We start from the raw sequence: 113,578 nt of genomic DNA, 5'->3' as shown, positions 1-113,578 counted from the left end.
CCGCCTCCGCGAGGCCCGGCACGAGGCCGGTGACGGCCGCCGCGCCCGGCATGTCGAGCAGGCTCGCCGCGAGGACCAGCGCGACGAGGGCGGGGAACCCGAGCCGGCCGGAGGCGTAGCACAGGGGGATGAGGGCCGCGGCGGTGCCGCCCACGAGGTAGGAGGCGACGGCCATGGCCTTGAATCCCCAGCGGTCCACCAGGGGGCCGGCGGCGAAGCCGGCGACCGCCACGCCGACGGCGACCACGGCGACGATCAGCCCGGTCCGGGCCACGCTGCCGGTGGTCCGCAGCACGAACCACGGGACGGCCACCACCATCATGGCCTCCCCCACCGCGCCGATCGCGACGGCGCTCAGCAGGGCGTTCATGCCCCGTCTCCGACCCCGCCGCCCTCCCTTTTCGGTCACATCTATCGACTTATGCATGACTCGATTATGACTAGGGAAACGTTCAAAGTGCGGTCAAGGAAGCGTCGAAGGGAGGCTCGAACCGGGTATCACACCCCATCGCCGCCGGTAGACTGCGGCGACATGGTCAGAGTCGGGTACGGCAAACTTCACAACAGCGAGCGATAACCTTGACGGTCGAACAACCAGAGTTCGGAAGGCGGGTGCGGGAGGTCCGCCGCGCGCGCGGCCTGTCCCAGACGGACATCGCCGGGGACGGAATGTCCCCCAGCTACATCTCCCTCGTCGAGAGCGGGCACCGCACCCCCAGCCCCAAGGTGGTGCGCGCCATCGCGGAGCGCCTCGACGTTCCGCTCGACGAGCTCTCCTCCCCCGAAACCCCGCGCGAGCAACAGCGCACGCACCGCCTCGAACTGGTGGGCCGCCTGGTCGCCGCGCGGTCGTACCAGCGCGCCGGGGACCACGGGTCCGCGCGCGACGCGCTCCTGGACGTCATCCGCCGGGCCTCGGGTTCCGGCATGGAGGACGCCCTGTGGGAGGCCCGCTGGGAGCTGGCCGCCACCTACGGCAGGCTGGGGGACGAGGCCGCCCGCGAGGAGACGCTGCGCCTGCTGCTGGCCGACCCCCTCACCGGCGCCGCCCCGCAGCTGCGCGCCCGCGTCGCCGTGGAGACGGCCGACCTGCTGCGGGGCTCGGGCAAGCTCTCCGAGAGCGTCCGCCTGTCCGAGGAGGCGCTGCGCGCGCTCCCGGCCGGCGAGGCGGGTGCCCCCGAGCGCCTCCAGGCGCAGGTGAGCCTGCTGTCCGGCTGGCTGGAGAGCGGCGAGTGGCAGCGCGGCGAAGAGCTGTGCGACGACATCCTGCGGTCCGCGGACGCCCTGCCCGCGGGCCAGCTGCCGGCCACCGCCCTGTGGGCGGCGGCCGAATACCGCTACGTCGCCGGCCGGCCCGAGCCGGCCGTCGGCCTCCTGGACCGGGCCCTCGAACTGACCGGCCCCGAGACCGACACGACGGTGCGGGTGCGGATGCTGTGGGCCGCGGCCCTGCTCCACCTCGCCACCGGCCGCCCGGACGCCGCCGGGGCCCTGGTGGAACGCTTCGGCCGGGCGGTGGAGGTCCTCGGCACCCCCGCGGACGCCACCCGCCTCGCGATGCTCCGCACCCTCACCGAGCTGCACCACGGCACGGAACGGGCCCTGGAGTGGGCCGGGGAGGCCGAGCGCGGCCGCGCGGAGCTGCCGCCGGTGGACCGGGCGCGCTGCACCGTGGCCCTGGCCCGCGCCTACCGGGCCGCCGAGCGCGCCGAGGAGGCGGAGGCCGAGTACAAGGCCGCGGCCGCCCTCTGTGAGGCGGCCGGGGCCTACCGCTTCGCGGCGGCGGTCTGGCGGGAGCTCAGCGTCCCCGGCGCCCCCGCCGGCACCGCCGACCACTGCGCCGTCGTCACGCCATGACCGCCTCCGGCGCCGTACGCCCGACCCGCCACGTGCGGACGGTGTGCGGCGGCGCGGAGGTCGCCGCCGACACCACCCAGCCCGGCGCGGCCGCCGGCAGGTCGACGACGTAGGCGCTGCGGGGGGCGTGCCCGCTCCCCGGCACGGGGTCGGGGACGAGGACCGCGCCCCCTCGTCCCCCGGGCAGGGCGTCCACCTCGTCCGCCAGGGACAGCCGGCCGGGGCCCCACAGCCGCAGGGCCGCCTCCTTCCGGGCCCACAGCCGGGCCAGCAGCCACGGCTGCTGGGGCTCCTGCACCGTGTCCACCAACTGCCGCTCCCGCGGAGTGAACGGCAGGAACGCCGCACTCGAGAACACCTCGGGCACGCAGTGCGCGCTGACGGCCACCGTCATGCGGTGCGCCAGCGCGACGATCAGACGGCCGTCGTCGCGGCACACGCACAGCCCGATCGGCAGCCCCTCCAGCCGCGGCCGCCCGTACTGGTCACGGACGAGCGGCACCTCCTCGGCGGGGCGGCCCAGCACCCTGCCCAGCAGGGCCCGCAACCGGCCCGGTCCCGCTTCCTCACGGCCCGTTTCCCACCCGCCGGCGAGGCCGGGGCCGGCCCCGCTCCCGTCCCCCTCCGCGCCCTCGTCGAAGGAGAGGACATGCAGTTCCCCGTCCTTCATCGTCCAGGCGGCTCTCGGCTCCCATGTCCCCCGCTCACCAACTGTGGACTGCACTGTTCCCCCTTCGCAGCACCGGGTCAATGGGCTGCTTTCCTGCTGTGTCAAAGGGCTCGCCCGGCCCGCCGGACACGTGCGAGCCACTACGCGACAGCCGCGTCCCCCTTGCCCGGGGCAGCGACGGTCCAGCCACCCGATCGGGTGGTTACTACGCGTACCTGTGGTCAACGACAGGTTATCTCTACCCGTGTTGAACGATCACTGGCCGCCGGTCAATTCCATGGTCACCCACGGCCGTTGCCGGACCCCCGGCGAGGGCGTGCCGGGCGATCACGTCGTTCTGGCGGAAGAACGCCGCGTCGGTGCCGGGCCGGGGGAACTGGGCCGGGCCCGCCAAGGCCCGGTCCCGGTGCACCCGGCCGTCCGCCCCGACGGGGTGCATGGCGGGCCCGGACAGCCGCAGCATCCCGGTCCCGGCCGGCCCCGTCCGCTCCTCGGCCAGCTCACCGCGGGCCAGCAGGGCGCGGACCAGCGGGTTGCCCACGCGCTCCGGGGCCGGCTGCTCCAGCCGCGCGTCCAGGAGGACGCGCGCCTCGTACACGGCGGGGACGGCCGGGCTGGAGGCCCGTACGACCCCCCGGTCCGCGTCCGTCTCCACCGTCATGCCGGGGCCGGCGAACGTCACGATTCCGGCCTCGGCCAGCGCCAGCAGCTGCTCGGCGCGCAGCGGCGGCGGGCCGGAGCTCAGGAACGCGCCGAAGGCGAACCGCTCCAGCGCCTCCGCCACAGCCTGCGGCGCCATCTCGCCGGCCCGCCACAGCTCTTCGACGACGGCGCCCGCCGACGCCAGGGCGGCGGCCAGGGCGGGCTCCGCGGTGTTCTCCGGGTCGCGCCGCCGGCGCAGCGACTCCGCGACGTGGCCGCGGACGTGCTGCTGGAGGCCTTCGGCGTCCGCGAAGCGCAGCCCCGCCAGGGGCGCTTCGAGGCGGGCCAGGTCGAGCCGGTCGGCCGGGTCGGGGACGGCCGCGCGGATCAGCTGCTCGCGCCGGGCGCCGTCCGCCGGGAGGCTGCGGAAGCGGGCGTCGAACTCCGGCCAGTCCATGCGGGTGCGCCCGGGGTGCCGCGAGAACAGCTCGCGGTAGTGGCTCCACGTCAGGTCCGCGACGACCAGCGGCCACACGTCGCGGGTGAAGGAGGCTCCCGGGCGGCCGAGGATCTCGCGGCAGGCGCCGAGGGTGGCGAACCGCGGCGGCTCGGGCGGGGCGGCCGCCGGCGCCGCGGGCCGCGGCGGCAGGGGCACCCCGCGCCGGGAGCCGGCGATCAGGCGCGGCTCCCGCCCGGACGGCAGGTAGCGCAGGCGGCCGTCCTCCCGGGCGAACCGCCCTCCGCGGCCCTCGGTCAGCAGCGCGAGGCAGTCGGTGAAGACCAGCCCCAGGCCGCGGACGACGACGGCCGCCCCGGGCGGGATCGCGTCCAGCTGCCGCGGGTCGGCGGGGCCGGGGCCGATCCGGGTGATCCCGGCGGGCGCCGGGCCGGGCGGGGCGCCCAGGTGGCCCGGGGCGATGACGACCTGGTCCGCGTCGACCGGCGGCAGCCCGCCGTCGAGCACGACGCGCTGGCCGCCGCCGGCGGCGGGGCGCCGCAGGTCCACCGCCCGGGCCCGGTGGACGAACAGCCGCACGCCGGGCGGCAGGTCGCGCGTGACCGTCTCGAAGAACCAGCGCAGGTAGCGCCCCTGGTCGGCGCGGGAGGCGTAGGAGCCGTCGTGGAACGGCCCGCCGAGCCACTGCCCGGTGGCCGGCCCGGGCCGGGCGGGGCCCGCGCAGGTGACGGCGGCTCCGGGGAACATGGTGACCTGGTCGGCCGCGGAGTTCATCCACAGCAGCCGCGGCTGGTCCGTCCGCCAGGTGCGCCCGGCGCCCGGCGGGAAGGGATCGACCACGTGCAGGTCCAGGCGCCGGCCCCCGAGGAGGCCGGGGGCGTTGGCGAGGATCCGCTCGACGACCGACGTGCCGCGCGGGCCGCAGCCGATGACGCAGATCCGGTGGGTGCCCGGTGCGGCCCGGGTCCCTGGTTCGTGGTGTGGACAGTGCCCGTGCCCTTCGCGGGCCGGTGCGTCGGCAACCGTCACGTCTCCCCCGTCTTTCCTTCGGTCTCTTTCCTTGCGTGGTGCCGCGGGTGGTCAGCCCGCGGCGCGCGGGGCGGCGGCCCGCAGGGCCAGGTCCGCCTCGATGCGGTCGGCGGCCGCCGCCGCGCCGCCCGCCGCGCGGGTCACGTCCCGCATCCGGGTCAGGGCGGCCCGCACGTCCGGGTCCCCGGCGGCCTTCAGCACGGTCTCGCGCAGCGTGGCGGCGTCGAGCGCGCCCGGGTCGAGGCGGGCCCCGAGCCCGAGCTCCTCGATCCGGGCCGCCACGGCCTCCTGCTCGTGCATCTGGGGGACGGCGACCATCGGCGTGGCGTGGGTCAGGGCCTCCATGGCGCTGCCCATGCCGGCGTGGGTGACGAAGGCGGCGGCGTGCGGGAGCACGTCGAGGTAGGGGACGTAGGGGTGCGCTTCGACGTTGGCGGGCAGTTCGCCGAGCCCGGCGGGGGCGATCCGCGAGCCGTAGGACAGCACCACGTGCCAGGGCAGGTCCCGGAAGGCCTCGCCGCACATCCTGAAGAAGTCGGGCCGGTCGTTGTACGAGGTGCCGAGGGAGACGAGCAGGACCGGCCGGTCGCCGGCGGGCGGCCGCCACTGCCGCTGCCGGGTGCGGTCCCTCGTGCTCAGGCAGGGGCCCACGAAGGCGAAGGAGTCATCGAAGGTCTCGCCGCGGAACTGGAAGGCGCGCGGGAAGAAGGCCAGCCGCAGCCGCTCGGTGTGGGCGAGGAAGCGGCTCACCGGAATCCGGGACAGGCCGTTCTCGGCGAGGAAGGAGGCCATCCCGCGGGCGAAGGCCAGCAGTTCGGCGTCGACGGGGTGGCCGGCGAGGAACTCGGCCTCCAGCGAGAAGTGCTCGTTGGACACGAACGAGGGCCACATCTCCACCCCCGGTACCCGCCACTTGGCGGCGAGGACCCGGCCCGCCCAGGCGAGCCCGTCGTACGCGATGGCGTCGGGCCGGTCCCCGCCCCAGGCCTCCTCGATGACGGGCAGGGTGGCCCGGGCCTCCATCAGGAACTCGGCCGGGGCGACGGAGGGGACGTCGTCGTCGGGGTATTCGGGCAGCGTGAACGCGTAGCGGACGGGCTCGGCCCCCACCGCCCGGACCCGGTCGGCGAACTCCTCCGTCACCGCCCAGCTGACCCGGTGCCCGCGCCGGACGAGCTCCTCGGTCACGGCGAGCGGCGGGTTCATGTGGCCGTCTCCGGAGACGCCTACGAATGCGATGTGGAACGGCATGTCATTCCTTCCTTGAGGGGCTCCCACCACGCGCGGTGTGCGCGGTACCAGGCGACGGTCTCGGCGAGTCCGCTCCCGAAGCTCCTGCGCGGCCGGTAGCCGAGTTCGGTGCGGATCTTCGTGCAGTCGACCGAGTACCGGGCGTCGTGCGCCTTGCGGTCCGGCACGTGCTCGACGGACTCCCAGCCGGCGCCGCACGCCTCGAGGATGAGGCCGGTCAGTTCCTTGTTGGTCAGTTCGGTGCCTCCCCCGATGTGGTAGACCTCGCCCGGCCGGCCGCCTGTGCGGACGAGCTCGATGCCCTGGACGTGGTCGTCGACGTGGAGCCAGTCGCGGACGTGGCTGCCGTCGCCGTACAGCGGCACGGGGCGGCCGTCGAGGAGGTGGGTGACGAAGAGCGGGATCACCTTCTCGGGGTGCTGGTGGGGGCCGTAGTTGTTGGAGCAGCGGGTCACCCGCACGTCGAGGCCGTGGGTGCGGTGGAAGGCGAGCGCGATCAGGTCGGCCGACGCCTTGGTGGCCGCGTACGGCGAGTTGGGGCGCAGCGGCTCGTCCTCGCTCCAGGAGCCCGTGGCGATGGAGCCGTACACCTCGTCCGTGGAGACGTGGACGAGCGTCCTGCCGCCGTGCCGCACGAGGGCGTCCAGCAGCGTCTGCGTCCCCAGCACGTTGGTGCGGGAGAAGTCGGCGGCGCCGGCGATGGACCGGTCGACGTGGGACTCGGCGGCGAAGTGGACGACCTGGTCGTGCGCGGCGACGAGCCGGTCGAGCAGCCCGGCGTCGCACACGTCGCCGTGGACGAAGGCGAACCGCGGGTCGTCGCGTACGGCGGCGAGGTTGGCGGGGTTGCCCGCGTAGGTGAGCCGGTCCAGCACCGTCAGGCGGACGTCCGCCGGGCCGCCGGGGCCCAGCAGGCTCCGCACGTAGTGCGAACCGATGAATCCCGCGCCTCCGGTCACCAGGATGCGCAGGGGAACGTTGCCGTGATGCATGAAGGGATCCGCACCTCATCGCGGTCGTGACGGTCTGTCGGGCCAGGGGATCCGGCGGATCCCGGGAGGGTGTTCACGCGCCGGGGGCCGCCCGGGGCGCGTAGCCGGGGACGTACCGGTCGAGCACGTCGCGGTAGGAGGCGGCCGGGGCGGTGCCCGGGGCCCGGCCCAGCATCCGGTCGAGCTTGCGCACCGAGACCCGGTGGCCGTGGTCGCGCCGGACGTACTCGCGCTCCGGCTCCCTGCCGAGCAGCGCACCGATGTGCGTGACCATGTCCTCGACGGGGACCGGGACGCCCGAGGCGACGTTGACGACCTCGCCGGCCGCCCCGGCCGCCAGCAGGGAGTCGGTGGCGGCCAGGAAGTCGCGGACGTCCAGGAGGTCCCGGCACGCCCCGCGGTAGACGCGCACGCGGCCGCCGAGGATCTGCCGGGTGAGGGCGGGGACGAGCTGGTGCGGGGCCTGGTCCGGTCCGACGACGTGACTGAGCCGCAGGATCAGCCAGTCGCACCCCGCCTCCCGGACGATCCGCTCCATCGCCCGCTTGTGCCGGCCGTACGGCGTGGTGGCGGGGTGCTCGCACTCCTCGGTGCCCGTGCACCCGGGGGCGCCGTAGAGGGAGGCGGAAGCGGTGGAGAAGAACAGCAGGGTCCTGCCCTGCCGCTTGCACTGCGCGGCCGTTCCGGCGACGAGGCGGGCCTCGCGCCGGAAGTCCCGGACGGGGTCGGCGCCCGCGATGTCGGAGACCCCTGCGGCGAGGGCGACGACGCCCTCGTGCCGTTCGGAGATCCGCCGCAGGCTCCCCGCGAGGAATCCGGTGCCGATGACTTCCATGAGCTGCTCCGGCTGTGACTGGGCGGTCAGGGGACGATCTGGACCCGGCTGTGGTCGCCGAGCACGAGGCGGTGGGCGCGGGGCGTGCGCTCGGCCCGGCGGACCTGCACGTTCCGGCCGATGACGGAGGCCTCGATGCGTCCCACGCCCTCGATGCGGGAGCCGTCGAGGACGATGGAGAACTCCAGCTCGCTGTTGTCGATGGCGCAGTGGCCGGCGATCGAGGTCGAGGGGCCCACGTAGGAGTCGGTGACGGTGGTGTGGGCGCCGACGAGGGCCGGGCCGACGATGCGGGAGCGCACCACGCGGGCGCCCTCGCCGATGTGCACGCGGCCGATGATCTCGCTCGCGGCGTCCACGGCGCCCTCGACGCCGCTCTCCACGGACTCCAGCACCGAGCGGTTCACTTCGAGCAGGTCGTCGACGTTGCCGGTGTCCTTCCAGTAGCCGCTGACCACCGTGGGCCGTACGGTGCGGCCCTGGTCGATCAGCCACTGGAGGGCGTCGGTGATCTCCAGTTCGCCCCGTTTGGAGGGGCTGATGGCGCGCACCGCCTCGTGCACGGCCGGCGTGAACAGGTAGACCCCGATCAGGGCCAGGTCGCTGCGCGGCTCCTCCGGCTTCTCCTCCAGCCGCAGGACGCCGCCGTCGGGGCCGAGTTCGGCGATGCCGAACTCCCGGGGGCGGGCGACCCGGGTGAGGAGGATGCCGGCGTCGGGCCGCTCCGCGGCGAACCGGGCGACCAGTGCGCTGATCCCGCCGACGAGGAAGTTGTCGCCGAGGTACATGACGAAGTCGTCGTCGCCCAGGAACTCGCGGGCGACGAGCACGGCGTGGGCGAGGCCGAGCGGCTGCTGCTGGCGGATGTAGGTGATGGCGGCGCCGAAGCGGGAGCCGTCGCCGAGCGCGGCGTGGATCTCGTCCTCGGTCTCGCCGACGATCACGCCGATGTCGGTGATGCCGGCGTCGACGAGGGACTCGATCCCGTAGAAGAGGATGGGCTTGTTGGCCACGGGCACGAGTTGTTTCGCCCCGGTGTGGGTGAGGGGCCGCAGTCTGCTGCCGGTGCCGCCGGCGAGGACGAGTGCTTTCATTCCGGTCCTGTCAACGTGAGCGGGTGGGGTGGTGGGAGGGGAGGCAGGGCGGGGTGGGCGGGGCTCAGTGGCCCATGCCCGCGCCGCCGTCCACCGGCAGGACGGCGCCCGTGACGTACCCCGCGCCGGGGCCGGCGAGGAAGGCGACGGCCGCCGCCACCTCCTCGGGCCGGGCCATGCGGCCCAGCGGGACGCCGGCGAGGATCGCCTCCCTGCGGGCCTCGGGGAGGGCGGCGGCCATGTCCGTGTCGGTGAGCCCGGGGGCGACCACGTTCACGGTGATGCCGCGGCTGCCCACTTCACGGGCGAGCGAGCGGGCGAATCCGATCAGGCCCGCCTTCGAGGCCGCGTAGTTGGCCTGGCCGGCCTCTCCCGAGAGGGCGACCTGCGAGGAGAGGAGGACGATCCGTCCCCACCGGGCGCGCACCATCCCGCGCAGCCCCTGCCTGACGACCCGGTAGGCACCGGTCAGATTGGTGTGCAGCGCGGCGGTGAAATCGTCCTCCGACATGGTGAGCAAGAGCCGGTCGCGGGTAATTCCGGCATTCACCACGAGCACTTCCACGGGGCCGTGCTCGGCCTCGGTCAGCGCAAAGGCCTGATGCACGCTGTCAAGCTCTGTGACATCGCACCGCACTCCGAACAGGCCGTCCGGCGCAGGGCCGTTCCGGTACGTGACGGCCACCCGGTTCCCGTCCGCGGCGAGCCGCTGCGCGACCGCCCGTCCGATGCCCCGGTTCCCCCCGATGACCAACGCGGAGCGTGACACCGCTCCTCCCCCTTCAGTTGCCGCCCGCCAGGGCCGTCTCCTGCTCCCCGTGCACGCCCGACCGGCCGTCTCCTCCGGGCGGAGGATGAGGCGCCGGGCCCGCGGGTCCGCCGATCGATGTGGTACCAACTCATCCGGTGGGCGGAGGACCGCCGTTCACCTGCTGTCCTAACCTGGCTCGTGGGCACGGGGCCCGCCGGCCCACCCCGCACCGATACGCAAGGAGACCGATCACCGTGGCTTCCCCCGCAAAGAACGTCAGCGAAGGCGCCATCTGCTTCGTCATCGGCCTCGCCCTCCGGCTGTTCACCGAGGACGTCCACATTCCCGTCTTCACCCTCACGAAGGTGGGCGTGGTGCTGATGGCTATCGGCGGCATACAGCTCCTCTACGGGGTGTACCAGTCGGTGAGCAACCGGAACGGCAAGACCAGTTCCTGACAAGAGACTGCCACGCCTGCCGCGGAATTGACAGTTTATTGACTTCCTATGACTGCCGATGCAAGATACCCCACAGAACCGTGGCACGGACGAGGGGTGAGGGCCGCATGGGGGAACACCGCGACGACCCGGGGAGCGCACTCCCTCCGAGCTCGGGAGACGCACTCCCGCTGATTTCGGGGAGCTCTTTCCCGCTGGTCTCGGGGGGCTCCTTCCCGCTGATCTCCCTCGCCGTCGGCGGCCCCGGCGCGCCGGGCACCGCGCTCGCCGCCGCGGCGGCCGCGGCCGGGCCGGAAGCGCTGCTCGGCGAGCCGTCCGTGCACACCAAGCCCGTGGCCGCCGTGAGCTCCGCGCTCGGCACCGCGCTCTCCGCCCTGCCCGAGCAGCTGCGCACCACCACCCCGCTGTACGTCCTGTGCGACGACTACAGCGTCCTGGCCGCCCGCCGCCTCGCCGCGCGCTGCCTGGACACCGGCCGCCGGCTGCGCCCGTCGGACTCCGTCGCGGCGGAGACGTCCGAGCTGGTACGCCCGTACCTCACGGAAACCGGCCACCGCGGGCGGTGCTACCTCCTCGCGGGGACGACCGCGCCCGCGGCGCTGCGGCTGGCGGCTCCGGAGAGCAGGCCCGCCACCGTCGTCTGCGAGTTCGCCCTGCTGCCCGGCGAGGACCCGCACGCCCCCGGCGTCCTGGCCGTGGCCGCGGTGTGGGGAGCTGGGCCGGCCGTGCGGGGAGCCGGGCCGGCTCTCGCCGTGCCGCGGGCCGCGGAGTACCCCGGCCCGTCGGCGCTCCTCGACGCGCTCGCGGACGCACCCGCCCAGGAAAGGGACACAGCCCATGTCTGATGTCGTCATCAGCGGACTCGGACTGCTCACCCCCTTCGGGCGCGGCGTGGACACCTACTGGCGCCGCCTCGTCGCCGGGCACAGCGCCCTCGCTCCCGCGCGGCGCTTCGCCGCCGGGCCCTACCGGGGCGAACCCATCGGAGAGATAGCGGAGGCGCCGGAGTCCGGCCCCGGTGCCGGCAGCCGCCAGCAGGCCTACGCCTCGGCCGCCGTCGAGGACGCCCTGCGGGCGGCCCGGCTGCCGCGGATACCCGACGACGCCCTCGTGATCCTCGTCGGCCAGTCCCCTTTGCCCGCGGACGGCTCCTCCCTCGATCCCCACGGTCCCCTCGGTCCGCTCGACGCGGAGGAGCGGGAGTTCCTGGGGCCCGGCGCGACCGGCATCCTCGCGCACGGCCGCGCCGTGCACCTGACCCACGCCTGCGCCTCGGCCCTGTTCGCCGTCGCCTTCGCCCGCGAGGCGCTGCGCGCGGGAGCGGCCCCGCTGGCGGTCGTGGCGGGCGCCACGGCGCTCAACCACTACGAATACGCCAGCATGGACGTGGTCCGGGCGCTGGACCGGGCGGCGGCCCGGCCCTTCGACACCGGCCGGGAGGGCATCTCCCTGGGCGAGGGCGGCGGCGCCCTGGTCCTGGAGCCCGCCGGGCGCGCCCGCGCCCGCGGGCTCGATCCGGACGTCGTCGTCGCCGGCACGGGCTGCCGGGTCGCGGCCGGCAAACCCGTCGCGTCGGACGGGGGCTCCGTCGCCGACTGCCTGCGCGAGGCGCTCGACGACGCCCGCGCCGACCGCCTCGACTACGTGCAGGCGCACGCCACCGGCACCCCGCAGGGCGACACCGCCGAACTGCGGGCCGTCGAGGCGGTGGCCGAGGAGCACGCCTGGGAAGGGCTCCCGGTCAGCTCCCACAAGGGAGCGATCGGGCACCTGCTGCACATCTCCGGCGCCGCCGGCGTGGCCGCCGCGGCCATGGCGCTGCGCACCGGGGTCGCCCCGCCGACGGCGGGGCTGCGCACCCCCGAGGAGACCCGGCGCGTGCGGCTGCCGATGACGCCGCTGGAGATCCCCGGGGCCTCGGTCGCGGCCGTGAACAGCTTCGGCTTCGGCGGCAACAACGCGACGGTGATCCTGCGCCGGGGGTAGGCGACACCTCACGGTCGAATTCCGCGTGTATATCCTGTTCGACGGTCCAGCGAACAGCGAGAGGGAGTTCACCCGTGTCCGAAAACCCTCCGCGCCGCCAGCGCCCCACGCCCCGGAAACACTCCTGGCTCCGCCCGGCGAACGGCCGTACGGATGGTGACGCCGCTACCCCGCCCGCTCCGTCGGCGGCCGGATCCTCGGGCGGCGCGGGCAGCGTCGTGCACGCCGCGGTCTACCGCGACGGCCGGCGCGTCGCGACGCCGGACTCCCTGGCGGACACGTACCGCCTCCTGCACGAGCAGCCGGAGGGCATGGCGTGGATCGGCCTCCACCGCCCCAGCGAGAGCGAACTCCTCTCCCTGGCCGAGGAGTTCGGCCTCCACCAGCTCGCGGTGGAGGACGCCCTGGAGGCCCACCAGCGCCCGAAGCTGGAACGGTACGGCGACACCCTGTTCGTGGTCCTGCGCGCGGCCCGCTACCTGGACGCCCCGGAAGAGGTCGACTTCGGCGAGCTCCACGTGTTCGTGGGCCGCGACTTCGTGATCACGGTCCGGCACGGCGCGGCCCCCGACCTCTCAGCCGTACGCCGCCGCATGGAAGCCACCCCGGAGCTGCTGTCCCTGGGCCCGGAGGCCGTGCTGTACGCGATCCTCGACGCCGTCGTCGACGGCTACGCCCCCGTCGTCGCGGGCGTGCAGAACGACCTCGACGAGATCGAGACCGAGGTCTTCAGCGGCGACCCCGCGGTCTCCCGCCGCATCTACGAACTCGCCCGAGAAATGGTGGAGTTCCAGCGCGCCACCCGCCCCCTGGTCGGCATGCTCCACGGCCTCATGGCCGGCTTCGCCAAATACGGCACCGACGACGAGCTCCAGCGCTACCTCCGCGACGTCGCCGACCACGTCACCCACACCAGCGAACGCGTCGACGGCTTCCGCTCGGCCCTCACCGACATCCTCCAGGTCAACGCCACCCTGGTCACCCAGCAGCAGAACGCGGAAATGCGCGCACTGGCGGAAGCGGGCTTCGAACAGAACGAGGAGATCAAGAAGATCTCGTCGTGGGCAGCGATCCTGTTCGCACCGACGCTGGTGGGAACGATCTACGGCATGAACTTCGACGAGATGCCGGAGCTCCACTGGACCTTCGGCTACCCATTCGCAATCCTCCTGATGGCAGCGGTGTGTACGAGCCTGTACTTCATCTTCAAGCGGCGGGACTGGTTGTAGGCAGCCCATCGACGCCCTTGATCAACTCAGCTCCCGTGCCGGCAAGCCCGGCCGGCGCCGGGCGGCGGAAATCTTGGCGCGCGGGGCCGACGGAACCGGGTAACGTCTTTGTCATGTTCTTCCAGACGCCGATTTACGAGTGAGAGCGTGACGGGCCCCTGCTGACGTCCTTCGACGTCGCCGCGCCCGTCCCCCACCGATGAATCCGTAGACCACTTCACATCACCACCGGGAGAACCCGTGACCGACAGCAAGAACATCAACAACCCCGTGGGCCAGGGCGGCGGCCAGCGCAAGAAGATGTCCCGCGCCGAACGGCAGAACAACGGTCCGCACCGCAACCTCGACCGCCGGAATGCCGCCGACCAGAAGGCCGAGCTGGTACGCAAGATGCGCGAGAAGGCACGCGCAGCCGAGGCCGCCGCACAGGCGAGCAACGACACCGCACAGAGCTGACACACGGCCGCCGCAGGGCTCGGGCCGGCCACGGGGGCGGGGTGCGGCCGCGTTCCGCCGCACCCCGCCTTTCCCTAGCGGGTGATCTGGCCGCCTCGGCCCGCCAAGGCGCCCGTGAGGCCCATCGGGACCGCCAGGATGAGCAGGGCTGTCAGGCCCGTCGTCCAGGCGCCGGTCAGGTCGCGGGCCGCGCCGAAGGCTGTGGGGCCCAGGGCTGCCAGGAGGTAGCCCACGCACTGGGACATGGCCGAGAGCAGGCCCGCGTCGTGTGTGGTGCGGGCGCACATGGACATGTAGGCGATGCCCAGGGACAGCACCGCGCCCAGGCCGAGGCCCAGGACGGCGGCCCACAGCACCGCCGCGCCCGTCGGTGCCGCGATCAGGCCGGCGAAGGCCGCCATGCACAGGACGGTGCCCGCCACCGCCAGGTAGCTCTGCCGGCGGGAGCGCTGCGCCCATACCGGCACCAGCAGCGAGGTGACCATGGCCGAGCCCATGCAGACGGCCAGCAGCACGCCCGCCCCGCCCTCGCTCCAGCCGTGGTCGATGTAGAACGAGGGCAGCCAGGTGGTCGCGGTGTAGTAGAGGAGCGACTGGAACGCGTAGAACAGGGCGACCGCCCACGCCAGGCGGCTCCGCCAGATCGAGCCGCCCTCCTGCTCCCCCACCGGCGGCTGCGCCCGGCCCCGGCGCAGCTTCGGCGCCCACACCAGCAGTGCCACCAGGGCCAGCACGCCCCAGATCGCCAGGCCGCCGGCCCAGGTCAGCGACAGGGCGTCGCGCAGCGGCACGGTCGCCGCGGCGGTGACGGCGCCGCCGCCGACGAGCATGGTGGTGTGCAGGCCGGACATCAGCCCGACCTGCCGCGGGAAGTCCCGTTTGATCAGCGCGGTGATGACCACGTTGGCGATGGCCACCGCGGTGCCGACCAGGAACGTGCCGGCGAACAGGGGGAACAGTTCGGGGGCGAGCCGTACCGCGCTGCCGGCCAGCAGCACGGCCAGCACCGCGACCAGGGTGCGCTCCATGCCCCAGCGGCGGGCCAGCCGGGGGGCGAGCGGCGCGAAGATGCCGAAGCAGATCAGCGGCAGCGTCGACAGCGCGCCGGCGCCGCCGTTGGACAGGCCGGTGACGTGCCGGATCTCGTCGAGCAGCGGCGAGACCGCCACGATGGCGGGCCGCATGTTGATGCCGACGAGCAGCACCGCCAGCGCGTACCAGAGCAGGCGGCGGCTCCCTGGGGCGCCGCGGGCGGGACCGGGCCCTGGCTCGTCCGCCGTCCCGCGGTGCCGGCCCGCCGCGGGTGAAACCGTGGTTTCCGATTCCACCGTGGTTTCCGATTCAGGGGGTGGGGTCACGAACCATCCTTCCGGCTCTGTTCGGTCGGCTGCCTGTCCGGTGGTATCCGGTCAGGCAGCGGCTGCTGCTGCGTACGGCACGGGCTTCCCGTCGCCGGGGGCGATTCCGTTGATGCCCCGGGCCTTCGCAGCCCGCAGGAAGCGCCCGCGTACGTCGTGCTGCTCGGTGTAGTACGGCGGGTTGTTGAAGAGGTCGTAGTGGATCGCGCAGGCGGTCGACGCCTCCAGCACGACCGCCGCCTCGACGGCCTGCTCGGGGGTGAGGGTGGCGGGCTGGTTAGTGGGCGTGATGCCGTCGCGGCGGGCCATCACCCCGGCGATGGGCAGGAACGCGACGTCGAAGGGCCCGTACTCGCGCGCGATCTCCCACCACTTGCCGTGCCAGATGGTGTCGCCGAAGTGGATGACGCGCAGCCCGGGGCCCTCCACGATCCATGCGACCTGGTCGTCGCCGCGCCAGTCGTGGGAGGGCACGGGGATCGTGGTGAAGGGACCGATCTGCCGCCGCTCGCCCATGTCCTGCGCGACGGCGGCCACCCCCATCTTCCCGAGGACGTCCACGATCGGGGTGTGGCAGCCCACGGTGCTGCCCTCGGTGGCGGCGAACTCCGTCAGCAGCAGCCGGTCGCAGTGGTCGGGGTGGAGGTGGGTGATGAACGCGTGGGTCGACACGCCCGGGGGCGCCTCGATGCTGGGCAGGGGGCGCCGGGGCATGCCCTGGAACCCCGCGAGGTCCGCGGGGTTCTTGAGGGCGTCGATGACGATGCGGACGTCTCCGCAGGCCACTTCGACGCCGGCCCAGGCGAGACGCCGCAGGGTGACGGTCTCGGCCGAACTCATGGTGTGCTCCTCACGCTCCTCGTACTTCCCATGCACCTTGTGTGCACCGTGCGCCTCGCACTCCGCAGGCGACTCTCGGTAGTCACTGGCCCTTCACCCCGAGCCCCCGCGAGACCCTGTCGCCCAAGTCCTTGTGGACGCTGCGCCAGTAGTCCACGACGCGCTCCTTGGTCTCCGTGCGCACCTCGGGCGCCGAGGCGTGCGCGACGATGTTGGCCACCAGGTGGTCGCGGTCGGTGTCGTTCATGACCTTCTCCCACAGGGCGCGGGCCTGGCCGAAGTCGTCGTCCTCGGCGTGCAGCCGGTGGGCGCTGCGTACGATCTCGCCGGTGACGTCGTAGTGCTCGCCGGCGAGCAGCAGCGGGTCGGCGACCGGCCCGGAGAAGCTGTTGGGCGCGTAGACGGGGTCGCCGGGGTTGTCGTAGCGCATGGCGCCGTCGCGGTTGTACGAGTGGACCGCGTTCTTGGGCCGGTTGACCGGCAGCTGGAGGTAGTTGGCGCCGATGCGGTAGCGGTGGGTGTCGGGGTAGCTGAACAGCCGCCCTTGCAGCATCTTGTCCGGGGAGGCGCCCACGCCCGGGACGAGGTTCGACGGCTCGAACGCGGCCTGCTCGACCTCGGCGAAGTAGTTCTCCGGGTTGCGGTTGAGCGTCAGGGTGCCGATGTCGAGGGGCGGGTAGTCCTCGTGCGGCCAGACCTTGGTCAGGTCGAAGGGGTTGAACCGGTAGTCGGCGGCGTCCTCGAAGGGCATGACCTGCACCTGGAGCGTCCAGGTCGGGTGGTCGCCCTTCCTGATCGCCTCGTGGAGGTCGCGGATGTGGAAGTCCGGGTCCTCGCCGCCGGCGGCCGCGGCCTCGGCGCCGGTGAAGTTCTTGATGCCCTGGTCGGTCTTGAAGTGGTACTTCACCCAGAACTTCTCGCGGGCGGCGTTGTACCACAGGAAGGTGTGGCTGCCGTAGCCGTTCATGTGGCGCCAGGAGTACGGGGTGCCGCGGTCGGACATCAGGAGCGTGACCTGGTGCGCCGACTCGGGCGAGAGCGTCCAGAAGTCCCACTGCATGTTGTTGTCGTGCAGGTGGGTGTCGGCGCGCCGCTTCTGCGAGTGGATGAAGTCGGGGAACTTCTGCGGGTCGCGGATGAAGAAGATCGGGGTGTTGTTCCCGACGATGTCGTAGTTGCCTTCTTCGGTGTACAGCTTGACCGCGAAGCCGCGCGGGTCGCGGGCGGTGTCCGCGAAGCCGAGCTCGCCCGCGACCGTGGAGAAGCGCAGGAACAGGTCGGTGCGCTTGCCGCGCCGGAAGACGTCGGCCTTGGTGAACTGGCTGACGTCCTCGGTGATCTCCAGGGTTCCGTACGCACCGCCGCCCTTGGCGTGCACGACCCGCTCGGGCACGCGCTCGCGGTCGAAGTGCGCGAGCTTCTGGATGAGGTAGTGGTCCTGGAGCAGCAGCGGGCCGTCGGCCCCCACGGACTGGGAGAACTCGTCGCTCGGTACCGGGATACCGCTGTCCGTGGTCGTCACGGGACGACTGTCGGTCATGGCACGTTCCCTTCGTTTGACGGGCGGTCAGGAATCGGTCAGGAAAATGCCGTGGAGAGGCGCGGCCCGTCGGGCCGCGCCTCTCCACGCGTCACGACTAGGCCAGTTCCGCGCGGAGCAGCCAGTTGCGCGCCGCTCCCTTGACCTCGCGGGGCTGGACGGCGTACGGCCAGCGGCCCTCGCCGGCGCCGGGCTCGCCCGGCTCCTTGAGCTCGCGTACGGTCCAGCCGGTGCCGGCCATGAACTCCTCGGGCTCGTCGGTCCCGAAGAGCCAGGGGATCCCGTCCTCGTTGAGGGAGGACAGGAAGATCTGGGTGGCCGGGCTGCGCAGGAGGGCCTTGCTGAGGATGTCCACCGCGACCTGGCTGCCGGGGGCGGAGTTGGCCGCGAAGGTGCGCATCAGCGTGGCGGACTGCTCCTCGGTCAGGAAGAACAGCAGGGCCTCGGGGATCCACAGCGTGGGCAGGGTGGTGTCGAAGCCGGCGGCGCGCAGCGAGGCGGACCAGTCCCCGGCGAGGTCGGCGCCGACGCGCTGGAGCGTGACGGTCGGTGCCGGGGAGCCGAGCTGGGCGAGGCGCTTCTCCTTCTCGTCGATCAGCGCCTGGTGGTCGACTTCGTAGACGGTGACGTCGTCCGGGAGGGACAGCCGGTAGGCGCGGGTGTCCATGCCGGCCGCGATGAGCACGACCTGCCGGATGCCCTGCTTCACCGCGTCGTTGATGGCGTCGTCGAGGTAGCGGGTGCGGACGGCTACGAATTCGACGAGTCCGCCGCCGCCGTAGTGGTCGAGCAGCTCGAACCCCTTCGGCTCGGCGAGCGCCCGGGCCAGCGGGTCGACGAACAGGGCGTCGCTCCGCTCGCTCTCCAGGGCGCGGGCCGCGGCGGTCCACTGCGAGGTGTAGGACACGGTCTCCATGACGGGCTCCGTTCTCGGGGTGGTCTGGTCAGGCCTGCTTGGGGCGGCACCGGAAGCGGGCGTTGAGGATCAGCGTCAGGACCTCGTCCCCGTCCGCGTTCACCAGGCGTCCGCGGTTGCGGACGATGCGGAAGTCGGGCGCGGAGAGGGAGGGGAGGACGGCGGCGATCTCGCAGGTGCCGGTGAGCACGTCGCCCGGGCGGACCGGCTGCAGGAAGCGCACCTCGTCGACGCCGGGCGAGCCCTCGACCGTGCCCTCGGCGGCGGCGTCGGGCAGCAGCGTCGTGACGTAGAGGCGCATCCAGATCGCGGCGGTGTTCCAGCCACTGGCGATCAGGCCGCCGAAGGCGGAGGCGCGGCCCGCCTCCTCGTCGAGGTGGTACGGCTGCGGGTCGTAGGTGCGGCCGAAGGCGGTGATCTCCTCGGCCGTGACCTTGTGCGAGCCGAGGTCGAAGCTGCTGCCGATCGTGTAGTCCTCGGCGTGGACCAGACGGCCCATCAGAAGTACTTCCGCTCGATGGCCTCCAGGGTGCGGAAGTCCTCGAGGTCGATGGCCTCGTGGTCGATCTCCACGCCGCTGGCCTCCTCGACCGTCAGGACGAACTCGACGAAGGAGAGCGAGTCGACGAGACGGGCCTTGATGAGGTCCTCGTCCGCGGCGATGGAGGTGCGCTCGGGGTGCTTGGCCAGCAGCCAGTTCCGCACGGTGTCAAGGTTGGACGAGGTGGTGCTCGGCATGGGGTTCCTCCTTGTGCGGGATGTGCGGGTACGTGTCTGTGTGCGGGTGTACATCTGCGTGCGGGTACGTGCCCGTGTCCGTGTGCGGGTACGTGTGCGGGTACGTGTGCGGGTACGTGTGCGGGTACGTGTGCGGGTACGTGTCCGTGTGCGGGTACGTGTCCGTGTGCGGGTACGTGTCCGTGTGCGGGTACGTGTCCGTGTGCGTGGGCACGTGCGGGAGCGGGTGCGCGTGCGCGTTCCCGGGGCGTGCCGCCGCCGTGGCCGCGACGGCGACGGCGAAGAGCTCTTCGTGGGAGATGCTGACGTCGACGGCCTCGATGCCGGCCTCGGCGGCCCAGCCGCGGGCGGGCCCGGTGAGGTGGACGAACGGCCATTCACCGGGGCTCTTGAGGATCTCGATGGACTGCCAGGGAAGCGGCCGGCCGGGGACGTGGAGCAGCTTGAACACCGCTTCCTTCGCGGCGAACCGGCCGGCGACGCCGTGGAGGTCCCAGCCGGTGGCGGTCCGGCTCAGGGCGATCTCCGCGGGCGTGAGCATCCGGCGCAGCCGGGCGTCGTCGCCGGCGTCCGTCATGGCCCGCACCCGGGTCAGGGGGACGAGGTCCACGCCCACCCGGATCGCGGTCCCGCTCACGGTGCGGCGGAGTTGACGGCGGCAGCGTCGACAGCGGCGGCGTTCACGGCGGCGCGGGCCTCCTGGAGGTCGCCGCCGAACCGGTCGCCGAGGACCGCCAGCCACCGTTCGAGGCCGAAGGCGACGCATCCGGTGAAGGCGTGCTCGCCCGTGCCGTCGACGGTGATGGCGCACCGCTCGCCGAAGAAGTTGCGGTGGGTGTTGACGGAGGCGATGGCCAGCCCGTCGGCCTGGAACTCGTGCTTGACGGGGCTGAGCCGCTGGAGGAGGGCCCGGCCGCTGTCCCGCTCGAAGAACGGGTCGGAGGCCGCCCCCTTGTGCAGTTCCAGGCCGAGTTCTTTGGCGAACCGCTCGATCCGGTCGGTGAAGCGGGCGATGACGTCCTGGGTGTGCTCGAACGTTCCGATGGCCACGATCTCGCGCATCTGGAAGCTGAGCAGCCGCCTCAGCCCTTCGTACTTCTCCTCGTTGCGGAAGCAGCGGTTGATGAGGGTGATGGTGGTGTCGGGCGCCACCGCCTGCTGCTCGAAGTAGAGGTAGGCGCCGTAGCAGCTGGAGTGCGGCAGCCCGAGGAACGGCGGATCGACGTCGCGGCTGGCGAAGGCGCCGCCCACCGGGGCCGGCGGGGCACCGGTGACGTCCAGCGGGCCGCCGACGAACTGCAAGTGCGGGAAGTTGGCGTAGACGTCGAACTTCTCCAGGTCGCGCAGCGGGTAGACGGGCGGCGGCATGATCTCCCGCGCGCCGGCCTCGGCGGCCCAGCCGGTGATGGTGCGGTCCAGGTCGCGCAGCAGGTCGGTCTGGTCGGGGCCGAGGATGGTGAGCGCACCGCCCTGGGCGGTCGAGAGCGTCGCGGTCACGCCTGCCCCCGTCCCGCGGGCACCGGCGCGCCGAAGCCGAGGTCGCGGTCCGGCAGGATCCCGGTCTTGACGAGGTAGTTCAGCGGCTTGCGGAACACCTGCTGCTGGAACTCCGCGCTGCGCGGGGAGGCCAGCAGGCGCCGCCTGACGGCGAACGGCTCGGGAATGCCGGCGTCCCGGTAGACGTGCGGGTTGAACAGGGACTCGAAGCTGTAGTTGAGATAGCGCTTGATGTACTCCCGGACCCGGCCGAGCTCCTCCTCCGAGGCGTTCGCCGTGAGGTCCTTGAAGAGCAGGGAGACCAGCTCGCGGCCGAAGGCGATGTGCCGGGACTCGTCCTGGTGGTGAATCCGGTTGACCGCCCGGATCGTGTCATGGAGCCGTTCGTCGGCCGCCATCGTGCTGTTGAAGTGGTCGACGAGCTCCTCGAAGAGGAGGATCCGCAGGAACACCAGGAAACTGGCGGCCTCGCCGGACCACGCCCCGCCGTCCCCGGCCGGTTCCAGCCGGCGGTAGATCTTATCGCCGTACCGCAGGCAGAACTCGGCGAAGAACCACATGTGCTCGTTCTCCTCACCGATGAAATGGTGGAAGAACTCGGACGGTATCTCGAAACCCCGGGTGTGAATGCGCCGGGTCACTTCGACAATGAGCTCGCGGATGCCGTCCACATTCAGGCTGTAGAAGTTGATGCTCTCGAAACGGGACAGCCGGTAGAGCTGCTCCGGGCTCAACTCGGAGGCGATTTCGGTCCCGAAGGTCGTCGTGAGCTCGGGGCTCATCCACCACCGGTTCTCCGGCAGGGAATCCGGCCAGTCGAACATCCGGTAAGGGTTGTAGTAGTCCTCGACCGACTTGCGGTTGAGGCGCTCCAGGATCTCCTGGAATCGGTCATCCTTGCTGATCAGCTCGCTGATCATCCTACCTCCTGCATCCGAGGGGGGTCACTCCGGGGGCGACTTGGACGGACAGGACGGCTCAGAGTCCGGACACAAAGGAAGTACTGCTCGCACCGAATTCAGCCGGTCTCACTCACGGCCTCGCTCACTTACTCTCACTTGCTCGCGGCCTTACTCGCCTGCTCGCGCCGCCTGATTTCGGTGCCTGTTTGCGGCAGTGACGTTTCCATGCACGGTCCGAACAGTCCAATAAAGTTGATCTATGGGCGCATAGACGCTCGCTAACACCGCAGGTCGGACGCCCTCCCCACCTTCCTTCGCGTGGCGCGGATCACAAACCGGATGGCCCGCCTTTTATTTGACGCCACGGCGGGCGAAGGGGCGGCCGGCGAACAAAGTGCCTGCTGAGGCGTTGACCGGGCTTCGTCCCGCGTTGCTACACTCGCAAAGCACCCGGAAAGTAAACTTTCGTAATGGGAATAATCCTGGCGGGAGGTCGTACGTGCGGGGAGACCAGGAGCCTTTACTCAGCCTCTCCGGTCTATTGCGCCGCCTGGAGTACTTCGTCGTCGTGGCCGACGAACTCCATCTGGGAAGGGCGGCGCAGCGCTGCGGGGTGAGCCAGCCCACCCTCTCGCATCAGCTGAAGGTGCTGGAAAAGGAGCTGGGGGCCCAGCTGTTGTGCCGCGACAACCGCCGGATGTCCCTGACCCCTCCGGGCCGGGCCCTTCAGGAGGAAGCGCCGCAGCTCTTGCAGCGCACGTACTCGATCAAGGCCCGGATCAGGGAGGCGGCCGAGGGGCCCGGCCGGCCGGTGCGGGTCGCCTTCAGCCGCTCGGGGCACGCCCTGCGCCAGCGGGAGATGGTCGCGGAGTTCCGGGCGCGCAACGCCCTCCCGGTCTCCGTGGAATCCGGCTGGTCGGAGCGGAACATCGAGCAAGTACGCGCCGGAAGGGCCGACTTCGCCTTCGTCAGACCTCCCGTCGAGGCCGACGATCTGCGGATGGCCGTCGTCGGTGAGGTGGAGCTGGTCCAGCTCCTCCCGGGCGAAAGCGCGTCCGGCCGTGCGGCGGAGAACCGGCTGCCCGCCGGAAACCTCTCCTCTGCCGGAAACCTCTCCTCTGCCGGAAACCCCCCGCCCGCCGGAGACCTTCCGCTCATCCTGTGGCCGCGCTCGCAGGCCCCCGGGCTCCACGACAAGATCCTCGGCATCGCCCGGCAGGAGCGGTCTCCGCAGGGGCCGCTCCCGTACGTGGCGTGGGAGGAGCCCGACTACATCAACGTGGCCGCCGCCGTGGCCTCCGGCGCCGGCGTCTCGTACATGGACCGCGACATCGCCGAGTGGATGAGCCTCAGCCTGGACGTGCGCCTGCGCCCGCTGGGCGCGCCCGGGCCGCGGACGGACGTCGCCGTGGTCTGGCGCGAGGACCAGGACCCCGGCCTGGCGTCACGGTTCGTCGAAGCGTGCTGCGGCGTCGGGTTCCCCGGCGGCGCGGAAGCGGAATGCGGCTGCCTGGTGCAGTAGGCCGCCACGGCACGGCGCAGCCCGCCACGGCACGGTGCACCAGCCCGCCCACGGGCTGGTGTGCCGGCCCACCACAGCCCGCGCGTCCCGCCCCGTCCCGACTCGAAGGGGAACTCGCATGAACTGCTACGACTGTTACGCCACCGAGGGCGTCGACACCGCCGCCGTCGCCGTGTGCCGCAGCTGCAACTCCGGCCTCTGCCCCGGCCATCTCCGCGTCACCCGCCCCACCGTCCACCGGGTGAACGGCACGGGCGTCTCCCACGCCCCCTCCCCCGCCCGGCAGGTGCTGTGCGCCACCTGCCACGCCGCCGCCCAGGGTGTCGCCCTGCCCGCCCCCTCGGCGGAACGAGCGGAGCGAACCACCCCGCGCAGCCCCGTCACCTGATCTGCCGGCGGACCAGATCGTGGAAGAGTCCGCCCGTGTCGGCGAGCAGCGCGGCAGGCGGGCCCTGCTGGACGACCCGGCCCTCCGCCATGACGATCACCCGGTCGGCGTCCATGACCGTGGACAGCCGGTGGGCGATCACGATGCGGGTGGCGCGCAGGGCGCGGGTGGACTCGATGACCACGCGCTGGGCCTCGTTGTCCAGCGCGCTGGTCGCCTCGTCCAGGAAGAGGACACGCGGCTTGCGGACGAGGGCCTGGGCGATCATCAGCCGCTGGCGCTGGCCGCCCGAGACGGTGCCGCCGCCGTCGGAGAGCATGGTGTGCATGCCCATGGGCATGGCCTTGATGTCCTCGGCCAGGCCCGCCAGGGCGGCGGCCTCCCACGCCTCCTCCAGCGTGAACGTCCCGGAGCCGCAGATGCAGTCGAGGATCGAGCCGGAGAACGGCTGGGCGCTCTGGAGGACGACGCCGCACTGCCGGCGGACGGCGGCCTGGTCGAGCGCCGCGAGGTCCTGGCCGTCGTAGAGCACGCTGCCGGAAGCCGGCTTGTCGAAGCCGATGAGCAGCCGCAGCAGCGTCGACTTGCCGCAGCCGCTGGCCCCGACGACCGCGACGAACTCCCCCGGCCGTACGGTGAACGACACGTCGTCCAGGACGAGCGGCCCGTCGTCGGCGTACCGGTAGGACAGGCCCACGGCCTCCACGGCGCCACCCAGTTCGCCCGGCTGGACGTCGGAGCCGCGCACCTCCGGGGCGGCTTCGAGGACCGGCTTGATCTGTTCGAACATGGGCTGTACGGCGGCGGCTGAGAGGAGCGCGCCGGTCAGCTGGGTGACGGAGGACAGCAGCATCGTCACGGCGGTGCTGAAGGTGAGGAAGTCCCCGGCCGACATGCTGCCCTGCGCCGGGCCTGCCAGCAGCATGAACATCACGAGCGTGCACACCGGCAGCGCGACGGCGTTGAGTACGGTGACGACGTTCTTGATGCGGCCGATGCGCTGCTGGAGCTCGCGCGTGCGGGCGAACTCCCGGGCCCAGGCGGCGTAGGCGAAGCTCTCGGCCGCCGCCACGCGCAGCTTGGGCAGCCCGCGCAGGGTCTGGAAGGCCTGGTTGTCGAGCTTGTTGCCGAGCTTGATCAGCTGCCGCTGGTAGCGCAGCTGCCACAGCCCCAGGCCCAGGAAGACCGCGGCGATGGCGAGCAGCAGGGCGAGGGCCGCCAGGGCGAGCGGCACGCTGTAGACGAGCAGCAGGACGAGGTTCACCGTGCCGACGGTGCCCGCCTGGAGCACGACGGGCGCGGTGCCGGACAGGACGCGCCGGATGGCGCTGACGCCCATCGCCGCGCCCGCCAGTTCGCCCGTGGAGCGGCCGGCGAAGAACTTCGCCGGAAGCCGCAGCAGCCGGTCCCACACCGCGGGTTGCAGGGTGGCCTCGATGCGGCCCTCCATGCGCAGGATCGCGATGTTCTGGAGCAGCATGAAGACGGCCGAGACGACGCTGGTGGCCACGAGCGCCACGGCTGTCTGCACGATGAGGCCGGTCTCGGCCTCGGGCACGTACCGGCCGAGCACCTTTCCGGTGGCGACGGGTACGAGCGCGCCCAGGGCGACCGCGACGAGCCCGCCCAGGGCGAGGCTGCGCAGCTCCTGGCCGGTGCCGCGCAGGGTGAAGCGCAGGAGGGGCAGCAGGCGCGGCTTTCCGGGGGGCAGGGGGCGGTAGAGCATGACGGCGCGGGGTTCGTACGCGTCCTCGCAGTCCTTGCCGAGGCGCTCGCGCCGACCGGTGGCGGGGTCGACGGCCTCGTACCGCCCGCGCCGCCACAGCAGGGCGACGGGCGCCCCGTCCTCCGCCCGCCGGCCGACCAGGGGGCCGCTGTTGTCGCGCCACCAGCCGCCGCTCAGGCCGACGGTGCGGGTGCGGATGCGGGAGGCGAGCGCGATGCGTTCGACGGGGTCCGTACGGTCGTCGGCGGCGCCCGCCGCGGGCGGTGCGGTCAGGGCGATGCGGGCCTCGTCGGCGACCAGGCGGCACGCGGCGAACGTCGCGTCGTCGTCCCGCGCTCCGCGGCGCTGTGCCCGGCCGGAGCGGCCGATGGAGGCCAGGAGCGCCTGGTCGGCGCGGGTGCGGGCGGCCTCGCCGGCCTCGATGCCGGCGGCCGTGCGGTCCTCGTGGGCGCGCTCGGCCTGCTCGATCCAGCGGTCGAGGGCGTACAGCAGCCGGTACTGCTGGTCGACCATGCCCTGCCACATCGCCGGGTCGACGAGCAGGCTCCCGGCCGTGCACCCCTCGTACGGGGCGCCGTACTGCACGCTGCCGGGGGCGATCTGCATCCACAGGACGTCCTCGTCGGCCCCGCTCCCGCCCGGGGTCGCGCGGTTCTCCAGGGGGGCCTGGTAGAGGACGCGCAGGCCGCGGCCGATCCCGAGGGCGAAGGCGTTCTCCAGGGGGCCGAGCGCCCCGCCGGGGGCGCCGTCCTGCCACGGTTCGCCGTACTGCCAGGGATCGCCCTGCTGCCAGGGGTCGCCTTGCTGCCAAGAGTCGCTGTGCTGCCAGCCGTACGGGTTGCCCCCGTAAGCCTGCCGGTGCAGCTCGTGCAGGTCGATGCGGCGCAGTGCGCAGCCCTGGAGGGGCCGGCCGAGCAGGGTGTGCTCGGGGCCGTCGGCCGGGCCCAGGAGCAGCGTGCCCGGGGCCAGCCGGCCCAGGAAGTGCCAGTGCCCGGCCCGGGCGGCGTCGACGGCGAACAGGTCGAGTTCGCCGTCCACGACGAGCCACAGGACGAGCGGTCCTTCCAGGTCCAGGCTGCGGAGCCCCGTGCAGTCGACGGGCGTGCCGAGCGCGCCGAGGGCCGCGACGACGGGGTCGGCGACGGGAGGGGCGTGGTGCGGGGCGCCGTAGAGGGAGTGGGAGGTGGTCACGTCAGTGCTCCCTGACCAGTTCGGCGTACGGGCCTCCGGCCGCGGCCAGGTGCTCGTGGCGCCCGCGTTCGACGACCGTGCCGCGGTCGAGGACGAGGATCTCGTCGCTGTCGCGCACGGTGCTCAGCCGGTGGGCGATGACGACGCAGGCGCAGCCGCGGCGGCGCAGGTTGTCCATGACGGTCTGTTCGGTGACGGCGTCGAGGGCGCTGGTCACTTCGTCGAGGACCAGGACGCTGGGGCGGCGCACCAGCGCGCGGGCGATCTCCAGGCGCTGGCGCTGACCGCCGGAGAAGTTGCGGCCGTCCTGCTCGACGCGGCTGTGGATGCCGCCGGGGCGGCGGGCGACCACGTCGTACACGGCGGCGTCCTCCAGGGCGGCGACCACGGCGTCGTCGGGGACGGAGGGATCCCACAGGGCGACGTTGTCGCGGACGGTGCCCTCGAAGAGGAAGACGTCCTGGTCGACGAAGGAGACGGAGGCGGCGAGCGCGGCGCGCGGGATGTCCTCCAGGCGCATGCCGTCGATGCGGACGGTGCCCTCCCAGGGGGCGTAGAGGCCGGATATCAGCCGGGAGACGGTGGACTTGCCGCTGCCGGAGCCGCCGACGAGGGCGATCTGCTGCCCGGGGCCGGCGGTGAGCGAGAAGTCCTTCAGCAGCGGGGCGTCGAGGGGGCTGTAGCCGAAGGTGATGCCGTCCAGCTCGACGTGGCCCTTGAGGCGGCGGGTGGCGGCCGCGGGCTCGCGGCGCGTGTGGACGGGGTCGACGGGGAAGTTCTCGACGTCCTTGAGGCGGGCGACGTCGGCGGCGAAGTCCTGGATGCGCCCGGCCACGCCGTTGAGGCGGGTGATCGGCGCGGTGAAGCCGGTCACCAGGGCCTGGAAGGCGACGAGGAGGCCGACGGAGAGGTGCCCCTCGACGGCCCGCAGGCCGCCGATCGCCAGGATCAGCGCGCTGTTGAGGGCGGCGAGGGTGGGGGCGGTGACCGCCAGCCAGGCGCTGGGCACACCGAGCCGCTGCTGCACGTCGAGGGTGACGGCGTGCCGGCCGGCCCAGCGGCGGAAGAAACCGTTCTCGCCGCCGGTGGCCTTCATCGTCTCGATGAGCTGCAAGCCGCTGTAGGAGGTGTTGGTGAGCCGGGCGCTCTCGGCGCGCAGCTTCTGGGTGCCGGTGGCGCGCAGGCGGACCACGATGCGCAGGGCGACGACGTTGAGCAGCGCGATGCCGACGCCGACGACGGTGAGCTGCGGATCGTAGGTCCACAGCAGCACGGCGTAGAGGACGACGACCACCGCGTCGACGCCGGCCGCGGCGAGGTCGCGCGCGAGGGTCTCGGCGACGGCGTCGTTGGACCGCAGGCGCTGGACGAGATCGGCCGGGTTGCGCTGGGCGTAGAAGGTGACCGGGAGGCGGAGCAGGTGGCGCAGGAAGCGGGCGCTGCCCAGCGTGGAGGAGATGATGCGGCCGCGCAGCAGGTTGGCCTGCTGGAGGGCGGTGAGCGTGGCGGTGAGCACGAGGGCGGTCGCCATGGACGCGAAGAGCACGCCCAGCAGGTCGGTCCGCCCGCCGATGAGGTACGTGTCGATGTACGTGCGGCTCAGTGCGGGCACCGCCGCGCCGACGGCCACCAGCAGGAGGCTGGAGAGGACGGCGGCGAGCATGGTGCCGGACGTGCCGCGCAGGCGGGCGGGCATCGCGCCCATGACGCCGGGCCGGCGGCCGGCGCGGCGGAAGTCCGGGCCGGGTTCGAAGGTGAGCACGACGCCGGTGAAGGCGGAGTCGAACTCCTCCATGGGGACGAAGCGGCGGCCCTTGGCGGGGTCGTTGACGTACACGCCGCGGCGGCCGAACCGGCGGCCCGTGCCGTCGTAGACGACGTAGTGGTTGAACTCCCAGAACAGGACGGCGGGGGCGCGCACCCCGGCGAGCGCGGCCAGGTCCATCTGCATGCCCTTGGCCGTCAGCCCGTAGCTGCGGGCGGCCTTGAGGAGGTTGCTGGCGCGGGAGCCGTCGCGGGAGACGCCGCAGGCGATGCGGAGCTCTTCGAGGGGGACGTGGCGGCCGTGGTGGCCGAGCACCATGGCGAGCGCGGCGGCGCCGCACTCGACGGCCTCCATCTGGAGGACGGTGGGGGTGCGTACGGTCTTCTGCTTCTGCCGGCCGTTGCCGGAGCCGGGAGCGGGCGCGGACCGGCGGCGGCGCGCGGCGGTCACGGCAGCAGCCAGTCGACGGGCCGCTGGTCGGCGAGGTGGACGGCGGCGGTGACGGGCGTCGTGGAGTCGACGGCGTACGGGGGTCCGCTCGCCACGGACCAGCTGTAGCCGGACTTCGTGGCGGCCGAGGGCTCCAGCCGTACGAGCACGGCCACCGGGTCTCCCTGCCGGGTGAACCGGTCGGCGAGCCGGTTGTCGCCCAGGAACCCGCCGATCTGCGCCGCGGTCTGGGGTGCGCGGCCGACGGCCTGGACGCGGCCGCGCAGCACGCCGAACTTCTCCCGGGGGACGGACTGGACGCTCAGGTCGACGGAAGCGCCCACGGGGATCGTGCCGCCGCTGCCGCCCGGCACGTACAGCACGGCGACCAGCGGGTCGTCCGGCTTCGTCATCCGTTCCACGGTCGCCACGTCCGCGCCGGTCGTCACGACCGCGCCGGTCCTGGCGACCAGGGACGTCACGCGTCCCGCGGCCACGACGTGCACGGTCCGGTCGCCCCGGTCCGTGCTGACCCGGAGCAGGGGCGCGCCCGCGGCCAGCAGCTGGCCCTCCTCGGCGAGGACCCCGGTGACCTGACCCGCGTACGGGCTCTGCAGCAGATAACTGCCCTCGGCGCGGGTGAGAATGCCCGGCGCGCTCAGCCTGGAGGTCACGGACCCGGTGAACGCCCAGAAAGCCGCGGCGATGACGACGGCGAGCGTGACGGCCAGCACGAGCCGCCCCTGCGGGCGCGCGAAACGTACGGGAAGGTCGAGTTCTTCGGGTGATTGCAGCTTGGAAAGCGCCTGCTGGCGGAACTGCACGGACTATTCCTTCGACTGCATTCGTGACACGGGTACCGAAAGGGGCTGCGGAAATGCGGGCAGCCGTGAACCCCGGAACAGGGGAGGAGTTCCGGGATTCACGGGCACGCTATTTCCGAGCGGTGCTCAGAGACCGGCGACACCGGCGTGCAGGCCGACGATGCCCTCGACCTGACCGACCGTGCCGGGGACGGCCTGAACGGTGTTCAGCGAGGTCACGGTTCCGAGCACGTGGTGAACGTCGCCGGTCACGGCGCCGAGCAGGCCACCGGAGATGCTCACACCACCGGAAACGGCGTCCAGCTCGGCGTCGGCGATCTCACGGGTCTCGAGGTTGTCACGCATGATTGCGCACCTTTCCATTTGTCTGAATGTTGCTCAATGTTTCTCATCCACCGCGCCGACCCGGCCGGAACCGGCCACCGTTCAAAGAGCCGTCGCGGTGCGGCAGATATAAGCACGCGAACGGGTGGCACGGCCAACCGCGTTGACGTTCCCACGCCTTATCCGAGCGCGGGCTTTCGGATTCCTTCGCGGGATCATCACACTTCCTTCACAAGATCGAGTAACAGATACAAGGGCCTCAAGATCCCCACGGAACATAAATGGACACACGCCCACCAAGCGCGTCGGGCATAACCGGCATATCGAGGCGCGGCAATGCGGGGCTACCGCGGGTACCCGGCGGTTGTGGAGATTTTCCGGAACGACGGTGGGTGACGCGCGCGGCACCTAGCGCGATGACTTGCGGGTAACCGCTCTCGCCGCCGGCTCCCCCGGGAACATGACGACGCGGGGGCCCGCGGTTACGACGGCGAGGCGATCCAGCGGCCCATGGCTTCGAACGCGTCCAGAGCTTCGAGACTGGCCGGGCCGAACCACCGCTTGCAGTCCTCACCGAGGCTCTCGTACAAGTCGGCTGCCCCCCGCGGGTCGCCGGACCTGCCCGTCAGTTCCGCGAGGCTGAAGCGTGCCTCGATGACGGAACGGTCCTCGGGCCGTCCTGGAGTCAGCAGCAGCTGACCGATGTGCTGTTCCAGTTCGCGGATGCGCTCTACGTAGTCCGTGTTCACATGCGGCTTCCCGGACGGCGCAAGCTCCCCTGCGCTGCCGGGCCCGGAGTCCGGGGTGTGCTCGACCTGCCGGATGAGACGGGCGACAACTCGCGCGTGCTGCGGCCGGTGGTCGGGGTTCTTGGCCAGCAGGTCCCTGACCACGTCGCTCAGCTTCTCCGGAATGCCCCGGCGGACGCTGAGGAGCGGCACGGGGTCCTGCTGGAGATGCATGGCCACCACCGCCATGGGGTCACCGTTCCGGCTGGTGAACGGCGGCTTCCCGGTGAGCATCTCGTACATCACGCAGCCCAGCGAATACAGGTCACTGCGGTGATCCGCCACGCGGGTGCTATCGCAGCGCTCCGGCGCCGCGTACTGCCATGTGGCGCCGGCGCCGTGCGACGTCTCGGTGACGTCCACGAGCCGTGCCAGCCCGAAGTCCACGATCTTCACATCGCTCCGGTCGTCAATCATGATGTTGGCCGGTTTGATGTCGCGGTGGACGACGTCCACGTCATCCGCGCCCGCGAGCCCCTCGCAGATCTGGACGGACCAGCGCACGGTCTGTGCGAGGGTCAGGGCGTTCCCTCTGCCGATGTACCGGTCGAGGGACCTGCCGTCGATGCACTGCATGACGAGGTACTCCTGCCCTCCTTCCTCACCCCTGTCGTAGATGGCAGCCACGTAGGGGTTGGTGATCCGGGCCATGGACCGCCACTCCTTCAGGTGTCTGACCCTCATGGCCTCGGTCAGCGCGTCCCGGCGGTGCCGCTGCCGCATACGGTTCATGGCGACCAGTTTCACGGCCACCGGGCGGTCGAGCCTCGTGTCGAGCGCGAGCCACACGTCACCCATGCCGCCGCTGCCGAGACGGTGCTCCAGGTGATACCGGCCCCCGGCCAGAACCCGGCGGGTGCTCATGCTTCCTCCAGCTCACGTTCACCGGCGGGCGACCAGACCTTGAGTGCTTCCGACGAGTCCAAGCCGCGGTGCCACTCGTCGAGCAGGTCGTCCAGCCCGTCAAGTGCCTGCCCGAGCAGGTGCACACCGTGCTCGCGCTCCCGGCTGCCGGCCTCACGCAAAGACCACTTGCGGAAGGGCACATGGGCGAGTCCCCACACGGCCACAAGAACGAGCAGGGTCCCGACAGCCAGGAAGAGCACTTTCGCCACGCCGGACAACGCAGGGAGGATGAGTGTTACGTCCAGTGCCGCGAGGGCGGCGCTCCCGAGGGTGAGGCGCCACAGGGGGACGACGGAATCGACATCGGCTCGCGTGCGGCTCTCCACGTCCTCGATCAGTTCATTGATCGCCTGCCCGTTGTCGAAGTCCGCATACGGGTCCGTGGGGACCTCACAGGACCAGTCACCGACCGAGAGTGTGACACTCGGAGGGAGCAGGAGACGCGATCGGCCGGCCAGAGCGCCGGTCGCCTCGCGCACGCTGAACCAGACACACTGCAGCGCCAGTCGTCGTGCCGGCGCACCGAGCTGGAGCATCTCGGGTGCGAAGACCGCGCGCTCGAGCAACGTGACGAAATCGAACCGTTCCGCCTCCTCGGGGCCGTCCTCCACCCCGGACACGGCATCCGTGTCCCCTCCGTGATCGATGAGGGCACGCAGCCGCTCCATGCGTGCATGCAGCTCGATCTCGTCGGCCTCATGCTGGTCGATCAGGCGGTCGAGGGCGCTGTCGGCATACCGGCCCTTGCGCACGGGCGGGGCCGCCTGTGCGGGGAACTCCTCGACGAGGTGGTTGAGCGTGCCCGCGAGGGCGGTGGCCGCCCGCCACCCCTCCTCCAGCCTCGGCCAGGCCTCCCCGGACAGCTGTTGCAGGGGGCCGAACCGGTCGCCGCCGGATTCCGCTCCGAGCTCCCGCAGCCGGTGTCTCCACCGCTCCAGATGCACCCGGGCGGAGGTGTGCCCCGCTCTGAGGACGGTCGGGTCCTCCCGGAACCACCGGGCCATCGCCTGGCGAGCATAGGTGAGCGCCTCGAGGCCCAGTTCGGCGTTGGCGACCGCGTCGAGGACGACGGTGAACTCCGAGCCGAGGTCGTCACGGTCGAGGGAGTTGAGGTATCGGTCCATCCATCCCGCCGCATCGCTCAGCCGTCCCTGGCACGAGCAGGTGAGGGCGAAGAACAGCTTGGCCTTGGCCGGGTCGAGGAGGATCGCATGGGCTACGGCGCGGGCGACGTTCTCGGAGTCTCCCTTGTACCGGGCCGCGACCGCCAAGGCCGCAGGCGCGAGCCAGTACGCGGGCTCGGAAAGGAACTGCTCCCTGGCGCAGGCTTCGATGGTGCCCGTGTCGACGAGCCCCCGGTCCACCGCCCGGGCCGTCAGGGCGTGGGCGAGCCCGCGGGCGAGGCCGCGGACACGCTGCCGGTGAGCGAAGTCCGCCTTCCACACCACCGTCAGCTGCGTCAGCTCCGCTTGGGCGTCGGCCACGACCTGACGCTTGCCGTACCGCTCCGCGAAGGCGGAGAACGACTCCTGCGTCGCCGTGACCGTCTCCCCCACCGCAGCTATCTCGCCCCGGGTCTCCGACAGCCTCTCCGCCAGTTCGTCCTGCGACCGCCGCAGCGTCTCCAGATCCTCGCGTAACGGCTCCAGCAACTGCTTCAGATCTGACGCTTCCTCCACGGCTCCCCCGATCTCCTCACCCGCCGCGTGCGGACCGGGCCCATTATGCGGACAGCACCCCGCCCGTGGTTCTAATCTGACGAACGTCGCAACGGGTACGTCTCCAAGGAGAGCCGTGCAGCACGAATTCAGTCCGGTCAGCCGCCTCTTCTTCGGTCGGGACGACGCCGAAAACGACCTCGCCGACGGTCTGCTCGACGGCATGGTCTTCCAGCCGACCTATGCCTACCGGGAAGCCCTCTCCGGTCGGAAGTCCCTGATCATCGGCAGGAAAGGTGCGGGCAAGAGCGCGATCTGCCGCCGGCTTGCCGACCCGGACGGCCACCCCGGTACCACCATCCTGATCACCCCCGACGACGCCGCAGGCGACGAGATCCGCCGATTCGAGCTCCAGGGGGTCTCCGGTGACACCGCCAAGTCGCTGATCTGGCGCTACGTCTTCGCCGTCCAGGCGGCACGGTACTTGTGCACGCATGCCCGCGCGGCCCACGGCTGGCGCAGACCGGCCTCGGTGCGGGCTCTCAGCAACTTCCTGGAAGCGAACGACGAAGCCGGTGACGAGCGCCTGTACGACCGGCTGCGGCGAGGCGTCCGTGGATTGCAGTCGGCGAACCTCTCCCTCAAAGCCTTCGGCATCGAGGCGGCCTTCGAGGGCAACGGCGCGTCCGAAGGCGCTCGCGCAAGCCGGCAGCTCGAGGTCCTGGAAAACGGTGTCGCCGCGGCCTTCGGAGACCTCGGCTGCGCCGGTGCGCACCCGCCGCTGCTGTTCCTGGTCGACCAGCTGGAGCAGGTGTGGACGATCACCCCGGACAGCCATGCCCTGGTCGCCGGCCTCCTGCTGGCGAGCAAGCAGGTGACGGGTCAGTACGGCAGCGCCGTGCGCTGCACGCTCTTCATCCGGGCCGACATCTACGACACCCTGAACTTCGGCGACGGCGACAAGTTCCACAGCGACGAACTGCGGATCGCGTGGACGCAGGAGGGCCTCAAGGGCGTGGCGCTGGCCCGGGCTTCCGCGTCCCTCGGCATGGAGCTCACCGCCGAGCAGTTATGGGGGCAGCTCTTCCCGCCCAGCGTCTCGGGAGAGCCCACCGCCGAGTACCTGTTCCGGCGGGCGCTCCCCCGCCCCCGGGATGCCATCCAGTTCCTCAATGCGTGCCGGAACGTGGCGGACGAGCGGGGGAACCGGCGGATCACCGAGGAGGACGTCCGCGCCGCCACGGTGCAGTTCTCCCGCTGGAAGCTACAGGACCTGGCCAAGGAATACCTGGTCAATCACCCTTTCCTGGGCTCTCTGTTCCCCCTGTTCGACAACACCGGGTACGTGGTGATGCGGCAGGCGCTCGAAGCGCGGTTCGAGTCCGTTCGCGAGCGCCTTCAGCAGAACTTCGGCGACTATGCGGAGAGCCTCACGGCACAAGGGGTGATCGACGTCCTGTACGGAGCCGGCTTCCTCGGCGTCAAACGGGGCAACGACGTGGTGTACTCGGGCGGGACCCAGGCGCCCCCGCAGCCCGGCGAGGACGAATTCCACGTGCATCCCTGCTTCCGGCCCGCCCTGGGAAGCGTCGGTCCTGTGGAGCTGACCCCCTACAGCCCCTGCATGATGCTGCGCACCGTCCAAGTCGGCAACTACAACACGCAGATCGGGATCATGTCGGGAGGATCCGACGCCACGCTCGGCATGGATCGTGACTTCCAGCTGCTGGACGAGGTCGTCCGGTCCTGCGAAAGGCTCCTGCGCCAGCTGATGCGAGCCGGACTTCCGGATTTCACGGGCGAGGAGGTGCGGCGGGAGATCGGACGGGTCATGGAGGCCGCCCACCGCACCCGCGCGGACTTGCTCGGCGGCGCCACTGTGGACGTGGCGAACCACGTCCTCGCGGCGTCGGGCTACTTCGGCGCCCTCGCCGTCCAACTGAGCGAGCACGGCATCCAGGACGACCCCGTCACGCGTCGCCTGGAGGACGAGGCCCGGTTCCTCATCCGATCGGTCGGCGGTGCCCACGGGAGCGGCGGAGGGTCGGACTCGTCCCCGTGAGCCACCGAGCCGGCGTCTCACCTCCCCGTGAAGAAGTCCCGGACGCGGCGGCGGCTGCGGCGGTCGGCTGTGTAGTCGTCGTCGGTGTCGTCGTCGGGGCCCTGGAGGACGGTCCAGCTGACGGCTGAGACGGCCGGTTCGAGGGAGAGGCGGCTGACGGCCTCCTCCAGGAGGCTGTCGTCGCGGCGTTCCGTGGTGAGGTCGGCCGAGACGGTGACCTTGCCGGGGGCCTCGGCGTCCGCGCTGTAGACCGAGCGCAGGCGGAAGCCGGGGCGGGCGACGGCCTGGACGACGAGGGTGCGCACGTGAGCCTCCTCGGGCTCGGTGCACACGACCTCGAAGTGGTAGTCCGTGGCCACTTCCGCGCCACCGTGCGGGCCCCGGTCGAGGCCCCGGGCCAGCGGCCTGAGCAGGGTGTTGGCCCCGACGACGCCCACCGTGCCGAGCGCGGCCACCACGTACAGGCCGGTCCCGGCGAGGGCGCCGACGGCGGCCGAGCACCACAGGGTCGCCGCGGTGTTGAGGCCGCGCACGCTCAGCCCGTCCCGCATGATGACGCCCGCGCCGAGGAAGCCGATGCCGGAGACGATCTGCGCGGCGACGCGGGAACCGTCGTAGCCGGCCGTACTCGTCGCGGCGGCGAACCCGTACTGGGAGAGCAGGACGAAGAGGGCGGACCCGGCCGCGACCAGCGCGTTGGTGCGCAGGCCCGCCATCCGGGCACGCCACTGGCGCTCCAGTCCGATGATCGCCCCGAAGCCCAGGCCGGCCGCGATGTTGCCCGCCATGTGCCACTCGTTGACCACAACCATGATCCACCTTCCTCGTCCGTATCCCTATCGGCCGGTCACAGCCAGGTGTTGAGCCCGATCGGAGCCCGGTTACAGCCAGGTGCCGAATCGCCGGATGTACCAGGTCTTGACCGCCTGCGTCAGGGCGCAGTACGCGAGCAGGATCGCGATCAGCCACGGGAAGTAGCTCATCGGCAGCGCCTCCATCGAGAGCGCCGGGGCCGCCGGCGAGAAGGGCAGGAGCAGGCCGAACGCCATCACCACGGCGGTCATCACCATCACCGGCGCCGAGGCCCGCGAGCCGATGAACGGCACCTTGCGGGTGCGGATCATGTGGACGATGAGGGTCTGGGACAGCAGCCCCTCGATGAACCACCCGGACTGGAACAGCGTCTGGCTCGCCTCGCTGTTCGCGCCGAACACGTTCCACAGCACCACGAAGGTGATGATGTCGAAGACCGAGCTGATCGGCCCGATGAAGAGCATGAACCGGGCGATGCCCTTGGCGTCCCACGTACGCGGCTTGCGCAGGTACTCCGGGTCCATCCGGTCCCAGGGCGTGGCGAGCTGCGAGATGTCGTAGGCGAGGTTCTGCACCAGCAGGTGGATCGCCAGCATCGGCTGGAAGGGGATGAAGGCGCTGGCCACGAGGACCGAGAAGACGTTCCCGAAGTTCGAGCTCGCCGTCATCTTGATGTACTTGATGGTGTTGCCGAAGGTGGTGCGACCCTGTTCGACACCTTGTTCGAGGACCATGAGGTCCTTCTCCAGCAGGATGATGTCGGCCGACTCCTTGGCGATGTCGACGGCCGTGTCGACGGAGATGCCGACGTCGGCGTCGCGCAGTGCCGCGGCGTCGTTGATGCCGTCGCCCAGGAAGCCGACGGTGTGTCCCTCGGCCTGGAGCGCCCGGACGATGCGGGCCTTCTGCACCGGGTTGGTCTTGGCGAAGACCGTGGTGGCGCGGACCAGGTCGCGCAGCTCCGCGTCGTCCAGGGCGTCGATCTCCACCCCGGAGACGACGACGCCCACGTCGATGCCGACGTCGGCGCAGACGCGCGCCGCGACGAGCTCGTTGTCGCCGGTGACGACCTTGACGGCCACGCCCTTGTCGGCGAGGGCCCGCAGGGCCGCCGCGGCGTCGGCCTTCGGCGGGTCGAGGAAGGCGAGGAAGCCGACGAGGGTCAGGCCGTCCTCGTCCGCGACCGTGTACGCGTCGCGGCCGGCGGGGAAGGCGCGGGTGGCGACGGCCAGCACGCGCAGGCCCTGCCGGTTGTTGTCCTCGGCGGTACGGGTGACGCGGCGGCGCAGCTTCTGGGTGAGTTCGAGGCGGCGGCCGTTGTCGGTCATGTGGGTGCACAGCGCGAGGACTTCCTCGACGGCGCCCTTGGTGATGAGGATGTGCTCGGTGGCCGCGTTCTCGGGGGCGTCGCCGCGGCTGACCTCGTTGCGGCTCAGGACCACCGACATCCGGCGGCGCGCGAAGTCGAAGGGGATCTCGTCGACCTTGGTGAAGCGGGCGTCGACGACAACCTCCTCGGCCTCGAGCACGCGGTCGATGACCGCCCGGTCCATGAGGTTGCGCAGCCCGGTCTGGAAGTGGCTGTTGAGGTAGGCGTATTCGAGGACTTCGGCGTCCTCCCGGCCGTGTACGTCGAGGTAGCGGTCGAGGACGATGCGGTCCTCGGTGAGCGTGCCCGTCTTGTCCGTGCACAGCACGTCCATGGCGCCCAGGTTCTGGATGGCGTTGAGCCGCTTGACGACGACCTTGCGCTTGGACATGGCTACGGCGCCGCGCGCGAGGTTCGTGGTGACGACCATCGGCAGCATCTCGGGCGTGAGGCCGACGGCCACGGCGACGGCGAACATGAACGCCTCGTTCCAGTCGCCCTTGGTGAAGCCGTTGACGGCGAACACGAGCGGCACCATGACGAGCATGAACCGGATCAGCAGGAAGCTGACCTTCTTCACGCCGGTGTCGAAGCTGGTCTCGGGGCGCTCGCCGACGAGCGAGCCGGCCATCGACCCGAAGTACGTGTCGGCGCCGGTGGCCACGACGACGCCGGTGGCGGTGCCGGAGGTCACCGAGGTGCCCATGAGGCAGAGGTTGTCGGCCTCTACGGGGTCCGTGGTCGTGGACTGCCCGTAGTCGTGGGGGCGGGTGTCGGCCTTGGCGACCGGCAGCGACTCGCCCGACAGCGCCGCTTGACTGACCATCAGGTCTTTGGCGGTGAGCAGGCGCAGATCGGCGGGGACGAGGTCGCCCGCGGCGAGGCGGACGACGTCGCCCACGACGACCTGGTCCATCGGGATCTCGACGGTGGCCGGGCCGGTGTTGCGGTCGGCGCGCCGCTGGACGGCGGTGGTCGTGGTGACGAGGGCACGCAGGGCGGCCGCGGCGCCTGCCGAACGGTGCTCCTGCCAGAACCGCAGCAGGCCGCTGACCAGCACCATCGTCCCGATGATGGGGATCTTGGGGTCAAAGGGCTCCTCGTCGGCGACCTGGAGCCACTGCACGTACATGACCGCCAGGAGGGCGACCAGGATCATGATGAAGGGGTTCCAGAAGGCCTTCGCGAGCTGCGCGTACCAGCGGGGGCCGGTGTCGTGGGCGACGACGTTGGCGCCGCCGCGGGCGAGCCGCAGCTCGGCGTCGTCCTGCCGCAGGCCGTGCGGGGTGGCGCGGGCGTCCTGGAGGACCTGCGCGGCGGGCAGGCCGCTGATCCGGGCCAGCCGGTCGCCGGCGGCGCGGGTACGGGCCTCCAGCTCGGCGGCCTTCCTCTCGCGGCGGGTGCGGCCGGGCGGGGCGAGCTTCTGGGGGGTGAGGGTGGTGTTGGTCATGGCGGAACCTCTCTCCGGGCACGACGGCGCGCGGCGCGACGGCGCAGCGGCATGACCGCATGGCGGCATGGCGGCTCGGCCGGGCCGTGGGCACGGAAAAGTCGGTGAAGGCATGGGGTCGCTGCGGCTGCCGCAGGACAGAGCGAGCGGACCGGAAAACCGCAGGGGCGACCGACGACAGGGGCCGGGTAAAGGCCTGATGAGCCGGACAAGAGCCGGCTTGCTGAAAGGAAAGTGCGCGCAACAGGGCCCGCGCCGGGGTACACGACCCCGTGCGTCAGCTCAGCGGATCAGCGATCAGAACGAGTGATTCAGAACGAGTGATCAGAGCGCTGCGAAAGCAGAAACGGCACTGAAGCGAGGACTTCCCTCGGGACTCCGACTGGTCATCCCGATCACCTCCTCGCTCGTACGTACACGATGCGGCACCGCGCCAAATACCCGCCAAATGCGGCCGGAGCGGCACCTTCAGCGTCTAGCTTGCCATATGACGTCAAGCCGTCCGCAATCAGAAGGTAATACCAAGGTCAAAACCATGGGGACCGTTTCGGCACCGCCCGGCCCCGAGGGGCCGCCCCCGCGCGTACGCCGGAAGGCCGCCCGGTGGGGCGCGGGCCTGCTCCTGGCGCTGGTGAGCGGGCCGCTGCTGTGCCGGGCCTGCGACGTGGACGGCGTCACGCCGATGCCCCAACTGCTGGCGTTCCTCCCCTGGTTGATCGCTCCCGCGGGGGCCGCGCTGGTGCTCGCGGCGGGCACGCGGTGGGTGGCGGGCTGCGCGTGGGGCCTGGCGGCAGTCCTCGGGACGCTGTACTTCCTGCCCCCGTACGAGGCGGGAGGGCCGGCGGCGTCCGGCCCGGAGGTCGCCCGGCTGCGCATCCTGACCGCGAACCTGGAGTTCGGCGGGGCCACGCCGGGCCTGCTGGAGGCCCTGCGGCGCGAGCGCCCGGACCTGGTCTCGGTGCAGGAGTGCTCCCCGGAGGAGTGCGCACCGGCGCTGGAGAGCGCGCGGCTGCGGGCCGCGTATCCGTACCGGATCGTCGTGGGCGGCGGCAGAGCCCAGGGCTCGGCGCTCCTCAGCCGCTTCCCGCTGACCCCGGACGGCTCCGTCCGGGGGACGCTGGCGATGCCGCGGGCGCTGGTGCGGGTGGCGGGGACGCGGCTGCTGTTCCAGGTGGCGCACCCGATGCCGCCGGTGGCGGGCGGGGTGGAGCTGTGGCGCACGGAGCTGGGCCGCGTCCGCGCCATGGCCGCGGCGCGCGGCGAGGCCCCCACGGTCATCGCCGGCGACTTCAACGCCTCGCAGGACCACGCGGCCTTCCGTGCCGTCCTGGACACGGGCGTCCGCGACAGCGCAGCCGCCGTGGGCCGCTCCCGCACTCCCAGCTGGCCGGCCCTGACCGCTTCCCCACTGGGCGTCCAGATCGACCACGTCCTCCTCAGCCCGTCCCTGGAACCCCGCGGCGCCCACTTCCTGGACCTGCCGGGCACGGACCACCGGGGGCTGGTGGTGGATGCGGTGCTGCGTGGGTGAGGGGCGCATCCTCCGGATCCGGCCGACCGGTCCCCGGTCACACCGGCGGCAGCGCGTCCGGCCCGATGACCGGGGTGTCGTCCTCGTGCAGGATCCGGCACGGGGGATGGTGTTTGCAGAAGAAGCCCCGGCCCGTGCAGTAAGGGCAGAGGTGAGCGCCCGTCATGTTGCCGCCCTCGCCGGACTGGTCGAGGTAGAGCACGGCCGCGTGGTAGTCGCCGCTCCCTTTGCAGCCCTTGCAGAAGGCGTGCGGGCCGGGGCACGCTTCGTCAGGATCACTCATATCCGTGATGATGCGCGCCTGCCGCAGGAGCCGTACGTCACTTGGGCGTGACTCCTCCTTTCTGCGTACGACCCCGGTCTTTTGTCGTACGTCCCCGGCCGCCGGGCCCCTCACGGCACCCCCGGGGACCCCTAGAACAGCGCCCCCGGGACCCGCGCGGCCCACTCCAGCCAGACGCCGATCAGGCCGCAGGCCGGCGCGCCGAGGCCGATGAGGGTGACCACGTCCAGGAAGAGCCACAGGATCCGGGTCGGGACCACGACGCGGGACGGGTCTTGCGGGTCGTAGCGGATCTCGCCGTTGCGGGACGCCCACAGGGACGTGTGCTCGCAGAGGCTGCCGTCGAGGGCGCGGAAGCGGTAGCGGTAGTCCGCTTCCCTGTCGGCCGAGCCGCCCACCCGCTGCGGCGGGCCCACCCGCACCGTCACTCCGCGGTAGCGGACGATCCACCGCGTCCTCAGGCGCATCATCTTCGCCCACAGCACGATCAGGCCGAAGCCGAGCCCGCCGATCAGCCACGCGCTCGCCCCGTCCGTACGCGGTTCGACCGGGATCAGGGCCACGACCGGCACGCCCAGCACCGCGTACGCCACGGCCGCCTTGAGCAGCGGGTGGGCCGAGGTCACGAAGCCGCGGACCCGGACCGCGCGGGCGGGCCACCGGGCGGCCGTCTCCCGCCGTACAGGCGGCCGGGCGCCCTCGTGGGGGCCGTCCGGCCGGATCGCCCGGATCTCCCCGGCGAACGCGGCGAGGACCTGCGGATTGCGATGACGGATCGTCAGTGGCGACTCGCCGGGGTCGAACAGGAGGACGGTCAGGGCCCCGGCCTCCGTCTCGACGGCCCGGATCTGCGCCCCCGGCACGGCCGTCGTCGTGCGCCCCCGCTCCTGCACCAGCTCGCGGCCCGCCACCCGCAGCCGGGTCCGCCCGTTCTTGATCACTACCCCCATGAGGGGAACGTTACCCCGCTGACCTGGGCAGATCCCCCGCGGCAGCCACCTCGGCCCCGCCCCCTCAGCTCATCCGCAGGGCCAGGAAGAAGTCCAGCTTGTCCTCCAGGCGCGACAGGTCCCGGCCCGTCAGCTGCTCGATCCTGCCCACGCGGTAGCGCAGGGTGTTGACGTGCAGGTGCAGCCGCGTCGCGCACCGCGTCCAGGAGCCGTCGCAGTCCAGGAACGCCTCCAGCGTCGGGATGAGCTCGGCGCGGTGGCGGCGGTCGTAGTCGCGCAGCGGGTCCAGGAGCCGGGCCGTGAAGGCGCGGCGGACGTCGTCGGGGACGAACGGCAGCAGCAGGACGTGCGAGGCCAGCTCCTGGTGGCCCGCCGCGCACACCCGGCCGGGGCGGGCGGCGGCGACCCGGCGGGCGTGCCGGGCCTCCTCCAGCGCCCCGCGCAGGCCCTCCGCCGAGTGCACGGCGGCGCTGACGCCGAGGGTGAGCCGGCCGTCGTCGTCGAGGCCGCGGGAGAGCGGTTCGCGGACGGCGGCGAGGAGCCGGTCCGCGTGCAGCCCGGCGTCCTGGGCCGCCGCCTCGTCGCCCTCGGCCCCCGCCGGCACCGCGGGCAGCGGTACGAGGGCGACCGCCTCGTCACCCATGTGGGCGACGGCGATCCGGTCGGACGGCTCGGGCCCGGACGCCTCGGGGGCGGCCAGCATCTCTTCCAGGAGGGCTTGGGCGACCGGCCCGCCGGGGATGTCGCCGTCCTCCCACTCGACGCGGGCGACGACGACCTGCCAGTGCGGCGCCGTGCCGAGGCCCGGCAGCAGGACGGGGGCGGCGACGCGCAGGCGGGCGGCGATCTCGGCGGGGGCCGCGCCCGTCTGGACCAGTTCGAGGACCTCCTGGGCAAGCCGGCGGCGCACCGTACGGGCGGCGTCGCGCCGGTCCCGCTCCACGGCGATCAGCTGGGTGACGCCGTCGAGCAGGTCCAGCCGCTCGGGCGACCAGTCGCCGGCGTCGGCCTCGACCGCGAGGAACCAGTCGGACAGGACCGTCTCGCGCACGTCGCGGGCGGCCAGTGCGCGACCGCTGTGGCTGATGGGGAACAGCGAGTACGTGTCGCCGCCGGCGCTCACGCGGTGCGGCCCGCGCCGGCCCGTGCGGGCGGCGGCCAGGTGCTCGCCGGCCAGGGCCGCGCTGACCGAGGCGGGCAGCTCGGGCCCGGCGCCCGCGAGCGAGGAGCCCGCGATGGGGCGGCCGGTCGGGGAGAGCACCCACGCCCGCAGGTCCAGGTCGGAGCCCAGCAGGTCCAGGACGACCTCGGGGCCGCCCCCGGCCGGGCCGGACGTCATCAGCCGCCGGTGCCGGTCCACGACGGCCGCCAGGTCCCCGGCGCGCTCGCTCGACACCTGCCGCACGACGTGCTCGGTGATGGAGGCGAACGAAACGTTCTCGTTCACCGAGAACAGCGGCAGGCGGTGCCGGGCGCAGGCCCGGATCAGGTCGTCCGGGATGGAGGCCATCTCGGCCTCGCCCGCCGCGAGCCCCGCCACGCCCGCCCCCGTGAGGATCCGCACGAACCGCTCGGAGTCCTCCGGCTCCCGCCGCCAGGCGAGGCCGGTGAGCACGAGTTCGCCGCCGGAGAGGTAGCGGCTCGGGTCGCGCAGGTCGGTCGTCATGACGCCGCGCACCGTGCGGTCCAGCTCGTCCTCGCCGCCGAGCAGACGGAGGCCCAGCGCTTCGGTCTCCAGGAGTGCGCGCAGCCGCATCGTGGTCGCCGCCGATCTGTCTTGTTGTTACCAGTGGAATGCAGTGAGGTTTCCCAACCCCGTCTTTCGTTCGAATCTACAAGATGCGCGCTGCGACCAGCCAACCGCTTCATGGTTTCAGTGACTGCACCGGCCTGCCGGGCGCTCGCTGTACTGGTCTCAGCCCCCTCGGAGCGCCCTTGTGAGACCGATCGACGACCCCGCGAGACCGATCGAGAAGAGAACCCCCATGGAGTTCCTGCGCCCCCGCAGCTGGGAGGAGGCTCTGGCCGCCAAGGCCGAGCACCCGGCCGCCGTCCCCATCGCGGGCGGCACGGACGTGATGGTCGAGATCAACTTCGATCAGCGCCGCCCGGAGTACCTGCTGGACCTGAACCGCATCGGCGATTTGTACGAATGGGAGACCGGGGAGGACGAAGTCCGGCTGGGCGCCTCCGTACCGTACACGCGGATCATGGAGGAGCTGCGGGCGGAGCTTCCCGGCCTCGCGCTCGCGGCGCACACCGTCGGCTCGCCGCAGATCCGCAACCGCGGCAGCGTCGGCGGCAACCTCGGCGCCGCCTCCCCCGCCGGGGACTCCCACCCGGCCCTGCTGGCGGCGGGCGCGCGGGTGGAGGCCGCCTCCGTGCGGGGCACGCGCCTGATCCCCGCCGAGGAGTTCTACACGGGCGTCAAGCGCAACGCCCTCGCGCCGGACGAGCTGATCCGGGCCGTACGGATCGCGCGGGCCGACGGGCCCCAGCAGTTCTCCAAGGTCGGCACGCGCAACGCCATGGTCATCGCCGTGTGCGCGTTCTCCCTCGCGCTGCACCCGCGCAGCCGCACGGTGCGGACGGGCATCGGCTCCGCGGCCCCCACCCCGGTGCGGGCCCGCGCCGCGGAGGACTTCCTCGCCGCCGCGCTGGAGGAGGGCGGGTTCTGGGAGTCCGGCCGGCCCCTGCCGCCCTCCGCGGCCCGGCAGTTCGCCGAGCTCGCCGCCGGGGCGTGCAACCCGATCGACGACGTCCGCGGCAGCGCCCGCTACCGCCGGCACGCGGTCGCCGTCATGGCCCGCCGCACGCTCGGCTGGACGTGGGACGCCTACCGCGGCGGGGAGAGGGGCGAGCAATGCGCGTGAACTTCACGGTCAACGGCCGGCCGCAGCAGGCCGACGACGTATGGGAGGGCGAGAGCCTGCTCTACGTCCTGCGGGAGCGGCTCGGCCTGCCCGGCTCGAAGAACGCCTGCGAGCAGGGCGAGTGCGGCTCGTGCACGGTCCGGCTCGACGGGCTGCCCGTGTGCGCCTGCCTCGTGGCGGCGGGCCAGGCCGAGGGGCGGGAGGTCGTCACCGTCGAGGGCCTCGCCGAGCACGCCCGGCGGCGCGCCGAGGGCGACGGCGGCACACCGGCGGCGCCCGCGGGCACGAGCCCGGAAGAGGCCCGCCGCTGGGCGCCCACGCAGGGCGACGGCGCGGGCGCCGTACCGCTCTCCCCCGTCCAGCAGGCATTCGTCGACGCCGGTGCCGTCCAGTGCGGCTTCTGCACCCCCGGCCTGCTCGTCGCCGCCGACGAGCTCATCGAGCGCAACCCCGCGCCCTCCGACGCGGACATCCGCGAGGCCCTGTCGGGCAACCTGTGCCGATGTACCGGCTACGAGACGATCCTGGACGCGGTCCGCCTCGCGGCCGCCCGCGCCGGAGAGGCGGGCCCGCGATGAGCACCGCGCACACCGCCGCAGGGCTCGCCCGGACCGCCGGGGCCCACGGTGGCATCGGCGAGTCCGCCCCGCGCCCCGACGGCACGCTCAAGGTCACCGGCGAGTTCGCCTACGCCTCCGACCTGTGGCACGAGGACATGCTGTGGGGCTTCACCCTCCGCAGCCCCCACGCCCACGCCAGGATCCTGTCCACCGACGTCTCCGGCGCCCTCGCCACCCCCGGCGTGTACGCGGTGCTGACCCACGCCGACCTGCCCGCCGCGACCCGCTACGGGCTGGAGATCAAGGACACCCCCGTCCTCGCCGACGGCGTCGTCCGCTACCACGGCGAGCCCGTCGCCCTCGTCGCCGCCGACCACCCCGAGACCGCCCGCCGCGCCGCCGCCCGCATCCGCGTGGCCTACGAGGAACTCCCCGTCGTCCACGACGAGGAGAGCGCAACCGCCCCCGGCGCGCCCCTCCTGCACCCCGCCCGCGACGACAGCCACGCCGCCCACGTCCCGCACCCCAACATCGTCCACCGCCAGCCCGTCGTCCGCGGCGACGTCGCCGCGGCCCGGGCCCGCGCCGCCGCCGTCGTCACCGGCGACTACGAAGTGGGCATGCAGGACCAGGCGTTCCTCGGCCCCGAGTCCGGGCTCGCCGTGCCCGCGGAGGACGGCGGCGTCGACCTCTACATCGCCACCCAGTGGCTCCACGCCGACCTGCGCCAGATCGCCCCCGTCCTCGGCCTCCCCGAGGACAAGGTCCGCATGACGCTCTCCGGCGTCGGCGGCGCCTTCGGCGGGCGTGAGGACCTGTCCATGCAGGCCCACGCGTGCCTGCTCGCGCTGCGCACCGGCAAGCCCGTGAAGATGGTCTACAACCGCTTCGAGTCGTTCTTCGGCCACGTCCACCGCCACCCGGCCCGGCTCCACTACGAGCACGGGGCGAGCAGCGACGGCCGGCTGCTCTACGTCAAGGCCCGCATCGTCCTCGACGGCGGCGCCTACGCCTCCTCCTCCCCGGCCGTCGTCGGCAACGCCGCGTCCCTGGCCGTCGGCCCGTACGTGGTCGGCGACGTCGACGTCGAGGCCTTGGCGCTCTACACCAACAACCCGCCGTGCGGGGCGATGCGCGGCTTCGGCGCCGTCCAGGCCTGCTTCGCGTACGAGGCCCAGATGGACCGGCTCGCGGACCGCCTCGGCCTGGACCCCGTGGAGTTCCGGCAGCGCAACGCCATGGCACAGGGCGCCGTCATGCCCACCGGACAGGTCGTCGACGCGCCCGCGCCCGTCGCGGAGCTGCTGCGCCGCGTCAAGGCCCGGCCGCTGCCGCCCGAGCGGCCGTGGGAGAGCGCCGGCGGCGGCCCCGACATCCGGGCGCTGCCGGGCGGGCTGTCCAACACCACGCACGGCGAGGGCGTCGTCCGCGGCATCGGCTACGCGGTCGGGATCAAGAACGTCGGCTTCTCGGAGGGCTTCGATGACTACTCGACGGCCCGGGTGCGGCTCGAAGTCGTCGCCGGGCAGCCGGTGGCCACCGTGCACACCGCGATGGCCGAGGTCGGCCAGGGTGGCGTGACCGTCCACGCCCAGATCGCGCGCACCGAACTCGGCGTCACCCGCGTCGTCCTGGAGCCCGCCGACACCCGCGTCGGCTCGGCCGGCTCGACCTCCGCCTCCCGCCAGACCTATGTCACCGGCGGCGCCGTCCGCCACGCCTGCGAAGCCGTACGGGAAGAGGTGCTCGCCCTGGGCCGCACCCGGTTCGGTGCCTGCCACCCCGCGTGGGCGCACGCCGAACTCCTGCTGGAGGGCGGCAAGGTGACCACCGACGCGGGCGAGGTCCTCGCCGCTCTCGCCGACGTCCTGGAGGACGAGGTGATCGACGTCGAGCGCGAGTGGCGGCACCGGCCCACCGAGCCCTTCGACCTGCGCACCGGCCGGGGCAACGGCCACGTCCAGTACTCCTTCGCGGCCCACCGCGCCGTCGTCGACGTCGACACCGAGCTCGGGCTCGTCAAGGTCGTCGAGCTGGCCTGCGCGCAGGACGTCGGCAAGGCCATGAACCCGCTGGCCGTCGCCGGCCAGATACAGGGCGGCACCACGCAGGGCCTGGGCCTCGCGGTCATGGAGGAGATCGTCGTCTCCGCGGACGGGCGGGTGCGCAACCCGTCCTTCACGGACTATCTGATTCCCACCATCCTCGACACCCCCGCCATCCCCGTGGACATCCTCGAACTCGCCGACGAGCACGCCCCGTACGGGCTCCGCGGCGCGGGCGAGGCGCCCACGCTGTCCGCCACCCCGGCCGTCGTCGCGGCGATCCGGGCGGCGACCGGGCTGGCGCTGGGCAGGGTGCCGGTGCGGCCCGAACACCTCACCGGAACCTGAGCGTTCCCCCGCAGGGCACCACCGGCCGCGCACCCCCCAGCGGCCGGTGACGTGCCGCTCCTTCGTCTCGGGCCGTCCCCCGGGTCGTGCACGCCGCTACCCACCCCCATCCCGGAGAAGGCAGCTCATGACCCAGTCATCCGTGGAGCCGGCCTCCACGGCGCCGAACGCGGGCGCGGGCCCGCGGCCGGCCGCCGAGGACGCCGGAAGGTCCTGGCCCGACCGCTACTTCCGCATCAGCGCCCGCGGATCCACCGCCGGCCGGGAGGTGCGCGGCGGCATCACCACCTTCATGGCGATGTCGTACATCCTCCTGCTCAACCCCCTGATCCTCTCCGGCCCGGACGCCTCCGGGCAGCGGCTCGGCCACACCGGGCTGATCACCGCCACCGCGCTCGCCGCGGCGGTCTGCACCCTGGCGATGGGCTTCCTCGGCAGGGTCCCGCTCGCCCTGGCCGCCGGGCTGGGCGTCTCCGGGGTGCTCTCCACCCAGGTGGCGCCGCACATGACCTGGCCGCAGGCGATGGGGATGTGCGTGCTGTACGGCGGGGTGATCGTGCTGCTGGCCGTGACCGGCCTGCGCGAGCTGATCATGAACGCGCTGCCGCTCGCCCTCAAGCACGCCATCACCATGGGCATCGGCATGTTCATCGCCCTGATCGGGCTGGTCAAGGCCGGTTTCGTGCACGCCTCCAAGGGCGGCGGGCCGGTCACGCTCGGCCCGGCGGGCGAGCTCGCCGGCTGGCCCGTGCTGATCTTCTGCGTCACCCTGCTGGCCGTCTTCATGCTGCAAGCGCGCGACGTCCCCGGCGCGATCCTCATCGGCATCGTCGTCGGCACGGTGCTGGCCGTCGTCGTCAACTCCGCGGCCGGGCTCGCGCCCTCCGCCTGGCAGAACGGCGCGCCCGCGCTCAAGGGCGGCGCGGTCTCCATGCCGGACTTCTCCCTCTTCGGGCACGTGGAGTTCGGCGGCTGGGGGTCGCTGGGCGTCATGAGCGTCGCAATGATCGTCTTCACGCTGGTCCTGGCCGGCTTCTTCGACGCCATGGCCACGATCATCGGCGTCGCGACGGAGGCCCGGCTGACGGACGACCGCGGCCGGCTGCCGGGCCTGAGCACGGCTTTGTTCGTCGACGGGGCGGGCGGCGCGATCGGCGGGGTCGCCGGGGCGTCGGGCCAGACCGTCTTCATCGAGTCCGCGACCGGGGTCGGCGAGGGCGCCCGTACGGGGCTGTCGTCCGTCGTGACCGGGCTGCTCTTCGCCGCCTGCCTGTTCTTCACCCCGCTGACCCGCATCGTGCCCGGCGAGGTCGCCGCCGCCGCGCTCGTCGTCATCGGCGCGATGATGATGAGCAACGCCCGGCACGTCGACTGGGGCGACCGGGCCGTCGCCGTCCCGGCGTTCCTGACCGTGGTGCTGATGCCGTTCACGTACTCCATCACGGCGGGCGTCGGCGCGGGCGTCATCGCCTTCACGGCGATCAAGGCGGCGCAGGGGAAGTGGCGGGAGCCGGGCGTGTTCATGTGGGTGCTGACGGCGGTGTTCACGGCATATTTCGCCTTGCACCCGATTGAGAGCTGGCTGGGCGTCAAGTAGGCCTGGTAGGCCACGGCAGTCATGTACGTCGCGTGAGGAGTGGGCCGTCATGCTGGACATCGCCGAGGAGCTGCACCGCTGGTGCGGGGAAGGGCGGGCGTTCGCCGTCGCCACGGTGGTCGCCGTGGAGGGCAGTGCGCCCCGGCAGCCGGGCGCGGCCCTCGCCGTCGATGCCGAGGGCACGGCGGTCGGTTCGGTCTCGGGCGGGTGCGTGGAGGGCGCGGTGTACGAGCTGTGCCGCGCCGCGCTGGAGAGCGGCGAGAGCGTGCGGGAACGATTCGGCTATGCGGATGAGGACGCCTTCGCCGTGGGCCTGACCTGCGGGGGCGCCCTCGACGTCCTGGTCGTCCCGGTCCCGCCGGACGGGTACGGGCGCGCCGTCCTGGCCGAGGCGCTGGCGGCGGCGACGGCGGGCGAGCCGGTGGCGCTGGCCCGCGTGGCCGACGGTCCGGACGGATGGCTGGGCCGGGCGCTGCTGGTCCGGGCGGACGGGACGTACGCGGGGACGCTGGCGGGGGCGGAGCGGGAAGGGGCGGGGCTGGAGGGCCGCTCCGGCTCGCTGGACCGTACGGTCGCCGCGGAGGCCGCCGCGCTGCTGGCCGCCGGGCGGACGACCACGGTCACGGTGGGCAGGGACGAGGCGAACGGGTCCCGTTGCGGCGATCCGGTGACGGTCCTGGTGGAGTCGTGCCTGCCGCCCCCGCGCATGATCGTCTTCGGGGCGGTGGACTTCGCCGCGGCACTCGTACGGGCGGGCAAGTTCCTCGGCTACCACGTGACGGTGTGTGACGCGCGACCCGTGTTCGCGACGACCGGCCGCTTCCCCGGCGCGGACGAGGTCGCCGTCGACTGGCCGCACCGGTACCTCGACGCGCAGGAAGCGGCGGGGACGCTGGACACCCGGACCGTCCTGTGCGTGCTGACCCACGACGAGAAGTTCGACGTACCGCTGCTGGAACGCGCCCTGCGGCTGCCCGTCGCCTACGTCGGCGCGATGGGCTCGCGCCGCACGCACGAGGCCCGCCTGGAGCGGCTGCGCGAGGCGGGCGTCGCCGAGCGCGCGCTGGACCGGCTGCGCTCGCCGATCGGCCTCGACCTGGGCGCGCGCACCCCGGAGGAGACGGCCCTGTCCATCGTGGCGGAGATCGTCGCGGCCCGGCACGGGGGCACGGGCGCCCCGCTGACGGGTGCGCACACGCCGATCCACCACGAGCCGCGGCGGGGGCTCGTGGCGGGGTCCGGGCTCGGTGGCCTGAGCCGGGTGCCCTGACGCCGCTGTCAGAGGCCTCTGGTAGAACATGAGTCGCATTTTGAGCTGTTCAGCTGTTCATGTTCCTGTCCCACCAGCACGATGAGGCCCTTTGCCGCCCTTCAGACAGACGTCTCCCTCCAGACGGATCTGGACCCTCGCCCTGGCCGTTGGCCTGGTCACCTGCGGCACGGCCGCCACGGCGTCCGCCGCGCCTTCCCCGGCCGGCCCGTCCCCCGTCCCCGCCCCCTCCGCTGCCGCGGCAGCCCGCAAGGCCGAGACGTACTGGACGGCCGAACGCATGGCGGGGGCGAAGCCCCTCGACGCGGGGAAGCCCCTCGAAGCGGGGAAGGCTCCGGCCACGGGCAAGGCTCTGGCGGCCGCACCCCGTACGTCGGTCGCCGCGGCGCCGCCGGCCGGCACGCCCCAGGGAACGTACGGCGACGGCATCCCCATGGTCGGCACGTTCTTCAGCAGCGACCCGACCGGCACCACGTACTGCACCGCGAGCGTCGTACAGAGTCCGGGCCGCAACCTCGTCCTCACCGCCGGGCACTGCGCCCAGGGTCTCGCCGGCCGCACCCAGCAGATCTTCGTGCCGCAGTACCGCAAGGGCCTGGACGCGGCCCACCAGCCGTACGGCGTCTTCCCCGTGGAGCGCGTCTTCAGCGACCCGCGGTACACCCGCAACAGCACCGGCCCCGACTCCGACCTGGACGTCGGCTTCGCCCGCCTCGGCCCGAACGCCCGCGGCGAGCAGGCCGAGGCCGTGACCGGCGGGCTCCGGCTGACCCCCACGCCCCGCTGGACCAGCACCGTCACCGTCGTCGGCTACCCCGGCTCGCACAACACCGACCAGCGGGCGCTGAGCTGCACCGTGCCGACGTCGCGCCTGCCCGGTCAGCACCAGCTCCAGATGAAGTGCGGCGGCTTCTACGGCGGCACGTCCGGCAGCCCCTGGATCACGGGCTACGACGCCGCGGCCCGCACCGGCGACATCGTCGGCAGCCTCGGCGGCTGGAACGGCGGCGGCACCCTCACCGGCGAGGACTGGATCAGCTACGCGCCCGTGTTCGGCAGCGAGGTACAGGCCCTCTACCAGGACGCGATCGCCGACCGCACGCCCGCCCGCACGGCCTACCAGCGCCCCTCCGACAGCGCCCGCCTCCCCGGCGCCGCCACCACCTGGACACACGCCAAGCACCTGGTCTCCGCCGACTTCACCGGCGACGGACGCGACGACCTGCTGACGATCTGGAGCGACGGCGAAGTCAGCCTCTACCCGGGCGACGGCAGCGGCGGCTTCGGCGCCGAGCAGCAGCTCGCGCGGTCCGACAGCTTCTGGAAGCGCGCCGTGACCGTCACGGCGGGCGAGTTCAGCGGCTCCGGCAAGCCCGACCTCATGGTCCGCTGGGACACCGGCAAGCTCTCGTACTACGAGGACTTCCAGGCCGGCGGCTCGGGCCCCGAGCACACCCTCGGCGCGGGCGGCTCCTTCTGGAAGTACGCCTCCCAGATCACGGCGGGCCGCTACGACTCCACGGAGCGCTCCGCGGACCTCGCCGTCCGCTGGGTCGACGGCAGCCTCAGCGTCTACGCGGGCGTCAGCCCCTCCGGCCCCGGCACGGAGCGCCGCCTGATGGACGCCGGCTCGTACTGGAAGTACGCCACCGCCCTCAGCAGTCCGCGCCCCGCGGGCCAGGACCGCAGCGCCCTCCTCGTCCGCTGGTCCGACGGCTCCCTCGGCTCGTACGCCACCACCGGCACGACCGTCGGCAAGGGCACCCGCCTCCAGGCCCCCAACCCGTCCTGGACGGACACCGCGATGACCACGGGCGACCTCACCACGTCGGGCCGCCCGGACGACCTCGTCGTCCGCTGGTCCGACGGCGAGACGTCCCGCTACGACGGGGTGAGCGGCGACGGGCCGGGGGCGTGGACGCCGTTGGTGAACAACGGCTGAGGCGCTCCAGTCCTGCGTTCGGCGTTCCGTGTCTCCAGGGGGCACGGAACGCCAGCCGCGCCGGCGGCGGCCGATCAGATCCGCTTGACGAGCGACTCGAACACCGGGGAATTGTCGAAGGGCTGGATGTCGCCCAGCTTCTCCCAGCCCCACGCGTAGTAGGCGGACCGGGCGGGGATGTTCCCCGGGTCGACCAGGATGGTCCCGAGCTCCTCGGCGCGGTCCGCAATCAGCTCGTCATGCAGAAGGCGGGCGATTCCCCGGCGGCGCCAGGCCGGCCGGACCATCAGCTCCGAGATCGCGAAGACCTTGCCCTGCTCGGTCAGGCGGCGCACCTCTTCGGGGACCTCGCCGCGGAAACCGCCCCACCAGGAGCCGGCGGGGGCGATGGCGAAGCCGAAGACGTATCCGACGAGTGTGCCGCCGTCCTCCGATGCCACCAGTTCGAAGCCCTCTCGCTGGACGTAGACCGAGAGCCGATCCAGGAAAGCAGGCCGTGAGCGGAAGGCGCCGTCCAGCTTCTCCGCGTAGGCCTCCTCGTAGACATCCGCCAGTGCGTCCCGCTCGCCGTCGGCTTCCTTTCCGCCCAGCCGGCGCAGCTTCAGATCAGCCATGTGGTTCCCCTTTTCTCATGCCACGAGGGGCTGGGATTCCGCCAGGAAGTCCCGTACCGGAGCATCGTCTTTGTGCCCTGCCAGGCTGCCGCGAAAGGCCGCGAGCCGGGTCGTCGTGCGGGCCGAGGAGACCTCAGCGATCAGCGGCAGCGCGCCCCTGGCCACCTCGCAGGCGTCATGGACCTCCCCCTTCCGCATGTGCACCTCGGCCAGCACGACCGTGTACCAGGCCCGGTTGCGGCCGTACCTGCGGCTCATGGTCGCCAGCGTCTTCTCGGTGAGCCTCTGGGCCACGGCCGTCTCGCCGAGTTCGGCGTGGCAGGTGGCGGCGAGTCCGTCCAGCTCCGACAGCGAGTAGAAGTCGATCCACGGAGGGTCCTCGTCGGAAGGGCCGCGATCGAAGGATTTGTAGGCCCGCGCGAGAGCCGACCGGCATTCCCTGGAGTCGCCCAGCCGGGACCAGCCCCAGGCCTCGCGCAACGTCAGGAGCGACATCAGCCGCGGTGGCACATGGCGGGCACTGACGCGCTGCCCCATCCTGGCCAGGTCCACGGCGTCACGGGGCATCCCGTTCCTCGCCGCCGCCATGGACATCTGTGCGTACGCATGGACTTCGACCTCGGCGTCCTCCGCCATGCGGGCCTGGTACAGCGACTGGTGGTAATAGGCCCAGGCGTCCTGCACGCGGTCGGCGTCATAGCTCAGCCATCCGGTGAGCACGGCCAAGTCGCCGAACGCCGAGCGCAGTTTCCTGCCGGTGGACTCCGTGTACCGGGCGGTATTGATGAGCCGGTTGAGCGCGCCCAGGGCCCGGCGGGCGTCCACGCTGAGGTGGTCCCCGCCCATGCGCTCATCGAGCTGCTTGAGCCTGCGCACCGTCTGCCGGACGGTCCTCACCTCGACCGCTCCGATCTTCCGGGGCGTACCGCGCTCGGGGCAGAATCCCAGGGCCGCGAGCCCCGAGACGAAACTTCGCCGGTCCACACCCTGCTCCTGGCCGTCGACCCGATCCGACGTGAAGACCGTACGCCGCGCCGGGCTTTGCGGGGAAGAGAAGCCCAGAGCGTGCAGGCTCTCGCCGGTGAGCGCGGCCAGGATCCGCCGGTACACGGGACGCGGACAGCTCACGTCGCCGTCCTCCCACGTGGCGATGACCCGCGAAGTGCAGCCGGTGTTCTCGCCTATCCGGGCGCCCTGCTGATTGATCAGGCCTGCGAACTCGGAGCGGCTCATGTGGAACTGCTCCTCGCGGACCGCCCTGATCTTCGGGTTGGGCGCTCTCTTGCCACTCTTCCCGGCCATCCCTGTGCCCCCGCCTCCTGGCTCCGGTGACTGCTCGCGCGCCGACCGTAGCGCCCATGCCCTCCGCCGGGGGCCCGACCGGCTGACAGCGGCATTTGAGCGCGGGTAATTGCATCGGAGTTGCATCGCCGGGCCATCGATCGTGCGCACACGGCGCCCCTAGCGTCGGTGCTGTATCAGCCGCCCAGCACTCAGGGACTCTCATGCACACGAAGACGCCTGACGGCGACACCGGCGCCTCGTTTCCCGCCGCCCGGCAACCGGGCAGCCAGGAGATCGACGTCCCCCGGATCGTGAGCGACACCGAGCAGGGCTTCTCCTGTCATGCCGTGCTTCCGACGCATCAGGAGCTCGCCGCGCTGGAGGGGCGGCTGCGCCGCCATATCCAGCAACTGGTTCCGGTCGTGGAAGCGCAAGTCGCCGTCATGGATCCCACGTGGATGGGGCACGCCACGCGCCGGTCCCTGCTCGCGCGCGCGGCGCAGACCCTCGCGGAGGGGCCCGGGGACGGGCTGATGTCCGCCGCGGAGCACGTGTGCGCGCTCGCGCGGGTGTGCCGGGTCCTGCTCCGCAGCTGCTCCTAGTGCCGCATCAGGCGACGGCCGCCGCGCTGAATCCGCGTGACGGCCTCGCCGGCGGTCTCGGCCGAGCGCCTCACCCTCCCGCCGCGGACGGATTGGGCCGAGCCGCCGTCAGGTGGCGGAGGTATGCCGCGCGGTTGAGGGGATCGCCGTCCGTGCGCGGGCGCTCGGGAGGGTGCCCCCTGTGGGGGCGGTCCTCGGTCGGGTGGGTCCACCAGAGGGCCTCGCCGCGGGTGAGGGCGGGCAGGCGGCGTTCGGCGTCGGGGGCCCGGCGGGCCGGGATGGTGCCCTTGAGGACGCACAGCTCCGGGCCGGTCTCCGTGTCGTGGATCTCGGCTCCCAGTGCCGCCAGCGCCCCCGCGACGGTGCTCAAGGTGTCGGCCGGGGCCTCCAGTTCGTAGGCGTGGCAGGGTTCGTACACCTGTGTTCCCGCCCGGGCCAGCGCCGCCATCAGGACGAGCGGGGTCAGGCGGCGGAAGTCGGCGGCGGTGCTGACGGGGCCGACGAAGCCGGAGCGGGTCAGGGTGACGGTGCAGTCGGTGACCGGCCAGCCGTACAGGCCCTGGGCGAGGGTGTGGCGGACCGTCTCCTCGACGGCGCGGTCGAAGGCGAGGGGCAGCGCGCCGAGTTCGGTGTCGCGGCGGAAGACCGTGCCCGAGCCGGGGGCGCCCGGCTCGGCGCGCAGGCCGACGGTGGCCCAGAAGGCGTGACCGCCGTGCCGGTCGATCTCCTCGTACGCCTCGCCCGTGCCGGTGAGCCGCTCGCGGTGGACGGTGCTGCTCGGTTCGAAGACCGCTTCGACGCCGAACTCCCCGGCGAGCGTGGCCGCGATGATCTCCTTCTGCACCTCGCCGTAGAGCAGGACGGACGTGCCGCCGCCCGCAGGCAGCGTGCGGGTGCCGATGAGCGGGTCCTGGTCGGCGAGCGCCGTGAGGGCGCTGTGCAGCCGGGCGGCGTCCCCGGGGCGTACGGGCCTGACGACGGTCTCCAGGCTCGGCGCGGCGAAGTGCCTGCGGGACGCGCCGTCGCGGACGGGGCCGAGGCTGTCGCCGACCCGGACCTCCGGCAGGCCCCGGATCCGGGCGATGTCACCGGCCTCGGCACGGCGGCGGGCGGCCCCGGGCGGCCCGGACTCGACCGCCGCGAGGGAGGTGACGCGGCCGGAGTGCTCGGTGTGCGTGCCGTCGGCGTGCTGCCGGTGGAGGGTGATGCGGTCGCGCTCGGAGACCGCGCCCGAGAAGAGGCGCAGGTAGGCGGTCTTCTCTCCGGAGGGGCCGCGGTCGACGGCGAACACCGTGCCGGTGGTCTCCCGGCCGGTGCGGCGCGCGGGCGGCAGGTAGCGGACGATGCCGTCGACGAGGTCCGCCACGCCCTCGCCGGAGAGGGCGGAGCCGAAGTACACGGGGTGGACGCGGCCGCGCGCGGTCTGCCGTGCGAGGGTGCGCCGCAACTCCCAGGGCGTCACGGGCCGGTCCTCGACCAGCTTCGCGAGCAGCGCGTCGTCGTGTTCGGCCAGCGTCTCGGCCATGGCGTCGCGGAAGCCGGGGTCCTCGTACGAGCCGGGCACGGTGCGGGCGCCGGGCGCGCCGATGCCGCGGACGGTGGCCATAGGCACCACGTGCGGTGTCAGCCGGCGGCGGACGGCGGCCAGGGTCCCGGCCTCGCGGGCCCCCGGGCGGTCGGTCTTGTTGACGAACAGGAGGGTGGGAAGGCGCAGCCGGCGCAGCGTCTTCATCAGGACGCGCGTTTGCGCCTGCACGCCTTCGACGGCGGACAGGACGAGCACGGCGCCGTCGAGGACGCCCAGGGCGCGCTCGACCTCGGCGATGAAGTCGCTGTGGCCGGGGGTGTCGACGAGGTTGACGCGCAGGCCGCCGACGCGGAAGGGGGCGACGGCGGTGCGGATGGTGATGCCGCGGCGGCGTTCGATCTCGCCGCTGTCGGTGCGGGTGCTGCCGGCGTCGACGCTGCCGAGCCGGTCGATGGCGCCGGCGTCGAAGAGCAGGCGCTCGGTGAGGCTGGTCTTACCCGCGTCGACGTGCGCGAGGATGCCGATGTTCAGAACGGGCTGCGTGGGCAGGGTGAGCCCGGACAGCAGGGTGTGCGTACGCAAAGAGGGCCTCGGGAGGAGTCATCCGGTCAGGGCGCTGGGGGGATCCGAGCCTCTGGCGCATGGCGTGTCTCCTGACGTATCCCGAGGTGCATGGGTTGTGCGGCGCGCACGGAGCGCGCGGCGCCATCCTGGCAGCCGCCCGGTGCGGGATCCAGCGAATTTCCGGCGGCCCGCGTGAGCACAGCGGACAGGACGAACGACAGCACAGATGAGCGCTACTGCGCTCAAGGACCACCCACCCCCGCTCACTCTTGGTAATCTGCCGCTACCGCTGGGAGAGCCTTTGTGAATTGCTTCACACCTGGCCCTTGGCCGGGCCCGCTACTTCGTGCTGAGATGCGGTCACGGCTGCTTCCAGCTCGACGGCGCGCTTGGGGAGGGCACTGTGGCGGACACCGCCATGCGTAATGCGGGGTTGCCGGAGCCACGGGGACCGCAGGGGGCGGACCCGCAGGGCGATGATCCACTGGAGCGAGCGGTGTGGCGGCTGCGGTCGCGCGCCTGCTGGGACGATGCCGCGGCCCTGCTCGCGCCGCGCGCCGCCGCCGAGCCCGGGCCGGCCCTGCTGCGGACCGCGGTCCTGACCGAGCGCTGCATGTTCACCGGGGACGGCTGGGGGGCCGCCGAGGACGCCCTGCGCGCGGCGGAAGCGCTCGCCGCGGACGACGAGGAGCGGGGCGCGGCGGCCTGCGAGCGCGGCCATCTCGCGTACGCCTCCACCCTCTTGAGCGTCCGCGACCGGGCGGACGAGGCCCGCTCCGCCCTGGGCAGGGCCGCGGCCCTGCTCGCGCCGGGGTCGCCCACGCGCCCGCTGCTGCACTTCCGGCGCGGCCTGATCGCCCAGCACCTGTCGGACAACCCCTCCGACGCGACGGCCGCCTTCGAGCGCGCCCACGCGGGGGCGACGGCCCAGGGGCAGCGCCTGCTGCTCTCCTTCACCTGGCGGCACGTGGCGGCCATGGCCGAGCACGAAGGCAGGTTCGCCGAGGCGCGGTACGGCTTCGGGGAGTCGCTGCGCATCCGGGAGGAGCTGGGCTATCTCGTCGGCATCGCCCCGGCGCTGGCCTCGCTCGCCGCCGTCATCGACGACCCCGGAGAGGCCGCGCGGCTCCGCAGGGAGGCCGCCCGGCTGGTCCGGCTGCTCGGCGGGGTCCCGGGCTGGCTGGCGGAACAGCTGGCGCCGCCCGCATCGCCGGAGGACTAAACCGCCCCCTCTCCCCGTTACTCCCCGATCGCGAAGTGCCCCCGCACCAGCACCTCGGCCCGCTCCACGTCATGCGCCGCCAGCGCCTCCAGCAGTGCCACGTGCTCGGCCGCGTCGGCGACGAGGTCGGCCGTGCAGTGCGGCCGGCCGTGCGCCGCGGGCCACTGCGCGCGCCGGTGGAGCTCGTCGGCGACGGCGACGAGCTGGCGGTTGCCCGCGAGGCCGAGGAGCGCGCGGTGGAAGGCCCGGTCGGCCTCGGCGTAGAGGGCGCGGTCGCCGGTGGCCGCCGCGGCGGCCGCGGTCTCGGCGAGCGGCCGGAGCCCTTCCCAGCCGCCGGCCGGCACCGTACGGGCGAGCCGCAGCAGGACCGGCACCTCCAGCATGGCGCGCACCTCGGCGAGCTCGGCCAGATCGCGCGCGGTGCGCGTGGCGACGCGGAAGCCGCGGTTGGGGACGACCTCGACGGCACCCTCCAGGGCGAGCTGCTGCATCGCCTCCCGTACGGGCGTGGCCGACACGCCGAAGCGCTCGCCGAGCGCGGGGCCCGAATAGACCTCTCCCGGGATCAGCTCGCCGCTGACGAGGGCCTTGCGCAGGGCGTCCAGCACCTGGCCGCGCACGGAGTGGCGCTGCGGCATCCTGCGTGCGGGAGCGTGCGCGGGGGCGGCACACGGAACCCCGTACTCCTGCTCGCCGTGGACGTGCTCACCGCGGGCGCCCTCGCCGCGGAGGCCGGCAGGGCCGGCGGCGGAAGCGCCGCCGCGGACGGCCGCGCCCCGCGCGACCTGCGGCGGCATCTCGGCGAAGAGCCTCGCGGCCGGCGGCGCGGCGTGGGGTCTTCCCTGCTCCATTGGGGTCCTCCTGATGTCCTTTCTGAACCATAGGCGGCCCCGCGGACAGTTCAAACCCCGATCAACCGGGGTAAGGTAAGCCTTACCTGTAGAACGATCGCGATTCGGTGGTCCGCATGGCCCCTGCCCCCGGCGCCCCGGCTGCCGCGCCCCCGCTCACGGACGCCTACACCCGCCTCTCCGAGGTCTACGCGGGCCTGACCCTCACGGCCGGACCACCGCGCGACGGCGAGGGCTGGCTGACCGCCGCCGCGCTCGCCGAGGGCGGCGCCGGCCTGGACGCCTTCCTCGCGTGGGACGACCGCCAGATCCTGCGCGAGTACGGGGAGCGAGCCCGCCCGGACGTCGTCGCGAGCTTCGGCCTGCACCGCTACGCCTGGGCGTCCTGCCTGCTCCTGACCGTCCCCTGGTTCCTGCACCGCAGAGTGCCGCGGCTGCCTCCCGGAGCCGTTTCCTTCCACCGCGGCGAGAGCAGGCTGACGGCCCTCGCGACGGAATTCGCGTGCCTGCCCGGAGATCCCGCCGCGGAACTGCCGGGCGCCCGGGCAGTTCCCTCCGAAGAGGACCTCCGCGCGGAACTGCGCGCCGCGGTGGCCGCGCATATCGCGCCCGTCCTGGAAGGCTTCCGGCCGCGGATGCGGCGCGGTCCGCGCGCCCTGTGGGGAATGGTGACCGACGAACTGGCCGAATCCTTGTGGTATGTGGGCCGGCTGCTCGGCGAGGAGGAACGCGCCCGCCGCGAACTGCACCTGCTCCTCCCGGGGGTGACGCCGCCGTACGTCGGCGGCGCGGCCTTCCGGATGCTTACCGGCCGCATGGGAGAGCCGATCCCGACCCGCGACAGGGCCAGCTGCTGCCTCTTCTACACCTTGCGTCCGCAGGACACCTGTACGACCTGCCCGCGTACTTGCGACACAGACCGGGTGCATCGCCTGTCCGTAAGCTGACCGGCCTCACACCACTCGATCGGGTGAGTTGAAGGGAACGCAATTCCCGCTTCCCTGAACCGCGTTCGAATTTCTTCGCACCTATCCGTATGCCGTTGCCCTCCATTGGCAGGCAGTTGGCGTGAAACCCCTTGGCGAACGGACCGATTCCGAGAGGATGGCGCGCGAAAGGCCGTACAGCTATGCAAGGGACGCAAGATGAGAGTGACCGATATACCGCTGAATTGGATGCTCCCCTGTGTCGTGGCGCTCGCCGGGGTCGTGGTGGCGGTGACGGTGCTCGCACGCGGCCGGCACGGCGTGGACGACTCGGGGAGCGGATCGGACTCCTGGGAGCGCAACGAGGAGCGCAGACGGCGCAAGGAGGCCGTCTACGGAAGCGCCTCGTACCTCCTCCTGTTCTGCTGCGCCGCGGTGGCCGCCGCCCTTTCCTTCCACGGTCTCGTGGGCTTCGGGCGGCAGAACCTGGGGCTGACGGGCGGCTGGGAGTACCTGGTGCCGTTCGGCCTCGACGGGGCGGCCATGTTCTGCTCGGTGCTGGCGGTGCGGGAGGCGAGCCACGGCGACGCCGCGCTCGGCTCCCGGATGCTCGTGTGGACCTTCGCCAGCGCGGCCGCCTGGTTCAACTGGGTGCACGCGCCGCGGGGCCTGGACCACGCGGGCGCGCCGCAGTTCTTCGCCGGCATGTCGCTGTCGGCGGCGGTCCTCTTCGACCGCGCGCTCAAGCAGACCCGCCGGGCCGCGCTGCGCGAGCAGGGCCTGGTGCCCAGGCCGCTGCCGCAGATCCGGATAGTCCGCTGGCTGCGGGCGCCGCGCGAGACCTTCGGCGCCTGGTCCCTGATGCTCCTGGAAGGCGTCCGCTCGCTGGACGAGGCCGTGGAGGAGGTCCGCGAGGACAAGCGGCAGCGGGCGCAGGCGAGGGCCCGCAGGAGGGAGGCCGGCAAGCTCGAACGCGCCCGGCTCAAGGCGTACAACCGCCAGAACCGGGTGTGGGGCCGGGTCCGCAGCGGCCGGCAGGTGGAGGTCGGCGGGACCGCGGTGCCGGGCCCCGCCCAGCCGGCGCAGATCGGATCGGACCCTTCCATAGTCGACCAGGGACAGCTTCCCGTCCGCGCGCGACCGCTGCAGTCGGTCGGCGGCCCTGACCCGATCGACCTCACCGCGGAGGACGACACCCAGGCGATCCCCCGCCTGGACTCGCTCGAAGCGAAGCTCGCCCAGATCGAGCGGCAGTTCGGCTGACGTCCCGGAGCCCTGGGTCGCCGCACGGCGGCGGTTCAGGGCTCCTGGGCGGCCAGCTCGAACCAGACCGACTTGCCCACGCCGTGGGCGCGGACGCCCCAGCCGTCCGCGAGGGCATGGACCAGCAGCAGCCCCCGGCCCGACGTGGCGGCCTTCTCGATCTCGTTCATGCTCATGTGCTCCAGGCTGACCGGCCCCGTGTCCGTACCCGGGCCGCGCAGCGCCGGGTGGCCCGCCACGAAATCCCGGACCTCCACCCGCAGCCGCCCCCGTGCCTGGCCGAACGCGCCGGTGAGCACCGCCTTGACCACGGCGCCCCCGTCGGTGTGCACCAGGGCATTGGTGACGAGCTCGCTCGCGAGCAGCTCCGCGGTCTCCGCCCGGCCGGGCGCGCCCCAATGGGCCAGCAGGCGGCGCAACTCGGCCCGGACTTCCCGGACTCCGGTGAGATCCCGGCGGCGGAGCCTCCTTTCGAAACGCGGCCCGGAATGCGCCGCGCCGTCGCCGTGCCCGTTCCTGTGGTCCGTACGGCCCTCCCGGTCCCCCGCATGGCCCTCCGCGTATCCCTCAGCGCTCATCCGGCTCGCTGTCTGCCGTTTCATCCTCCCGCCCCGACCCCTCCCCGGCGCCCCGGCCTCGAACACGCTCGCGCTCACTCACCGCAATGCATGCCCCGGCCCGCCCGGAACGACTCCTGTTGAGCCATCAACATGGTGATATGACCAAAATCCCGGAGCCTCTTGTGCGGGCTGCGAATATGCCATTGGCGCGCGGCGGATTAGGAGTTTGTACGGAAGCGGCAGCATTCTGGGGTAACCCCGGCTCCGGCCCGGGGCGAACAATCCCCGGGCACCGGCAGATAAATGCGGGAGCCGGTAGATAAATGTGGCCCGCCCGCCGTAACAGGGTCGGGGGGCGCGACGGGGGTCCGGCGGAATGTTCACCCGCCGGACCCTCGCACCTACAACGCCGTCCGCAGGAAGGGCCGTCTCCGTGCCTACGCCTCCCAGAGCGCGCACGCCGTACGGTCGTCGGCGTATCCCTTCACCCGCAGCTGGGTGTCCGCGAGGAACGCCGCGAGCCCCGGCGGTCGTTCGCCCGCCCAGCGCTCGGCCAGCCTGCCGCCCAGCTCCGGCTCGCCGCGCATCGGCTCGGCCAGGCCCGCCGTGCACAGCATCAGCGTGTCCCCCGGCCGCGCGACGGACGCCCGGAAGCGGAAGGGCTCGCCGGGCGCCGCCGGCTCCTCGGGCTCGACGGGCGGGGTGAGGCCCGGCGTCGGGATGCCCAGGTCCACGGTCATCGTGTCGGCGGACGCCGAGCCGTAACCGGCGGCCGGCTCGCCCGTGCGCTCCGGCGGGGCGTCCGGTTCCAAGTCCTGCCACACGCCCTCGCGGAGGCGGAACAGGCCGCCCGGGCCGACGCCGAAGAACACGCGCGTACGGCACTGCGGGTCGGCCGTCAGCAGCAGGCAGCGGACCGTCGCCGTGTACTCCTCGGGCCGCAGGCCCAGTTCGGCGGCGCGGGCGCGCAGCCGGCCGTAGGAGCGGTCGGTGAGGCGGTGCAGGCCCGACTTGAGCTCGCCGCGCCGGCCGCCGCGGATGTCGTCGGCCAGCCGGGCGTGGCTGCGGCCGACGGCGCCCGCCAGCCACCGGCACGCGTCCCGCGCCGCGCGGGGCGCCACGTCCGTGCCGCGGAGGCCGCTGGCCATCGCCACGAGCAGCAGCGTGCCGTCCCCGTCGCCGAAGCGCGCCGTCAGCAGGGAGTCCCGCCGGGGCTCGCCGCGGTAGCGCGCGGAGTCGCCGCGCAGCGACAGGGCGCGCAGGGTGACGGCGCCGTACTGCGCCCCGTCCAGGACCGTGTCCGGCACGAGGCCGTCCAGGTCCTGCGGGTCCGCGGCGGGCCAGGCGGTGGGCTCCGCGTCGTACGTCGGCGGCCGCTCCCCCACGTACTCCGCTCCGCGGTCCTCGCGGCGCGGCGGCTGCGGGGGCGCCGCGAGGGGGTGCCGCCGGGGCGGCGTCGACTCGCGGGAGACGACCGGCGGGCGGGAGGCCGGCTCCAGGGACGCCGCCCCGGCGGCGGGCTCCAGCGAGTCGGCGTGGTCGCCGCCGGGCGGGGCAGTACGGGCCGGCTGGGCGCCGCGGGTCCGCGCGGGGCTCGCCCCGGAAGCCGGCTTCTCCGGCACGGCGGGGAGGGACTGCCCCGGGAGCTCGGGGCGCTCGTACGTGTCGGAAGGCGTGGCGGGCTCCAGGGGCTGCGGGGGCTCCGGCCGGGGAGGCCTCGGCGGACGTACGGGACGCTCGGCCCGCACGGGCCGCGTCGGCCTCTCCAGGCGGCCGGTACGCCGGAGGCGCTCCGGACGGTCCGGGGTGCCGTAGCCGTCGTGCGGCTCGGCCGGGGCGAGGGAACGGCCGACGGGGCTGCCGGGGCCGTCACCGTCCACGCGCGGGGTCTCGGTCCGGGTCATGGGACGCCCGTCGGGCTCTGCCCGCAGCTCCGGGGCATCGGCGCCCTCAGGTCCACCGGAACGATCCCGACGGGTGACGAGCTCGGCGCTGCCGTAGCCCTCCACCGGTTCGTCACTGTCTGCCGGGCGGTCCGGGGAATCGGCGACTGCCGGGCCGCCGGAACGATCCCGGCCGCCGACAGGCTCGGCACTGCCGTAACCCTCCACCGGCTCGTCACCGCCTGCCGGGCGGTCCGACGAATCGGCGACTGCCGGGCGACCGGAGCGATCCCGGCGGCCGACAGGATCGGCACTGCCGTAACCCTCCACCGGTTCCTCACCGCCCGCATAGCCCGTCCCGTCACGGCGGCTTGCCGTCCGGTTCGGGGAGTCCGTGTCCTCCGGGCCGCCCGAGCGACTCCGGCGGTCGGCGGGCTTCGCGTCGTCCGGGGCTTCCGGCGGGTCGTAGTCGGCGTCTTTGCGGGCTGCTGCACGCTCCGCGCGGTCGGCGTCGTCCGCGTACCGGGGTCCGTTCCGTCCCGCGGGGCGGGCCGCGCGGGTCTTGCCGCTGCCTGCGCCGGACCCGTCCCGGCCGGCCGGGCGGTCTGCGCGGTCCGTGCCGTCGGCCGGTTCCGGGCGGGGCGGGCGCGGGGTGCGGCCGCCGAAGAAGAGGTCCGCGCCTTCGCAGCGGTCCATGCGCTCGGAGCGGGGCGGGCGCTCCGCACGAGGCGGGCGCTCCGTGCGGGGCTGGGGGGCGGCGCGGCCCGCGGGCTCGGGCCGGGCCGGGCGCGGGGCGCGGACGGGGGCCTCCGGGCCCGCCCCGTCCGGGGCCGGCCTCCGCGTCGCGGGCGGCTGCGCCGCCGCCCCGGTCCGGCGCTCCGGACGGTCCGGACGTTCAGGCCGCTCCCGGGGATCCCTCCGCTCCGGCGGAGCCGAATCCTCCGGCTGCCGCGGCACTTCGGACGGCCGGCGCGGGTCCGCCTTCCGCCACTTCTGCGGTTTCTCCAGCAGCTCCGGCAGGAGCCCCGCTCCGTGCAGATCCGGCGGTTTCGGGATCCGCGGCAGGGGCACGCGCGCCGCGCGGCCGGGGGCCGGCCCGTCGGAAAGGCGTTCCGCGCCGGAGGGCGGTGGCGGCGGCGTGAATTCCGAAGAGCGCCCCGGAACGGGAACGCCCCGCGCCCGCGGCGCGCCGTATCCCTTCGGCAAGGAGGGAAGACCACTCGGGGGAACGGCCACCGGATCCGGAGGCCGCGGTGGATCGGGAGGCTCCGCTCTCGGCGCCCGCACCGCCCTCTGCGTCCGTTTCGGCCGTTCACCGCGGGGTTCCGCTCTCACCACCGCCGAGGCCGAGGTGAATCGCTCGTCGAGGCTGCTCTCGTCCCCGGCGGCGGATCCGATGTCCGGTGCATTCTTGTCGTACAACTCGCCCCACCAGGCGTCCTCTTGGCCGGTGCGCGGGTCCCCCTGCTGACTCATGCCCTTATTGTCCACACTCCGGGGCATACGGGAAGAGTGCACGGCGGACCTCACCCGGGGATGATGACCGAGTCGAAAAGCGGTCGCGGGGAGGGATGTCGTGTGCTTGGCACCATGGGACTGGGCATTGGACCGGGCATTGGACCGGAAGCGCCTTCCGCGGTCCGGGAGACGAGCCGCCGCGGGGGGACGGAAAAAGAACGGCCGCAGTCCGCGGGACCCGGTGGTGTGGAACTGGTGACGGGAGCACACGCTGTTGACGAACGGCTCCTGCGCCTATGCCGCGGGGCGGCCGTGGAAATATGCGCGCTGCTGGCGGGAAGTCCATCCGCTTCGTCTGACACAGGCTCCGGCATACCCCGCCGCGCGGTCGTCGAACGTGCGGGGCTCGCCGCCCTGCCGGATGCCGGGGATCCCACTCTGATACGTGTTGCGGACCGCATTCCGGCCGAACTGGTGATCGTCGATCGTGCAGTTGCGCTGCTTCCGTTCACGCCCCGGACCGCCGGTACCGCCGGTCCGGCCGCGCTCGGCGAGGTGCCCGAGCCGGCGGCCCTGGTCGTCCACCGGGGCCCACTGCTCTCGACGCTGGTGAATCTGTTCGAGGACATCTGGAACGAGGCCCTTCCGGTCCGGGTCTGTGCGGACGCCGCCCGGCGGCGGGCGGTGGACGGCCTTCCCGCCGGGCCCGACGCGCTCGATCTGGAGGTGCTCTCGCTGCTGATGGGCGGGCTGACCGACGCGAGCGTCGCCAAGCAGCTCGGGCTGGGGCTGCGGACGGTGCAGCGCCGGGTGAAGCGGCTGATGGAGCTGGCGGGGGTGACGACCCGGTTGCAGCTGGGGTGGCACGCGGCGGCGCACGGCTGGACGACCGTCCGGCGGCCGCAGGGCTGAGCGACCAGCCGGGGCAGCGGGGGGTACGTACCGGCCACGGTGGCCGCAATCGTCCGGGAGCGCCGCCGCCTGCCTTCCGGCAACCTTGGTGCATGGGGACGTGGCAGCTTCTCCTCGTCGGCCTCGTGATGCTGCTCGGCCTGTTGGGCGTGGTCACCCCGGGGCTGCCGGGGCCGCCGATCGTCTGGGCCGGCGTGCTGTGGTGGTCGATGACCGACCGGTCGGCCCTGGCCTGGGCGGTGCTCGCGGGGGCGACGATGGTGCTGCTGCTGGAGCAGGCCGTCAGCTGGCTGCTGCCGTCCCGCAGGCTCAGGGGCGCGGGCATCACGCGCCGCGCCTTCCTGGTGGCGGGGGCCGCCGGGATCGCCGGCTTCTTCGTGCTCCCGGTGCTGGGCGCGGTCCCCGGCTTCGTCGGCGGCCTGTACGGGGTGGAGCGGCGGCGGCTGGGCGGGCACGGCGCGGCGTGGGCCTCCACGCGGAACGTGATGCGGGCGCTGGGGACGAGTGTCCTGGTGGAGCTGTTCGCGTGCCTGCTGGTGGTGGGCGGGTGGATCGGCGCGGTCACCTGGGGCTGACGGGGCGAGGCCCGGAATGCGGGCCCGGACCCCCCGCTCAGGCCGTCGCCAGCTCCCCCACGCCCTCCAGCGCCAGCAGCACGCGCTTGCGGTCCAGGCCGCCCGCGTAGCCCGTGAGCGAGCCGTCCGCGCCGATCACGCGGTGGCAGGGGCGCAGCACGAGCAGCGGGTTGGCGCCGACGGCCCCGCCGACCGCGCGGACCGCGGCGCGGGAGGCGCCGATCCGGGCGGCGAGCTCGCCGTACGTGGTGGTGGCGCCGTAGGGGATGGCGTCGAGGGCGTCCCAGACGCGGCGGCGGAATTCCGTGCCCGCCACGGCGAATTCGAGGTCGAAGCCGTCGGCTTCGCCGGCGAAGTAGGCGGTGAGCTGCCGTTCGGCCTCCGCGAAGGCGGCGTGGTCGCGGAGGCGGTCCGGTGCCGCGGCGGGTGCGTTCTTCTGGCCCGGTACGGACAGGGAGGCGATGGCGGTGCCGCCGGGGGCGGTGGCGGAGGGCCGGCCGGTGACGAGGAGCGGGCCGAGGGGGCTGGCGATCTCCGTGTAGAGCGTGGTGGTCATGGTTCAGGTGTCCTTGCGGTCGGGGGCGGCGGCGCGGGGCCCGGGGGCCGGGTCGGCCGCCGCCTGCCAGAGGTGGTGGAGGGCGTACGAGCGCCAGGGGCGCCAGGCTTCGGCGGCGCCGGGCTCCGCGCCGAGGGCGGCGAGGCCGTGGCGGACGCCGGCGTCGCCGGGCAGGAAGACGTCGGGGTCGCCGAGGGCGCGCATGCGGACGTAGCCGGCGGTCCAGGGGCCGATCCCGGGAAGCTCCAGGAGTGCCTGGGCGGCCTGGTCGCGGTCTGCGCCGGGGTCGAGGCGGACCGCCCCGTCGGCGAGGGCCGTGGCGATGGCGCGCAGGGCGCGCTTGCGGGTGTCCGGCATGCCGAGGCCGTCGAGCGTGGCGTCGGCGAGGGTGCCGGGGTCGGGGAAGAGGTGGGTGAGGCCGCCGTCGGGTGCGGGCAGCGGCTTGCCGTAGGCGGCGACGAGGTCCGCGCCGAGGCGCACCGCGGCCGCGACGGTGACCTGCTGGCCGAGCACGGCCCGTACGGCCAGTTCGTCGCCGTCGGCGGCGCCGGGCGAGCGGAGGCCGGGCCGGGCGGCGACGAGCGGGCGCAGCAGCGGGTCGGCGCCGAGGCGCTCGGCGACGGCGTACGGGTCGGCGTCGAGGTCGAAGAGGCGGCGGACGCGCTGGACGGCGGTGGCCAGGTCGCGGGGGTCGGTGAGGTGGAGCCGGCAGTCGAGCCAGGCGCCGTGCCGGCCGCCCGCGGGGCGCGGTTCGCGGACTTCGGCGACGCCGGTGCCGTAGGGCAGCCGCAGGGTGCGGCGGTAGAGCCGGGAGCCGGGGGCGCCGAGGACCTCCTCGACGCCGGGGACGGCGCGCCGCTGGAGGAAGCCGAAGATCTCGGGGGCGGCGTACGGGCCGCGGTGGGCCAGGCGCAGCGGGATGCCGGCGCCGGTCTGCCGGGGGCCCTTGCGGACGCGCAGGCCGCTGGGGGTGGCCGCGTAGATCTCGCGCATCGTGTCGTTGAACTGCCGGACGCTGGCGAAGCCCGCGGCGAAGGCGATGCCGGTGACGGGCATGTCCGTGGTCTGGAGGAGCACGCGGGCGGTGTGGGCGCGCTGGGCGCGGGCGAGGGCGATGGGGCCGGCGCCGAGCTCCTGGGTGAGCTGGCGGTGCACCTGGCGGGAGCTGTAGCCGAGGCGGTGGGCGAGGCCCGCGACGCCTTCGCGGTCGACGACGCCGTCGCCGATGAGCCGCACGGCGCGGCCGACGAGGTCGGCCCGGACGTTCCACTCGGCGGAGCCGGGGGCGGCGTCGGGGCGGCAGCGGCGGCAGGCGCGGAAGCCGGCGCCCTGGGCGGCGGCGGCCGAGGGGTAGAAGCGGGCGTTCTGCCGCTTGGGGGTCACGGCGGGGCAGCTGGGACGGCAGTAGATGCCCGTGGTCTTCACGGCAAGGAAGAACTCGCCGTCGAAGCGGGCGTCTCTGCTGTGTACCGCCTGGTAGCGGGACTCGTCGTCCATGCGTCCAGTCTGCGGTATCGCCGCGCGGGCGACTGGCGGAAATCGGACGGCGGCTTCGCCGCCATGTCCTCGTCCTCAAACGCCGGACGGGCTTGATTGTGCTGGGCCTGCGCACACAAATCAGCCCGTCCGGCGTTTGAGGACCGGGGTCCGGGGCGGAGCCCCGGGGCGTCAGCGGCTCGGGCCCCGCTTCCGCGCAGCGGCCTCGCGGCCCTCCGCCGACTTCTGTTTCCAGTCGCGGCGGATCTCCGCGCGGAGCCGGGCGTCCGTGCGGGCGGCGATCCACTGGTTCTCGCGCAGGAGCTTGCGGTAGCTGTCGAGGCGGCGCTGGGCGAGCGCGCCGTCGGCGACGGCGGCCAGCACCGCGCAGCCCGGTTCCGCGGCGTGCCCGCAGTCGTGGAAGCGGCAGCGGGCGGCGTACTCCTCGACCTCGGCGAAGGCCTGGGCGACACCGCCCTCCGCGTCCCACAGGCCGACGCCGCGCAGGCCGGGGGTATCGATGATGACGCCCCCGGAGGGCAGCCGGAGCATGTTGCGCGTGGTGGTGGTGTGGCGCCCCTTGCCGTCGCGGTCACGCGCGGCGTTGACGTCCTGGACGTCCTCGCCGACGAGAGCGTTGGCCAGGGTGGACTTGCCGGCGCCGGACTGCCCGAGGAGCACGGTGGTGCCGCCGGCCAGGGCGGCGGCGAGGACGTCGAGGCCCTCGCCGGTCTCCGCGCTGACGGCGAGCACCTGGGCGCCCGGCGCCGCCGCGACGGTGTCGGCGACGAGGTGGCCCAGGGTGACGGGGTCGGGCACGAGGTCGGCCTTGGTGAGGACGACCAGCGGTGCCGCGCCGCTCTCCCACGCGAGGGCGAGGAACCGTTCGACGCGGCCCAGGTCCAGTTCCACGGCGAGGGAGACCGCGACGACGGCGTGGTCGACGTTGGCGGCGAGGACCTGGCCCTCGGAGCGTTTGGACGACGTGGACCGTACGAAGGCGGTGCGGCGGGGCAGCAGGGCGAGGACGTAGCCGCGGTCGGTGTCGACGGCGGCCCAGTCGCCGGTGCACATGACGGCGAGCGGGTCGCCGGTGGTGACGAGGGCGGCGTCGGCCTGCACGGTGCGGACGCCGGAGCCGTCCGGTGCGGGGATGACGACGTCGCAGCGGCCCCGGTCCACGCGGACGATGCGGCCGGGGACGACGCCCTCGGCGGCGTGCGGGGCGTAGCTGTCAGCGAACCCTTCGTCCCAGCCGTAGGGGGCGAGAGGGTGGGAGAGCGAACTGATGGGCGAACCGATGAGCGAACTCAAGACGGTGTTCCTTCACGGAGGAGGAGTGGGAGGTGATCAACGTCTGGGTGCGGGCCGTGACAGTCATCGGTCCTCGCCTCCTCTCCGTAGGTCCTTGCGGACACGCGTCTTTCGCGTTGGCGCGAGCTTAGGCGGAGCGGGCCGGCGGGCGCGAACGTTTTTCGCGCCCGCCGCTCAGTCCTGCCTCTCCGTCCCGCCGCTCAGTCCCGCCGCTTCGCGTGCTTGGCGTGCTTCGGCTGGTGCGGCTCCTTCTGGAGCCGGGAGCGGACGTCCTCCGGGGGATGGAACTGCGCCCACCGCTCGGGGAACTCCGAGGGCGGCTCGCGGTCCTGGCCGATCACGCCCTCGTCCGGGGCGTCCTCGTCGAGGTCGTCGGAGAGGCTCGCCTCCAGCGCGCGGGCCGCGCGCTCGGCCGCCTCCTGCGCCGCCGCGGCGGCCCGCAGCCGGTCGACGTCGGCGCGCGCGGCGGCGGTGGCGACCGACGGCCACACGCGGTCGAGCGCGGCGTTGACGGCCGCGCCGACGAGCACCGCGAAGGCCGAGACGCCGATCCACAGGAGGACGGCGACGGGCGCGGCCAGGGACCCGTAGATGGTCAGGCCCTCCACCGTATGGGTGAGGTAGATGCGCAGCAGGAAGCTGCCCAGCACCCACATCGTCAGGGCGACGAGCGCCCCGGGGATGTCCTCCTGCCAGGGCGAACGGACGGGCACGGAGACGTGGTAGAGCGTCGTGAGGAACACGATGGACAGCAGGATGACGACGGGCCAGTAGAGGAACCGCACCACGTCGCCGCTCCAGGGCACGACGTCCTCGACGGCCTCGGGCCCGGCGACCATCAGCGGCAGGGCCACCGCGCCGATCAGGAGGGCGACGACGTAGAGGAGGAAGGCGAGCAGGCGGGTCCGGACGATGCCGCGCTTGCCCTCCAGCCCGTACATGATCGTGATGGTGTCGACGAAGACGTTGACGGCGCGCGAGCCGGACCACAGGGCGATGGCGAAGCCGACGGAGATGACGTCGGGGCGGCCCTTGGTGACGTCACGCAGCAACGGCCGGGCGATCTCGTTGACGCCCTTGTCGCTGAGGACCGTCGCGGACGCCTTGAGGATGTTCTCCTGGATGGAGCCGATCGTGTTCGTGCCGGTCCATGCGTCCAGGTAGCCGAGCAGGCCGAGGAGGCCGAGCAGCAGCGGCGGCAGGGAGAGCAGGGTGAAGAACGCGGCCTCCGCCGCGAGTCCGGTCACGCGGTATTCGACGCAGGAGTTGACGGTGTCCTTCAGAAGGAGCCACGCCATCCTGCGTTTCGAGACATTTCGGTACAGGACGCGAGCCCTGTGCAGCCGGCCGGCCCGACGCCCCGGTGATTCATTTGCTGCCTGCACGGTCTAACCGTATCCGCCCTGGCCACGTGGGATCGCACAGCAGCCGAACAGGCGGGCGACAGGGGCGGGAAAAGCGTCCGGTGGAGGGTGATGCTGCGCCGACTCGGCACCACCCTCCGGCCGCTCACCTCACCTTCCGCCCGGGGCGGGGTCCCACGCAACGGTTGCATGGAGTTGCAATCCTGTGGATGCCCCGGCGGGCGGGCCTCCGGGACGGCACCATGGGCAACGTGAACCGCGGAACCACCGACGAGGCCCTGCTGCCGTCCGTCCGGGAGGCCTGCCTGGGGGACGCGCGTCCCCCGGTCCCTCCGCGCCCGCTGATCGGGCAGTCCTGGCACCGCGTCCGGCTGCGGGGCGTCGACCCGGACAAGGGCGGCTCGTCCCCCTGGCTCGCGGCCGAGGAGGTCGAGGAGCGGCGGCAGCGCTCCCCGCTCGGGGGCCTGCTCGCCCACCTGCGCGAGGGCCTGGGGTCGGTCGTGGACGTCGAGCGGCACCTGATGGCCGTCACGGACGCCGAGGGCCGGGTGCTGTGGCGGCAGGGCAACCGGGGCGTGCTGCGCGGCGCCGACCGGCTCGGCTTCGACGTGGGCGCGTCGTGGACGGAGGACCTGGTGGGCACGAACGGCATCGGCACGTCGCTGGTGGAGCGGCGGCCGGTGCAGGTGCGGTCGGCCGAGCACTTCGTCCGCACGCACCACGCGTGGTCCTGCGCGGCGGCCCCGCTGCACGATCCGCGCGACGGGCGGCTGCTGGGCGTGCTGAACGTGAGCGGCCCCGCCCCCGTCTTCAACCCGGCCACGCTGCCGCTGGTCACGGCGGTCGCCAAGGTCGGCGAGGGGGAGCTGCGGGCCCGGCACTGGGAGTCGGTGGAGCGGCTGCGGGCGGTCGCGGCGCCGATGCTGGCCCGGGTGAGCGGCCGGGCGCTGGTCGTGGACCGCGACGGCTGGGCGGCGGCCGTCACGGGCATGGGGCCGGTCGGCCGGGTCGCGCTGCCCAAGTCCGTCCAGGCGGGGCGGGTGTGGCTGCCGTCGCTGGGGCTGTGCTCGCTCGCGCCGTTGCCGGACGGCTGGCTGGTGCGGGTGGAGGAGACGGCCCGGGCCGAGCTCGCGCCCAGCCGCGTGGTGCTGGACGTGCGGGGGCCGCGGCGCTGGACGGTCACGGTCTCCGGCGTGGCGGGCGAGTGGTCGCAGGAGCTCAGCCCGCGCCACGCCGAGCTGCTGTACGTGCTGGCCCGGCATCCCGGGGGACGGTCCGCGGCGGAGCTCGCGGCGGACCTGTTCGGCGATGCGTCCCGGACGGTTACGGTACGGGCGGAGATGTCGCGCATGCGGCGCACGCTCGCGGGCGTCCTGAGCCACCGCCCGTACCGCTTCGCGGAAAACGTCGACGTCCAGCTCCTGCTGCCGCCCGACCCGACAGACCTCTTGCCCCCGTCGCGGGCCCCGGTCGTCGTGGCGGACCGCGGCGGCCCTTCGGGTTGACCATGACGTACGGGGGGGCGGGTACGGCACCGCCGGATTCCGCCGCGGTGGCTGAGCGCCGCGGCGGCGGAATGAAAACCGGGCCCGAGCCGGGCCCGGGAGCCCAGAACCGGGCCGGGCCCTGGGCACTCCGGCGCGGCACCCCTCCTCCGCCGCGACGGTGATCAGCGCACTGCGACGCATCCGGCGGTGCCGGACCGGCCTGAGGGTCGTACGGCACCGCCGGAATCCGCCGCGATGGCTGAGCACCGCGGCGGCGGAAGCAGGAGCCCGGTCCGGCGCCGCGCGCGCCGCCGCGTGGTTGGGTTGGGGCATGAGCGAACGTACGACCACTGTCACCACCTGGTCGCTGGAGCAGACCTCGCCGCAGGATCTTGTGCCCGTCCAGGAGCCGGACGCCGCGTCCGGCATTCGGATCGTCCGGGCCGAGGTGCCCTCGCCCGAGTTCAGCCGCTTCCTCTACACCGCCGTCGGCGGCGACATATCGTGGCTCGACCGGCTGCCGTGGACCTACGAGACGTGGCGCGCGCACCTCGCGCGGCCCGGGGTCGAGACCTGGGTGGCGTACGAGCACGGGACCCCGGCCGGCTACATCGAGCTGGAGGCCCAGGGCGAAGGCACGGTCGAGATCGTCTACTTCGGCCTGATCCCCGCGTTCCGGGGCCGCCGCATCGGCGGGCACCTGCTCTCGTACGGCACGGCACGCGCCTGGGACCTGGCCGGCCGCTGGCCGGGCCTGGCGCCGACGAAGCGGGTCTGGCTCCACACCTGCAGCCTGGACGGCGAGCACGCCGTCGCCAACTACGAGCGCCGCGGCTTCCGTCTGTTCGAGACGAAGTCGGAGGAGCAGCCGGAGGCCGCGCCTCCGGGGCCGTGGCCGGGCGCCCACGCCTGAGCGACGGCCACCGCACGACCGCCGCACGACCACCCCACCCAACGAACCCGTCCCGCTATCCGGGACGGGTTCGTCCACATTACGGACAATGGTGGACTGGCCGGATCCCGCCGTGCCACGCTGCCGTCATGTCCGGAGCTGGAATCGTCTTGGTGAGTCGGCGTCACGTCGACCTCGTCCGCGTGTCCAGCGCCATCTGTCCGGCGGGCTGACGTCTTCGCACCACTGCGCACCAGCACTGCCGTTTCCTGACATTCGCCCGCTCTGCCGCCGTCCCCGATGCCGCGGACGAGCGTCCCTCTTGCGCACCCTCGCAGCCCCGCCGCAGCCCGCCGCCCCGCACCCGCGGGGCCGGGCCCCGCGGGCTACCCGCAGGCCACCGAAGGACATACCGCCATGGCTGCCACCTCGCACACACCCCCGGCCGCCGCCCCGACCCGCCGCAAGGCCGGCCGCCACCGCGGCGAGGGCCAGTGGGCCGTGGGCCACTTCACCCCGCTGAACGGCAACGAACAGTTCAAAAAGGACGACGACGGTCTCAACGTGCGGACACGCATCGAGACGATCTACGCGAAGGCCGGCTTCGACTCCATCGACCCCGCCGACCTCCGCGGCCGGATGCGCTGGTGGGGCCTGTACACCCAGCGCAAGCCGGGCATCGACGGCGGCAAGACGGCGGTCCTGGGGCCGGAGGAGCTGGACGACAAGTACTTCATGATGCGCGTCCGCGTCGACGGCGGCCGCCTCTCCGTCGCCCAGCTGCGCGCCATCGGCGAGGTCTCGCAGACGTACGCCCGCGGCACGGCCGACATCACGGACCGGCAGAACATCCAGCTGCACTGGGTCCGCATCGAGGACGTGCCCGCCATCTGGGAGAAGCTGGAGGCCGTCGGGCTGTCCACGACGGAGGCGTGCGGCGACTGCCCGCGCGTCGTCATCGGCTCGCCGGTCGCCGGGATCGCCGCGGACGAGATCATCGACGGCACGCCGGCGATCGAGGAGATCGAGCACCGCTTCATCGGCAGCAAGGAATTCTCCAACCTGCCGCGGAAGTTCAAGTCCGCGGTCTCCGGCTCGCCGGCGCAGGACGTCGTCCACGAGATCAACGACGTCGCCTTCGTGGGCGTCGTCCACCCCGAGCACGGGCCCGGCTTCGACGTGTGGGTGGGCGGCGGGCTGTCGACGAGCCCCCGGCTCGGCGAGCGGCTGGGCGCCTGGGTGCCGCTGGCGGACGTCCCGGACGTGTGGGCCGGGGTGGTCGGCATCTTCCGCGACTACGGCTACCGCCGCCTGCGCACCCGCGCCCGGTTGAAGTTCCTGATGGCCGACTGGGGTCCGGAGCGGTTCCGCGACGTGCTGGAGAACGAGTACCTGCGGCGCAAGCTCGCCGACGGTCCGCCGCCGGCCGAGCCGAGCAACCGCTGGCGCGACCACATGGGCGTGCACGAGCAGAAGGACGGCCGCTTCTACGTGGGCTTCGCCCCGCGCGTCGGCCGCGTGGACGGCAGCACCCTCACCAAGCTCGCCGAACTCGCGGCGGCGCACGGCTCGGACCGGCTCAACACCACCGTCGAGCAGAAGATGGTCGTCCTGGACGTGGCGGGCGAGCAGGTGGACTCCCTCGTCTCCGGGCTGGAGGCGCTCGGCTTCCAGGTCACGCCCTCGCCGTTCCGGCGCGGCACGATGGCCTGCACGGGCATCGAGTACTGCAAGCTCGCGATCGTGGAGACGAAGGCCCGCGGCGCCTCGCTGATCGACGAACTGGAGCGCCGGATGCCGGACTTCACGGAGCCGGTCACCATCAACATCAACGGCTGCCCGAACGCCTGCGCCCGGATCCAGACCGCCGACATCGGCCTCAAGGGCCAGCTCGTGCTGGACGAGGACGGCCGCCAGGTGGAGGGCTTCCAGGTGCACCTGGGCGGCGCGCTGGGCCTCCAGGCCGGCTTCGGCCGCAAGGTCCGCGGCCTGAAGGTCACCTCCGCCGGGCTCCCGGACTACGTCGAGCGCGTGCTCACCCGTTTCAGCGAACAGCGCGAGGATGGCGAGCGGTTCGCGTCCTGGGTCGCGCGCGCCACGGAAGCGGACCTGTCATGAGCGGACGCGCCGCCCCCTTCTACTGCCCCTACTGCGGTGACGAGGACCTGCGCCCCTCCGAGGAGGGGCACGGCGCCTGGGAATGCACCGGCTGCAGCCGCGCGTTCCGGCTGTCGTTCCTCGGGCTGCTGTCCCCGCGCGGCCGGGGCCCCGCGCCCGAGCCCGTACCCGGCGAAGGGGACATCACGTCATGACCGTCACCGATCTGCAAGTGCTGGCCGAACGGGCGGGCCGCGAGCTGGAGGACGCCCCCGCGCCCGACATCCTGTGCTGGGCCGCCGAGACCTTCGGGAAGAGGTTCTGCGTCACCTCCTCCATGGAGGACGCGGTCGTCGCCCACCTCGCCTCCCGCGCCCTGCCCGGCGTCGACGTCGTCTTCCTCGACACCGGCTACCACTTCCCGGAGACGATCGGCACCCGCGACGCGGTCGCGGCCGTGATGGACGTCAACGTCATCACGCTCACGCCGCGCGCGACCGTCGCCGAGCAGGACGCCGCCCACGGGCCCCGGCTGCACGACCGCGACCCCGACCTGTGCTGCGCGCTGCGCAAGGTCGAGCCGCTGGAGCGCGGGCTCACCGCGTACGACGCCTGGGCGACGGGGCTGCGCCGCGACGAGTCGCCGACCCGCGCGGGCACGCCCGTCGTCGGCTGGGACGCGCGGCGGCGGAAGGTGAAGGTGTCCCCCATAGCCCGCTGGACCCAGGACGACGTCGACGCGTACGTGTCCGAACACGGCGTGCTGTCCAACCCGTTGCTCATGGACGGGTACGCCTCCGTCGGCTGCGCGCCCTGCACCCGCCGGGTCGCGGCGGGCGAGGACGCGCGCGCCGGCCGCTGGGCGGGTCTCGCCAAGACCGAGTGCGGGCTGCACGGATGACCACGGACGTCAAGGACGACACGGAGCGGGAGCGAAGGATGAGCGGAGCCACGATCTGGCTCACCGGCCTGCCGAGCGCGGGCAAGACGACCATCGCCCGGACGCTGGCCGCGCGGCTGAGCGGCGAGGGGCAGCGGGTGGAGGTGCTGGACGGCGACGAGGTCAGGGAGTTCCTCTCGGCCGGCCTGGGCTTCTCCCGCGCGGACCGGGACACCAACGTGCGGCGCATCGGCTTCGTCGCGCAACTGCTCGCCGCGCACGGCGTGAAGGTGCTCGTGCCGGTGATCGCCCCGTACGCGGACTCCCGCGAGGCGGTGCGCAAGCACCACCAGCAGCACGGCACCGGCTATCTGGAGGTCCACGTGGCCACGCCCGTCGAGGTGTGCTCGGCCCGGGACGTGAAGGGCCTGTACGCGAAGCAGGCAGCAGGCGAGCTGTCCGGGCTGACGGGCGTGGACGATCCGTACGAGGCGCCGGCCGACCCGGACCTGCGGATCGAGGCGCACGCGCAGACCGTCGAGGAGTCGGCCGGGGCGCTGCACGCGCTGCTGGCGGGAAGGGGGCTGGCATGAGCGCGAGTTCGTCCGACAGTCCGTACGTGTTGTCGCATCTGGACGTGCTGGAGTCGGAGGCGGTGCACGTCTTCCGGGAGGTGGCGGGGGAGTTCGAGCGGCCGGTGCTGCTGTTCTCCGGCGGTAAGGACTCCATCGTGATGCTGCACCTGGCGCTGAAGGCGTTCGCACCCGCACCGCTGCCCTTCGGTCTCCTGCACGTCGACACGGGGCACAACTTCCCCGAGGTCCTCGCCTACCGCGACCGCACCGCCGCCGAACACGGACTGCGCCTGCACGTCGCCTCCGTCCAGGAGGCGATTGATGCGGGGCGGGTGCGGGAGCAGCCGGACGGGACGCGTAATCCTTTGCAGACGGTGCCGCTGCTGGAGGCGATCGCGGAGCATCGTTTTGATGCGGTGTTCGGTGGCGGGCGGCGGGATGAGGAGAAGGCCCGCGCCAAGGAACGCGTCTTCTCCCTGCGGGATGAGTTCGGGGGGTGGGATCCGCGCCGGCAGCGTCCGGAGCTGTGGCAGCTCTACAACGGCCGCCACGCCCCGGGTGAGCATGTCCGGGTCTTTCCGCTGTCGAACTTCACCGAGCTGGATGTGTGGCAGTACATCGCGCGGGAGAAGATCGAGCTGCCCTCGATCTACTTCGCCCACGAGCGGGAAGTCTTCGCCCGGGACGGGATGTGGCTGGCTCCCGGCGACTGGGGCGGCCCCCGCAAGGGCGAGAACGTGGTGCGGCGGCAGGTGCGGTACCGGACGGTGGGGGACATGTCCTGCACCGGCGCCGTCGACTCCACCGCGGCCACGGTCGCCGAGGTCATTGCCGAGATCACCGCCTCCCGCCTGACCGAGCGCGGCGCGAGCAGGGCCGACGACAGGCTCTCCGAGGCCGCCATGGAAGACCGCAAGCGCGAGGGGTACTTCTAACCATGACCACATCTGTTTCTGTGACTGATACGGCAACGTCACTGCTGCGGTTCGCCACCGCCGGCTCCGTCGACGACGGCAAATCCACCCTCGTCGGCCGCCTCCTGCACGACTCCAAATCCGTCCTCGCCGACCAGCTCGAAGCCCTCACCCACGCCTCCCGCAACCGCGCCACCGGTACCCCGGACCTGGCCCTGCTGACGGACGGCCTGCGCGCCGAACGCGAACAGGGCATCACCATCGACGTCGCCTACCGCTACTTCGCCACCCCCCGGCGCCGCTTCATCCTCGCCGACACCCCCGGCCACGTGCAGTACACCCGCAACATGGTCACCGGCGCCTCCACCGCCCAAGCCGCCGTCGTCCTCGTCGACGCCCGCAACGGCGTCGTCGAACAAACCCGCCGCCACGCAGCCGTCGCCGCACTCCTGCGCGTCCCCCACGTCATCCTCGCCGTCAACAAGATGGACCTCGCCGGCTACGCCGAGTCGGTCTTCGCGCCGATCGCCGAGGAGTTCGCCGCGTACGCGGGCTCCCTGGGGGTGCCGGAAGTCACCGCGATCCCGGTCTCGGCGCTCGCCGGGGACAACGTGGTCACCCCGTCCCCGCACATGGACTGGTACGGCGGCCCGACCGTGCTGGAGCACCTGGAGGCGGTGCCCGTCGTCACCGACCCGGCGAGCGAGCCGGCCCGCTTCCCCGTCCAGTACGTCATCCGTCCGCAGACCGCCGCCCACCCCGACTACCGCGGCTACGCGGGCCAGCTGGCCGCCGGTGTCCTGCGCGTCGGCGAGCGGGTGACGGTCCTGCCGTCGGGGCGGACGAGCACGGTGGCCGGCATCGACGCCCTGGGCTCGTCGGTGGACGTGGCGTGGGCACCGCAGTCGGTGACGGTGCGCCTCGCCGACGACGTGGACGTCTCGCGCGGCGACCTCATCGTCCCGGCCGCGGGCGCGCCCGCCACGACCCAGGACGTCGAGGCCACCGTCTGCCACGTGGCGGACCGGCCGCTGCGCGTGGGGGACCGGGTGCTGCTCAAGCACACGACCCGTACGGTCAGGGCGCTGGTCAAGGCGGTGCCGTCGCGGCTGGCGCTCGACGACCTCTCCCAGCACCCGGAGCCCGGTGAGCTGGCCGCCAACGACATCGGGCGGGTGGTGCTGCGCACGGCCGAGCCGCTGGCGCTCGACCCGTACGCCGACTCCCGGCGCACCGGCTCGTTCCTGCTGATCGACCCGGCCGACGGGACGACGCTGACGGCGGGCATGGCGGGCGAGGCGTTCGCGGACGGCACCGCCGCGGCGGCCGGCGACGAAGGCTGGGACTTCTGAGGTGACGACCGCGATCACGACCTGCTCGGCGGGCGGCATCGGCCGATGTGCGTGCTGACGCCCGTACCCACGGCGTCAGCGCCCCGTCTCTTCCCGTACCTGTCACTTCCCTTACGCCCCACTGAAGCGCCGGGCGTCCCCTAGCCGTACCCCGGCCCGTCGAGAGGACCCTCCTGTGTCCAGCGCCGCCCACCCGCCCCGCCGCCGTGCCCTCACCGCCCTCGCAGCCCTCCCCCTGCTGGCCCTCGTCCTCGGCGCGTGCGGCTACGGCTCGCAGAAGGACTCCGCGGCCCGGCCCGCGGGCGGGGCGGAGAACGCGAAGAAGCTCTCGGCCGACACCGTCCGCATCGGCTACTTCCCGAACATCACCCACGCCACTCCGCTGGTCGGCGTGCAGGAGGGGCTGATCCAGAAGGAGCTGGGCGGCACGGCGCTGCGTGCGACGACGTTCAACGCGGGCCCCTCCGAGATCGAGGCGCTCAACGCCGGCTCCATCGACATCGGCTGGATCGGCCCGTCGCCCGCCGTCAACGGCTACGTGAAGTCCAAGGGGAAGAGCCTGCGCATCATTTCGGGCTCGGCCTCGGGCGGGGTGAAGCTCGTCGTGGACCCCAAGAAGATCTCGTCCCTGGAGGACGTGAAGGGCAAGCGGATCGCCACCCCGCAGAAGGGCAACACGCAGGACGTGGCCTTCCTCCACTGGATCGCCCAGCAGGGCTGGAAGGTCGACCCGCAGAGCGGCAAGGGCGACGTCTCGGTGGTCCGTACGGACAACAAGGTGACGCCCGACGCCTTCAAGTCCGGTTCGGTGGACGGCGCGTGGGTGCCCGAACCGACCGCGTCGAAGCTGGTCTCCGAGGGCGGCAAGGTGCTCCTGGACGAGGCGGCGCTGTGGCCGGACAAGAAGTTCGTCATCACCAATGTGATCGTGTCGCAGAAGTTCCTGGACGCGCACCCCGACGTGGTCGAGGCCGTGCTGCGCGGTTCCGTGAAGACCAACGCGTGGATCAAGGCCGAGCCCGGCAAGGCCGAGGCCTCGGCGAACGCCGCGCTGAAGAAGCTCTCCGGCAAGGAGCTCCCCGCCGAGATCCTCGACCCGGCGTGGCGGAGCATCGAGGTCCTCGACGACCCGCTGGCCGCGACGCTGCGGACCGAGGCCGCGAACGCCGTCACGGCGGGGCTGCTGGAAGACCCGGACCTCTCCGGCATCTACGACCTGACCCTGCTCAACAAGGTTCTCAAGGCCGAGGGCAGGCCCGCGGTGGACGCCGCGAAGCTCGGCAAGCAGTAGCAGGGCCGCCCGCCCGTCGTATCCGCCCCATCCCCAGGAGGTGACCGGATGGCCCCGGCACTGACGACCGGCAAGACCGGCACGGCCGCACGCGCGGACCTCGGTTCCGCGGCGGTCAGGATCGACCACGTCCACAAGTCCTTCGGCCGGCCCGGCGCGGCCCAGCCGGTGCTGGACGACGTCTCGCTGGAGGTGCGCCCCGGCGAGTTCGTGTGTCTCCTGGGCGCCTCGGGCTGCGGCAAGTCGACGCTGCTCAACCTCGTGGCCGGCCTGGACCGGCCGACCGCGGGCACCATCGAGGTGCCCGGCGGGCGCCCGGCCCTGATGTTCCAGGAGCACGCGCTGTTCCCGTGGCTCACCGCGGGCCGCAACGTCGAGCTGGCCCTGCGGCTGCGCGGCGTGCCGCGCGCGGAGCGGCGGCCGGAGGCGGAGCGCCTCCTGGAGCTCGTGCGGCTCTCCGGGGCGTACGGCAAGCGGGTGCACGAGCTGTCGGGCGGCATGCGGCAGCGCGTCGCGCTCGCCCGCGCGCTGGCGCAGGACAGCCAGGTCCTGCTGATGGACGAGCCGTTCGCGGCGCTGGACGCCATCACCCGGGACGTGCTGCACCACGAGCTGACCCGCATCTGGTCCGAGACGTCACTGTCGGTGCTGTTCGTCACCCACAACGTCCGCGAGGCGGTGCGGCTCGCGCAGCGCGTCGTGCTGCTGTCCTCGCGGCCGGGGCGGGTGGCCCGGCAGTGGGCCGTGGACATACCCCAGCCGCGCCGCATCGAGGACGCGGCGGTGGCGGACCTGTCCGTCGAGATCACCGAAGAACTGCGTGGGGAGATCCGCCGCCATGGCCAGCACTGAGACCGAGCCGCGGAGCGCCTCCGGCGGCCCGCACGACCTCGCCGGCCTGGAGGCCGGGCTCGACGCCCTGGACGCGGTGCGGGTCGAGCGCACCCCCTTGACGAAGGTGCTGCTCCACAAGGTCCTGCCGCCGGTCACGGCCGTCGTCCTCGTCCTCGTGGTGTGGAAGCTGCTGGTCGTCGCCGAGGTCACCGACGACTACAAGCTGCCCGACCCGTCGGCGGTGTGGCACAGCCTGGAGGAGCTGTGGCTGCAAGGCACCCTCCTGGACATCGTCTGGACGTCGGTCTCGCGCGGCCTGCTGGGCTTCGCCGCCGCCCTCGCCCTCGGCACGCCGCTCGGCCTGCTCGTCGCGCGCGTGAAGGTCGTACGAGCGGCGCTCGGCCCCCTCCTGTCCGGGCTCCAGTCGCTGCCGTCGGTGGCCTGGGTGCCCGCGGCGGTGATCTGGCTGGGCATCACCGACAAGGCGATGTACGCGGTGATCCTGCTCGGCGCGGTGCCGTCCATCGCCAACGGCCTGGTGTCCGGCATCGACCAGGTGCCGCCGCTGTACCTGCGGGCGGGCCGCACCATGGGCGCCACGGGCCTGCACGGCTCGCGGCACGTCCTGCTGCCCGCCGCGCTCCCGGGGTACATCGCCGGGCTGAAGCAGGGCTGGGCGTTCTCCTGGCGGTCCCTCATGGCCGCCGAGCTGATCGCCTCCTCCCCCGACCTGGGGCTGGGGCTGGGGCAGTACCTGGAGAACGCGCGCACCGACTCCGACATGCCGGGCGTCCTCCTCGGGATCATCCTCATCCTGTTCGTCGGCATCGCCATCGACCTGGCCGTCTTCAGCCCCCTGGAGCGCCGGGTGCTGCGGACGCGCGGACTGGCCGCGGCGGCCCGATGACCACCCGGCCGGCCCTGCTCCTCGTCGCCCACGGCAGCCGCGACCCGCGCCACGCGGCCACCGTCCTCGCCCTGCGGGAGGAGGTGGCCGCGGCGCTGCCGGGTATACGGGTCGGGACGGCGTTCCTCGACTTCTGCGTGCCGGGGGTGCCGCAGGTGCTGGAGCGGCTGGCGGCGGAGGGCGTACGGGAGGTGGTGGCCGTGCCGCTGCTGCTGACCCGCGCCTTCCACGCCAAGGCCGACATCCCGGCCGTGCTGCGGGCGGCGACGGCGTGCCTGCCGGAGCTGCGGGTGCGGCAGGCACGGGTGCTGGGGCCGTCGCCCCTGCTGACCGCCGCCCTGGAGCGGCGGCTGCACGAGGCCGGGCTGACGCCCGGCGACCGGAGTCCGACCGGGGTCGTCCTGGCCTCGGCGGGCTCCTCCGACCCGGAGGCGAGCGCGGTGATCGCAGCAATCGCGCGGGAGTGGCGGCGTACCGGTTGGTGCGCCGTGCGGCCCGCGTTCGCCTCCGCTTCCCTGCCGCGCGTCGCGGACGCCGTGCGGGCGCTGCGCGCCGAGGGGGCCCGCCGGGTGGCGGTCGCCCCGTACGTCCTCGCGCCCGGCCGGCTGCCGGACCGGATCGCGCGGGGCGCCGCGGAGGGCGGCGCGGACGTCCTCGCGGACGTGCTGGGGGCGGCTCCGGAAGTGGTGGAGCTGGTGGTGCGGCGGTACGAGCAGGAGGCGGCAGGGGCTGCCGCCTCCTCCCCGGGCCTACGGGCGGCTCTTCTCGGCCGCCCGGCCTGATCACGGCCTGATCCCCGGCCCGGCGGTCCGCCGGGGACGCCCACGGCCGCCGCGCCCCGTGGGGGTGGGGCGCGGCGGCCGGCCGATGGGCTGTGCTGCTGTCCGGACCGTCCGGACTACCGGGCTACCGGACTACTCGGTGACCTTCAGCAGCTTGTTGGGCGTGCCCGCGCCCGGGTTGGACACCTTGTCCGCCGTGGCGCCCTTGACGAGCCCGGCCGCGACCTGCTCCGGGGTGGCGTCCTTGTGGGCGGAGAGGTAGACCGCGGCGGCACCGGCGACGTGCGGGGTGGCCATCGACGTACCGGAGATGGTCTTGGTGCCGGAGTCGCTGTCGTTCCAGTCGGAGGTGATGTCCGAGCCGGGGGCGTAGAGGTCGACCGCGCTGCCGAAGTTGGAGAAGTCGGACTGCTGGTCGTCCTTGGTGGTGGAGGCGACCGTGATGGCCTCCTTCACCCGGGCCGGAGAGCTGTTGCCCGCGTCCGTGGACTCGTTGCCCGCCGCGATGGCGAAGGTGACGCCGGAGGCGATCGCCTTCTGCACGGCCGCGTCGAGCGCCTCGTCGGCGCCGCCGCCGAGGCTCATGTTGGCGACCGAGGGGCCCTTGTGGTTCTTGGTGACCCAGTCGATGCCCGCGACGACCTGCTCGGTGGAGCCGGAGCCCTGGCCGTCCAGCACCTTGACGGCCACGACCTTGGCCTTCTTCGCCACGCCGTGCGCCGTGCCGGCGATGGTGCCCGCGACGTGCGTGCCGTGGCCGTTGTCGTCCTCGGCCTTGTCGCTCTTGTCGACGGCGTTGAAGCCGAAGGAGGCGCGGCCGCCGAAGTCCTTGTGGCTGATGTGGACCCCGGTGTCGATGACGTACGCGGTCACGCCCTCGCCGGCGCCGTCGGGGTAGGCGTACTTGCCGTCGCCCTTGGTCTCGGTCTGGTCGATGCGGTCCAGGCCCCAGGAGGGTGGGGCCTCCTGGGTGGCGCTGGCCTTGAAGCGGTGGTTCTGCACGACCTTGGCGACGGCCGGGTCGGCCGCGAGCCGCTTGGCCTCGGTCTTGTCGAGGCCGCTGGCGGAGAAGCCGTGAACGGCCGAGTCGTAGGTGCGGCCGAGCTTGCCGCCGTACCGCTGGGCGAGGTCGCCGCCCTTCGCGGACACGGACTTGGCGCCCACGCCGTCCTTGGCACCCTTGCTGTCGTCACCGTCCTTCAGCAGGACGATGTAGCTGCCGTCGATGGCGTCCTTGGACTCGGTGCCGTAGACGGTGCCTTCGGGGGCGGGGGCGGCGCCGGCCGGCAGGGCCATGAGCGTGGCTCCTGCGGTGACGGCGGTCGCGGCGGATATCGCAAGGATCAGCCGTCGCCGGCCGGCGCGCTTGTGTGCTGCCATGACGAGGTTTCCTCCTCGTGCGGTTGTGGGGGGAATTGAGCATGAGTCTGTGCACACCCGGAGTGACGGAAGGGACAACTCCGGGTGCTTCGAAACCCTGTCGGATTTGACGCGGGCAGTTCAACCCCCTCGGGGTTTTGTGACATAGGCAACGTCGTTGCGTAATGCCAAAAGCCTTTGAAGGAAGGCAATTTGGGCACTGACGGAACATCAATTGAGCGCGGGGTGGGCGCTGATGAGAGAGGTGGGCGGGCGGCCCGGTGCCGGGGCCGCCGGGAAGACCGGCATTGGCCGCCGGTCACTTTCGGCCATCACTGGCCGAGCCGGGTAGCGTGGCTGGTCAGCAGGGTTCAGGGGTAACGACGGCAAGCAGGGAGCAGGGCACGGTGGCGGACGCGGTGGAAGGCACGGCATTCACGGAACAGCGGGCGCGCGCCCTGCTCGCGGCGGCGGTCCCCGAGATGCCGGCGGACGCGGCCCTGCTCTCGCTCGGCGAGAACGCGGTCTTCGCCGGCGGCGGGCTCGTCGCCAAGGTGGGCCGTGACGCGGCGCTGCTGGACCGGGCGCGGCACGAGCTGCGCGTCGCCGCGTGGCTCGCCGGGCACGGCGTGCCGGCGGTGCGCGCCGCCGAGCCCGCGCCGCGGGTGGCCGAGGGCCGGCCCGTGACCCTCTGGCACCGGCTCCCCGACGCGGTGTGCCCCGCGGGGCCCGCCGACCTCGCCTCGCTGCTGCGCATCATCCACGCCCTGCCCGAGCCGGACTTCGCCCTGCCGCCGCGGGATCTGCTCGGCGGCGTGGAGCGGTGGCTGCGGCTGGCGGGCGACGCGATCGACCCGGCCGACGCCGCGTACCTGCGGCAGCGGCGGGACGCGTTCGCGGCGGAGGCCGCCGCGCTGACCCCGCACCTGCCGCGCGGGCCGATCCACGGGGACGCGCTCCCGCGCAACGTGCACATGGGGCCGGACGGGCCGGTCCTGGTGGACCTGGAGACCTTCTCCGGCGACCTGCGCGAGCACGACCTCGTCGTCCTCGCCCTCAGCAAGGACCGCTACGGCCTGCCCGCCGACGCGTACGACGCGTTCGTGCGCGCGTACGGCTGGGACGTCCGGGAGTGGGCGGGCTGTGCGGTGCTGCGCGGCGCGCGGGAGACGGCGAGCTGCGCGTGGGTGGCCCAGCATGCGCCGGCCGGCGCGGCGGCCCGTACGGAGTTCGCTCGGCGCGTGGCGTCGCTGCGGGACGGGGATGCGGCGGTGCGGTGGTATCCGTTCTGAACGGGTCCGCCGTCCGGCGGGGGCGGGAAGCGGTCGGCGGTGCGGTCGGCCGACTGCGGCCCGTCGGTGGCTGGTCGCGCAGTTCCCCGCGCCCCTTACGGGGCGCGGTTACCGCAACGGCCAGCGCGCGTCCACCGTTGCCGTCTCGTCGCCCCTCCCCCGTAGCCAGGCCTCGTAGCCCCTCGCCCAGTCGGCGTACCAGTGGGCCTGGTCGCGGTGGAGGTCCCACGGGGTGGCCGATGCCACGTCGGGGTAGCGGTCGGCCAGGGCGCAGGCTACGCGGACCGCGGCGAGGGCGTCCGCGCCCGCCTCGTGGGCGTCGGCCAGGGTGACGCCGTACACACCGCAGACGGTCTCCAGGTTGCGCTTGCCGCGGCGGTAGCGGTCGAGGGCGCGGTCCATGGTGAGCGGGTCCACGACGGGGCCCGTGCCCGCCGCGGCGCCGGCCGCGTCACCCTCGGCGGCGAGCCGCTCGCCGAGCGAGGGCAGCCCGTGCCGCCGCAGCTCCGCCGCGAGGATCGTCAGGTCGAAGGCGGCGTTGTAGGCGACGACGGGGGCTCCCGCCGACCAGTGGGCGACGAGGATCCCCGCTATCTCGTCGGCCACCTCGCGCGCCGGCCGGCCGAGCGCCGCCCGCTCGCTGGTGATGCCGTGGATGGCCGCGGCGTCGTCCGGGATGGGGACGCCGGGGTCGGCCAGCCACTCCCGGCGCCCGATCGGCTCACCGCCCTTGGTCTCGACGACGGCCGCCGTGACGATCCTCGCCTGCGCCGGATCCGTGCCCGTCGTCTCCAGGTCGAAGCCGATCAGCAGCTCCTGATGCCACCCCATCGCGGTCCCCCTTCGTGGTGCTTCCCCCGACTGGTCCCCAGCGTCGCACGACCCACTGACAGCGCCCCGCGGCGGCAGCCGTCACGACGGCCGTCAGGGGCAGCCGTCACGACACCGGACGGGAGTCCGCCCACACGCTCTCGAACTCTTCGCGGTACGTCTCGAAGAGCCCGTGCTCGGGCTCGCGCCCGTCGCGGACGACGGTGCCGCCGCCGCGCAGCACCAGCACGGGCGCCTCCATGCCGCGGGCCTTGCGCAGGTAGGACTGGACGACGGCCAGGCCGTCCGAGCCGTCGCCGTTGACGAGGTAGGCGGTGAAGCGGGGCGTCTCGTCGAAGACGCGGATCTCGAAGGCGGCGGTGTCCCGCAGCCGGTCGCGCACGCGCCGCATGTGCATGATGTTCATCTCGACGGACCGGCTCATCTCGCCCTTCTTGATCCCCAGCTCCCGCTCCCGGCGCCGCACGGCGCTGCTGGCGGGGTTGAGGAAGAGCAGGCGGGCCCGGCAGCCCGCCTCGGCGAGCCGGACGAGCCGGCGCCCCGAGTAGTTCTGGACGAGCAGGTTCAGGCCTATGCCGACGGCGTCGAGGCGGCGGGCGCTGCCGAAGAGGTCCTCGACGGGCAGCTGGCGCTGGAGCCGGACCCGGTCGGGGTGGACGCCCACGACGTCCGCGTAGCGGTCGCCGACGATGTCCTCGACGGCGTCGACGGGCAGCCGGTCGGCGGATCCGGCGCCGGAGCCGGTGCCGCCGCCGAGGATGGCGAGGAGGCGGCCGGCGGCCCGCTCGGCCTGGGCGAGGACGGTCTCGGACAGGGCGCGGTTGCGGGAGACGACGTTGCGCGTGACCTCCAGCTCGTCCAGCGCCAGTTCCAGCTCGCGCCGGTCGTCGAGGTAGGGCTCGAAGCAGGGCCAGTGCTGGACGAGGAGCTCGCGCAGCTGGGGCAGGGTGAGGAAGCTGAGGACGTTGTCATCGGCGGGGTCCAGCAGATAGCCCTTGCGGCGGCTGACCTCGCGCACCGCCACGGCCCGCTGCACCCACTCCTGCCCGGCGGGGCCGGCCGCTGCGACGACCCACTCGTCCTCTCCGTGCACCGGCTCGTAGACGGGCCGCAGCACGGCGGCGACGACGGCGCGCAGCCGCTGCTCGACGAGGTTGAGCCAGATGTAGGCACGCCCGGCGCGCCGGGCGCGGGTGCGCACCTCGCTCCACGCGTCGGCGTCCCAGTCCAGTGCGGCGCCGATCTCCACGGGGCGTGCCAAGGACACGGCGCCGGGAGGTGTGTCGGCCGAGCCGTCACCCCCGGGACTTCCGTCTCCAGGGGGCAGCTCCAGCCCGCCCGAGCTCACAGTGCACCGCCTTCCGCCCCCGTCCAACGATCAAGGCAGACTACTGCGCGGGCGGGAGGCCCTGCACCCGGACGCGGCCGCTCCCCCGTCAACTCTGCGGATCCGTTCGCCTGTTGTCCCGGGGCCCGGGGCGGGGAGTGAGCCGTTTCATAGCGGCGGGGGCGCAAAAGGCGCGGTGAGGGCCGTGCGGGCGCGCGTACGGGCGCGGTGGTGAGGGGGTTCCGCGGACGGTGCGGGCGGGGGCCGGGTCCCGCCGGGTCACCCGGTCGGACGAGCCGAAGAGAGCGGTGACGGCGCTCCTTTTGGGGAAGATCTGGCGAAAGGGCGGCCCGTCGGCTCCGATTGGGCGAGGATGCCGCTTCGGCCCGTACGCGCGCGAGACCACCGGTACGACAAGACCGGGGGACGACGGAAGAACGGAAGAGTCGATGCAGGTCTGGCCGGGACAGGCGTATCCCCTCGGCGCGACGTACGACGGCGCCGGCACCAACTTCGCGGTCTTCGCGGAGGTCGCCGAGCGGGTGGAGCTGTGCCTGCTGCACGACGACGGCTCGGAGACGGCGGTCGAGCTGCGCGAGAGCGACGCGTTCGTACGGCACGCCTATCTACCGGGGGTGATGCCGGGTCAGCGGTACGGCTTCCGGGTGCACGGCCCGTACGAGCCGGAGCGCGGCCACCGCTGCAACTCCGCCAAGCTGCTGCTCGACCCGTACGCCCGGGCCGTGAGCGGGGCCGTCGACTGGAGCGAGGCCGTCTACGGCTATCACTTCGGGCGGCCGGAGAAGCGCAACGACATGGACTCGGCGCCGCACATGATGACGTCGGTGGTGGTCAATCCGTACTTCGACTGGGGGGACGACCGCCCGCCGCGCACCGACTATCACCGCACGGTCATCTATGAGGCCCATGTGAAGGGCCTGACGATGCGCCACCCGGCGCTGCCGGAGGAGATCCGGGGCACGTACGCGGCGCTCGCCCATCCGGCGGTGCTGGAGCACCTGACGGAGCTGGGGGTGACGGCGATCGAGCTGATGCCGGTCCATCAGTTCGTCAACGACCACCGGCTGGTGGACGCGGGGCTGTCCAACTACTGGGGCTACAACACCATCGGCTTCTTCGCCCCGCACAACGCCTACGCCTCCTGGGGCGACCGGGGCCAGCAGGTGCTGGAGTTCAAGTCGGCGGTGCGGGCGCTGCACGCGGCGGGCATCGAGGTCATTCTGGATGTGGTCTACAACCACACGGCCGAGGGCAACCACCTGGGGCCGACGCTGTCCTTCCGCGGTCTGGACAACGCCTCGTACTACCGGCTCGCGGACGACCCGCAGTACTACATGGACACCACCGGCACCGGCAATTCCCTGCTGATGCGCAGCCCGCACGTCCTCCAGCTCATCATGGACTCGCTGCGGTACTGGGTGACGGAGATGCGGGTGGACGGCTTCCGCTTCGACCTGGCGGCGACGCTCGCGCGCCAGTTCCACGAGGTGGACCGGCTGTCGTCGTTCTTCGACCTGGTGCAGCAGGATCCGGTGGTCAGCCGGGTGAAGCTGATCGCCGAGCCGTGGGACGTGGGCGAGGGCGGCTACCAGGTGGGGAACTTCCCGCCGCTCTGGGCCGAGTGGAACGGAAAATTCCGGGATACGGCGCGGGACCTGTGGCGCGGTGAGCCGGCCACGCTCGCGGAGTTCGGCTCCCGCCTGACCGGCTCCTCCGACCTCTACCAGGGCGACGGCCGCCGCCCGCTGGCCTCCATCAACTTCGTCACCTGCCACGACGGCTTCACCCTGCACGACCTCGTCGCGTACAACGGCAAGCACAACGAGGCCAACGGGGAGGACAACCGCGACGGCGAGAACCACAACCGGTCCTGGAACTGCGGGGCCGAGGGGGAGACCGACGACCCCGGGGTGCTGGCCCTGCGCGAGCGCCAGATGCGCAACTTCATCGCCACGCTGCTGGTGTCCCAGGGCGTGCCCATGCTCAGCCACGGCGACGAGTTCGCGCGCAGCCAGCGCGGCAACAACAACGCCTACTGCCAGGACAACGACGTCTCCTGGGTGCACTGGCCGCACACCGACGACGCGTCCTCCACGCGTGCCCGCCGGATGCTGGCCTTCACCCGCGCGATGGTGTGGCTGCGCCGCGACCACCCGGTCTTCCGGCGCCGCCGCTTCTTCCACGGCCGCCCCGTGCAGGGCACGCACGACGAGCTGTCCGACATCGCCTGGTTCACCCACGAGGGTGAAGAGATGCGGGACAGCGACTGGCAGGCCGCCCAGGCCAAGTCCCTGACCGTCTTCCTCAACGGCGGCGCGATCTCCGAGCCGGGGCCGCGCGGCGAGCCGGTCGTTGACGACTCCTTCCTGCTGATGTTCAACGCCCACGACAAGCCGCTCGACTTCGTCGTCCCCGCCGACCACGGCAGGCAGTGGCAGGTCGTGGTCGACACGGCGAGCGCGGAGGGCGTGGAGACCAACGGCCCGAAGGTCAGCGCGGGCGACCACCTGACGGTGGCCGACCGCAGCCTGACGGTCCTCCAACGTCCGGCGTAGCTCCTGTACGCGACGGCTGACGCCGCTGCGCATTCCGCCGGACCCTCGCCGTGGGGGTACCTCGCCGTTGCGGCGGGCCTTTTTCATGCCGGACCGCCGCCATGCGAGGTTGCCGCGCCTGCGGCAACCTCCTTCCGCCGCGACGGCGCAACACCACGACGGCGGAGACCGGCGGTGCCGAAACCCGCCGTATGGTGGCCCGGCCCGGTCCGGGCAAATGGCCGCGGCTGCAAAGCCGCTCCGAGTGGGTACGTACGTTCCCATGAGGGACCCGCAGCGCAGCGCGCCTACCGCTACCTACCGGCTCCAGCTCCAGCCCGGCTTTCCGTTCCGGGCGGCCGAGGAGGCCGTGCCGTACCTGGCCTCGCTCGGGGTGTCGCACCTGCACCTGTCGCCCGTCCTGGAGGCCGTCCCCGGCTCCACCCACGGCTACGACGTGACCGACCACTCGGCCGTACGGGCGGAGCTCGGCGGCGAGGAGGGCCTGCGGTCGCTCTCGCGCACCGCCCGGCAGCACGGGCTCGGCCTCGTCGTCGACATCGTCCCCAACCACATGGCCGTGCCCGCGCCGGCGACGCTCAACGGCCCCCTGTGGGAGGTCCTGCGGGACGGCCCGGCCTCGCGCTACGCCCGCTGGTTCGACATCGACTGGGCCGAGCACGGCGGGAGGGTGCTCCTCCCCGTGCTGGCCGGGCCGCTCGGGGAGGAGCTGCACCGCTTCACGGTCGCGGGGCCCTCCGAGCCCGTCCTGCGCTACGGCGACCACGCGTTCCCGCTGCGCCCGGGCACCGAGCGGCTGCCGCTGCCCGAGCTGCTCGACGCCCAGTGGTACCGGCCCGCCTGGTGGCGCCTGGCCCGCACCGAGCTCAACTACCGGCGCTTCTTCACGGTCTCCGAGCTGATCGCGGTCCGCGTCGAGGACCCCGAGGTGTTCGCCGCCACCCACGGCAAAATCGTCCAGCTGCTGCGCGAGGGGGTGATCGACGGGCTGCGCGTCGACCACCCCGACGGCCTCGCCGACCCCGCGGGCTACCTGCGCCGGCTCGCGGAGGCCACGGACGGCCGGTGGACGGTCGTCGAGAAGATCCTCAGCGCCGAGGAGCGGCTGCCCGCCGACTGGCCCGTCGCCGGCACCACCGGCTACGACGCCCTGCGCCGCCTCGACGGCCTCTTCCTCGACCCGGAGGGCGCGGGCGCGCTCGGCGCCCGCTACCGCGACTTCACCGGCCTGCCGCCCGACCGCGGCGGCGACTGGCCCGCGACGGTGCGGCGCGCCGCGTACAAGGTGATCACCCACGAGCTCGCCGCGGAGTCCGAGCGGCTCGTCCGGACCGCCGGCCGGATCTGCGAGGGCTCCCACCGGCTGCGCGACACCGCGCCCTGGGCCCTGCGCACGGCCCTGCACGAGATCCTCGTCCGGCTGCCCGTCTACCGCCCCTACGCCGTGCCCGGCCGCCCGGTCGCCCCCGTGGACGCCGCCCTGCTCGACCAGGCCGCCCAGGACGCGCGCGGCGCCTTCGCGGTCCCCGAGGAGGCAGCCGCGGCCGAGGTGATCCGCGACGCGGCGCTCGGCCGCCTGGGGCAGGGCCCCGACCACCGGGACTTCTGCGCCAGGTTCGCGCAGACCGCCTCCGCGCTGCGCGCCAAGTCCGTCGAGGACACCGCCTTCTACCGGCACGCGCCCCTGCTGTCGGCCACGGAGGTCGGCGGCGACCCCGGCCGGCCCGCGGTCTCCCCCGAGGACTTCCACGCGTACTGCGCCCGCCTCCAGCGCGACTGGCCCGCGACCGGCACCGTGCTCTCCACGCACGACACCAAGCGCAGCGCCGACGTACGGGCCCGCATCGCCGCGCTCAGCGAATGCCCCGCGGAGTGGGGCGACCTGATGGAGCGGCTGGCGGCCGCGGAGCCCGGCGCGCCCGACCGGCACACGGCGTGGCTGGCCTGGCAGACCGCCTTCGGGCTCGGGCCGGCCGAGGGGGCCCTCAAGGGAACCGCCGAGGGGCCCGCCTCCGCGTCCCGGCTCGTCCCCGCCGTGCTGAAGAGCGTGCGCGAGGCGGGCCTGCGCACGACGTGGACCGAGCCGGACGCGCAGTACGAGGCGGCGGTCGAGGCGTTCGTCGCGGGCGGCCCGTGCGGCGCGGCCCGTGCCGCGCTCGCGCCCCTGGAGGACGCGCTGCGGCCGTCCGTCCGGGCCAACACGCTCGGCGCGGCCCTGCTGCACCTGACCATGCCGGGCGTCCCGGACCTCTACATGGGCACGGAGCGCGCGTACGCCGCCCTGGTCGACCCCGACAACCGGCGGCCGCCGGCCTTCCCCGCGGCCGGAGCCGAGGCCGCGGCCGGAGCCGGGGGCCTGTCCGCCGAGAAGCTGCACCTGACCCGCACCGTGCTGCGGCTGCGCCGCGAGTGCCCCGAGTGGTTCGGCGCGGGCGCCTCGTACGAGCCGCTGGCCGCCGACGGCCCGGCGGCCGGGCACTGCGTGGCGTTCGCCCGCGCCGGCGAGGCGGTCACCGTCGTGTCGCGGCTGCACCGCCGGCTCTCCCGGAGCGGGGGCCTGCACGAGACGGTGCTGGCGCTGCCGGGCGGCGGGCGGTGGCGCGAGGTGCTGACGGGGGCGCACTTCGAGGGGCGGGCCGTGCTGGCCGAGTTGCTGGAGCGGTGGCCGGTGGCGTTGCTCGTACGGGCTTGATTTCGACCGCGGGCCGTGCGTGGCTGGTCGCGCCCACGCGGCAGAGCCGCAGATCGACACCGCCCCGCGCCCCTTTGGGGCGCGAACCTCAGCCGGGCCGGGCTGCAGGAGCCCTGCCACCCGGCACGGGCACCGGCACCGACCCCGCGAACGCCAGCTCCCGGCAGAGCTCCACGAACGCCGCCGTGATCCCCGTCAGGCCGACGCGCGTGAACGCGGTCTGCTCGCGGCGCCACGGCCGGTCGACGGGGACGGTCACCGCGCCGGGCACGTCGCGCGCCATGTGCACGGGCGCGGCGACCAGCCCCATTCCGGCCACCGCCATCCGCACGGCGGTCGAGGAGTGCTCTGTCCAGACGGCCGTGCGGGGCGTGAAGCCGTCCCGCTCGCAGACCCAGTCCAGCCAGCGCTTGCCCTCCACGACCGGTTCGAGGGCGCAGCGCACCCAGTCGCGGCCGGCCAGCTCGGCCAGCGCGACCGGGTCCGTGCGGGCGGCGAGCGGGTCGCCGGCCGAGGTGATCACCATGATCTCCTCGTGGCCCAGGGGGACGACGGGCCCGTGCCAGCCCTCGGGGCGCGGCCCGACGGCGACGTCGGCGACGCCGCGCTCCATGTGGTCGCGCAGCTCCTCCGTGGTCGCGTACTCGTGGAGGTGGAGGCGGACAGCCGGGTAGGCGCGGCGCCAGCGCGCGAAGACGGGCGGCATCACGCCGACCGCGAGGGCGTGCAGCGAGGCGATGTGCAGTTCACCGCCGGCCGCCCCGGCCGCGGCCTTCGCCGCCCGGCGGGCCTGCTCGGCGCTGCGGACGGCGAGTTCGGCGTGCGGGAGGAAGGCGCGGCCCATGGGCGTCAGGCCGATGCCGCGGGGGCGGCGCTCCAGCAGCGGGCCGCCGACGTCCCGCTCCAGGGCCTTGATCTGGTGGGAGAGTGCGGACTGGGTGACGTTGAGGAGCTCGGCGGCGCGGGTGAAGGACTCCTCCTCGACGACGGCGACGAGGTACTCCATCTGCCGCAGGCTCATGGCCGGCCCCCTGCGCACTCATGAACCCAGGTCATGGGTTCCATCGAAACATTGCGTTGGACTCATAATTCCTGACGGCGCAGGGTGAAGTCATGCGCGAAACAGCCTTGCAGGAAACCCAGGTAACACAGGAAACAGACGTCATCGTGATCGGCGGGGGCACCGGCGGCTACAGCACCGCCCTGCGGGCCGCGGCGCTCGGCCTCGGCGTCGTCCTGGCGGAACGCGATCTGGTGGGCGGGACCTGTCTGCACCGCGGCTGCATACCCAGCAAGGCGATGCTGCACGCGGCGGAGCTCGTGGACGGCATCGCGGAGGCGCGCGAGCGGTGGGGCGTGAAGGCGACCCTGGAGTCGGTCGACTGGTCCGCGCTGACCGCGACCCGTGACGACATCGTCTCCCGCAACCACCGCGGCGTGGAGGGCCATCTGGCGCAGGCCGGCGTACGCGTGGTGCGCGGCTCCGCGTCGCTGACGGGCGCACGGAGCGTACGGATCGACTCGGGTGCGGACGCGGGCGCGCGGTGGACGGCCCGCCGGGGCGTCGTCCTCGCGACCGGCTCCAGGCCGCGCACGCTGCCCGGCCTGGAGCCCGACGGCGTACGCGTGGTGACCAGCGACGACGCCCTGTTCGCGCCCGGGCTGCCGGGCTCGGTGCTGGTGCTGGGCGGGGGCGCCATCGGCGTCGAGTACGCGTCCCTGCACCGCTCCATGGGCGCCGAGGTGACGCTCGTGGAGGCGGCGGACCGGCTGCTGCCGCTGGAGGACGCCGACGTGAGCCGGTATCTGACGCGGGGTCTGAAGAAGCGCGGCATCGACGTGCGGGCGGGCGCGCGGCTGGAGGACGCCGCCGTCCACGAGGGCGGGGTGCGGGCCACGCTCCGCACCGCCAAGGGCGACGTGCACACCGTGGAGGCGGAGCGGCTGCTGGTGGCCGTGGGCCGGGTCCCGGTCACCGACGGCCTCGGCCTCGCGGCGGCCGGTCTCACCCGCGACGCCCGCGGCTTCGTCCCGCCGGCCGACTGGTCGCGCCTGGAGACGGCGGTGCCGGGCATCCACGTGGTCGGCGACCTGCTGCCGCCGCCGTCGCTCGGCCTGGCCCACGCCTCCTTCGCGGAAGGGCTGCTGGTCGCCGAGACCCTCGCCGGGCGGGCGCCGCGGCCGGTCGACTACGCCGCCGTGCCGCGCGTCACGTACTCCAGCCCGCAGACCGCTTCGGTCGGCCTGACGGAGGCCGGCGCGCGCGAGCGCGGCTTCGACGTCGAGGTCAACTCCATGCCGCTGACGGCCATCGCCAAAGGCATGGTGCACGGGCAGGGCGGCGTGGTAAAGGCCGTCGCCGAGAAGGGCGGCGGCCGGCTGCTCGGCGTCCACCTGGTGGGCCCGCACGTCTCGGAGATGATCGCGGAGAGCCAGCTGGCCGTGGGCTGGGACGCGGAGGCCACGGACGTCGCCGAGCACATCCACCCGCACCCGACGCTGTCGGAGGCGGTGGGCGAGGTCATGCTGTCGCTGGCGGGGCGGGGGCTCCACCAGGTGTGACGGACAGCCGCGCGTGGCGAACGGACGTGTGAAGAAATCAGTGGACGGGCGGGGCCGGGTTCACAGACCCTCGGCGCACCGAATTCCCTTACGGAAGGACCCCATGACCGACCTGGTCATCCGCGCTCTCACCGCGCACGACACCGGCCTGTTCGCCTCCTTCGACGCCGTCTCCCCCGGCCCCGCCCTCGTCGGCAAGGGCGCCTTCGGCCACGCCTACGTGCCCGTCCACCAGGGCGGGGAGTACCGGCCGGACTGGACGTGGGTGGCGCTGCGCGACGGCAAGGTCGTGGCCCGCGCCGCCTGGTGGGGCGGGCCGGGCGACGAGACGCCCAAGGCCCTCGACTGGTTCGACTTCGCCGACGGCGAGGCGGAGACGGCCGCCCGGCTGCTGCGCACCGCGCCCCTGAGGTCCGAGTACTGCCTCATCGCCCCGCCCGGCTGGGGCGACCTGCCGGACGTGCGCGCCGCCGTCGAAGCCCGCGTCGCGGCCGCCGAGGCCGCCGGGATGCGGGTCCTCGTCGAGCGGTTCCGCTACGAGTGGACGACCGGCTGCCCGCTGCCGGAGCGTACGGGGCGGCTGGTCTGCCGACCCGAGCCGGACGACGCGGTCCTCCGTGACGTGCTCGGCCGCACCATGCACGGCACGCTCGACGCCCACGACTCCAGGAACGTCGCCGAACTCGGCCTGGAGGCGGCCGTCGACGACGCGATGGACTTCCTCGGCTGGCTGCCGTCGCCCCGCGCGTGGTGGAAGCTCGCCTACACGCCCGGAGGCGAGCTCGTCGGCATCCACATCCCCGCGCACAACCCGGCAGGGCCGTGCGTGGGCTACATCGGCGTCGTCCCCGGGCAGCGCGGCCGGGGCTACGCCTACGACCTGCTCGTGGAGTGCACGCACGACCTGGTGGACGAGGGCGCCGCCCGCATCGCGGCCGCCACCGACAAGGGCAACTTCCCGATGGCGGCGACCTTCGCGAGGGCCGGATACCCCGTCAGCCAGGAGCGCATCGACCTGGTCCCGCCCCGGGAGAACTGACCGGTTATGCCCCGGCGGGGTTGAGCGGTTACGCCCCGGAAGGGCTGAGCGCGGGGCACCATGGACAGCACTGCGGTCACCACGGCCGGAAGGAGCCGCCAGTGCTGTTCGAGGTGTGGGCGCCGCGGGCCGGGCAGGTGACGCTGTACGCCGGCGGCGGGGCGTACGCGATGGAGCCGGATCCGGCGCGGGCCGGCTGGTGGCGGCGGGAGGCGCCGGGCGAGGACGGCACCCGCTACGGCTTCGCCCTCGACGGCGGCCCCGTACGGCCCGATCCGCGCTCGCGCCGCCAGCCGGACGGGCCCGACGGGCTGAGTGCCGTCGCCGGTCCGGGGAGCTTCGCGTGGCGGCACGCGTGGGCGGGCCGGGGGCTGCCCGGGGCCGTCCTCTACGAGCTGCACGTCGGCACGTTCACCCGCGAGGGCACCTTCGACGCCGCGGCCGCGCGCCTGCCGCACCTGGTGGAACTGGGCGTCACCCATGTGGAGCTGATGCCCGTGTGCCCGTTCCCGGGCACACACGGCTGGGGGTACGAGGGCGTGTCGCTGTGGGCCGTGCACGAGCCCTACGGCGGGCCCGCGGGCCTCGCCCGCTTCGTGGACGCGGCCCACGCGCTCGGGCTCGGCGTCGTCCTGGACGTGGTGCACAACCACCTCGGCCCCTCCGGCAACCACCTGCCCGCCTTCGGGCCGTACTTCACCGACACCCACCGGACGCCGTGGGGCGCGGCCGTGAACCTCGACGCCCCCGGGTCGGACGAGGTGCGCGCGTATCTGACGGGCAGTGCGCTGGCCTGGCTGCGCGACTACCGGCTGGACGGGCTGCGGCTCGACGCCGTGCACGCCCTCGCCGACAACCGCCCCAAGCACTTCCTCGCCGAGCTCTCCGGCGCCGTGGACGCCCTGGCCGCGCGGCTGGGCAGGCCGCTGTTCCTCGTCGCCGAGTCCGACCGGAACGACCCGGCCACGGTGACGCCGCGCCGGGCCGGCGGCCTGGGCCTGCACGCCCAGTGGAACGACGACTTCCACCACGCCCTGCACGCCGTCCTGACCGGCGAGTCCCAGGGCTACTACGCCGACTTCGCCGCCGACCCGGCCGCGGCGCTCGGCAAGACGCTGCGGGGCGGCTTCTTCCACGACGGCACGCACTCCTCGTTCCGCGGCCGCCCGTGGGGCCGCCCCCTCGACCCGGCGGCCACCCCCGCGCACCGCCTCGTCGGCTACGCCCAGAACCACGACCAGATCGGCAACCGCGCCCAAGGCGACCGGCTCGCGGCCCGCCTCTCCCCCGGCCTGCTCGCCTGCGCCGCCGCGCTCGTCCTGGGCGGGCCCTTCACGCCCATGCTGTTCATGGGCGAGGAGTGGGGCGCCCGCACCCCCTGGCAGTTCTTCACCGACCACACGGACCCGCAGCTGGCCGAGGCGGTCCGCACGGGCCGCCGGCGCGAGTTCGCCGCGCACGGCTGGTCCGCGGAGCAGATCCCCGACCCGCAGGACCCGGCCACCCGCGCCGGCTCCTGCCTGGACTGGACCGAGCCGCAGCGCGAGCCGCACCGCGCCCTGCTGGACTGGCACCGCCGCCTGATCGCCCTCCGCCACGCCGAACCGGACCCGGGCCCGCTCTCCGCCACGTCCGTCACGGTGGGCCCCGGCGGCACGACGGTCCTGCGCCGCGGCACCCTGTGCACGGCCGTCAACCCGACGGCCGCCCCGGCCGCCCTGCCCCTGGGCACCCCCGGGCCGACCGAGATCCTGGCGGCCTGGCACCCCGTGCACCTCCCCGGCCCGGACGGCGTGCTGCACCTGCCGCCCGCGTCGGCGGCGGTGCTGCGTTGCGAGGGCCCGGCCCCGGAGAGACGCTGAAGGCGGGCGCATCCGCACCTCAGTGAGCGCGGAGCCGGAGCGCCGGGCGCGGTACGTCGCCCCGAGGGGACGAACCACCATGCGCACCTTGCTCAGGGCCCGGATGGACACCCGCACGTCCAACGAAGCCGTCAAGGACGGCACCATGGCGAAGATGATCGAAGAGCTCGTCCAGCAGCTCGAACCGGAAGCCGCCTACTTCACCGCGCTGGACGGCGGGCGCTCCTGCCTCATCGTCTTCGACATGAAGGACCCCTCACAGATGCCCGGCATCTGCGAGAAGTTCTTCCTGGCGGCGGAGGCCGAAGTCGAACTGCACCCGGTCATGAACCTGGACGACCTGAAGAAGGGCCTCGCGGCGCTCGGCTGAACGCCTCCGCTGACCGCTCAGTCCTCCGTGGACTCCAGGCGCAGGGCGATCGAGTTGATGCAGTAGCGCTGGTCCGTGGGGGTGGGGTAGCCCTCGCCCTCGAAGACGTGGCCCAGGTGGGAGCCGCAGCGGGCGCAGCGGACCTCGGTGCGGACCATGCCGTGGGAGCGGTCGTCGATCAGCTCGACGGCCGCGGAGTCCTTCGGGTCGTAGAAGCTCGGCCAGCCGCAGTGGCTCTCGAACTTCTCCGTGGAGCGGAAGAGCTCCGCGCCGCAGGCGCGGCAGGAGTAGACGCCCGCGGTCTTCGTGTCGGTGTACTCACCCCGGAAGGCGGGCTCGGTGCCGGCCTTGCGGAGCACCTGGTACTCCGCGGGGGAGAGCTCCGCGCGCCACTGCTCGTCCGACTTCTCGACCTCGTACGCCATGTCGCTCGCCTTTCGGGGTTACGGCTTTCCGGTTCAGCTCTCCAGGCGGGCCAGGATCTTCGGACCGAGGTCCGTGACGTCTCCCGCCCCCATGGTCAGAACCAGATCGCCGGGGCGGGCCATTCCCGCGACGACGTCCGGGATGGCGGCCATGTCGTGCTCGGCGCGCACGTCGGCGCCGGCGGCGACGGCGGCGTCGATGATCAGGGCGCTGGTGACGCCGGGGACCGGGTCCTCGCGGGCCGGGTAGATGTCCAGGACCACGGAGCCGTCGGCGAGCGCGAGGGCCCGGCCCATCTCGGTGCCGAGCTCCTGGGTGCGGGAGAACAGGTGCGGCTGGAAGACGACCAGGACGCGGGAGCCGGCGGCGGCGCCGCGGATGGCCTCCAGGTCGGCGGTCATCTCGGTGGGGTGGTGGGCGTAGGAGTCGATGACCTGCACGCCGGCCGCCTCGCCCTTGAGCTGGAGGCGGCGCTTGACGCCGGTGTACTTGCCGATCGCCGAGGCCAGGTTGTGCGCGGGGATGCCCAGGGCGATGCCCGCGGCGAGGGCGGCGACGGCGTTGTGCGCGTAGTGGCGGCCGGGGACGGAGACCGTGAAGGTCAGCATCTTGCCGTTCAGGAGGACGGTGACCTCGCTGGTCAGGCCGCGCGGGGTGACCTTCAGGACGCGCACGTCGGCGTCCTCGGCCTCACCGTAGGTGACGACCTCGATGTCGTGGCGGCCGGAGATGCGCTCAGTGAGCTCGCGGGCGCCCGACTGGTCCGCGGCGACGACGAGCGTGCCGCCCGGGCGGATCCGGCCCACGAACGTCTCGAACGACTCGTAGATCTCGTCCATCGACGCGTAGTTCGCGTGGTGGTCGAGCTCCACGTTGAGGATGATCGCGACCTCGGGCGCGTACTTGTGGAAACTGCGGTCGCTCTCGTCCGCCTCGGCGACGAAGATCTCGCCGGCGCCGTGCCGGGCGTTGGAGCCCGGGGCGTCCAGGTCGCCGCCGATGGCGTACGACGGGTCGAGGCCCAGCGCGTCCAGGGCGACCGCGAGCATCGACGTCGTGGTCGTCTTGCCGTGGGTGCCGGCGACCGCGATCGGGCGCAGGCCGTCCATCAGGCGGGCGAGGGCGTCCGAGCGGTGCACGACGGGGATGCCGCGCTCGGCGGCCGCGGCCAGCTCGGGGTTGTCCTCGCGGATGGCGCTGGAGACGACGACGCAGGTGGCGTCCTCGGCCAGGTGCCCGGCGGCGTGCCCGATGTGCACCGTCGCGCCCAGGGCGCGCAGCGCCTCGGCGGTCGCGGACTCCTTCGCGTCGCTGCCCGCGACCTTCGCGCCGCGCTGGGCGAGGATCTTCGCGATGCCCGACATGCCGGCGCCGCCGATGCCGATGAAGTGCGGTCGGTCCATCGTCGTGGGGACGGCCGGTGCCATGTGCGGTGCTCCCTGTCGCAGCGTGCTGGGTGTCAGGGACCGATTCTTGCACCCCGCGGTGACAGTCCCGCCCTCCCCCGTCACACCGCCCTGATCAGCCCCGCCGCCAGGCCCGCCGCGATCGCCGCCGTGCGACTGTCGACGCCCAGCTTTCCGTAGATGTGGACGAGGTGGGTCTTGACGGTCGCCTCGCTGATGAACAAGCGGCGGGAGATCTGCTTGTTGGCCAGGCCCTCGGCCACCAGCCCGAGGATCTCCGTCTCGCGCTGGGTGAGGGCGGGCCTGCCTCCGCCACGTACGCGGCCGAGCAGCCGGGCGGCGACGGGCGGGGCGAGGACGGTCTCGCCGCGGGCGGCGGCGTGGACGGCGGCGGCGACGTCCTCGGGCGGGGCGTCCTTGAGGAGGTAGCCGGTGGCCCCGGCCTCGACGGCGGCGAGGATGTCGGCGTCGGTGCTGTAGGTGGTGAGGATGAGGACGGCGGGCGGGGAGGGCAGCGCGGTGATGCGGCGGGTGGCCTCGACGCCGTGCATGCCGTCGCCCATCTGGAGGTCCATGAGGACGACGTCCGGGCGGGTGCCGGCGTCGAGGAGCCGCAGGGCCGCGGCGCCGTCGGCGGCTTCCCCGGCGGCCTCCACGTCGGGGAGGTCGTCGACCATGGCGCGCAGGCCGCGGCGGACGACGGGGTGGTCGTCGACGATCAGTACGCGGATCTGCTCCGCAGGGGTTGCTTCCATCCCACCGGTCGCGTCGGTCGGCCCGCTCATGCCGCGGCCCCCGTCGGGGCGGTAGCGGCTGGTTCGAGGACGCCCCCGCTTCGTATGTCCGCGGAACAAGCCCCCGGATCCACCGGAACCGTCGCCGCGATCGCCGTGCCCTCGCCCGGGGCCGATTCCACGGTGAGGGTGCCGCCGAGGGCGGCGATGCGTTCGCGCATGCCGTGCAGGCCGAAGGTGCGGCGGCCGTCGGCACGGCCGTCGCCGGGGGTGAAGCCGGCGCCGTCGTCGTAGACGTCGAGCGTGACCTGCCCGTCGAGGAAGGCGAGGGTGACGGCGGTGTGCTCGGCGTGGGCGTGGCGGGCGACGTTGGCGAGGGCCTCCTGCGTGAGGCGCAGCAGGGCGACCTCGGTCTCCATGGGGAGCGTGCAGGGGTCGCCGTCGAGGCGGAAGACGGCCCCGGGGACGGTGCGCGCGGTGACCCGGCGCAGCGCCTCGGGCAGGGGCGCGTCCTCCAGGGCGGGCGGGGTGAGGGCCTGGACGAAGCGGCGGGCCTCGGCGAGGTTGTCGGAGGCGGTCAGCCCGATCTCGCGGACGTGCTCGCGGGCGGTCCCGGGGGCGGCGGTCTCGGCGGCGCGGGCGAGCAGGACGATGCTGGACAGGCCCTGGGCGAGGGTGTCGTGGATCTCGCGGGCGAGCCGCTGGCGCTCGGCGAGCCGGCCGGCCTCGCGCTGGGCGGCGGCGAGCTCGTCGCGGGTGCGCAGCAGGTCGTCGATGAGCTGCTGGCGCTTGCGGCTCTCGCGGTAGAGCGCGGCGTAGCCGTAGCCGGTGAGGATGGCGACGGCGGCGCCGGCGGCGGGGCCGATCACCTTGGCGGCGGTGAGCCCGCCGGGCGCGGCGGCCTGGGCGGCCACGACGGCGGCGGTGGCCGCTGCGATGGCGGGGTGCGCCCAGCGGACGGGCAGGGCGCCCTGGAAGAGGAAGAACAGCGGGAAGGCGACGTAGCTGAAGCCGTGGTCCATGGCGAGCAGCAGCAGCCACAGGGCGGTGACGGCGGTGAGCCAGAGCCCGGGACGGGCGGTGGGCCGGACGACGCCGAAGCCGTAGACGGCGGCGAGCACGGCGACGGGGAGCAGGACCGCGAAGGGCCCGGTCCCGGCGACGGCGGGTGCGGCGGCGACGGCGAGGAGCACGTAGAAGGAGCCGTGCAGCGCGATGCGGACCAGGCGCACGGAGGGCATGTCGGCGCCGGGCGGGGAAAGGGGCGTTCGGCTCACCCCATCGAGCGTACGGGCCCGTGCCCGGGGGCCCGCCCGCTCCCGCCCTCAACCGTTCGATTGATTTTCGGGTGCACCGTACGGAGGGGCCGCGGACCAGTCCTTGCCCTGATGGCGGCGGAGCGTCCGCGCGGGAGCGTGGAGGGGTCCTGTTCACAGCCTGGCGCCGGCCGGAGGTAGAGGGTCCTTGTTCGTCGCGCTCCGTGACATCCGTTTCGCCCGGGGGCGGTTCGCCCTGATGGGTGCGGTGGTCACGCTCATCACGACCCTCGTGGTCTTTCTCTACGGCCTGACCGACGGCCTGGCGCGCGAGGCGTCGTCGGCAGTGGCGGGCCTGCCGGCCGGCCGGATCGTCTTCGGTGCGCCCGCCGGGGCCGGGCCGGAGGTGTCGTTCTCGAACAGCTCGGTGGACGCCGGGCAGCAGCGGGCCTGGCGGGAGGCGCCGGGCGTACGGTCCGCCGAGCCGTTCGGCGTGGCGATGACGCGGCTGACGGCGGGCGGCAGGGCGTCGTCGGTGAGCGTGTTCGGGACGCCGGACCGGCTGCGGCCCGCCCTGCTCTCGGGCCGGGCCCCGGACAGCCGCGAGGTGGCCGTGAGCGAGCGCGTCGCGCGCGACGCCGGCCTGCGCCCCGGCGACCGCGTCACCCTCGGCACCGAGGAGCTGACCGTCTCGGGCGTCACCGAGGACCGCAGCCACGGCCACGCCCCGGCCGTGTGGACGACGCTCGCGGCATGGCAGCGGGTGAGCCACCAGGCGCGGCCGACCGCGCTCGCCGTCGACGGCGGCGGGCGCCCGGCCGGGGACGCCGCGCGGTCCACGAAGGCGGTCTCCGTCGGCGAGGCCCTGGACGGGATCGACGGCTACGCCGCCGAGCACGGCACCCTGCGGATGATCCAGGGCTTCCTGTTCGTCGTGAGCGCCCTGGTCGTGGGCGCCTTCTTCACCGTGTGGACGGTGCAGCGCAGGCCGGACATCGCGGTGCTCAAGGCGGTGGGCGCGAGCAGCGCCTACCTCGTACGGGACGCGCTCGGGCAGGCCGCGGTCGTGCTGGCCGCCGGGTCCGTGCTCGGCGCCGCGGCGGGCGCGGCCGGCGGGGCGCTCGCGTCGGCGTCGGTGCCGTTCGAGCTGGGCGCGGCGACCGTGGCCGTGCCCGTGGCGGCCATGGTGCTGCTGGGCCTGGCCGGCTCCGCCCTCGCCGTACGCCGCATCACGTCCGTCGACCCGCTGACCGCCCTGGGAGCCTCCCGGTGAACACCGCCCCCGCACAGTCGCTGACAGCCCCCGCCCTGTCGCTGAAATCCGTCACTCTCACCTACCCGGACGGCGACCGCCGGCTGACCGCCCTCGACGCGGTGTCCCTGGACGTGGCGCCCGGCGAGCTCGTCGCCGTCGCCGGGCCCTCCGGCTCGGGGAAGTCGAGCCTGCTCGCGGTGGCGGCCACGCTGCTGCGCCCCGACGAGGGGCGCGTGACCGTGGCCGGGCAGGACACCGGGCCGATGACCGCCCGGGCCCGCACGGCGCTGCGCCGGGAGCGGATCGGCATCGTCTTCCAGCAGGCGAACCTGCTGCCGTCGCTGACCGCGGAGGAGCAGCTGCTGGCGGTGGAGCACGTACGGGGCGGGGCGAGGGGCCTGCGCGTACGGAGCGGAGTGAAGGGCGTACGGGACGCCCGGGCGCGGGCCGCGGAGCTGCTGGAGTCGGTGGGCCTGGACGCGGCGAAGCGGCGCCGCCGCCCGCACCAGCTCTCCGGGGGCGAGCGGCAGCGGGTGAACATCGCCCGCGCGCTGTCCGGCGGCCCGTCCGTCCTGCTGGTGGACGAGCCGACGTCGGCGCTGGATCACGAGCGCGGCGAGCGGGTGGTGGAGCTGCTCGCCGCGGTGACCCGGGCGCACGGGACGGCCACGGTGCTGGTGACGCACGACCGGGCGCTGCTCGGCCGCGCGGACCGGGTGCTGGAGATGGCCGACGGGCGGCTGCGCTGACGCCCGCCGAGGTGCCGCCCGCCTCCCCTCACCCCTCTCCCACGTCGCCCAGGGCGTAGTCCTCCTCGTCGTTGTGGGCGTAGAGCTTGAGGACGGGCACGCCGACCTTGTGCCGGGCCCGGGAGGCCCAGTCGCGGTGGAAGAACTCCTCCACCAGGTGCGGTGCGGTCAGCACGATCACCTCGTCGGCGTGGGTCTGCTCGACGACGGACCGCAGCAGGTCCAGCGGGTGACCCTCGACGAGCTGGCCCACGGCCTCGCAGCCCGCGTCCCGCAGGAGGCGGAGCGAGTGCTCCAGGGCGACGGCGGCCGGGCGGAGGGCCTGCTCGCCCTCCGGTTCGTCGGCCTCGTGCATCGCCCGCTCCAGCTCGCCGAGTGCGACGTCGTCGATGGCGCGCAGGAGCCGGTCCTCGGCGCCTCTGGGCTGCATGAGCACCACGAAGGACATCTGGTCGTCGTGGAGGGTCGTGACGAAGTCGACGTCGGTGGCGGACAGCGGCTGCTCGATCATCAATACGCTCGTGAACACGGTGGGAGCCCTTCTCCTTCGTGGGCCACCGGCCCAACGGCCAACAGAAACCATCCTGCGCGTGCCCCCCTGGGCCCGCCTGTTCTGGTCACGTGCCCCGGCGGGCACGTCCGACTCAATTCTGCCCACCGACGGGTAACCGGAACGGGATATTCCGCCGATTGTCAGATTCTGTGGTACCGGCTGAACAGAAATCCTCCCTCTTCGAGGAGCGAGGCGAGGACGAATCGTTCCGGCACGGGCATCCCGGGACCGTTCACGATCCGGGTCGCCGTGCCGCCCGCGACCAGCGGCGCGAGCGTCAGGCACAGCTCGTCGAGCACGCCCGCCGCCGCGAACTGCCCCAGCAGCCGCGGGCCGCCCTCGGTGAGCAGCCTGGTCAGCCCGCGCTCGGCCAGCACCTGCGGCACCAGCGCGGGGTCCACCCGGCGCCCCTCGCCGGCCACGAGCACCTCGGCCCCGGCCGCGCGGGCCGCGGCGACCCGCTCCACGGGGGCGTCCGCACCCGTCAGCACGAGGGTCGGCACCAGCGGCTCGCGGAACAAGGGCAGGGTGAAGTCCAGGTCGAGCCCCGCGCTCACGATCGCGATCACCGGCGCGGGCCCCTGGCCGAGCGCCGCCCGGCGCGCCGCGAACGCCTCGCGGGCGCGGGCGGGCCGGTAGCCCTCCTGACGCACGGTCTCCGCGCCGACGACGACCGCGTCCGCGAGGCCGCGCAGCGTGCCGAAGACGCGCATGTCGGCGGCGGAGGACAGCGGCTGCGAGCGCCCGTCGTGGTGGGCCGCGCCGTCCAGCGAGGAGACCATGTTGGCGCGCAGCCATGCCCTCGGCCCGGCGCCGTCGCCGCTCCCGGCCGCGGCCTCCGGATAGGCGTAGGCCTCGGCGAGCTCCTCCAGCTCCCAGGTGCGGTCCTCCGAAGGGGCCGAAGAGTCCGAAGACCCGGCGGGGGAGGACGAAGACGGCAGGGGCACAGGGAACAGGCGTCGCATAGGCCGCAGTGTGACATGCCTCGCTCTTCCGGCGGCCGGCAGCCGGCGTTCAGCGGCTAGGCTGGAGAGCTGTGTCACCCACCACCGCCTCCGCTTCCGGCGCAGCCGCCTCTCCGGCCCCGTCGGCCCCTGCCGACCCCTCGGGCCCGATACCCGGCGCCGGTACCGGCTCCCCGATAGCGCTGACCTCCCGCGCCCCGCACGTGCCGGCCGACCGCCTGGTCGCCGAGATGGTGCCGCCGCCCCGCTTCGGCACGGTCCGCTTCGACAACTACATACCGGCGCCCGACCAGCCCAGCCAGGCCGAGGCCGTCCAGGTGCTCAGCGGCTTCGCGGCGGGCCTCGGCGGCGCGAGCGCCACGGGCGGGGGCCGCAAGCGCTGGTTCCGGCGCGAGGCGAAGCCGGCCGCGGCCGCCGGCCCGCGCGGCGTCTACCTCGACGGCGGGTTCGGCGTCGGCAAGACCCACCTGCTGGCCTCCCTGTGGCACGCCACCCCGGCCGCCCCGGAGCTGAAGGCGTTCGGCACCTTCGTGGAGCTGACCAACCTCGTCGGCGCCCTGGGCTTCCAGCAGGCCGTCAAGACCCTCAGCGGCCACCGCCTCCTGTGCATCGACGAGTTCGAGCTCGACGACCCGGGCGACACCGTCCTCGTCTCCAGCCTGCTGGGCAAGCTGGTGGAGGCGGGCGTCGCGCTCGCCGCGACCTCCAACACGCTGCCGGGCAAGCTCGGCGAGGGCCGGTTCGCCGCGGCGGACTTCCTGCGCGAGATACAGGGGCTGTCGGCCCACTTCCGCCCCCTGCGCATCGACGGCGAGGACTACCGTCACCGCGGCCTGCCGCAGGCGCCCGCCCCGTACGACGATATGACCGTCACCCGTACGGCTGAATCCACCGAGGGTGCCTCGCTCGACGCCTTCCCCGCGCTGCTGGAGCACCTCTCCAAGGTCCACCCCAGCCGCTACGGCGCGATGTGCGACTCCGTGCGGGCCGTGTGCCTGACGGGTGTGGAGCCGGTGCCGGACCAGTCCACGGCGCTGCGGCTGGTCGTCCTCGCCGACCGGCTGTACGACCGCGAGATACCGGTCCTGGCCTCCGGGCGGCCGTTCGACGAACTGTTCAGCGCGGAGATGCTGGCCGGCGGCTACCGCAAGAAGTACTTCCGGGCGATATCCCGGCTCACCGCGCTCGCGCGCGACGCGAAGCGGTTGGCCGAGGCATAACCCACAGGCCGCAGGCGGTCCGGCACCGCCGGGCCGCCCCCACGTGGTCGCTCTCCGCCGCGGCGGAAGCAGGTGCCGCGGCCGGAGTCCGGCGGACCGGGCGGCCACCGGACCGGAGTCGTCCGCCCGGCACGCTCCACAAGCGGTGAGCCCGCCCCCCGCGCGCCCTCGCGCCAGCGCCTACGGGCCCCCGCCCAACGCGCCCGCGAGCCGCCGCCGCGGGGCTCCCCCGCGGCGGCCCGGGGAGGGAGGGTGTGTACGGGTCCGGCACCGGGCTCTCCGCCACCGCCAGGAGCGCACACCATGGCCATCATCGTCACCTTCGACGTCCCCGACGGGGGACAGGACCTCTACGAGGCCGTCATCAGCCGCGTCACCGACGGGCAGGGCTTCACCCGTCTCGCCGACATCCCCAGCGCCGGGCTCATCGCCCACGTCGCCGGCCCGCTGGAGGGCGGCGGATGGCGGGTGACGGACGTGTGGGAGTCCACCGAGGCGCTGGAGAACTGGGCCAAGACCCTCGGCCCCGTCCTCGCCGACCTCGGCCACGCCGACCTGCGGCCCGCCATCACCCCGGCGCACAACGTCGTCGTCGCCTGACGGCAGCGGCGGGCACGAGGGCGCGCCGGGCCAAGGCTCCGGGGCAGGGCATACAGTGCCGTGGTGACCCCCCTCCCCACGCCTCGTCGCCGGCCGGCCCGTCACGCCCTCGCGCCCGCGCTCGCCGCGCTGCTCTGCCTGCCCCTCGCCGCGTGCGGCGGCGGATCCGGCGCGGCCGAGCGCCCCAAAAGCGCGCCGTCCGGGGCCGCTTCACCGGCCGGGACGCCGCCGGCGCGGAGCGGGCCGGACCCGTCCGTCCGGCCCCTGGCCGCGCCCACGCTGCCGCCGGGCCCCGGCGGGGCCGTCCCCGTCTTCTCGCACGGCCGGCGCGACGGCGCCAAGCGCGTCGCGCTCACCTTCGACGCCGATATGACGGTGGATCAGGACAAGCGGGCCGCGCGCGGGGAGCGGTTCGACAACCCGCAGCTGATCGCGACGCTGCGGCGGCTGAAGGTGCCCGCCACCGTCTTCATGACGGGCAAGTGGGCCGAGCAGTACCCGGACCAGGCCAGGTCCATCGGCCGCGACCCGCTCTTCGAGGTCGCCGACCACTCGTACTCCCACCACGCGTTCTCCACGCCCTGCTACGGCCTCCCGGCCGTGGCGCCCGGCACCGCGCGGCAGGACGTGCAGCGGGCCTTCGCCGCGTTCGAGAAGGCCGGCGTGGAGCGCACCGTGCCGTACTTCCGCTTCCCCGGCGGGTGTTACGACGACGCGGTCCTGCGCGAGATCGCCCCCGCGAAGGTCACGGCCGTGCAGTGGGACGTGGTCAGCGGCGACGCGTTCGCCAAGAAGCCCGGGCCGGTCGCCGACCAGGTCCTGGCCCAGGTCAAGCCCGGCTCGGTCGTGGTCATGCACTGCACGCACAGCGCGGCACCGGCCACCGAGGAGGCGATCCGGCGCATCGTGCCGGAGCTGCGGGCCCGCGGCTACGAACTGGTCCGGGTCTCGGACCTCATCGGCGGCGGCTGACCACCGGCCGGAGCGGGCCGTGCGCTCAGCCGGAACAGGCGGTGCGCTACGTCCGCCGGGAGGCGAGCGCGCAGGCCACCGCGACGGCTCCGGCCGCCAGGGCGCCCGCGGCGGCGAGCGGCAGCAGCGGTACGTGCACGACGCCCGTACGGGACCCGGTGACCAGTCCGGTCACGGCGGCGTTCGCGGGCGACGCCCCGGCGAACAGCACGACGACCGTGGCGATCAGCGCCGACGGCACGGCCCACGCGGTGCTGCGCAGCAGCGGCCGGTTGCACAGCGCCCCGACCGCCGTCCCGAGCAGCGCGCAGGCCGCCGCGGACACCAGCCCGGCGGCCGTCGCGGGCCCCAGGGGGACGACGGTGTGCCGGCCGGCGGCGTGCGGGTCGCCGGCGGCCGCGGCGATCCCGCTGCCGGCGACGGCCAGCAGCAGCGCCGCGCCCAGGGCCACGGCGATCGCGGCGAGGTGCACGCGCCACGGGCCGGCAGCGGCGGCGGTGCAGTCCCGCGCGGCGGGCGGCTCGTTGGTGACGCAGACCCGGACCAGCCAGGCGGTCACGGGCAGCAGCGTGGCCGCCGCCCAGCCGGCGCAGTCCAGGACCGGCTGGCCGCCCTGCACGCCGACCGCCATGGAGCCGGCGTAGAGGAGCAGCGGCGGCAGCCAGCGGTGCGAGCGCAGGAGGAGGGCGGCCTGGTAGCGGATCAGGGCGGTCACGGGTGCGGGGCCTCCTTCACGGAGCGGATGTGCCACGGGGGCCGGGCGGTGAGGAGGGCGCGGAGGGCGTCGTCCGACTGAGGCCCGGCGACGGTCAGCCTGACGGCGCCTTCGCCGAGCGGTTCGGCGGTGCCGGGGAGGCCGTGGGGGAGCTCGGCCCCGGCCGGGCCTTCGGCGACGATGTACGTCGTGGTGTTCCGCGCTGACCGCGCGGTGTCCTCAAACGCCGTACGGGCTGAGTGGCTGCCGTGACCGGGTGAGTGGCTGCGGTCCCCGAGTTTCAGCACCTCGTACGCCTCCCCCGCCAGCCGCCCCGGGTCGTGGTCGACGAAGACCACCCGGGCCCCGGCCGCCACCCGTTCCCGTACCGCCTCGTCGAGGATGCCGCGCGACGTGCGGTCGAGGCCCGTCCACGCCTCGTCCAGGACGAGGAGGCCGGGCGGGGCCATGAGCCCTTGGGCGACGGCGACCTTCTGGCTGGTGCCCTTGGACAGTTCGGACAGCGGCGTGCCGGCGTACGCGGCGGCGCCGAACCGCTCCAGCCATGCCAGCGCGTCGCGGGAGGCGGCCGCGCGGCTGAGGCCGTGGATGCGGCCGAGGCGCGTGAGGTAGGCGCCCGCTGTCATCGGCAGCGCGGCGGGGAAGCGTTCGGGAACGTACGCGGTGCGGGGGCGCCCGGTGATCCGGCCGGCGCTCGGGGCGTCGATGCCCGCGAGCAGCCGCAGCAGCGTGGACTTTCCGCTGCCGTTGGCGCCCTCGACCCGTAACAGGCTGCCCCCGGGCAGGTCGAGGTCCAGGTCGCGCAGGATCCACGGCCCGCCGAGCCCGTAGCGGCGGCCCACCCCCGTGAGTCTCATCCGGGCAGCTTAAGGGCCGCTGCCGGGCGGCTGGCAGACTGGGGGCCGTGACCAGCCCTGACGCACCCCAGTTCGTCCTGCCCCTCGTCGTACGGATCGAGAAGGACGCCCCGCCCGCCCGGACCGACGCCCTGGAGACCGCGGCGCGCGCCGTGCTGACCCTGCTGTCGGACGAGCGGGCCGGTGCCGGGACCGGGGAGGACGGCGAGGACGGCGAGTGGGCGCAGGCCGTACGGGACTGGCAGGACTCGCGGATCCGCAAGGTGGTGCGCAGGGCGCGCGGCGCGGAGTGGCGGAAGGCGTCGGCGCTGCCGGGCATCACGGTGACCGGTGAGCGGGCGGAGGTGCGCGTCTTCCCGCCGGTCCCGCTGGACGGCTGGCCCAAGGAGCTCGTGAAGCTGCAAGTGTCGGGGACGGACCTGGACGACCCGCAGGCCCCGGCGGAGCCGGACCCCGTCCTGCCGGTGCTGTGGATGAGCCCGGAGCTGGAGATGTCGGCGGGCAAGGCGATGGCGCAGGCGGGGCACGGCGCCCAGCTGGCGTGGTGGGGTCTGGACGACGCCGCCCGCGCGGCCTGGCGCGAGGCCGGTTTCGCGCTGGCGGTGCGGACGGCGGACCCGGCGCACTGGCCGGAACTCGCGGCGAGCGGCCTGCCGGTGGTGCGGGACGCGGGCTTCACGGAGATCGCACCGGGCTCGTGCACGGTCGTGGCCGACCACCCCGCGCTCCGTCACGGGAGTGTCCGGAGGGGCTGAGGGGGTTCACAGGGAGACCTGTGATACTGGCGGAGAACATCTGTTTTGGCGCCAGGGGGTAAGGAAGTTGTCGAAAAGGACCGTGCGCGGCGCGACGGCTCTCGTCACCGCGGGCGCCGTCGCCGCGCTCGCGATGGGCCTGACCGCCTGCGATGCCGACGAGAAGGACGGGAAGAAGGACGGCGGCAAGAGCTCGGCCTCGGCCTCCTCCCCGGGCGCCGCGCAGAGCCCGGCCGGCGGTGAGGACGACTCCGGCGACAAGGACGGGAAGAAGCCCGAGGAGAAGTGGGACGGCAAGGTCAAGGTGCTCGGGGACGGCTCGACGTCCTACACGGGCCCGCAGCCGAACCAGCCCAAGCCGGAGAAGCTCAAGCCGGGCGAGAAGCCGCCGCAGTTCGTCGTCTTCTCCTGGGACGGCGCCCTGGAGGGCGACGACCACCAGTTCTCGCACTTCCGCCAGGTGGCGAAAGAGAACAACGCGAAGATGACGTTCTTCCTCACCAGCATGTATCTGCTGCCGAAGTCGAAGGCGTCGATGTACAAGCCGCCGCAGCACAAGCCGGGCGACGCGGCGATATCCTTCGCGACCGACCCGCACATCAAGGACACCCTGGTGCAGCTGCGCGGCGCGTGGCTGGACGGCAACGAAATCGGCACGCACTTCAACGGCCACTTCTGCGGAGGCAAGGGCGGCGGCGACTGGAGCGTCGCCGAGTGGAAGAGCGAGATCGAGCAGTCGTATTCCTTCGTCGAGAACTGGAAGACGAACACCGGCCTGACGAGCCTTCCGCCGCTGCCCTTCGACTTCAAGAAGGAGCTGGTGGGCGGCCGCGCCCCCTGCCTGGAGGGGCAGAAGAACATGCTGGCGGCGGCCCAGTCGTTCGGCTGGCGCTACGACGCGAGCTCGCCCGGCGACTTCCAGATCTGGCCGTCGAAGATCAACAACATCTGGAACTTCCCGCTGCAGCTGCTGCCGTACCCCAAGAGCGAGAAGCAGGTCCTGTCGATGGACTTCAACTTCCTCTACAACCAGTCCGGCGACAACACCAAGGGCGACCCGGCCAAGTACGCGGAGTGGCGGAAGCTGACCCGGGACGGCTACCTCAACGGCTTCGAGCGCGTCTACAACGGCAGCCGGGCGCCGATGTTCGTCGGCAACCACTTCGAGGACTGGAACGGCGGCATCTACATGAAGGCCGTCGAGGACGTCGTGAAGTCGGTCTGCAAGCGGGACGGGGTGCGCTGCGTGTCCTTCAAGCAGCTCGCCGACTGGCTGGACGCCCAGGACCCGAAGGTCCTGGCGAAGCTCCGCGGCCTGGACCCGGCGCAGTCCCCGGACTGGGCGACGCTCGTCAAGTAGGCCGGGCATCCGGGCGGGCCGGGGGCACGCCCCCGGCCCGCCCGTTTCTTACTTCTGCCGCACGTTCACTTCTGCTGCACGCCCGCCATGTACTTCGTCCAGATGTCGATCGGGTACGTGCTGCCGGTCGTGCCCTTCGGGGCGCCGCCCAGGCCGTCCAGCGGGAGCAGCTCCTGCGTCTTGGGGTCGATGCGGGAGAGCGAGACGGCGGTCGAGACCTTGCCGCGGTAGCCGGCGAACCACGCGGACTTGTTGCCCTGCCCGGTGCCGGTCTTGCCGGCCGCGTCGCCGGCCGCCTTGGCGGTGGTCGCCGTGCCGCGCCGGACCGCCTCCCGCAGGGCGTCGTCGACGGCGGTCGCGACGGTCTGCGGCAGGGTCCGTTCGGCCTTGGGCTTCTCGACGGGCACCTCGTTGCCGTTGCGGCTGAGCCGGTCCACGGAGTACGGCTCGCTGTGCAGGCCCTTGGCGGCGAAGGTGCCGTAGGCGCCGGCCATGCGGATGGCGCTGGGGGTCGCGGTGCCCAGGGAGAAGGCGGGCAGCTTCGTGCCGAGGCTGCTCTCCAGCAGGCCCGCGTCGACGGCGGCCTTGCCCACCCGGTCCAGGCCCACGTCCATGCCGAGCTGCATGACCGGCGTGTTCACGGACTGCGCGACGGCCTCCTTGAGGGTCACCTTCCCCCAGGACTTGCCGCCGTCGTTCACCGCCTTGACGATCTTCCCGGAGCGGTCCCAGTACGGGCCCTCGGGGGTGCGCAGGCTCACCTTGTTGTC

At 73.4% G+C, this 113,578-nt stretch carries 100 protein-coding genes (2 of these 100 only partly in view); 49 read left to right on the top strand and 51 right to left on the bottom strand.

Features of this window, described 5'->3' with window-relative positions; translation table 11 throughout:
• A protein-coding gene (locus tag PS271_RS23865) for an MFS transporter (RefSeq protein WP_398384474.1) crosses the window boundary here: on the bottom strand, nucleotides 1-370 show its 5' end (the start). It extends 809 nt beyond the left edge of the window; 370 of the gene's 1,179 nt are visible here — the first part of the coding sequence; its start codon is at nucleotides 368-370; its stop codon lies off the left edge, out of view.
• Nucleotides 371-579: 209 nt separating this feature from the next.
• On the opposite strand from PS271_RS23865, the gene PS271_RS23860 reads away from it, so the two are divergent.
• Complete coding sequence (locus tag PS271_RS23860; protein WP_398384473.1) at nucleotides 580-1,857, top strand: helix-turn-helix domain-containing protein; 1,278 nt, start codon at nucleotides 580-582, stop codon at nucleotides 1,855-1,857.
• Here the strand turns inward: PS271_RS23860 and PS271_RS23855 are convergent.
• The 7 genes from PS271_RS23855 to fabG form a co-directional block, all read right to left on the bottom strand.
• A complete protein-coding gene (locus PS271_RS23855; protein WP_398384472.1) occupies nucleotides 1,847-2,581 on the bottom strand; it encodes a 4'-phosphopantetheinyl transferase family protein in 735 nt (244 codons plus the stop codon). The two genes, PS271_RS23860 and PS271_RS23855, sit on opposite strands and share 11 nt — an antisense overlap.
• Nucleotides 2,582-2,765: 184 nt before the next feature.
• Nucleotides 2,766-4,655 carry an FAD/NAD(P)-binding protein gene (locus PS271_RS23850; protein WP_398384470.1) on the bottom strand — a complete coding sequence of 630 codons (1,890 nt, stop codon included), beginning with the start codon at nucleotides 4,653-4,655 and terminating at the stop codon, nucleotides 2,766-2,768.
• Nucleotides 4,656-4,706: 51 nt separating this feature from the next.
• Complete coding sequence (locus PS271_RS23845) at nucleotides 4,707-5,906, bottom strand: macrolide family glycosyltransferase (protein ID WP_398384468.1); 1,200 nt, start codon at nucleotides 5,904-5,906, stop codon at nucleotides 4,707-4,709.
• Nucleotides 5,882-6,898, bottom strand: coding sequence for a dTDP-glucose 4,6-dehydratase (rfbB, locus tag PS271_RS23840; protein WP_398384466.1), 1,017 nt, complete (start codon nucleotides 6,896-6,898; stop codon nucleotides 5,882-5,884). The genes PS271_RS23845 and rfbB overlap by 25 nt, the downstream gene beginning before the upstream one ends.
• Before the next feature lie 73 nt (nucleotides 6,899-6,971).
• On the bottom strand, nucleotides 6,972-7,733 hold the full coding sequence (locus tag PS271_RS23835; protein WP_398384464.1) for an NAD-dependent epimerase/dehydratase family protein: 762 nt from the start codon (nucleotides 7,731-7,733) through the stop codon (nucleotides 6,972-6,974).
• A 26-nt stretch (nucleotides 7,734-7,759) separates the two neighbouring features.
• Nucleotides 7,760-8,827 (bottom strand): glucose-1-phosphate thymidylyltransferase, encoded by a 1,068-nt coding sequence (locus PS271_RS23830; protein ID WP_398384462.1) that lies wholly within the window; start codon nucleotides 8,825-8,827, stop codon nucleotides 7,760-7,762.
• Nucleotides 8,828-8,891: 64 nt separating this feature from the next.
• Nucleotides 8,892-9,596: a 3-oxoacyl-ACP reductase FabG gene (gene fabG / locus PS271_RS23825; RefSeq protein WP_398384460.1), complete on the bottom strand. Its 705-nt coding sequence runs from the start codon at nucleotides 9,594-9,596 to the stop codon at nucleotides 8,892-8,894.
• 236 nt (nucleotides 9,597-9,832) lie between these two features.
• On the opposite strand from fabG, the gene PS271_RS23820 reads away from it, so the two are divergent.
• The 5 genes from PS271_RS23820 (at nucleotide 9,833) to PS271_RS23800 (ending at nucleotide 13,707) form a co-directional block, all read left to right on the top strand.
• Complete coding sequence (locus PS271_RS23820; protein WP_398384458.1) at nucleotides 9,833-10,036, top strand: DUF5708 family protein; 204 nt, start codon at nucleotides 9,833-9,835, stop codon at nucleotides 10,034-10,036.
• A 107-nt stretch (nucleotides 10,037-10,143) separates the two neighbouring features.
• Nucleotides 10,144-10,881, top strand: a complete 738-nt coding sequence (locus tag PS271_RS23815; RefSeq protein WP_398384457.1) for a hypothetical protein — start codon at nucleotides 10,144-10,146, stop codon at nucleotides 10,879-10,881.
• The gene (locus tag PS271_RS23810; protein WP_398384456.1) at nucleotides 10,874-12,022 is read left to right on the top strand and encodes a beta-ketoacyl synthase N-terminal-like domain-containing protein; all 1,149 of its coding nucleotides are present in this window, start codon (nucleotides 10,874-10,876) and stop codon (nucleotides 12,020-12,022) included. The genes PS271_RS23815 and PS271_RS23810 overlap by 8 nt, the downstream gene beginning before the upstream one ends.
• Before the next feature lie 74 nt (nucleotides 12,023-12,096).
• Complete coding sequence (locus PS271_RS23805) at nucleotides 12,097-13,251, top strand: magnesium and cobalt transport protein CorA (protein ID WP_398384455.1); 1,155 nt, start codon at nucleotides 12,097-12,099, stop codon at nucleotides 13,249-13,251.
• 240 nt (nucleotides 13,252-13,491) lie between these two features.
• Nucleotides 13,492-13,707 (top strand): DUF6243 family protein, encoded by a 216-nt coding sequence (locus PS271_RS23800; protein WP_398384454.1) that lies wholly within the window; start codon nucleotides 13,492-13,494, stop codon nucleotides 13,705-13,707.
• A gap of 74 nt (nucleotides 13,708-13,781) precedes the next feature.
• Here the strand turns inward: PS271_RS23800 and PS271_RS23795 are convergent, their stop codons facing one another.
• From PS271_RS23795 to PS271_RS23755, 9 genes are all read right to left on the bottom strand, one after another.
• Complete coding sequence (locus tag PS271_RS23795) at nucleotides 13,782-15,035, bottom strand: CynX/NimT family MFS transporter (protein ID WP_398384452.1); 1,254 nt, start codon at nucleotides 15,033-15,035, stop codon at nucleotides 13,782-13,784.
• 81 nt (nucleotides 15,036-15,116) lie between these two features.
• On the bottom strand, nucleotides 15,117-15,905 hold the full coding sequence (locus PS271_RS23790) for an MBL fold metallo-hydrolase (RefSeq protein WP_398384451.1): 789 nt from the start codon (nucleotides 15,903-15,905) through the stop codon (nucleotides 15,117-15,119).
• Nucleotides 15,906-15,987: 82 nt separating this feature from the next.
• Nucleotides 15,988-17,445, bottom strand: coding sequence for a catalase (locus PS271_RS23785; RefSeq protein ID WP_398384449.1), 1,458 nt, complete (start codon nucleotides 17,443-17,445; stop codon nucleotides 15,988-15,990).
• A 97-nt stretch (nucleotides 17,446-17,542) separates the two neighbouring features.
• Nucleotides 17,543-18,361 carry an SAM-dependent methyltransferase gene (locus tag PS271_RS23780; protein ID WP_398384448.1) on the bottom strand — a complete coding sequence of 273 codons (819 nt, stop codon included), beginning with the start codon at nucleotides 18,359-18,361 and terminating at the stop codon, nucleotides 17,543-17,545.
• A gap of 28 nt (nucleotides 18,362-18,389) precedes the next feature.
• Nucleotides 18,390-18,860, bottom strand: coding sequence for a MaoC family dehydratase (locus tag PS271_RS23775; RefSeq protein WP_398384447.1), 471 nt, complete (start codon nucleotides 18,858-18,860; stop codon nucleotides 18,390-18,392).
• A complete protein-coding gene (locus PS271_RS23770) occupies nucleotides 18,860-19,099 on the bottom strand; it encodes a phosphopantetheine-binding protein (protein WP_030367940.1) in 240 nt (79 codons plus the stop codon). Before PS271_RS23770 ends, PS271_RS23775 begins: the two co-directional genes overlap by 1 nt.
• Nucleotides 19,071-19,736, bottom strand: a complete 666-nt coding sequence (locus PS271_RS23765) for a holo-ACP synthase (protein ID WP_398384445.1) — start codon at nucleotides 19,734-19,736, stop codon at nucleotides 19,071-19,073. Before PS271_RS23765 ends, PS271_RS23770 begins: the two co-directional genes overlap by 29 nt.
• Entirely contained in the window at nucleotides 19,733-20,596 is an 864-nt protein-coding gene (locus PS271_RS23760; protein WP_398384443.1) for an aminoacyl--tRNA ligase-related protein, read from the bottom strand. The genes PS271_RS23765 and PS271_RS23760 overlap by 4 nt, the downstream gene beginning before the upstream one ends.
• Nucleotides 20,593-21,516 (bottom strand): diiron oxygenase, encoded by a 924-nt coding sequence (locus PS271_RS23755; RefSeq protein WP_398384442.1) that lies wholly within the window; start codon nucleotides 21,514-21,516, stop codon nucleotides 20,593-20,595. Before PS271_RS23755 ends, PS271_RS23760 begins: the two co-directional genes overlap by 4 nt.
• Nucleotides 21,517-21,997: 481 nt before the next feature.
• Between PS271_RS23755 and PS271_RS23750 the strand changes: the two genes are divergently transcribed.
• Nucleotides 21,998-23,020 (top strand): LysR family transcriptional regulator, encoded by a 1,023-nt coding sequence (locus tag PS271_RS23750; protein ID WP_398384441.1) that lies wholly within the window; start codon nucleotides 21,998-22,000, stop codon nucleotides 23,018-23,020.
• A 118-nt stretch (nucleotides 23,021-23,138) separates the two neighbouring features.
• Complete coding sequence (locus tag PS271_RS23745; protein ID WP_398384440.1) at nucleotides 23,139-23,408, top strand: DUF2180 family protein; 270 nt, start codon at nucleotides 23,139-23,141, stop codon at nucleotides 23,406-23,408.
• On the opposite strand, the gene PS271_RS23740 is transcribed toward PS271_RS23745, so the two are convergent.
• The 6 genes from PS271_RS23740 to PS271_RS23715 form a co-directional block, all read right to left on the bottom strand.
• Nucleotides 23,401-26,325, bottom strand: coding sequence for an NHLP bacteriocin export ABC transporter permease/ATPase subunit (locus PS271_RS23740; protein ID WP_398384439.1), 2,925 nt, complete (start codon nucleotides 26,323-26,325; stop codon nucleotides 23,401-23,403). The two genes, PS271_RS23745 and PS271_RS23740, sit on opposite strands and share 8 nt — an antisense overlap.
• Before the next feature lies 1 nt (nucleotide 26,326).
• Nucleotides 26,327-28,444, bottom strand: a complete 2,118-nt coding sequence (locus PS271_RS23735; RefSeq protein ID WP_398387024.1) for an NHLP family bacteriocin export ABC transporter peptidase/permease/ATPase subunit — start codon at nucleotides 28,442-28,444, stop codon at nucleotides 26,327-26,329.
• Between the two features lie 92 nt (nucleotides 28,445-28,536).
• On the bottom strand, nucleotides 28,537-29,343 hold the full coding sequence (locus PS271_RS23730; protein ID WP_398384437.1) for a biotin/lipoyl-containing protein: 807 nt from the start codon (nucleotides 29,341-29,343) through the stop codon (nucleotides 28,537-28,539).
• 126 nt (nucleotides 29,344-29,469) lie between these two features.
• Nucleotides 29,470-29,688, bottom strand: a complete 219-nt coding sequence (locus tag PS271_RS23725; RefSeq protein ID WP_120755751.1) for a hypothetical protein — start codon at nucleotides 29,686-29,688, stop codon at nucleotides 29,470-29,472.
• A 461-nt stretch (nucleotides 29,689-30,149) separates the two neighbouring features.
• Nucleotides 30,150-31,319 carry a serine/threonine-protein kinase gene (locus PS271_RS23720; RefSeq protein ID WP_398384435.1) on the bottom strand — a complete coding sequence of 390 codons (1,170 nt, stop codon included), beginning with the start codon at nucleotides 31,317-31,319 and terminating at the stop codon, nucleotides 30,150-30,152.
• The gene (locus PS271_RS23715; protein ID WP_398384433.1) at nucleotides 31,316-33,040 is read right to left on the bottom strand and encodes a hypothetical protein; all 1,725 of its coding nucleotides are present in this window, start codon (nucleotides 33,038-33,040) and stop codon (nucleotides 31,316-31,318) included. The genes PS271_RS23720 and PS271_RS23715 overlap by 4 nt, the downstream gene beginning before the upstream one ends.
• Nucleotides 33,041-33,155: 115 nt before the next feature.
• Between PS271_RS23715 and PS271_RS23710 the strand changes: the two genes are divergently transcribed.
• Complete coding sequence (locus PS271_RS23710) at nucleotides 33,156-35,081, top strand: P-loop ATPase, Sll1717 family (RefSeq protein ID WP_398384432.1); 1,926 nt, start codon at nucleotides 33,156-33,158, stop codon at nucleotides 35,079-35,081.
• Nucleotides 35,082-35,098: 17 nt separating this feature from the next.
• Here the strand turns inward: PS271_RS23710 and PS271_RS23705 are convergent, their stop codons facing one another.
• Entirely contained in the window at nucleotides 35,099-35,893 is a 795-nt protein-coding gene (locus PS271_RS23705) for an MgtC/SapB family protein (protein WP_398384431.1), read from the bottom strand.
• Nucleotides 35,894-35,962: 69 nt separating this feature from the next.
• Nucleotides 35,963-38,713, bottom strand: coding sequence for a magnesium-translocating P-type ATPase (gene mgtA / locus PS271_RS23700; protein WP_398384429.1), 2,751 nt, complete (start codon nucleotides 38,711-38,713; stop codon nucleotides 35,963-35,965).
• A 535-nt stretch (nucleotides 38,714-39,248) separates the two neighbouring features.
• Here mgtA and PS271_RS23695 point away from each other — a divergent pair.
• The gene (locus PS271_RS23695; protein WP_398384428.1) at nucleotides 39,249-40,244 is read left to right on the top strand and encodes an endonuclease/exonuclease/phosphatase family protein; all 996 of its coding nucleotides are present in this window, start codon (nucleotides 39,249-39,251) and stop codon (nucleotides 40,242-40,244) included.
• A gap of 37 nt (nucleotides 40,245-40,281) precedes the next feature.
• On the opposite strand, the gene PS271_RS23690 is transcribed toward PS271_RS23695, so the two are convergent.
• The 3 genes from PS271_RS23690 to PS271_RS23680 all read right to left on the bottom strand — a co-directional run bounded on the left by PS271_RS23690 (nucleotide 40,282) and on the right by PS271_RS23680 (nucleotide 43,233).
• Nucleotides 40,282-40,527 carry a hypothetical protein gene (locus PS271_RS23690; protein ID WP_398384427.1) on the bottom strand — a complete coding sequence of 82 codons (246 nt, stop codon included), beginning with the start codon at nucleotides 40,525-40,527 and terminating at the stop codon, nucleotides 40,282-40,284.
• Nucleotides 40,528-40,658: 131 nt separating this feature from the next.
• The gene (locus PS271_RS23685; RefSeq protein WP_398384426.1) at nucleotides 40,659-41,477 is read right to left on the bottom strand and encodes a hypothetical protein; all 819 of its coding nucleotides are present in this window, start codon (nucleotides 41,475-41,477) and stop codon (nucleotides 40,659-40,661) included.
• Between the two features lie 64 nt (nucleotides 41,478-41,541).
• Entirely contained in the window at nucleotides 41,542-43,233 is a 1,692-nt protein-coding gene (locus tag PS271_RS23680) for a PucR family transcriptional regulator (RefSeq protein WP_398384425.1), read from the bottom strand.
• 229 nt (nucleotides 43,234-43,462) lie between these two features.
• Between PS271_RS23680 and PS271_RS23675 the strand changes: the two genes are divergently transcribed.
• The 6 genes from PS271_RS23675 (at nucleotide 43,463) to PS271_RS23650 (ending at nucleotide 52,112) form a co-directional block, all read left to right on the top strand.
• Nucleotides 43,463-44,350 carry an FAD binding domain-containing protein gene (locus PS271_RS23675; RefSeq protein ID WP_398387022.1) on the top strand — a complete coding sequence of 296 codons (888 nt, stop codon included), beginning with the start codon at nucleotides 43,463-43,465 and terminating at the stop codon, nucleotides 44,348-44,350.
• On the top strand, nucleotides 44,341-44,928 hold the full coding sequence (locus PS271_RS23670) for a (2Fe-2S)-binding protein (RefSeq protein ID WP_398384424.1): 588 nt from the start codon (nucleotides 44,341-44,343) through the stop codon (nucleotides 44,926-44,928). Before PS271_RS23675 ends, PS271_RS23670 begins: the two co-directional genes overlap by 10 nt.
• A complete protein-coding gene (gene pucD / locus PS271_RS23665) occupies nucleotides 44,925-47,303 on the top strand; it encodes a xanthine dehydrogenase subunit D (RefSeq protein ID WP_398384422.1) in 2,379 nt (792 codons plus the stop codon). Before PS271_RS23670 ends, pucD begins: the two co-directional genes overlap by 4 nt.
• A gap of 127 nt (nucleotides 47,304-47,430) precedes the next feature.
• Nucleotides 47,431-48,900, top strand: coding sequence for an NCS2 family permease (locus PS271_RS23660; protein WP_398384421.1), 1,470 nt, complete (start codon nucleotides 47,431-47,433; stop codon nucleotides 48,898-48,900).
• Nucleotides 48,901-48,949: 49 nt separating this feature from the next.
• The gene (locus PS271_RS23655; protein ID WP_398384419.1) at nucleotides 48,950-50,170 is read left to right on the top strand and encodes an XdhC family protein; all 1,221 of its coding nucleotides are present in this window, start codon (nucleotides 48,950-48,952) and stop codon (nucleotides 50,168-50,170) included.
• 91 nt (nucleotides 50,171-50,261) lie between these two features.
• Nucleotides 50,262-52,112, top strand: coding sequence for a trypsin-like serine peptidase (locus PS271_RS23650; protein ID WP_398384418.1), 1,851 nt, complete (start codon nucleotides 50,262-50,264; stop codon nucleotides 52,110-52,112).
• Nucleotides 52,113-52,186: 74 nt separating this feature from the next.
• Here PS271_RS23650 and PS271_RS23645 read toward each other — a convergent pair whose 3' ends face one another.
• Nucleotides 52,187-52,726 carry a GNAT family N-acetyltransferase gene (locus tag PS271_RS23645; protein WP_398384417.1) on the bottom strand — a complete coding sequence of 180 codons (540 nt, stop codon included), beginning with the start codon at nucleotides 52,724-52,726 and terminating at the stop codon, nucleotides 52,187-52,189.
• 15 nt (nucleotides 52,727-52,741) lie between these two features.
• Nucleotides 52,742-54,028, bottom strand: coding sequence for an NsdA family TPR-like regulatory protein (locus PS271_RS23640; RefSeq protein ID WP_398384415.1), 1,287 nt, complete (start codon nucleotides 54,026-54,028; stop codon nucleotides 52,742-52,744).
• A gap of 203 nt (nucleotides 54,029-54,231) precedes the next feature.
• Between PS271_RS23640 and PS271_RS23635 the strand changes: the two genes are divergently transcribed.
• Entirely contained in the window at nucleotides 54,232-54,612 is a 381-nt protein-coding gene (locus PS271_RS23635) for a DUF6415 family natural product biosynthesis protein (protein ID WP_398384413.1), read from the top strand.
• Nucleotides 54,613-54,682: 70 nt separating this feature from the next.
• On the opposite strand, the gene PS271_RS23630 is transcribed toward PS271_RS23635, so the two are convergent.
• The gene (locus PS271_RS23630; RefSeq protein ID WP_398384411.1) at nucleotides 54,683-56,722 is read right to left on the bottom strand and encodes a GTP-binding protein; all 2,040 of its coding nucleotides are present in this window, start codon (nucleotides 56,720-56,722) and stop codon (nucleotides 54,683-54,685) included.
• A 400-nt stretch (nucleotides 56,723-57,122) separates the two neighbouring features.
• Here PS271_RS23630 and PS271_RS23625 point away from each other — a divergent pair, with 400 nt between their 5' ends.
• The gene (locus PS271_RS23625; protein ID WP_398384409.1) at nucleotides 57,123-57,926 is read left to right on the top strand and encodes a hypothetical protein; all 804 of its coding nucleotides are present in this window, start codon (nucleotides 57,123-57,125) and stop codon (nucleotides 57,924-57,926) included.
• A 17-nt stretch (nucleotides 57,927-57,943) separates the two neighbouring features.
• On the opposite strand, the gene PS271_RS23620 is transcribed toward PS271_RS23625, so the two are convergent.
• The gene (locus tag PS271_RS23620; RefSeq protein WP_398384407.1) at nucleotides 57,944-58,777 is read right to left on the bottom strand and encodes a GntR family transcriptional regulator; all 834 of its coding nucleotides are present in this window, start codon (nucleotides 58,775-58,777) and stop codon (nucleotides 57,944-57,946) included.
• A 116-nt stretch (nucleotides 58,778-58,893) separates the two neighbouring features.
• Between PS271_RS23620 and PS271_RS23615 the strand changes: the two genes are divergently transcribed.
• Nucleotides 58,894-59,724: a (2Fe-2S)-binding protein gene (locus PS271_RS23615; protein ID WP_398384405.1), complete on the top strand. Its 831-nt coding sequence runs from the start codon at nucleotides 58,894-58,896 to the stop codon at nucleotides 59,722-59,724.
• Nucleotides 59,725-59,922: 198 nt separating this feature from the next.
• Nucleotides 59,923-60,966 (top strand): DUF2637 domain-containing protein, encoded by a 1,044-nt coding sequence (locus PS271_RS23610; protein ID WP_398384403.1) that lies wholly within the window; start codon nucleotides 59,923-59,925, stop codon nucleotides 60,964-60,966.
• 35 nt (nucleotides 60,967-61,001) lie between these two features.
• Here the strand turns inward: PS271_RS23610 and PS271_RS23605 are convergent, their stop codons facing one another.
• Complete coding sequence (locus tag PS271_RS23605) at nucleotides 61,002-61,544, bottom strand: ATP-binding protein (RefSeq protein WP_398384402.1); 543 nt, start codon at nucleotides 61,542-61,544, stop codon at nucleotides 61,002-61,004.
• A 419-nt stretch (nucleotides 61,545-61,963) separates the two neighbouring features.
• Nucleotides 61,964-64,105, bottom strand: coding sequence for a protein phosphatase 2C domain-containing protein (locus PS271_RS23600; protein ID WP_398384400.1), 2,142 nt, complete (start codon nucleotides 64,103-64,105; stop codon nucleotides 61,964-61,966).
• 1,236 nt (nucleotides 64,106-65,341) lie between these two features.
• On the opposite strand from PS271_RS23600, the gene PS271_RS23595 reads away from it, so the two are divergent.
• Complete coding sequence (locus tag PS271_RS23595) at nucleotides 65,342-65,779, top strand: helix-turn-helix transcriptional regulator (protein WP_398384399.1); 438 nt, start codon at nucleotides 65,342-65,344, stop codon at nucleotides 65,777-65,779.
• Between the two features lie 92 nt (nucleotides 65,780-65,871).
• Nucleotides 65,872-66,354 (top strand): DUF456 domain-containing protein, encoded by a 483-nt coding sequence (locus PS271_RS23590; protein WP_398384398.1) that lies wholly within the window; start codon nucleotides 65,872-65,874, stop codon nucleotides 66,352-66,354.
• A 37-nt stretch (nucleotides 66,355-66,391) separates the two neighbouring features.
• Here PS271_RS23590 and PS271_RS23585 read toward each other — a convergent pair whose 3' ends face one another.
• From PS271_RS23585 to PS271_RS23570, 4 genes are all read right to left on the bottom strand, one after another.
• Nucleotides 66,392-66,910, bottom strand: a complete 519-nt coding sequence (locus PS271_RS23585; protein WP_398384397.1) for a methylated-DNA--[protein]-cysteine S-methyltransferase — start codon at nucleotides 66,908-66,910, stop codon at nucleotides 66,392-66,394.
• Between the two features lie 3 nt (nucleotides 66,911-66,913).
• Nucleotides 66,914-68,407, bottom strand: a complete 1,494-nt coding sequence (locus tag PS271_RS23580; RefSeq protein ID WP_398384395.1) for an AlkA N-terminal domain-containing protein — start codon at nucleotides 68,405-68,407, stop codon at nucleotides 66,914-66,916.
• Between the two features lie 171 nt (nucleotides 68,408-68,578).
• Nucleotides 68,579-69,700 carry a ribosome small subunit-dependent GTPase A gene (rsgA, locus tag PS271_RS23575; RefSeq protein ID WP_398384393.1) on the bottom strand — a complete coding sequence of 374 codons (1,122 nt, stop codon included), beginning with the start codon at nucleotides 69,698-69,700 and terminating at the stop codon, nucleotides 68,579-68,581.
• 200 nt (nucleotides 69,701-69,900) lie between these two features.
• Complete coding sequence (locus PS271_RS23570; protein WP_398384391.1) at nucleotides 69,901-71,085, bottom strand: YihY/virulence factor BrkB family protein; 1,185 nt, start codon at nucleotides 71,083-71,085, stop codon at nucleotides 69,901-69,903.
• A 221-nt stretch (nucleotides 71,086-71,306) separates the two neighbouring features.
• On the opposite strand from PS271_RS23570, the gene PS271_RS23565 reads away from it, so the two are divergent.
• From PS271_RS23565 to PS271_RS23505, 13 genes are all read left to right on the top strand, one after another.
• A complete protein-coding gene (locus PS271_RS23565; protein WP_398384389.1) occupies nucleotides 71,307-72,569 on the top strand; it encodes a helix-turn-helix domain-containing protein in 1,263 nt (420 codons plus the stop codon).
• 313 nt (nucleotides 72,570-72,882) lie between these two features.
• Complete coding sequence (locus PS271_RS23560; RefSeq protein WP_398384388.1) at nucleotides 72,883-73,464, top strand: GNAT family N-acetyltransferase; 582 nt, start codon at nucleotides 72,883-72,885, stop codon at nucleotides 73,462-73,464.
• 128 nt (nucleotides 73,465-73,592) lie between these two features.
• Entirely contained in the window at nucleotides 73,593-73,676 is an 84-nt protein-coding gene (locus tag PS271_RS23555) for a putative leader peptide (protein ID WP_353620284.1), read from the top strand.
• A gap of 184 nt (nucleotides 73,677-73,860) precedes the next feature.
• The gene (locus PS271_RS23550) at nucleotides 73,861-75,561 is read left to right on the top strand and encodes a nitrite/sulfite reductase (RefSeq protein ID WP_398384387.1); all 1,701 of its coding nucleotides are present in this window, start codon (nucleotides 73,861-73,863) and stop codon (nucleotides 75,559-75,561) included.
• Nucleotides 75,558-75,755, top strand: coding sequence for a hypothetical protein (locus PS271_RS23545; RefSeq protein WP_398384385.1), 198 nt, complete (start codon nucleotides 75,558-75,560; stop codon nucleotides 75,753-75,755). Before PS271_RS23550 ends, PS271_RS23545 begins: the two co-directional genes overlap by 4 nt.
• The gene (locus PS271_RS23540) at nucleotides 75,752-76,441 is read left to right on the top strand and encodes a phosphoadenylyl-sulfate reductase (protein ID WP_398384383.1); all 690 of its coding nucleotides are present in this window, start codon (nucleotides 75,752-75,754) and stop codon (nucleotides 76,439-76,441) included. Before PS271_RS23545 ends, PS271_RS23540 begins: the two co-directional genes overlap by 4 nt.
• A 38-nt stretch (nucleotides 76,442-76,479) precedes the next feature.
• Nucleotides 76,480-77,013 (top strand): adenylyl-sulfate kinase, encoded by a 534-nt coding sequence (cysC, locus tag PS271_RS23535; RefSeq protein WP_398384382.1) that lies wholly within the window; start codon nucleotides 76,480-76,482, stop codon nucleotides 77,011-77,013.
• The gene (gene cysD, locus PS271_RS23530) at nucleotides 77,010-77,930 is read left to right on the top strand and encodes a sulfate adenylyltransferase subunit CysD (protein ID WP_398384381.1); all 921 of its coding nucleotides are present in this window, start codon (nucleotides 77,010-77,012) and stop codon (nucleotides 77,928-77,930) included. Before cysC ends, cysD begins: the two co-directional genes overlap by 4 nt.
• Before the next feature lie 2 nt (nucleotides 77,931-77,932).
• The gene (locus tag PS271_RS23525; RefSeq protein WP_398384379.1) at nucleotides 77,933-79,261 is read left to right on the top strand and encodes a sulfate adenylyltransferase subunit 1; all 1,329 of its coding nucleotides are present in this window, start codon (nucleotides 77,933-77,935) and stop codon (nucleotides 79,259-79,261) included.
• Between the two features lie 175 nt (nucleotides 79,262-79,436).
• The gene (locus PS271_RS23520; RefSeq protein ID WP_398384377.1) at nucleotides 79,437-80,552 is read left to right on the top strand and encodes an aliphatic sulfonate ABC transporter substrate-binding protein; all 1,116 of its coding nucleotides are present in this window, start codon (nucleotides 79,437-79,439) and stop codon (nucleotides 80,550-80,552) included.
• A gap of 48 nt (nucleotides 80,553-80,600) precedes the next feature.
• Complete coding sequence (locus PS271_RS23515) at nucleotides 80,601-81,404, top strand: ABC transporter ATP-binding protein (RefSeq protein WP_398384375.1); 804 nt, start codon at nucleotides 80,601-80,603, stop codon at nucleotides 81,402-81,404.
• Entirely contained in the window at nucleotides 81,391-82,293 is a 903-nt protein-coding gene (locus PS271_RS23510; RefSeq protein WP_398384374.1) for an ABC transporter permease, read from the top strand. Before PS271_RS23515 ends, PS271_RS23510 begins: the two co-directional genes overlap by 14 nt.
• The gene (locus PS271_RS23505) at nucleotides 82,290-83,075 is read left to right on the top strand and encodes a sirohydrochlorin chelatase (RefSeq protein ID WP_398384372.1); all 786 of its coding nucleotides are present in this window, start codon (nucleotides 82,290-82,292) and stop codon (nucleotides 83,073-83,075) included. Before PS271_RS23510 ends, PS271_RS23505 begins: the two co-directional genes overlap by 4 nt.
• Before the next feature lie 132 nt (nucleotides 83,076-83,207).
• On the opposite strand, the gene PS271_RS23500 is transcribed toward PS271_RS23505, so the two are convergent.
• Entirely contained in the window at nucleotides 83,208-84,455 is a 1,248-nt protein-coding gene (locus PS271_RS23500; protein ID WP_398384370.1) for a S8 family peptidase, read from the bottom strand.
• A 461-nt stretch (nucleotides 84,456-84,916) separates the two neighbouring features.
• Between PS271_RS23500 and PS271_RS23495 the strand changes: the two genes are divergently transcribed.
• Nucleotides 84,917-85,726 (top strand): phosphotransferase enzyme family protein, encoded by an 810-nt coding sequence (locus PS271_RS23495; RefSeq protein WP_398387021.1) that lies wholly within the window; start codon nucleotides 84,917-84,919, stop codon nucleotides 85,724-85,726.
• 108 nt (nucleotides 85,727-85,834) lie between these two features.
• Here the strand turns inward: PS271_RS23495 and PS271_RS23490 are convergent, their stop codons facing one another.
• Nucleotides 85,835-86,557, bottom strand: a complete 723-nt coding sequence (locus tag PS271_RS23490) for a 3'-5' exonuclease (RefSeq protein WP_398384369.1) — start codon at nucleotides 86,555-86,557, stop codon at nucleotides 85,835-85,837.
• Nucleotides 86,558-86,663: 106 nt separating this feature from the next.
• Entirely contained in the window at nucleotides 86,664-87,905 is a 1,242-nt protein-coding gene (locus tag PS271_RS23485) for a DUF5919 domain-containing protein (RefSeq protein ID WP_194960325.1), read from the bottom strand.
• A gap of 428 nt (nucleotides 87,906-88,333) precedes the next feature.
• Between PS271_RS23485 and glgX the strand changes: the two genes are divergently transcribed.
• Together glgX and treY are read left to right on the top strand one after the other, a co-directional pair.
• Nucleotides 88,334-90,460, top strand: coding sequence for a glycogen debranching protein GlgX (glgX, locus tag PS271_RS23480; RefSeq protein WP_398384367.1), 2,127 nt, complete (start codon nucleotides 88,334-88,336; stop codon nucleotides 90,458-90,460).
• A 262-nt stretch (nucleotides 90,461-90,722) separates the two neighbouring features.
• Entirely contained in the window at nucleotides 90,723-93,152 is a 2,430-nt protein-coding gene (gene treY / locus PS271_RS23475) for a malto-oligosyltrehalose synthase (RefSeq protein ID WP_398384365.1), read from the top strand.
• 88 nt (nucleotides 93,153-93,240) lie between these two features.
• Here treY and PS271_RS23470 read toward each other — a convergent pair whose 3' ends face one another.
• Entirely contained in the window at nucleotides 93,241-94,173 is a 933-nt protein-coding gene (locus PS271_RS23470; RefSeq protein ID WP_398384363.1) for a LysR family transcriptional regulator, read from the bottom strand.
• A gap of 92 nt (nucleotides 94,174-94,265) precedes the next feature.
• Between PS271_RS23470 and lpdA the strand changes: the two genes are divergently transcribed.
• From lpdA to PS271_RS23450, 4 genes are all read left to right on the top strand, one after another.
• Nucleotides 94,266-95,714, top strand: a complete 1,449-nt coding sequence (gene lpdA / locus PS271_RS23465; protein ID WP_398384361.1) for a dihydrolipoyl dehydrogenase — start codon at nucleotides 94,266-94,268, stop codon at nucleotides 95,712-95,714.
• 103 nt (nucleotides 95,715-95,817) lie between these two features.
• Nucleotides 95,818-96,753, top strand: a complete 936-nt coding sequence (locus tag PS271_RS23460; RefSeq protein WP_398384359.1) for a GNAT family N-acetyltransferase — start codon at nucleotides 95,818-95,820, stop codon at nucleotides 96,751-96,753.
• A 101-nt stretch (nucleotides 96,754-96,854) separates the two neighbouring features.
• Nucleotides 96,855-98,615, top strand: coding sequence for a malto-oligosyltrehalose trehalohydrolase (gene treZ / locus PS271_RS23455; protein ID WP_398384358.1), 1,761 nt, complete (start codon nucleotides 96,855-96,857; stop codon nucleotides 98,613-98,615).
• A gap of 79 nt (nucleotides 98,616-98,694) precedes the next feature.
• Nucleotides 98,695-98,985 carry a hypothetical protein gene (locus PS271_RS23450; protein ID WP_398384356.1) on the top strand — a complete coding sequence of 97 codons (291 nt, stop codon included), beginning with the start codon at nucleotides 98,695-98,697 and terminating at the stop codon, nucleotides 98,983-98,985.
• Between the two features lie 17 nt (nucleotides 98,986-99,002).
• Here the strand turns inward: PS271_RS23450 and msrB are convergent, their stop codons facing one another.
• The 4 genes from msrB to PS271_RS23430 all read right to left on the bottom strand — a co-directional run bounded on the left by msrB (nucleotide 99,003) and on the right by PS271_RS23430 (nucleotide 102,828).
• Nucleotides 99,003-99,410: a peptide-methionine (R)-S-oxide reductase MsrB gene (msrB, locus tag PS271_RS23445; protein ID WP_398384355.1), complete on the bottom strand. Its 408-nt coding sequence runs from the start codon at nucleotides 99,408-99,410 to the stop codon at nucleotides 99,003-99,005.
• A 33-nt stretch (nucleotides 99,411-99,443) separates the two neighbouring features.
• The gene (murC, locus tag PS271_RS23440) at nucleotides 99,444-100,838 is read right to left on the bottom strand and encodes a UDP-N-acetylmuramate--L-alanine ligase (RefSeq protein WP_398384354.1); all 1,395 of its coding nucleotides are present in this window, start codon (nucleotides 100,836-100,838) and stop codon (nucleotides 99,444-99,446) included.
• A gap of 80 nt (nucleotides 100,839-100,918) precedes the next feature.
• Nucleotides 100,919-101,602 carry a response regulator gene (locus tag PS271_RS23435; RefSeq protein ID WP_398384352.1) on the bottom strand — a complete coding sequence of 228 codons (684 nt, stop codon included), beginning with the start codon at nucleotides 101,600-101,602 and terminating at the stop codon, nucleotides 100,919-100,921.
• Complete coding sequence (locus PS271_RS23430) at nucleotides 101,599-102,828, bottom strand: sensor histidine kinase (RefSeq protein WP_495656759.1); 1,230 nt, start codon at nucleotides 102,826-102,828, stop codon at nucleotides 101,599-101,601. Before PS271_RS23430 ends, PS271_RS23435 begins: the two co-directional genes overlap by 4 nt.
• 187 nt (nucleotides 102,829-103,015) lie before the next feature.
• On the opposite strand from PS271_RS23430, the gene PS271_RS23425 reads away from it, so the two are divergent.
• Entirely contained in the window at nucleotides 103,016-104,080 is a 1,065-nt protein-coding gene (locus PS271_RS23425) for an ABC transporter permease (protein ID WP_398384350.1), read from the top strand.
• Complete coding sequence (locus PS271_RS23420; protein ID WP_398384348.1) at nucleotides 104,077-104,811, top strand: ABC transporter ATP-binding protein; 735 nt, start codon at nucleotides 104,077-104,079, stop codon at nucleotides 104,809-104,811. Before PS271_RS23425 ends, PS271_RS23420 begins: the two co-directional genes overlap by 4 nt.
• Nucleotides 104,812-104,839: 28 nt before the next feature.
• On the opposite strand, the gene PS271_RS23415 is transcribed toward PS271_RS23420, so the two are convergent.
• A complete protein-coding gene (locus tag PS271_RS23415) occupies nucleotides 104,840-105,340 on the bottom strand; it encodes an indole-3-glycerol phosphate synthase (RefSeq protein WP_356273780.1) in 501 nt (166 codons plus the stop codon).
• A gap of 164 nt (nucleotides 105,341-105,504) precedes the next feature.
• Nucleotides 105,505-106,329 (bottom strand): pyrimidine reductase family protein, encoded by an 825-nt coding sequence (locus PS271_RS23410; protein WP_398384346.1) that lies wholly within the window; start codon nucleotides 106,327-106,329, stop codon nucleotides 105,505-105,507.
• A gap of 149 nt (nucleotides 106,330-106,478) precedes the next feature.
• On the opposite strand from PS271_RS23410, the gene zapE reads away from it, so the two are divergent.
• From zapE to PS271_RS23395, 3 genes are all read left to right on the top strand, one after another.
• Nucleotides 106,479-107,549, top strand: coding sequence for a cell division protein ZapE (gene zapE, locus PS271_RS23405; protein WP_398387017.1), 1,071 nt, complete (start codon nucleotides 106,479-106,481; stop codon nucleotides 107,547-107,549).
• A gap of 303 nt (nucleotides 107,550-107,852) precedes the next feature.
• Nucleotides 107,853-108,149: a hypothetical protein gene (locus PS271_RS23400; RefSeq protein WP_398384345.1), complete on the top strand. Its 297-nt coding sequence runs from the start codon at nucleotides 107,853-107,855 to the stop codon at nucleotides 108,147-108,149.
• A 63-nt stretch (nucleotides 108,150-108,212) separates the two neighbouring features.
• Nucleotides 108,213-109,121, top strand: a complete 909-nt coding sequence (locus tag PS271_RS23395; protein ID WP_398384343.1) for a polysaccharide deacetylase family protein — start codon at nucleotides 108,213-108,215, stop codon at nucleotides 109,119-109,121.
• 46 nt (nucleotides 109,122-109,167) lie between these two features.
• On the opposite strand, the gene PS271_RS23390 is transcribed toward PS271_RS23395, so the two are convergent.
• Both PS271_RS23390 and PS271_RS23385 read right to left on the bottom strand, forming a co-directional pair.
• Complete coding sequence (locus PS271_RS23390) at nucleotides 109,168-109,836, bottom strand: ABC transporter (RefSeq protein WP_398384341.1); 669 nt, start codon at nucleotides 109,834-109,836, stop codon at nucleotides 109,168-109,170.
• A complete protein-coding gene (locus PS271_RS23385) occupies nucleotides 109,833-110,693 on the bottom strand; it encodes an ABC transporter ATP-binding protein (RefSeq protein ID WP_398384340.1) in 861 nt (286 codons plus the stop codon). The genes PS271_RS23390 and PS271_RS23385 overlap by 4 nt, the downstream gene beginning before the upstream one ends.
• A gap of 47 nt (nucleotides 110,694-110,740) precedes the next feature.
• On the opposite strand from PS271_RS23385, the gene PS271_RS23380 reads away from it, so the two are divergent.
• Nucleotides 110,741-111,448, top strand: coding sequence for a peptidyl-tRNA hydrolase (locus PS271_RS23380; RefSeq protein WP_398384339.1), 708 nt, complete (start codon nucleotides 110,741-110,743; stop codon nucleotides 111,446-111,448).
• 67 nt (nucleotides 111,449-111,515) lie between these two features.
• A complete protein-coding gene (locus PS271_RS23375) occupies nucleotides 111,516-112,808 on the top strand; it encodes a polysaccharide deacetylase family protein (RefSeq protein WP_398384337.1) in 1,293 nt (430 codons plus the stop codon).
• 65 nt (nucleotides 112,809-112,873) lie between these two features.
• Here the strand turns inward: PS271_RS23375 and PS271_RS23370 are convergent, their stop codons facing one another.
• On the bottom strand, nucleotides 112,874-113,578 hold the 3' portion of the coding sequence (locus PS271_RS23370) for a transglycosylase domain-containing protein (RefSeq protein ID WP_398384336.1). Its footprint extends 1,227 nt past the window's final position; only the last 705 of its 1,932 coding nucleotides appear in the window; its start codon lies beyond the right edge, outside the window — the gene reads right to left on this strand; the stop codon is at nucleotides 112,874-112,876.

It is taken from the genome of Streptomyces sp. SCA2-17, assembly GCF_044336695.1.
This window is presented reverse-complemented; position numbering and strand designations above follow the sequence as displayed.

What these genes read in the sequence shown, in the direction of transcription:
- PS271_RS23845 (WP_398384468.1), bottom strand. Translation starts at nt 5,906, where the DNA reads ATGCCGTTCCACATCGCATTCGTAGGCGTCTCCGGAGACGGCCACATG.
- rfbB (WP_398384466.1), bottom strand. Translation starts at nt 6,898, where the DNA reads ATGCATCACGGCAACGTTCCCCTGCGCATCCTGGTGACCGGAGGCGCG.
- PS271_RS23835 (WP_398384464.1), bottom strand. Translation starts at nt 7,733, where the DNA reads ATGGAAGTCATCGGCACCGGATTCCTCGCGGGGAGCCTGCGGCGGATC.
- PS271_RS23830 (WP_398384462.1), bottom strand. Translation starts at nt 8,827, where the DNA reads ATGAAAGCACTCGTCCTCGCCGGCGGCACCGGCAGCAGACTGCGGCCC.
- PS271_RS23815 (WP_398384457.1), top strand. Translation starts at nt 10,144, where the DNA reads ATGGGGGAACACCGCGACGACCCGGGGAGCGCACTCCCTCCGAGCTCG.
- PS271_RS23810 (WP_398384456.1), top strand. Translation starts at nt 10,874, where the DNA reads ATGTCTGATGTCGTCATCAGCGGACTCGGACTGCTCACCCCCTTCGGG.
- PS271_RS23790 (WP_398384451.1), bottom strand. Translation starts at nt 15,905, where the DNA reads ATGAGTTCGGCCGAGACCGTCACCCTGCGGCGTCTCGCCTGGGCCGGC.
- PS271_RS23785 (WP_398384449.1), bottom strand. Translation starts at nt 17,445, where the DNA reads ATGACCGACAGTCGTCCCGTGACGACCACGGACAGCGGTATCCCGGTA.
- PS271_RS23780 (WP_398384448.1), bottom strand. Translation starts at nt 18,361, where the DNA reads ATGGAGACCGTGTCCTACACCTCGCAGTGGACCGCCGCGGCCCGCGCC.
- PS271_RS23775 (WP_398384447.1), bottom strand. Translation starts at nt 18,860, where the DNA reads ATGGGCCGTCTGGTCCACGCCGAGGACTACACGATCGGCAGCAGCTTC.
- PS271_RS23770 (WP_030367940.1), bottom strand. Translation starts at nt 19,099, where the DNA reads ATGCCGAGCACCACCTCGTCCAACCTTGACACCGTGCGGAACTGGCTG.
- PS271_RS23755 (WP_398384442.1), bottom strand. Translation starts at nt 21,516, where the DNA reads ATGATCAGCGAGCTGATCAGCAAGGATGACCGATTCCAGGAGATCCTG.
- PS271_RS23745 (WP_398384440.1), top strand. Translation starts at nt 23,139, where the DNA reads ATGAACTGCTACGACTGTTACGCCACCGAGGGCGTCGACACCGCCGCC.
- PS271_RS23735 (WP_398387024.1), bottom strand. Translation starts at nt 28,444, where the DNA reads ATGGAGGCCGTCGAGTGCGGCGCCGCCGCGCTCGCCATGGTGCTCGGC.
- PS271_RS23725 (WP_120755751.1), bottom strand. Translation starts at nt 29,688, where the DNA reads ATGCGTGACAACCTCGAGACCCGTGAGATCGCCGACGCCGAGCTGGAC.
- PS271_RS23720 (WP_398384435.1), bottom strand. Translation starts at nt 31,319, where the DNA reads ATGAGCACCCGCCGGGTTCTGGCCGGGGGCCGGTATCACCTGGAGCAC.
- PS271_RS23705 (WP_398384431.1), bottom strand. Translation starts at nt 35,893, where the DNA reads ATGGTTGTGGTCAACGAGTGGCACATGGCGGGCAACATCGCGGCCGGC.
- mgtA (WP_398384429.1), bottom strand. Translation starts at nt 38,713, where the DNA reads ATGACCAACACCACCCTCACCCCCCAGAAGCTCGCCCCGCCCGGCCGC.
- PS271_RS23695 (WP_398384428.1), top strand. Translation starts at nt 39,249, where the DNA reads ATGGGGACCGTTTCGGCACCGCCCGGCCCCGAGGGGCCGCCCCCGCGC.
- PS271_RS23690 (WP_398384427.1), bottom strand. Translation starts at nt 40,527, where the DNA reads ATGAGTGATCCTGACGAAGCGTGCCCCGGCCCGCACGCCTTCTGCAAG.
- PS271_RS23685 (WP_398384426.1), bottom strand. Translation starts at nt 41,477, where the DNA reads ATGGGGGTAGTGATCAAGAACGGGCGGACCCGGCTGCGGGTGGCGGGC.
- PS271_RS23680 (WP_398384425.1), bottom strand. Translation starts at nt 43,233, where the DNA reads ATGCGGCTGCGCGCACTCCTGGAGACCGAAGCGCTGGGCCTCCGTCTG.
- PS271_RS23675 (WP_398387022.1), top strand. Translation starts at nt 43,463, where the DNA reads ATGGAGTTCCTGCGCCCCCGCAGCTGGGAGGAGGCTCTGGCCGCCAAG.
- PS271_RS23670 (WP_398384424.1), top strand. Translation starts at nt 44,341, where the DNA reads ATGCGCGTGAACTTCACGGTCAACGGCCGGCCGCAGCAGGCCGACGAC.
- pucD (WP_398384422.1), top strand. Translation starts at nt 44,925, where the DNA reads ATGAGCACCGCGCACACCGCCGCAGGGCTCGCCCGGACCGCCGGGGCC.
- PS271_RS23660 (WP_398384421.1), top strand. Translation starts at nt 47,431, where the DNA reads ATGACCCAGTCATCCGTGGAGCCGGCCTCCACGGCGCCGAACGCGGGC.
- PS271_RS23655 (WP_398384419.1), top strand. Translation starts at nt 48,950, where the DNA reads ATGCTGGACATCGCCGAGGAGCTGCACCGCTGGTGCGGGGAAGGGCGG.
- PS271_RS23645 (WP_398384417.1), bottom strand. Translation starts at nt 52,726, where the DNA reads ATGGCTGATCTGAAGCTGCGCCGGCTGGGCGGAAAGGAAGCCGACGGC.
- PS271_RS23640 (WP_398384415.1), bottom strand. Translation starts at nt 54,028, where the DNA reads ATGGCCGGGAAGAGTGGCAAGAGAGCGCCCAACCCGAAGATCAGGGCG.
- PS271_RS23635 (WP_398384413.1), top strand. Translation starts at nt 54,232, where the DNA reads ATGCACACGAAGACGCCTGACGGCGACACCGGCGCCTCGTTTCCCGCC.
- PS271_RS23625 (WP_398384409.1), top strand. Translation starts at nt 57,123, where the DNA reads ATGCGTAATGCGGGGTTGCCGGAGCCACGGGGACCGCAGGGGGCGGAC.
- PS271_RS23620 (WP_398384407.1), bottom strand. Translation starts at nt 58,777, where the DNA reads ATGGAGCAGGGAAGACCCCACGCCGCGCCGCCGGCCGCGAGGCTCTTC.
- PS271_RS23615 (WP_398384405.1), top strand. Translation starts at nt 58,894, where the DNA reads ATGGCCCCTGCCCCCGGCGCCCCGGCTGCCGCGCCCCCGCTCACGGAC.
- PS271_RS23610 (WP_398384403.1), top strand. Translation starts at nt 59,923, where the DNA reads ATGAGAGTGACCGATATACCGCTGAATTGGATGCTCCCCTGTGTCGTG.
- PS271_RS23605 (WP_398384402.1), bottom strand. Translation starts at nt 61,544, where the DNA reads ATGAGCGCTGAGGGATACGCGGAGGGCCATGCGGGGGACCGGGAGGGC.
- PS271_RS23600 (WP_398384400.1), bottom strand. Translation starts at nt 64,105, where the DNA reads ATGGACCGCTGCGAAGGCGCGGACCTCTTCTTCGGCGGCCGCACCCCG.
- PS271_RS23590 (WP_398384398.1), top strand. Translation starts at nt 65,872, where the DNA reads ATGGGGACGTGGCAGCTTCTCCTCGTCGGCCTCGTGATGCTGCTCGGC.
- PS271_RS23585 (WP_398384397.1), bottom strand. Translation starts at nt 66,910, where the DNA reads ATGACCACCACGCTCTACACGGAGATCGCCAGCCCCCTCGGCCCGCTC.
- PS271_RS23580 (WP_398384395.1), bottom strand. Translation starts at nt 68,407, where the DNA reads ATGGACGACGAGTCCCGCTACCAGGCGGTACACAGCAGAGACGCCCGC.
- PS271_RS23565 (WP_398384389.1), top strand. Translation starts at nt 71,307, where the DNA reads ATGGGCAACGTGAACCGCGGAACCACCGACGAGGCCCTGCTGCCGTCC.
- PS271_RS23560 (WP_398384388.1), top strand. Translation starts at nt 72,883, where the DNA reads ATGAGCGAACGTACGACCACTGTCACCACCTGGTCGCTGGAGCAGACC.
- PS271_RS23555 (WP_353620284.1), top strand. Translation starts at nt 73,593, where the DNA reads ATGTCCGGAGCTGGAATCGTCTTGGTGAGTCGGCGTCACGTCGACCTC.
- PS271_RS23550 (WP_398384387.1), top strand. Translation starts at nt 73,861, where the DNA reads ATGGCTGCCACCTCGCACACACCCCCGGCCGCCGCCCCGACCCGCCGC.
- PS271_RS23545 (WP_398384385.1), top strand. Translation starts at nt 75,558, where the DNA reads ATGAGCGGACGCGCCGCCCCCTTCTACTGCCCCTACTGCGGTGACGAG.
- PS271_RS23540 (WP_398384383.1), top strand. Translation starts at nt 75,752, where the DNA reads ATGACCGTCACCGATCTGCAAGTGCTGGCCGAACGGGCGGGCCGCGAG.
- cysC (WP_398384382.1), top strand. Translation starts at nt 76,480, where the DNA reads ATGAGCGGAGCCACGATCTGGCTCACCGGCCTGCCGAGCGCGGGCAAG.
- cysD (WP_398384381.1), top strand. Translation starts at nt 77,010, where the DNA reads ATGAGCGCGAGTTCGTCCGACAGTCCGTACGTGTTGTCGCATCTGGAC.
- PS271_RS23525 (WP_398384379.1), top strand. Translation starts at nt 77,933, where the DNA reads ATGACCACATCTGTTTCTGTGACTGATACGGCAACGTCACTGCTGCGG.
- PS271_RS23515 (WP_398384375.1), top strand. Translation starts at nt 80,601, where the DNA reads ATGGCCCCGGCACTGACGACCGGCAAGACCGGCACGGCCGCACGCGCG.
- PS271_RS23510 (WP_398384374.1), top strand. Translation starts at nt 81,391, where the DNA reads ATGGCCAGCACTGAGACCGAGCCGCGGAGCGCCTCCGGCGGCCCGCAC.
- PS271_RS23505 (WP_398384372.1), top strand. Translation starts at nt 82,290, where the DNA reads ATGACCACCCGGCCGGCCCTGCTCCTCGTCGCCCACGGCAGCCGCGAC.
- PS271_RS23500 (WP_398384370.1), bottom strand. Translation starts at nt 84,455, where the DNA reads ATGGCAGCACACAAGCGCGCCGGCCGGCGACGGCTGATCCTTGCGATA.
- PS271_RS23495 (WP_398387021.1), top strand. Translation starts at nt 84,917, where the DNA reads ATGCCGGCGGACGCGGCCCTGCTCTCGCTCGGCGAGAACGCGGTCTTC.
- PS271_RS23490 (WP_398384369.1), bottom strand. Translation starts at nt 86,557, where the DNA reads ATGGGGTGGCATCAGGAGCTGCTGATCGGCTTCGACCTGGAGACGACG.
- glgX (WP_398384367.1), top strand. Translation starts at nt 88,334, where the DNA reads ATGCAGGTCTGGCCGGGACAGGCGTATCCCCTCGGCGCGACGTACGAC.
- treY (WP_398384365.1), top strand. Translation starts at nt 90,723, where the DNA reads ATGAGGGACCCGCAGCGCAGCGCGCCTACCGCTACCTACCGGCTCCAG.
- PS271_RS23470 (WP_398384363.1), bottom strand. Translation starts at nt 94,173, where the DNA reads ATGAGCCTGCGGCAGATGGAGTACCTCGTCGCCGTCGTCGAGGAGGAG.
- lpdA (WP_398384361.1), top strand. Translation starts at nt 94,266, where the DNA reads ATGCGCGAAACAGCCTTGCAGGAAACCCAGGTAACACAGGAAACAGAC.
- PS271_RS23460 (WP_398384359.1), top strand. Translation starts at nt 95,818, where the DNA reads ATGACCGACCTGGTCATCCGCGCTCTCACCGCGCACGACACCGGCCTG.
- PS271_RS23450 (WP_398384356.1), top strand. Translation starts at nt 98,695, where the DNA reads ATGCGCACCTTGCTCAGGGCCCGGATGGACACCCGCACGTCCAACGAA.
- msrB (WP_398384355.1), bottom strand. Translation starts at nt 99,410, where the DNA reads ATGGCGTACGAGGTCGAGAAGTCGGACGAGCAGTGGCGCGCGGAGCTC.
- murC (WP_398384354.1), bottom strand. Translation starts at nt 100,838, where the DNA reads ATGGCACCGGCCGTCCCCACGACGATGGACCGACCGCACTTCATCGGC.
- PS271_RS23435 (WP_398384352.1), bottom strand. Translation starts at nt 101,602, where the DNA reads ATGAGCGGGCCGACCGACGCGACCGGTGGGATGGAAGCAACCCCTGCG.
- PS271_RS23410 (WP_398384346.1), bottom strand. Translation starts at nt 106,329, where the DNA reads ATGCGACGCCTGTTCCCTGTGCCCCTGCCGTCTTCGTCCTCCCCCGCC.
- PS271_RS23400 (WP_398384345.1), top strand. Translation starts at nt 107,853, where the DNA reads ATGGCCATCATCGTCACCTTCGACGTCCCCGACGGGGGACAGGACCTC.
- PS271_RS23385 (WP_398384340.1), bottom strand. Translation starts at nt 110,693, where the DNA reads ATGAGACTCACGGGGGTGGGCCGCCGCTACGGGCTCGGCGGGCCGTGG.